We start from the raw sequence: 110,450 nt of genomic DNA, 5'->3' as shown, positions 1-110,450 counted from the left end.
TTCGCCCAGGTGGCGCTCAGGCACGGGGTCGCGGTGCCGCCGGGCAGGTCGTTCGACCCGCTGGGCGGGCACGCCGACCGCATGCGCCTGCACTTCCTGTTCCCCGAGGAGGAGCTTTCGCGAGCGGTGAACAACCTGGCCACGGCCTGGGCGTTCTTCGACGGCACCGATCGCCCGGTGTCCCGGCACACCCTGGTGGTCTGACAGGGTGGGCCTATGCAGACGACCTTCGTACTGGTGCACAGCCCTTCCGTCGGGCCTTCGACCTGGGCTCCCGTGGCCGAGTCGCTGGAACGCCGCGGACACGCGACCGTGGTGCCCGACCTGACCGGCGTGGCGACGGGCGGCGCGCCGTACTGGCCGCGGGTGGTCGAGGCGGTGCGCTCGGTCACGCCCGACACGCCCGTCGTGCTGGTCGCGCACAGCAACGCCGGCTTCTTCCTGCCGTTGATCAAGGAGGGGCTGGGCGAGCGGGTGGTGGCGTGCGTCTTCGCCGACGCGCACATCCCCCCGCGCGAAGGGCTGATCAAGGTCGCGGAGGAGAGCTTCCTGCCGTTCCTGCACGACCTGGCCGGACCCGACGGCGTGCTGCCACGCTGGACCGACTGGTGGGACGAGGAGGACGTGGTGGCCATGCTGCCCGACCCCGCCGTGCGCATCAGGGTGGCGGCGGAGCAGCCGCGGCTGCCGCTCGACTACTACACGCAGCCCATCCCGGTGCCCGCCGGGTGGGACGAGGTCAGGTGCTCGTGCCTGTGGTTCGGGCCGCCGTACGAGAAGGTCGCCGAGGAGGCCGCGCGGCGGGGCTGGCCCGTGAGCCGCGTGCCCGGTCAGCACCTGCACCAGCTCGTCGACCCCGAGGGCGTCACGGACGCGCTGCTCAAGCTCGCGCGCAAGTCGTGAATTCTTCACTGCCGCCCCGCGAGCTCCCCGGAAACACTCGTACGCATGACAGCGATCGAAGTGAGCGGGCTCAGGAAGAGCCACCAGGGGTTCGAGGCGGTGAAGGGCATCTCGTTCGAGGTGGCGGAGGGTCAGATCTTCGCGCTCCTCGGCAGGAACGGCGCGGGCAAGACCACCGCGATCGAGGTGCTGGCGGGCTTCCAGCGGGCCGACGGCGGGACCGTGCGCGTGCTCGGCCTCGACCCGCACGCCGACCGCGCGGCCGTCAGGCAGCGCACCGGGATCATGTTGCAGGAGGCCGGGTTCTTCCCTGACCTGACGGTCGCCCAGACCGTCGACACCTGGCGCGACTTCACCGCCGCGCCCCGCCCCCGCGACGAGGCGCTGGAGCTGGCCGGGCTGGCGGGCAGGCGGGACACCAAGGTGCGCCAGCTGTCCGGCGGCGAGAAGCGCCGGCTCGACCTGGCGCTGGCCCTGCTGGGCCGCCCCGACGTGCTCTTCCTCGACGAGCCGACCACCGGCATGGACCCCGAGGCCCGCAGGAACACCTGGACCGTCGTCCGCGACCTGGCCAGGCAGGGCACCACGATCCTGCTCACCACGCACTACCTGGAGGAGGCGCAGCGCCTGGCCTCGGCCATGGCCATCCTGGACGCCGGCGAGATCGTCGCGTCCGGCGACATGGCCGAGACCCTCGCCGCCCGGTCGGGGCGGGTGGCGTTCCGGCTGCCCGCGGAGGTGGATCCGGCCGAGCTGCCGCTGCCGGTCACCCTGGAGGGCGAGACGGCCGTCTGCCGCGCCGACGACCCCGACCTGGCCGCGCAGACGCTGCTGACCTGGGCGGCCGGACGCGGCCTGCGCCTGGCGGGCCTGGAGGTCCGCACCGCCACCCTCGAAGACCTCTTCCTGGAGAGCGCCCGATGAGCCTGACCGCCACCTACCGCCTCGGCACGCGCCTGTTCTGGCGGGACAAGACCATGCTGTTCGCCTCGGTGGTGACCCCGGTCGGGCTGGCCGTGGGGATGCCGCTGCTCATGAGGAACACGGTGGGCGCCTCGGCCGCCGCCGCGATCTTCCAGAACGCGATCTCGCTGCTGCTGGCGATCACCGCGTTCATGAACGTCGCCGTCGCCCTGGCCACGCGCCGCGACCAGCTCGTGCTCAAGCGCCTGCGGGCCGGCCGGCTGACGGACGGGCAGATCCTGCTCGGCCAGATCGCCAGCACGGCCACGCAGACCGTGGCCATGATCGCGCTGTGCACGGTGGCCGTGCGGGTGGTGGCCGGCGTGCCGTTCCCGGACGACCCGCCGGGGTTCGCCGCGATCACGGTGGCGGGATCGGCGGTGCTGTCGCTGCTCGGCGCCGCGTACACGGCCGCCATCCCGCGCGCGGAACTGGCCGCCGCGTTCACCACGCCCGTCTTCCTGGTGGCGGCGGTCTCCGCGGGCGCGATGGGACCGATCCCGCTGCCCTCGTGGCTGCGGCCGGCCCTGGACCTGCTGCCCACCAGCGCCGTCGTGAACGCCGTCAGGACCGGCGACCTGGCCGTGCCCGCCCTGGTCCTGGCCGCCTGGACGGTGGCCGGGCTCGTCGCGATCCGGCTGTGGTTCCGCTGGGAACCGCGCCGATCATAGAGATAATCGTTGCCCGTGGTCTCCTCCTCGGCCAGGCGGCTCGCGACCGGCCTCATCACCGCCGTATCGGCCGCCTACTCGCTGCTCGCGCTCACCTACTTCCTGCACGGCCCGGGCTACGGCGCCATGGCCGCGGTCGCCACGCTCGCCGTGATCTCCACGCACTACCTGAACATGCGGGCCGGGCTGCGCGGCGAGCGCCCGCCCGCCTACCCGCTCACGATCGTGCTCCAGGCCGTCGTCACGTACCTGCCCGACTTCCTGCCCGCCGGCATGTCGGGGGTGACGGCGCCGATGCTGGCCGGGACGCTGCTGGTGTTCCTGCCGCTGGGCCGGGGTGTGGCGCTGGTGGTGCTGATGATGCTGTACGAGGGCACCGCGCTGTGGTGGGGCGTGGACGCGTCCGTCGTCACCCTCTTCTACGTGGTCACCGTGCCGACGACGGGCGCCATGACGTACGCGCTGGTGCGGTTCACGCGGGTGGCGGCCGACCTGGAGCAGGCCAGGGCCGAGCTGGCGGACGCGGCCGTGCTCAAGGAGCGCCTGCGCATCTCCCGCGACCTGCACGACGGCCTCGGGCGCAGCCTGACCGCGATCGCGCTCAAGGGCGACCTGGCCTCCCGGCTCATGGAGCGCGACCCGGCCGCCGCCCGGACGGAGGTCGGCGAGCTGGTGCAGGTGGCCAGGGAGGCGGCCCAGGACGTACGCCACGTCGCCAGGGGTTACCGGGCCCTGTCGCTGGCCGACGAGGTGAACCGGGCGGTGGCGCTGCTGGAGTCGTCGGGGGTCGGCGCGCAGGCGAACCTGGCGGACGCGGCGCTGCCGGGCCGCTCGGAGGAGGCGCTGGCGTGGGCCGTCCGCGAGGCCGTCACCAACGTCCTGCGCCACAGCCGCGCCACGACCTGCACCATCACCACCTCCGTGAACGGGGGCACGCTCCGGCTTGAGGTGGCCAACGACGGCGTCCTCGCCGAGCCCGGCCCCGCCGGAGGGGGCCTCACGGGGCTGGCGGAACGCGCGGCCCAGGCGGGCGGCTCGTGCGCCGCGGCCCGGACCGGCGCAGGCGGCTTCCTCCTGACGATGGAGGTCGCGGCGTGAGTCGGGACCGCCGGGCCGTGGAGGTCGCGGCGTGATCAGGGTCCTGCTGGCCGAGGACATGCACATGATCCGCGCCGCGCTCACCGCCCTCCTCCGCCTGGAGCGGGACATCGAGGTGGTCGCGGAGGTCACCAGGGGCGACGAGATCGTGCCCGAGGCCCTGCGGGTGCGGCCCGACGTCGCGGTCGTGGACATCGACCTGCCGGTGGTGGACGGCATCACCGCCGCCGCCACGCTCCTGGAGCGACTCCCGTCGTGCCGCGTCCTGGTGCTCACGGCCATGGGGCAGCCGGGCCACGTACGCAGGGCTCTGGCCGTGGGCATCGAGGCGTTCCTGGTCAAGGACGCCCCCGGCGACCGGCTGGCGGAGGCGATCAGGCGCACCGCCGCCGGGCTGCGCGTGCTGGACGCCGAGCTGGTGTCCTCGGCCATGCAGTACGGCGAGAGCCCGCTGACGCCGCGCGAGTCCACCGTGCTCAGGGAGGCCGCCCGGGGCGCCTCGGCCGAGGAGATCGCCGCGCGCCTCCACCTCTCCCCCGGCACCGTGCGCAACTACCTGACGGGCGCGATCATGAAGACGGGAGCCCGCAACAAGATCGACGCCATCCGCATCGCGGAGGACGCGGGCTGGCTGTGACACCCCGGGCTGGATTCCCTGCGAGAGAAGGGGTCAGATGTCGGTGATGCGCAGGCCGGCGTGGGCCTTGTAGCGGCGGTTCACGGAGATGATGTTCGCGGTGAGCGCCTCGATCTGGTGGGAGTTGCGCAGCCGCCCGCCGTACACACCGCGCACGCCCGGGATGACCTCGGCCAGCGCCTGCACCGTGTCGGTGGCCTCGCGGTCGTCGCCGAGCACCAGCACGTCGAGGTCCACCTTCTCCACCGCCGGGTCCATCAGCAGGACCGCCGACACGTGGTGGAAGGCGGCCACCACCCGGCTCTCGGTCAGCACCGCCGCCGCCTGCTGCGCCGCGCTGCCCTCCTCCACCGGCAGCGCGTAGGCGCCCTGCTTGTCGAACCCGAGCGGGTTCACGCAGTCGACGACGATCTTTCCGGCCAGCTCGGCCCGCAGGGACTCCAGCAGCGCCTTGTGCCCCTCGTACGGCACCGCCACGATCACGATGTCGGCCTCGGCGGCGACGGCGGCGTTCGCGCCCCCGCTCGCGCCCGCCCCGATGTCGCTCGCCGCGTCCTGGGCGCGCTGCTCGCTACGCGACCCGATCAGCACCCGGTGCCCCGCCAGCGCGAACCGCCGCGCCAGCCCCTTCCCCTGGTCACCGGTGCCGCCGAGGATGCCGATGGAAAGCCCGCTCACATCTGTCATAAGCCCGATCATGCCAGCTCGGCCGCATGGTGCTCGCCACGGGGTGGGCCGGGCCCGGTCGTGCGGGCCCGGCCGGCGTACGGGCTAGCAGTTGCCGATCGCGGGCAGCCCGAGGATCCGCAGGGCCAGCCACTCGATGGCCAGCGGCCCTCCTTCGACGGCTCCCGTGACGTGGTCCGGCGCGGGCAGCGCGGTCCAGCGGACGTTCACCCCGGCCCGGCAGTACTCGGAGCGCAGCGTCGAGCCCACGGACAGGGGGATGATCTGGTCCCCCTTCGCGTGGTACAGGAACATCGGCACCCGCGGAGCCGTGGCTCCCAGGCGGTTCTCCGCTAGCCGGGCCAGCCACTTCGGCTGGTTGAGCAGGTCGATCGGGCTCAGGTCGGAGAAGCGCAACCCCGCCAGCTTGCCGAGATCGCCCACGCAGTCGTCGGCGGCGTCGGCGAGCAGGGCGCGCCCGCGGTCGTTGAGGTCCGCCTGCAGGTCCAGCTCGGGGTAGGCCGCGTCGAGCCCGACCCCGGCCGCCGCCGCCAGCCCGAAATCGGACCCGCCGTCCAGGTGGTCCGCGACCGCGTGCAGGTCGGCGGGCACGCCTCCGGCCGCGACGCCCTTCAGCCGCAGCTCGGGCGCGTACGAGGGCTGCAGCTGCGCCGCCCACCCGGCCGACGCACCGCCCTGGGAGTAGCCCATGACGGCGACGGGCGCCCGGCTCGACAGCCCCGCCCCGGACACGCGGGTGGCGGCCCTGATCGAGTCGAGCACGGCGTGCCCCTGCGAGATCCCGGCCATGTACGTGTGCGGCCCGGGCGTGCCGAGCCCCTCGTAGTCCGTCATGGCCACCGCGAACCCCTTGAGCAGGAAGAGGCTCACCAGCGCGAGCTCCGCCTCCCGGCCCTGGCTCATGCTGACCGAGGGGGCGCACTGGTCGCCGAGCCCGTGAGTGCCGACGGCGTACCCGATGATGGGGCGCGCGCCGAGCGGGTAGCCGCTCTTGGGCACGAGCAGCGTCCCCGACACGGTGTTGAGCGAGCCGGTGGCGGACGTGGAGTTGTAGAGGAGGTGCCAGGCGTTGACCGGAACCTCCAGGAGCTTGCCCGGCAGGAGGTAGACGGTGGTGGGCTGGGCGGAGACCACGTCCCCCGGAGCCGCCGCGCGGGCCGGGGTCGTGGTGAGGGACATGATCAATAACAGGACCATGGACATGCTGACGCGGACACGTAAGGACATGTGCCGCCCCTCTCCGTGAGGACCACATACTTGGGACGGCGGCGCCGCGAGCCGATCGTTACCCGGGAGTAACCTCCTGTCAAGGCCCGAAATGACGGGGAAACGCACCTCGTGTCAGCACATCACTCCCGAATCAGCCACCCCGCGAGTGCGGCGTCAGGCACCATGGGGACATGGACTCAGGATCGGTGGCCCTGCTGCGTGAGCTCCTTGCCGAGACCGGCTGGCTCGAACGCGCCCGCGAGCTGGGCGTTGCCCTGCGGGCCACCCGCTCGCCCGGCGGCCTGCTGCTGGTCGGCACCCCCGACGACGAGCCCTGGCACCTGACCGCGCACCTCGCCGACGAGGCCAGGTTCTCCGGGCTGACGCAGCTCACGCCCACGCTGGTGCGCTGGACGCCGCCCGCCGACGCACCCGCCCACCTGCGCGTGGGCATCGAGCGCCTGGAGCGCGCCGCCCGGGGCGAGACGCTGTTCGTGCTGGCCGAGCAGGAGGCGCCGGTGCCCCTGCTCGAACGCGTGGACGACGCCCGTCGCACGGGGGCGACCATCCTGGCCATCGAGGGCGGCGACCGGGAGCTGGCCGGGCTGGCGCACGACTGCATCGCGGTGCCGCGGGACGGGCTGGTGACCTTCGACGGAGCGCAGCACCTGGTGAGCGCGGCGGCCGGGGAGCCCGAACGCCGCCCCGGCCTGCGCGAGCGCCTGGCCCGCCTGCTGGACAAGGTCAGCGGCCCCCAACCGGCCGACTGAGCCCGCCTGCCGGTCAGCGGCCGAAAACACGGCCGCCCAGGCTACGGCCGCCCGGGCTCGGCGGCGCCGGCGGCACTACTGGCGCTGGAGGCACTGGGGGCGCCGGCGCCACTGGCGGTGCTGGGGGCGCTGAGGGCGGGGGCACTGTGCAGGCGCCCGCTGAGGGACGTCTCCAGCGCCGCCGTGGCCTCCTCGATCGCGCCGATCACCACGGCCTGCACGGGGTCGGGCTCCCCCGACCGGGTACGGCTCACCCGCGTGACCGCGTCCAGCCGCCGCGCGCCCACGTCCCGCACCTCGCTCACCCGCACCTCCCCCTCCGGCACGTCCAGCAGGGCCAGCGCGGGCACGATCGCCACCCCGTGCCCGGCCGCCACCAGCGCCAGCGTGGGCCCGAACTCCGCGATGACGTGCACCCTGCGCGGCTCGACCCCGTGCAGCCCCGCCAGCCGCTCCAGCGCCTGCCCGCTCGCCTGGTTCGGCACGCCGGCCACCCAGGGCAGCCGCAGCAGCTCGGGCACCGAACCCGGGTCCGGCTGGTCGGGCGGCAGCACGATGCGGTATTCGTCCACGTAGAGCAGCCGCGCGCTCAGCGACGGCTGGGACAGCCCGGGCAGGCTCATGTCCTGCTCGGTGATGAGCACGTCCATCGCGCCCATGCGCAGCTCCTGCAGCGCGGGCTGGCCGTAGATCTCGTGGATGACCGGGGTGATCTTGGGGTGGCGGGCGGCCAGGTGGCGCATGGCGGGCACCAGCATGTGGGTGATGACCGTGGGGAAGGCGGCGATGCGCACCGGCCCGGCCAGGCGCTCGGTGAACCGGGTGAGCTCGCGCCTGGCCTCCAGCAGCTCCTCCTCCACGCGCTCGGCGTAGCCGGCGAGCACGCGCCCGGCCGGGGTGAGGGAGACGCTGCGCTGGGAACGGTCGATGAGGGCCAGCCCGACCTCGCGTTCGAGCTGAGCGAGCTGCTGGGAGACGGCGGAGGGGGTCAGATAGAGCGCTTCGGCGGCCCGCATGACGCCGCCGCGGCGGGCGACCTCGTGCAGGATCCGCAGCCGCCGTGGATCAATGTCCATGCAGGTCAGCTTACGCGCACCTTTAGCATTCTTTATTTGCGCTTCACGACGATCAGTCCAGACAATGACGCCCATGGACCTCCTCTTCGCCGCCGTCGGCTGGGTCGGTGCCGCGCTGTTGCTGGTCGGGTATGTCCTGGTCACGCAGTCCCGGTTACCGGGCGACGGCGCGGCGTACCAGCTCATGAACCTCGCCGGCTCGCTCGGGCTCATGGTCAACAGCGCCTACAGCGCCGCCTGGCCGTCGGCCGGCCTCAACCTGATCTGGGCGGGCATCGGCGTCTTCGCCCTGATCAAGCTCGCACGCATAGGAGCGTCCGCATGATCGTCGAACTCAGCCACCGCATCGTGGACGGCATGGTCACCTATCCCGGCATCCCCGGCCCGAAGCTGGGGGTGCACCTGAGCCGGGAGGACTCGCGCAAGGTCTACGCGCCGGGCACGGAGTTCCACATCGGCATGATCACGCTCGCCGCCAACACCGGCACCTACCTCGACACCCCGTACCACCGCTATCCCGATGGGCCCGACCTGTCACAGGTGCCGGTGAGCAAGCTCGCCGACCTGCCCGGCATCGTGGTGCGGGCCGGCGCCGGCCGCGAGGTGACGATCAGCGAGGACCTGGACGTACGGGGACGGGCCGTGCTGATCCACACCGGCTGGGACCGCCACTTCGGCACCGACGCCTACCTGCACGGCCACCCCTACCTCGCGCCCGACTCGGCGCAGTGGCTGGCCGACCAGGGGGCGGCGCTGGTGGGCATCGACTCGCTCAACATCGACGACACCCCGCCGCAGGGCGAGCGCCCCGCCCACACGATCCTGCTGCAGGCGGGCATCCCGCTGGTGGAGCACCTGACGGGCCTGGCGGCGCTGCCCCAGCCGTCCGAGGGGGACGGCTTCCGCTTCCATGCCGCGCCCCCGATGGTCGCGGGCATGGGAACCTTCCCGGTCAGGGCGTACGCGGTCGTGCCCTAATCGTCGTCATTCTCGGCCTCGTCCCAGGCCTTGTTGCGGTCGGCGGCGCGCTGCAGCGCCCCGGCCGCCTCCTGCTCGGAGGTGTAGGGACCCATCCGGTCCTTGTTGGGGCAGCCCTGCTCGGGCTCGACCCGCATGTGCTTGAGACAGAACCACCACTGGCCTTCGCTCACGGGGTCAATTCTGCCCCGTAGACTCATGTTTCATGACGACACTGCTCCAGCCCGGGCGAGTTTCGCCCATGCGAAAGGTTCCCGCCCACATCGAGCGGCCGGAGTACGTCGGCAAGAAGCGGCCCAAGACCGGCGAGTCCGACGTGAAGAGCCCTGAGATCATCGAGCGCATGCGGGTGGCCGGCCGGATCGCCGCCCAGGCGCTCGACGAGGTCGCCAAGCACATCCGGCCGGGTGTCACGACCGACGAGCTCGACCGGGTCGGCCACGAGTTCCTCGTCGACCACGGCGCCTACCCGAGCACGCTCGGCTACAAGGGCTACCCCAAGTCGCTGTGCACGTCGATCAACGAGGTCATCTGCCACGGCATCCCCGACGACACCGTGCTCCAGGACGGCGACATCGTCAACGTCGACATCACCGCCTTCATCGGCGGCGTCCACGGCGACACCGACGCGACCTACCTGGTGGGCGAGGTCGACGAGGAGTCGCGGCTGCTCGTGGAGCGCACGCGCGAGGCGATGATGCGCGCCATCAAGGCGGTCGCGCCGGGGCGGCAGCTCAACGTGGTGGGCCGGGTCATCGAGGCGTACGCCAAGCGCTTCGGCTACGGCGTCGTGCGCGACTTCACCGGTCACGGGATCGGCACGAGCTTCCACTCCGGGCTCATGGTGCCCCACTACGACGACCCGTCGCTGCGGGTGGAGCTGGTGCCGGGGATGACGTTCACGATCGAGCCCATGCTGACGCTGGGCACCATCGAGTACGACATCTGGCCGGACAAGTGGACGGCCGTGACCAAGGACCGCAAGCGCACGGCCCAGTTCGAGCACACGATCGTGGTCACCGAGACGGGCAGCGAGATCCTCACCCTCCCCTGACCCGTCAGCCGCGTTTGGGCACCACCCCGGTCACCGTCGTGCCCTCGCCGAGCACGCTGTTGACCGACAGGCTCCCGCCGAGCTCCGTGAAGGCGGCCCGCATCCTGGCGATGCCGCTTCCCGCCCCCGCAGCGTGAAAGCCCTGGCCGTTGTCGCTGACCGTCATGCGCAGCCCGCTCCTGGAGACCGTCACGGCGATGGACACGGTCCGGGCCCGGCTGTGCAGCTCGACGTTGGACAGGGCCTCGTCGATCGTGGCCATGACGGCCCTCGAGACCCGCGAGGGCACGTCGGTGGCCGGCAGCGCCCAGGTCTCGACGGCGATCCCCGTGCGCTCGGACCATTCGGCCAGACAGCTCTCGAGAGCCTCGGCCAGGCTCTGCCCCCCGCGCATCCGTGTCTCTTCCGACAATGGTTCTCGCCTTCCTAGGCACACCGGGCCTACGCCGGTCCCCACTCCGGCGCCCTCACCTGGCGGTGCGCGTCCCCCCTCAAGGCCTACGCACGCTGGTCATGGGGTTATGCCCGTCTCCCCTGGGAGACAGGCTACCTGGCGGTACAGAGACTTGTAGTGGGAAGATAGAAGGCCATGGCCGAACGGCTACTCGCCGGAAACCCGTCACTCACCTTTGTCGGCGCGGTTGAGACGGGCGAGGTAGGCGTTGTAGGAGTCGAGTTCGGAATCCCCCGAGCCGCCTGAGCGGTCGGCCTTGCGGTCGATGCGCCGGGCCTGCCGCTCGTCGTCCCGATACCACTGCACGGCGATGGCCAGCAGCACGATGAGCGTCGGGATCTCGCCGAAGCCCCATGCGATGGCCCCGCCGTCCTGCTGCGTCTGCAGCAGCGTGGCGCCCCAGGTGCGGCCCAGCTGCTCGTACCAGCCGGAGGCGATCACCGTGCCCATCATCATCAACGCGACCCCGAAGAACGCGTGGAACGGCATGGTGACGAAGAGCATGAGCAGCCGCCCGACGTACGGGAGCCGGTTGGGCGCGGGGTCGACCCCGACGATCACCCAGAAGAACAGGCACCCGCTGAGCAGGAAGTGGAGGGTCATCCAGATGTGGCCGAGATGCTCCTCCATGGCCGATTCGAAGAGCGGCGTGAAGTACAGCGCGTACGTCGAGGCGATGAAGATGGACGTGGCGACGGCGGGATGCGAGACGACCTTGGTGAACCGGCTGTGCAGGATCGTCGTGATCCACTCCCGCGGCCCCCGGTCGCCCCGCCGGGTGGCGGGCTTGAGCGCGCGCAGGGCCAGCGTGACGGGCCCGCCCATGACGAGGAAGATCGGCACGACCATGGAGAGCGTCATGTGCTCGATCATGTGGATGTCGAACATGACCTTGGCGTAGCGGGCCAGCCCGCTCTGCGTGGCGAACACCAGCAGGGCGATCCCGACGTACCAGGAGGCCGTGCGCGCCCACGGCCACGCGTCGCCGCGCTTGCGCAGCCGCCACACGCCCAGGGCGTAGAGCCCGGCCAGCACGGCGGCGACCGTGGCGAAGAACAGGTCGAACCACCACAGGGTGAACACGTTGCCGAGCGTGATCTCGGCCGGGAGGGGGAAGCCGAGCAGCTCGAAGGCCCGGTCGGCGGGCACGCTGAACTCGGGCGGCGGCGTGCGCGACAGCGCCACGGCCACCCCGACGGTGGCCAGCATAAGCACCATCTCGCCGCCGGCCAGCCGGGTGAACGCCCGGGGCCTGCCCTTGTCGAGGTCGGCCAGCGTGCGCTGCCGGTGCCAGTAGCCGATGTAGCCGAGCAGCACGAAGGCCACGATCTTGACCACGGCGAGCAGGCCGTACTGGGTGGTCCACAGGTCGGACACCGCGCCCAGCCGCGCGATCAGGCTGAACACCCCGGACAGCCCCACCCCGGCGTAGCACCACACGGCCATGTCGGAGAAGCGGCGGGCGGCCACCTCGAGCTGCGGCTGCCTGCGGACCGCGTGGAGGGCCAGCACGGCGAGCCCGCCCACCCACAGGGCGAGCGCGAGCAGGTGGAGCGACACCGCCGACGTGGCGAGGTCGTGGTTGGGCGAGGAGGAGGTGTGGCCGGTGAGCGGTGCGGGCAGCAGCGTCACCAGCGCAAAGACCAGCAGGCCCGCCGCGGCCCCCGCGGTGATGGCGCCGCGGGAGAACAGCGCGATCGCCACCCCGAACAGCACCACGAGCGTGAGCGCCACGCCCTGCGTGGTCTGGGTGGCGTAGCTGGTGAGGAAGGTGCGGTCGAGGATCTGGGGAACGGTCCTGCCGATGGACTCGGCGGTGCTGAACACGATGGCGACGAAGGCCGAGCCGGCCCAGGCGAGGGCCGCCCACGAGCCGGCCTTGACGTATTGGGCGGCGGTCCTGCCGAGCACGCCCTTGTCGTTGGGCAGCAGCGCGGCGGCCATGAGCAGCAGGCCGACCGTGGTCACGCCCGCCACGTCCATGAGCAGCTTGGACAGCGGCAGCCCCCAGCGGACGACCGCGCCGGAGTCGGGCAGCCCCGGGATGATCCTGGGGAACGCCCTGCCGCCGGCGATCATGCCGATGACCAGGGCGACGACCGCGGCGGCCGCCCCGGCGAGCGCGAGCCGCGCCGCCTTGCTCATGGCTTCTTCTTCCGCGCGCTGAGCAGGAAGCCGATGCCGATGCCGACGAGCGCGCCGATCACGATGACGAGCCAGACGGGGAAGCTCACCGGCTGGGCGGCAGAGGCCTGATCGGTGGCGGGCGACGTCTGGACCGGCTGAGCGGCCTGCGTGGCCGGGGCGGAGCTCGCCGGCGCCGCGCCGGCGGAGTCGCTGGGGCTCGCGGCGCTGGGGCTGGGGGACGGCGGCTGCGCCCCCTTCACCTTGAACGGGATCTCGCCCTCGATCGGATGCCCGTCGGACGACACGACCCGGTAGGCGATCGTGTATTTCCCGTCGGGCACCGGCTGCTTGATCGCCTGGGTCACCACCTTGCCGTCGACCTGGGGCTTGCCGCTCTGCAGCTCGGCGCCGCCGGGGCCGCGTACGATGACGAACGGCAGGCGCACGCCCGCGGTGAACTCCAGCCGCACCTCGTCGAGGCTCTTGACCTCGGCGTCCTTGGCCGGGGAGCTGCTCTTGAGCGCGTCGTGCGCCAGCGCGGGAGCCGCCGTGCCGAACACGAGCACGAGCAGGGCGGCGGCGGTCGCGGCGAGTGCCGCAAGCGGGGATCTCTTCATGACACCCCCAAGGCTACCGACGCCACCGCCCGGTCCGGACCTCGCTACAGCCCCGCGCAGACCAGCGCCCGCTGGTAGTCCTCCACGGCTTTGTCCGTGTCGCCCAGCATCTCCATCGTCTCGGCCGCGGCGTACCAGGTGCCGGCCGCGCGCCGCGAGTCGGGCAGGCGGTCGAGCCGCTCCTGCACGGCGCGCGCGCTGATCTCGGCCTCCGCGAAGTTCCCCAGAGCACCCTGGACGCGGCTGACCAGGAGATCGGCCTCCGCGCCGAGCGCGACCACGCTGTCCGGCACGAGCTCGTCCGCGGCCCGGATGTGGACCATCGCCTCGGCGGGCGAGCCGAGGACGATCTCGGCCCTGGCCAGCTCGAGCCGGCACCGGGCCACGTCGATCGTGCTCGCCGAGGTCTGGGCCAGCTCTTCCGTGGCCCGCGTCAGGACGTCCCGGGCGGCCGCCGCCTGACCCGGACGCACGCGCAGGAGGAGCTGACCGTACGCCCCGCGCATGCGCGCGAGGTTGCGTGGCGCGCCGTTCTCGGACTGCACCGCGAGGGCCCGCTCCGCGAAGGCGAGCGCGTCCTCACCGTGTCCGATGCTCTCCGCCACCACTGACGCGTTCCAACAGGCGGCAACGATCGACCGGGGCGTGCCGAGTGTGTCGGCGGCGTTGAGCAGCTCGGCGGCGAACTGCTTCGCCCTGAGCATGTCGCCGCGGAAGAGATAGGCGGACAAGAGCGTGGCGCCCAGCTCGACGAGGTGGTCGGTCCAGGTGGGGCGGGCGTGGCTGCTCAGGATCTGCTCTCCCACCTCCACCGCCTCGGTGAGCCTTTCGCTGTCGCGGTAGACGCGGCAGAGGGCGATGGCGAGCTCGACCGCACGCTCCGGCGTGGTCTCCTCGTTGCGCAGCCGGGTGAGAATGGCGCTCGCCTCGCCGAGGTCGCCGCCCGCCTCCGTCGCCAGCGCCAGGCCGTATTCCGTATCTTGACGAAGCTTGGTGAGACCTGTCAGGTTGTTGTCCGTCAATAGCTCAGCGAAGCGGGTTCGGGCCTCGGAGACCTCGCCGTTCTCCAGGGCGAGCCGCGCGTAGCCCAGCGCCAGCTCGATGTCCTCCATCTGCTCGGCCGTGACACCGTTGACCAGATAGGAGAGGGAACAGTCGAGCTTCTGAGCCAACAGCTCCAGCACTGCGGGGGTCGGCGTGCGCTTGCCGCTCTCGATGAGAGAGACGTAACTGTCCGACAGCTCCGGGTGCGCGAGCTGCGCCTGAGAGAGGCCGCGCTGACGCCTGACTGTCTTGATTCGGAGTCCGACCATGTCAGATGTGGTCACTGCTACCGCTCCCTGAGATTATTGCGTCCGAGCAACACGAATAGGCGAGGGAGATACCCCGATGCGCACACGTACTGCACTGTCCGTACTTGCTGCCGTGATTGTGGCCCTAGCGGCCGCCGGAAGCAATGCTACGGCCGCGTGGGCCGATCCGTCTCAGTCTGCACGGGTAATGTCCGACGTGATCACCTGCTGCTGAACGGCCCGAATACACGATCCACCCATCCAGGTCGTCCCGTAGCCTGAGCGCCGAGCCGGGGCAGTCGAGGAAGACGCCGAGCGTGCGCACCGGCTCCGACTGGTGCCTGCGCTCGTGGTCGGGCAGCGGCAACAGCAGTCGGTTCGTGAACGAGCGGCGCACGTCCCGCTTTCCGGACGGGCCTCCTCCCCGCATTTACTGATCTTGACTTTTGGCAGTGGCGCCTACAAACCTCTCCTTATGCATTGGCGATTCTTCCTCTGCTGCCTGCTCGACGGAATTCAGGGGCGAGCCGAGGAGATCGCGTGAGTGAAGAGATCTTCATCCGCCTGCTCGGGGAAGTGACCGCCGAGTTTCGCCGCCGGGACTTCGTGGAGCCCATCGATCTCGGACCGGCCAGGCAGCGGGCCACCCTGTCGATCCTGGCCGCGGCGGCACGCCGCCCTGTCCCGATGCGCCAGCTGGTCGCCGGCGTCTGGGGCGAGAACGCCCCGCGCAATGCCGAGCAGAGCGTTTACACGTATGTCGCCGGCCTGCGCCGCGCCTTCGAACCCGATCGCGGGCGGCGCGAACCCTCGCAGGTGCTGGCGGGGATGCCCGCCGGTTACGTCTTGCGAGTGGAGCCGGCCCAGGTGGACGCGCTGCTGTTCGCCGAGTCGATCGAGGAGGCCAGGCGGGTCCAGCGCGCCGGTGACGACGGCCAGGCCGTGCGCCGCCTCGACGAGGCCCTGGCGATGTGGCGCGGCAGCGCGCTGAGCGGGCTGTCCGGCCCGTTCGCGGAGACGGAGCGCGACCGCCTGGAGCAGCTCCGGCTCGCCGCCCTGGAGCTGCGAGCGGAGAGCCTGCTGCGCCTGGGCCGCCACCGGGACATCGTCGAGGAGCTGCGCGACCTCACCCGCCGCAACCCCTTGCGCGAGCGGGTCCGCGAGCTGCTCATGACGGCCCTGTTCCGCTCGGGCAGCCCGGCCGAGGCCCTGCAGGTCTATGAGGAAGGCAGGGTCCTGCTCGCCGAGGAGCTCGGCCTGTCGCCCGGCGAGGGATTGCGCCGGTGCCACGAGATGGTGCTGCGTGCCGATGCGGCACCCGCCCCGAGCGCGCCGGCACCTCGTGAGACACCGCACCAGCTGCCACGCTCGCTGGCGGAGTTCGTCGGCAGGTCCGAGGAGATCGCGCGCCTGACGGAGCGGCTCGCGCCGGGGGACGAGACCTCGCCGGGCCCCTTGCTGATCATCACCGGGCCGCCGGGGGTCGGCAAGTCGGCGCTCGCCGCCCACGTCGCCCACCTGGCCATGAACCGCTTCCCCGATGGGCAGCTCTACGTCAACTGCCGGGGCGCCACGCCCGAGCTGCCCGCGCTCACTCCGCTCGACCTGCTCGGGCGGTTCCTGCGCGCGCTCGGCGTGCCGCCCAACGCCGTGCCCGCCGATCTGGACGAGGCGGCGGCCGCGTGGCGCAGCCGCCTGCACGACCGGCGGGTGCTGGTCCTGCTGGACGACGCCGCCGACCTCGCGCAGATCCGGCCGCTGCTGTCGGCCTCGCTCGGCAACACGCTGCTCGTGACCAGCCGGGAGACCATGAGCTGGGGCGAGGACGCCGTCCAGCTGGAGCTCGCCAGGATGTCCCAGGCGGAGTCGGCCACGATGCTGGCCAACCTGGCCGGCGAGAGCCGGATCTCGGCCGACGCGGGCGAGACGGCCAGGCTCGTGCGCCTGTGTGACGGTCTCCCGCTGGCGTTGCGCATCGCCGGGGCGCGGCTGGCCGGCCGCCCTGACTGGAGCGTGTCCGAGCTGGCGTCCCGCCTGAGCGACGAGCGGACCCGGCTGCACGAGCTCGTGGCCGGCGACCTGGCGGTCCGCTCCAGCCTGACCGCCAGCCACACCGCGCTCGAACGCGGCTCGCGCCCCGTGGACCGGCTGGCCGCGCGCACGCTGTCGCTGCTGGGCCTCCTGCACGTGCCCGAGATAACCGCCGAGGCGGCGGGCGCACTGGTCGGCGTCGCGGCCGGCGAGGCGGAACCGGCCCTGGAGCGGCTGGTGGACGCTCACCTGCTCGATCGCGCCGGCCCTGACCGCTACCAGTTGCACGACCTCATCCGCCTCTTCGCCCGCGACCTGCGGTCCGGCGACTCGCGCGAGCCCCTCATCCGCGCGCTGTCGTACTACGCCGCCTCCACGCGCCTGGCCAGCCACGTCAACGACCCGCACCGCACCCAGCTGGCGGCCCCGGTCGACGCGGTGCCGCACGAGATCGGCACCGCGCAGGAGGCACGGGCGTGGCTGCGCGGGGAGGAGGCCGTGCTGTCGGCCGCGGCCGTGCAGGCGCTGAACTCCCCCGACGACACGATCGCCCGGCTGGGCGTCAACCTCGCGTTCGGCCTCCTCTGGCACCAGCAGCTCGCCTACCGCATGACGGAGATGCAGCAGCTGAACACGCTGGCGTTGCGGGTGAGCGAGCGTCTCGGGGACGCGGCCGCCGCCCTGCTCGCACACGGCCACATCGCCAACGCCCTGCGTATGACGGGGAACACGGACGAGGCCGTCGCGCACCTGCGCTCCGAGCTGGAGCTCGCCCGGCGGCTGGGCGATGCCTTCGCCCAGATGCGCGCGCTGGGCAACCTGGCCAACACCTACAACTCGGGGGAACGCTATGAGGAGGGGCTGCCGTGGGCGGAGCTCCAGCTCGCACTGGCCAGAGACATCGGCGCGAGCGTGGGGGTCAGGTTCGCGCTGCTCACGATGGGGCACTCCCACCTGGGTGCGGGACGCCCGGAGAAGGCGCGCGAGGCACTGCATGAGGCGCTGGCCTACGCCGAGGAGGCGGGAGACACCAGCCACGAAGGGCACATCCGGCTCGTGCTCGGCGAGGCCCACCTCGAATTGGAGGACCCGGAGCAGGCTCTGCCACACCTTCTCCAGGCTCGTGAGCTGCTCTCGGCGACCGGCTACCTGATCGGGAAGTTGCGTTGCCTGATCAGGCTGTCGCGCGCGTGCCGGATGATGAAGGCTCCCGACCGGGCCCTGTCCTATCTCGCCGAGGCCACGGCCGACGGTGGCGGCCTCGGCGACGCCCGCTGGGAGCGGCGGCTGAGGGAGGAGCGGGCTGCCGTGGCCGAGGCGCGGGCGGCTATCCAGGCGGACCCGTGTCCCTGAGCGCCAGGAAGAAGTCGACCCGGTCGGCCATCGTGGCCAGGTTCCTTCCGGTCAGCTCCTCGATCCTGCGGATGCGGTAACGGACCGTGTTCACGTGCACGTGGAGCCGCTCGGCGCAGGCGTTCCACGAGCCGGCGCAGTCGAGGAAGATCCCGAGGGTGCGCACCAGCTCGGACTGGTGTCGCCGGTCGTAGTCGAGCAATGGCGACAGCAGCCGCGCCGTGAACGAGCGGCGCACGTCTCCCGGCACCGTGGCCAGCAGCAGCGCGTGGGTGTAGATCTCGTCGCTGGTGACCACCCCTCCGGAGCGGGCCTCGGCCAGGCGCCTGGCGTGCCCGGCCTCCTCCACGCCGCCCTTGACGGCGGCGGCGCCGGTCAGGGCGCCGCTCACGCCGACGCACAGGCGGGTGCCGGGCAGGGCGGCCAGCACCTCCGCCCCGGCGCGCAGCCGGTCGGCCAGCTCCGCCGTGGTGCGCTCGCGCAGCGGCACCACGGCGATGGCGCCGTCCGCGCCCGCCGCCGCGACGACCTCGCGGCCGAGCAGCTCCTCCACGACCTGCCCGCCGAGCGTGGCGGGGTCGGGCCCGCGGGTGGCGCCCTGCCTGGGTGCGGTGGCGTTCACGACGGCGTACGGCTCGGCCGCGTCGATCCCGCAGGTCCGCAGCCTGGCGTTGAGCTCGGCGGCGTCGGACTCGGCCAGCGCGGCCACGATGAGCTGCTCGGTCAGGCGGCGCTCGACCCGGCGGCCCTCCTCCATGCGGTTGCGTTCGAGGCCGACGCAGGACGCCAGCTCGTAACCCAGGTCGGCGCGGCCCATCAGGTCGCCGTCGCAGGCCAGCGCCCAGCCCGCGGCCCGGTGGCCGCGACCGACCGCGAAGATCGTGTGGTCGCCGACGTGCGCGGGCAGCCGCGGCGCCGTCAGGTACGCCTTCGCCAGCCGTACGGGATCCTGGGCCGCGCCCACGATCACCTCGCCCGACGCGGACAGCACGGCGCCGGTGACGCCCAGCTCGGCGGCGGTCAGCTGGAACAGCTCGCGCAGGTCGGCGCCCTCGGCGATGGCCGCGACCAGCCTGCGGTGGCGGCCGAGCGCGTCGCGCACGTCGCCGGCCAGCCGCGGCACGACCAGCTCCGCCAGCGTCCGGAACGACACCTCCGTCGGCACCTCGACCAGCGGCAGGCCGGCGGCCTCGCACGCCGCCACCAGGTCGGGCGGGACGTGGTCCAGCCACGCCTGCCCGGCGCCCAGCGCGGCGACCCCGGCCTCCAGCAGCGCCGCCACGAACCTGGCCGAGTCTCCCGGCTCGTGCCACCACATCAGCCCCGACAGCACCAGCTCACCGCCGCTCAGGTAGCGCCCAGGCTCGGGCAGGTCGGTGATGTGCACGGTGTCGAACTCGCGCGAGGGGTCGCCGGCGAGCAGGGTCAGGCGCAGTTCGTCGATGGCCAGCAGGTCAGAGATGCGCACTTGGAGGAATATACAAGGCGCAGAGGACAACCGCTGACCACGATTTCACGCGACGCGCATAGGACTCGGGGCGGCGGCGGTGCTCTACTCGGAGGATGACGGAGACCGCGTACACGACCCTGCACGGCACCGGGCAAGGGGCCGGAAACGGGGTGGGCGAGAGCGCGCGGCGGCCCGACGCGACGCTGAAGGTGACCGGCGAGTTCGCCTACGCCTCCGACCTGTGGCTGGACGGCATGGTGTGGGGCGCGACGCTGCGCAGCCCGCACCCGTCGGCCTGGATCCGCTCGATCGACGTGGGGCCCGCGCTGAAGATCCCAGGCGTGCTGACCGTGCTGACGCACGAGGACGTCCCGGGCGAGAAGTTCTACGGGCTCGACCACAAGGACCAGCCGGTGCTGGCCATCGACCAGGTTCGCTACCAGGGCGAGCCGGTGGCGGTGGTGGCCGCCGACCACCCCGAGACCGCGCGCCGGGCTGCGGCGGCCGTCGTGGTCGACTACGAGGTGCGCGAGGCCGTGACCGATCCCCGCCGGTCCCGGCGCTTCGTGCGGCACCAGCCGGTGCGGCGGGGCGACACGTTCGAGGCCGAGGTCGTGGTCACCGGCGAGTACGAGGTCGGCATGCAGGACCAGGCCTTCCTCGGCCCCGAGTCCGGCCTGGCGGTCCCGGCGGAGGACGGCGGCGTCGACCTCTACATCGCCACCCAGTGGCTGCACGTGGACCGCGACCAGCTCGCCCCCTGCCTCGGCCTGCCCCCGGACAAGGTGCGCCTGACGCTGTCCGGCGTCGGCGGCGCGTTCGGCGCCCGCGAGGACCTGTCGATGCAGGCGCACGCCTGCATGCTGGCGCTGCGGCTGAACCGGCCCGTGAAGATCGTGTACGGCCGGGAGGAGTCGTTCTTCGGTCACGTGCACCGCCACCCGGCCGTGATGCGCTACGAGCACGGCGCGACCCGCGACGGCAAGCTGGTCTACGTCAAGGCCGACATCCTGCTGGACGGCGGCGCGTACTGCTCCTCCTCCCCCGCCGTGGTCGGCAACGCCGCGTCGCTGGGCGTGGGGCCGTACGAGGTGGAGAACGTGCAGGTGGACGCCACCGGCGTCTACACCAACAACCCGCCCTGCGGCGCGATGCGCGGCTTCGGCGCGGTCCAGGCGTGCTACGCGTACGAGTCGCAGATGGACCGGCTGGCCGAGGCGTGCGGCCTGTCGCCGGTGGAGATCCGCGTGCGCAACGCCGTCTCCCAGGGCTCCCACCTCATCACCGGCCAGGTGATCGACTCCCCGGCCCCGCTCGCGGAGATGCTGCGCGACCTCGAGGCGATGCCACTGCCTGGGCCGCTCCCGGCGGAACCCCTCAGTGACCTGCGGTCGATGCCCGGAGGCGTGTCCCAGACCACGCACGGAGAGTCGGTGCGGCGTGGCGTCGGCTACGGCGTCGGCATCAAGAACATCTGCTTCTCCGAGGGCTTCGACGACTTCTCCACGGCCCGGGTCCGCGCCGAGCTGGTCGGCGGCGAGCCGCACGTCACCGTGCACACCGCCGCCGCCGAGGTGGGGCAGGGCCTGGTGACGATCCAGGCCCAGATCGCCCGCACCGAGCTGGGCATCGCGAACGTGACCGTGGCCACCGCCGACACCTCCGTCGGCTCGGCCGGCTCGTCGTCGGCCTCGCGCCAGTCGTACGTGACCGGTGGGGCGGTGCAGGCCGCCTGCGAGGCGGTGCGCAAGCGCTTCAACGGGCTGCCGCCGGAGGAGGCTTTGGAGAAGTTCGGGCCGATCGAGGAGACGCGCGAGTACCGGCACCGCCCCACGTACCCGATGGACCCGATCACGGGACAGGGCAGCTCGCACACCCAGCTCGCCCTGTGCGTGCACCGGGCGGTCGTGGACGTGGACGTGGAGCTGGGCCTGGTCAAGGTGGTCGAGCTGGCGGCCGTCCAGGACGTGGGCCGCATCCTGAACCCGCAGGCCCTCGAGGGCCAGATCCACGGCGGGTCCGCGCAGGGGCTCGGGCTGGCGCTCATGGAGGAGATCCAGGTCCGCGACGGCCGGGTGCTGAACCCGTCGTTCACGGACTATCTCATCCCCACAATCCTCGACATGCCGCCGATGCAAATGAAGATCCTGGAAAATCCGGATCCGGCGGCGCCGTACGGATTGCGCGGCGCGGGCGAGCCTCCGACGCTCTCCTCCACCCCCGCCGTCGCCGCCGCCGTGCGGGCGGCGACCGGGCTGCGGTTGACGCGGGTTCCGATCAGGCCAGAAGATATCGCGTTGTCTGATAGCGGATCGACAATGGGGGTAACCGATGGCAAGCGCTCGTGAAGCGGCCGAGGCGGAGTTCCGGCGCTTCGACACCGACGGCGACGGCCTGCTGACGGCCGACGAGATCCGCCGGGCCAACGAGGCGCTGGGCGGGCAGGGCGCGTCCGAGAGCGAGATCGAGGCGTTCATCAAGTCGGCCGACAGCGACGGCGACGGGACGATCGGGCTGGAGGAGTTCATGGGGCTCGTGGGTCACGGGCGCCACGAGAAGGCGTGATCTCTCCGGTCGCCGGGTAGCTATGCGCCATCCCCCTTGATCATGCGAAGGGGGATGGCGGGTGCTCGACCGGTTCTTCGAGCTCACCGGGCGGGGGACGACCGTCGGCCGCGAGGTGCGTGGCGGGGTCACCACGTTCGTGGCCATGGCCTACATCATCCTGCTCAACCCGATCATCCTGGCCGGCGCCACGGACGTCACGGGCGCCCGGCTCTCCATCGCCCAGCTCACCACCTCCACGGCGCTCGCCGCGGCCGTCTCCACGCTGCTGATGGCCTTCGTCGGCAACGCCCCCTTCGGCCTGGCCGCCGGGCTCGGGCTCAACGCGGTGGTGGCCTACCAGGCCGCCCCGCACATGACGTGGGCCCAGGCCATGGGCCTGGTGGTGCTGGAGGGCTCCGTCATCATCGTGCTGGCCGTGACGGGCCTGCGCACGCTGATCATGAACGCCATCCCGCTCGCCCTCAAACACGCCATCAGCGTGGGCATCGGGCTGTTCATCGCCCTGATCGGCCTGGTGGACGCCGGGTTCGTGACGCGCGGCACCGGCACGCCCGTGCAGCTCGGCGCCACGGGTCACCTCGTCGGCTGGCCGGTCGTCGTGTTCTGCTTCGGCCTGCTCCTGATGATCGTCCTGTTCGTCCGCAGGACCCCGGCCGCGATCCTGATCAGCATCGTCGTGACGGCGGCCCTGGCCGTCCTGGTCAACTCGGTCGCCAAGGTCCCGCCCCGGTCGTGGGGCGTGGTGACGCCGCGCGTGCCGGAGCGCCTGGTCGCGGCGCCGGACTTCGGGCTGGTGGGCGCGTTCGACCTGTTCGGCGGGTTCGGCAGGGCGGGGGCGCTGACGGCGGCCGTGGTGCTGTTCACGCTGGTGCTGTCGGGGTTCTTCGACGCCATGGGCACGATCATCGGCGTGAGCGACGAGGCCGGGATGGTGGACCAGCGGGGCCAGGTGCCCCGGCTGGGCCGCATCCTGACCGTGGACGGCGTGGCGGGCATGATCGGCGGCTCGGTGAGCTCCTCGGCCAACACCGTCTTCGTCGAGTCCGCCGCGGGCGTCGGCGAGGGCGCGCGGACCGGCCTGGCCAGCGTGGCGACCGGGGCGCTGCTGGGGCTGACCCTGCTGTTCACGCCGCTGGCCACGGTGGTGCCGGCCGCCGCTGCCGCACCCGCGCTGGTGCTGGTCGGGGCGCTGATGATGATGCAGAGCCGGAACGTGCCCTGGGACGACCTGGACGTGGCCATCCCGGCGTTCCTGACGATCGCGTTCATGCCGTTCACGTACTCGATCACGAACGGGGTGGGCGCGGGCGTGATCGCCTACACCCTCGTCAAGGCCGCCAGAGGGCGCTTCGCCGAGATCCCGTGGCTGCTCTGGATCGTCTCGCTGATCTTCGTGGCCTACTTCGCGATCGACGGGCTGGAGGAGCTGTTCGGCTAGCGCATGTCGCCGCTGTTGCAGGCCACGCCGTTGCCGTCGACGTCCACGTACCAGGAGTATTCCTCGTGGGTGCCCTTGTAGTAGGGGCCGTCCCCGGCGGCCACGGCCTCCTTGCAGCCGGCGTAACGCTTGTCGGGCGTGCGCCGGGGACCGGAGGCGGGGTTGGTGTTTCCGGGAGTGCCGGTGACGCCGGGGTTGCCGGTGGCGGGGTTGCCGGTGGCACCGGGGTTGGCCGGGTTGGTGGCGGTGCCGGGGGTGGTGTTCTGCTGGCCCGGAGGGTTCTGGTTGTTCTGTGTCGGGGTGCCGCCGGGCTGCTGCGGCTGCGAGGCCGGGTCCGAGGGCTGCGGGGACGCGCCCGGAGTGGTGCCCAGCAGGCGGGTCACCAGCGCGTCGGCCTCCGCCTTCTCGAAGCCCGAGATGCTCATGCTGTCGCCGTCCATGTACTGGGTGACGATGGGCGCGGCCAGGACGACCTTCGGCGCGTCAGGCTGCGCGGGGGCCAGCACGATGGCCACCTGCCGCTGATCGGGCACCAGCTCGTCGATGAGCTGCACCAGGCGCTCCTTGAACCGCGGGGCGATCGCGATGCGCACGGAGTATTGGCCGTCCTTCTCGCGCACCGGCTCGATCCGCTGCACGGCGTCGACCGTGACGCCGTCCTCCAGGAGGTAGCAGTTCTTCTGCTCCGCGTCGAGCACGGCCTCCACGCCGGGGCACGGCGCGGCCTTGGTCTCCCGGACGGGGGCGAAGTGGATGGGCACGGCCAGCTGCTGCGCCGGCGCTCCGCCTAAAAGCGGCGTGTCAGGATTTTTGGTCATCAGGACGGCGATCGAGCCGACCACGCCCGCGACCAGCACGACGAGCACGAGCGAGACGATCAGCAAGATGGTGGTGGCCTTGCTGGCCGTCGGCTCCCCGGGGTCCGCGGGTGGCGGCTCTTCCGGCTTGTCCATCTATGGCGATCCCATCCTGACGTTCGGACTGCCGGTGAGCCTATCGAGGTACGGCAGCACCGGGGTAATCAGCCCGATAATCCTCACCTATTCGGGGGAGAGAGGAAGAATGGAGGCGTAAGCGCACAAGAGCGAGAAGAGTTCGCCCATGAAAGTCGGTGTTCCGCAAGAGCTCAAGAACAGCGAATATCGGGTGGCCCTTACCCCGGCCGGAGTTCACGAGTTCGTGCGCCACGGCCATCGGGTCTTCGTGGAACAGGGGGCCGGCGTCGGCTCCGCGATCCCCGACGACGACTTCGCCGCGGCCGGAGCCGTCATGGTCCCGGACGCCGACGAGGTCTGGTCGGCCGCCGACATGGTCATGAAGGTCAAGGAGCCGGTGCCGGAGGAGTACCACCGGCTGCGCAAGGGGCAGGTGCTGTTCACGTACCTGCACCTGGCCGCGTCCAGGCCCTGCACGCAGGCCCTGCTCGACTCCGGCTGCACCGCCGTCGCCTATGAGACCGTCCAGACGGCCAACAGGGCGCTGCCGCTGCTCGCGCCCATGTCCGAGGTGGCGGGCAGGCTCGCGCCGCAGGTGGGCGCGTATCACCTGATGCGCTCGGGAGGCGGCAGGGGCGTGCTGATGGGCGGCGTCTCCGGCGTGCGCGCCGCGCAGGTCGTGGTCATCGGCGCCGGCGTGTCCGGCATGAACGCCGCCGCCATCGCGCTCGGCATGCAGGCCGAGGTGCTGCTGCTCGACAACAACATCGACAAGCTGCGCCAGGCCGACCTGATCTACCAGGGCCACTGCCAGACCGTCGCCTCCAACACGCTGGAGATCGAGCAGGCGGTGCTGGAGGCCGACCTGGTCATCGGCGCGGTGCTGGTGCCCGGCGCGAAGGCGCCGACGCTGGTGAGCAACGACCTGGTGAGCCGGATGAAGCCGGGCTCGGTGCTGGTGGACATCGCGATCGACCAGGGCGGCTGCTTCGAGGACTCCCGTCCTACGACGCACGAGCGGCCCACGTACCGGGTGCACGACTCGCTCTTCTACTGCGTGGCCAACATGCCCGGGGCGGTGCCGCACACCTCGACGTTCGCGCTGACGAACGTGACGCTGCCGTACGCGCTGGCCATCGCCGACCTGGGCTGGAAGCGGGCCATGCGCGAGGATCCGGCGCTCGCGCTGGGCCTGAGCACCCACGACGGCCAGCTGACCAGCCGTCCGGTGGCCGAGGCGCACGGTCTGGAGTGGAAGCCCATCGAACACGCTCTTTCGTGAGCCTTCTGTCCATCACATCCGGTGCGAGTTACGCTGAGTAGCGATAGACTACTTAGAGTAATTGATCGGAGTCATCATGGCGCAGAAGAGCAGCTTCCGGGAGAGCGCGGAGCGCAACTTCAAGGACCTGGACGCCGACGGCGACGGCTTCCTGACCAGATACGACTACCTGGCGCTGGCCCAGCGGCGGCTGGAGCAGACCGGCGTGCGCGCGGACTCGCCCGAGGCCGAGGCGGTCGTCAACGCGTTCCTGAACGCCTGGGACACCCACGCCAGGGCCCTCGACACCGACCGCGACGGGCAGATCAGCAAGGAGGAGTACGTCAAGTCCTTCGAGTCGCTGGTACGCACGGGCGCCCTCGAAGCCGTGCTCGCGCCGATCACCCGGGCCACCTTCGCCGTCGCCGACCGAGACGGCGACGGCTGGATCACGATGGAGGATTTCCGCACCGTCTGGAACCGCGCGGACACCGACCTCGCCACGGCCTTCTCCCGGGTGGACGCCGACGGCGACGGCCGCATCTCCTTCGAGGAGTACGCCCGCGCCCGCCAGGGCCTGCTCATCGACGGGGTCTAGCACCCCCGTCACGGGCGTCGGCCGGAGTGCCCACACCCACGAGGGGGCGGCCACACCGCCGAAGGGGTCACGCATCCGCCCCTCCGGCGTGCTGCCACTCCTCGCTCCGGCCGATGCCCACCGGCCGCGCGGGCTACTTCTGCGACTGGCTGGGCGACGGCGAGATGGTCTCCATCGGCGGCTGCTGCTGGTTGCCCTTCGGCTCCGGCGGCAGCGGCGCCTGGTCGGCCGTCGTCGTGATGGCGTCCTCGCCGCCGCACGTGGCGCCCGGCTCCGGGGTGTCCTTACCGTTCTGGAACTTCTTGATGAACGCCCCCAGCTTGGGGTCGGCGGGGTCGTTCAGCTTGAGCTGGTGCCCCCACGACGACGCGACCACCGGCGAGGGCAGGTTGGGGTACGGGCTGACCAGCATGTAGTCCTGCTGGCCCATGGACGTCGCCACTTCCTTCAGCTTGTCGATCTGCGCCTTGGGCAGGTCGGGCCGGTAGGTGATCCAGACGGCCCCGTGCTCAAGGGAGTGCACGGCGTGCTCGTTGTGGATGGGCTTGTCGTAGATCGAGCACGCCTGCCAGTAGTTGTTGTGCTGGCCGCCCACCGGAGGGTTCTCCTTGTAGGTGACGGCGTTCCACACGTGCTGCCCGGCCTCGTACTTGTAGCTGGCCACGGCGTCCAGCGAGGTCTCGCGGGCCTGCTTGACCAGGTAGAAGCCGACCACGCCGACGAGCACCACGATGATCAGACCGCCCGTCCCCCACATGAGCAGCGCGGCGCGGCGTTGTTTGCGCTTCTGCTCGGCCCGCATCTTCGCAAGATGCTCGCGCCTCGCCTGCGCCTTCTCCTTCGTCATCGTTCCTCCATCGGCGTACCAACTCCGGTCACCCTATTGCCTCCCGGCGTATGCGGAGAATAAGGCGCTTATAAGCGTCCGATCACGACGCCCGCGGTGGGTACGCTGGACGGGCCATGGAAAAACCCGTGAGTAAACCCATCCTGATCGTCTGCGGCGTGCTGGTGCTCGCCCTGGCCGCATTTTTCCTGTTCGGCCGCGACGGCACGCCCGGTGACACCTCGCCCGAGGCCGGATTCGCCCGCGACATGGCGACGCACCACGCCCAGGCCGTGGACATGTCCTTCATCGTCAGGGACAAGGGCCCGGCCAAGGAGATCAGAAACCTGGCGTTCGACATCATCAACACCCAGGCCAACCAGCGTGGCATGTTCCTGGGCTGGCTGCAGCAGTGGGGTCTCGACCAGGCGACCGACCAGAAGCCGATGGCCTGGATGAGCGGCCACGGCCACGGCGGCGCCGCGACGCCCGCCGACGGGGCCGCGCCCGGCTCCATGCCCGGCATGGCCACGCCGCAGGAGCTGACCCAGCTCAAGCAGGCGCAGGGCACGCAGGCCGAGGTGCTGTTCCTGCAGCTGATGATCCGCCACCACGAGGGGGGTGTGCAGATGGCCGAGGGCCTGCTCAAGCTGTCCACGCGCGCCGAGGTCGTCAGCATGGCACAGAAGATCGTCCAGGGGCAGAGCGGGGAGATCAAGCTCATGACGGAGCTGCTCAAGCAGCGGGGCGCGCAGCCCTACCCGTCGATCCTCAAGCCCCAGTAAGGCCCATGGACGCCGACGCGGTCGTGGTGGGCTCCGGGCCCAACGGGCTCGTCGCCGCCGTCATGCTGGCCCGGGCCGGGCGCAGGGTGCTGCTGCTGGAGGCCGCCGACCGGTTCGGCGGCGGGCTCCGGTCCGGCGAGCTGACGCTGCCGGGGCGGGTGCACGACCTGTGCGCGACGGTGATGGCGATGGCCGTGGCCTCTCCCGCGTTCCGGGCGCTGGATCTTCCGGGTGTGGAGTTCGCGCATCCCCCGGTGCCGGTGGCCCATCCGCTCGACGGTCGTCCCGCCGTACTCGTGCACCGCGACGCCCACCGCACCGCCCAGGGGCTGGGGCGCGACGCGGGCGCGTGGCTGGCGACCGTGGGCGCGGCGGCCCGCGCCGGGTTCCCGCTGGTGGACCTGCTCCTCAAACCGCTCGGCCCATGGCGGGCCACAGCGACGGGGCCGGGCAGGCAGGGAGCGAGGCTGGGCTCGCAGGGCGTGGAGCCGGGCTCGCAGGGGGTGGGGCCGCGCGCGTTCGCGCAGGCGGCCCGGTTCGGGATGGCGGCGGCCCTGCCCGCCACGACGTTCGCCCGGCGGGTGTTCCGGACCGTGGAGGGGCGGGCGCTCATCGCGGGCATGGCCGCCCACTCCGTACAGGACCTGCGCGCGCCCATCACCGCCGGATACGGGCTGATGCTGGCCGCCCTGGCCCACCTGGCGGGCTGGCCGCTGGTGCGGGGCGGGTCGCAGGTGCTGGCCGACGCGCTGGTGGCCGAGCTCAGGTCGCTGGGCGGGGAGGCGGTCACCGGCCACCGCGTGCGCCGGCTGTCGGAGCTGTCCGCGCCGACGGTGGTGCTGGACGTCTCGCCCCGGCAGTTCCTCGCGATGGCGGACCTCCCGGCGGGCTACCGGCGGCGGCTCGCCCGCTTCCGGCATGGTCCCGGCGTCTTCAAGATGGACTGGGCCCTGGACGGGCCGGTGCCGTGGCGGGACCCGGCGGTGGCGGGCGCGGGCACGGTGCACCTGGGCGGGACGCTGGAGGAGATCGCGCTGAGCGAGGCGGAGACGACCGCCGGCCGGCACTCGCCCCGGCCGTACGTGCTGGCGGTCCAGCCGTACGCGGCGGACCCGACGAGGGGCGGGCACACGTTCTGGGCCTACTGCCACGTGCCCGCCGGCTCGACCGTGGACATGACGGATGCCATCGAGACCCAGATCGAGCGGTACGCGCCCGGCTTCCGCGACCGCGTCCTGGCCCGCCACACGATGGGACCCGCCGACCTGGAGGCCGCCAACCCCAACCTGGTGGGGGGCGACATCACCGGCGGCCTCACCAGCCTGATCCAGTTCCTCCGCCGCCCGGTCTGGTCCCCGGCGCCGTGGCGCACCCCGCTGCCGGGCGTCTTCCTCTGCTCGGCCTCCACCCCGCCCGGCCCGTCGGTGCACGGGATGGGCGGCTGGCAGGCGGCCCGCCTCGCCCTGCAGACCGACCCGCACAAGCCGTAACGACCGCCGGCGTGGCGTCCCATGCCGGTGAAGTGCCATGGGAGGCCACGCGCACGCCCGCGCCACGTCCGCCGGGTGGCGCCAGGGGTCAGGTGCGGGTGGTGTGCATCTCGTCGGCCAGGGCGGCGGCGAAGGCGTCCACGTCGGCCTCCGTCGTGTCGAAGGCGCACATCCACCGCACCTCCCCCGTCGCCTCGTTCCACGTGTAGAACCGGAACCGCTTGGCCAGCCGCTCCGTCACGTCCCCGGGCAGGATCGCGAAGACGGCGTTCGCCTCCACCGGCCGGGTCAGCGTCACCCCCGGGATGCGGCTGACCGCGTCGGCCAGGCGCCGGCCCATGGCGTTGGCCTGGCGGGCGTTGCGCAGCCACAGGTCGCCCGACAGCAGCGCCTCGAACTGCGCCGACACGAAGCGCATCTTCGACGACAGCTGCATGAACGTCTTGCGGATGTAGTCGACCCCGCCGGCGGCGGCCGGGTTGAGGACGACGACCGCCTCGCCGTACAGCAGCCCGATCTTGGTGCCGCCGAAGGAGAGGACGTCCACGCCCACGTCCGTCGTGAGGGCCCGCAGCGGGACGTCGAGGGCCGCGGCGGCGTTGGTGAGGCGGGAGCCGTCGAGGTGGACGAGCAGCCCCAGGTCATGGGCGTGCGAGCAGATCGCCGCGATCTCCTCGGCCGTGTAGAGGGTGCCGAGCTCGGTGGTGTTGGAGATGGACACCACGCGCGGCTGCGCCCGGTGCACGTCGCCGAACCCCCACGCCTGCCGGTCGATCAGCTCCGGCGTGAGCTTGCCGTCGGGCGTGGGCACGGTGAGCAGCTTGATGCCGCCCACCACCTCGGGCGCGCCGCCCTCGTCGGTGTTGATGTGGGCGCTCTCCGCGCAGATGACCGCCTCCCAGTGGGCGGTCATCGAACGCAGGGAGACGACGTTGGCGGCCGTGCCGTTGAAGACCGGCCAGGCCTGCGCCTGTTCGCCGAAGTGCCGCTTGAAGACCTCCGCCATGGCCTCGGTGTAGACGTCCTCGCCGTAGGCGGTCTGGTGGCCGCCGTTGGCGGCGGCGATGGCCTGGAGGATCTCGGGGTGCACCCCGGCGTAGTTGTCGCTGGCGAACGCCTTGAGCCGGGGGTCGTGCCGGGAAGTCACGCAGTAAGGTCCAATCGGGTGCCGTTGACCTCGGCGGCGGGGCGGTCGTAGAGGCCGCCGATGGCCGCCGCGAGGTCGTGTACGTCGGTGAAGCCGGGAAACTTCGCGTCGGGCTTCTCGGCCCGCATGGCGTCGTTCACCAGGGCCTTGACCACCAGGATGGTGGCCGCGCTGCCGGTGCCGGAGAGCGCGTCGGCGAGGGAGAGCGTCCACGCCTCCGCCGCCGCCTTGGCCGCCGCGTAGGCGGCGCCCCCGGCGGAGGGCCGCTCGGCCGCCTTGGCCGAGACGATCACGAAGCGGCCGTTGTCGCTGTCCCGCAGCAGCGGCTCGAAGGCCAGCGACACGTTCTGGAGCGTGCGGATCAGCAGGTCGTGCAGGAGGTCCCAGTCGTCGAGGCTGGTCTCGGCGAACGAGCCGGCGCCGCGCCAGCCGCCGACCAGGTGCACCACGCCGTCCACATGGCCGTGCTCGCGCTCGATCCGGTCAGCCAGGCCCTGTACGGCGGTGCGGTCGAGGAGGTCGACGTCCTCCTTGTCCACCCCGATCACCGTGTGACCATTTTTCCGGAAATATCCTGACACGGCCTCGCCGGTCGGCCCTCCAGCACCCGTCACCAGAATGATCATGCGCGCAGTCCCTTAGTAGATTCGACCACTTCGGCCAGCTTACGGCGCAGTGCCTCGTAGAACATGCTCAGCGGGAACTCGTCCGCCAGCACGGCGTCCACCTTGGCCTTCTGCTCCTCCGGCAGCGCCTGGACGCCCTTGGCCCAGACGGAGCCGGGGTGCGGCGCCACGTACGCCCTCACCAGCTCGTACGCCGCCAGCCAGTGCGCCAGCTTGGACCGGTCGATGCTGTCGCGATACAGCTTCTCGACCTCGCCCCGCAGGTCGGCGACCCCGTCCGCGACCCGCTCCCAGTCGATCGTGAGCCGGTTGTCCGTCCAGCGCACGATGTCGTTGCGGTGCAGGTAGGCGAAGAGCAGCTGCCCGCCGAGCCCGTCGTAGTTCCGCACCCGCTCCCCGGTGATCGGGAACCTGAACAGCCGGTCGAACAGGATCGCCACCTGCACGTACCGCGCGTGCGGCACACCCTGCGACTCCAGCTTGACGGCCTCGCCGAACGCGGTCAGGTCGCAGCGCAGCTCCTCCAGCGAGTACAACCAGTACGGCATCCGCTGCTTGATCATGAACGGGTCGAACGGCAGGTCGCCGTGGCTGTGGGTGCGGTCGTGGACCAGGTCCCAGAGCACGAACGTGTCCTGCGCGAGCCGCTGGGAGTCCAGCAGCCTGGCGGCGTCCGGCGGCAGGTCGAGCTTGAGCGTCTCGGCGGCGGCCTGCGACACCCGCCGGAACCTGGCGGCCTCGCGGTCGGCGAAGATCCCGCCCCAGGTGAAGCGGGCCGGGGCCTGCCGCACCGCGACCGTCTCGGGGAACAGCACGGCGGAGTGGGTGTCGTAGCCGGAGGTGAAGTCCTCGAACGCGATCGGCACGAACATCGGGTTGTCGTAGCCGCCCGCCTCCAGCTCGGCCAGCCAGTCCGGCCAGATCGTCCGGATCCAGACGGCCTCCAGGTTGCGGGCGGGGTTGCCGTTCTGGGTGTACATGGGGAAGACCACGACGTGCTCCAGCCCGTCCTCGCGCTGGGTGTCGGGGTGGAACAGGTCGAGCGAGTCGAGGAAGTCGGGCACGCCGAGGTCCTGATCGGCCCACTTCGCCAGGTCGTCCCGGACGGCCTGGAGATACGCGGCGTCATGGGGGAAATATGGCGATATTTCGCCCAGGCGCGCCTCGATCTCGGCCACCAGCGCCTTCGCCCGTTCCTTCTCCTCCGGCACCGAGCCGTCCTTGACCTGCAGCGGCCGCAGCTCCTCGACGGCCGCCTTGAGCCGGGCGAACACGGCCGCCCTGGCCTCGTCGCGCGACCCGGCGGCGGCGCCGGCGTCGGGGACGCGGGCGGCCCAGGTGATCACGTTGCCCCAGAGGCGCCGGTGGTCGTAGTCCTCGATGGAGTCGTCGCCGAAGAGGTCGGAGTCGGCGAACGCGACCACGCGCCCCTTGCCGTACCGGACGGCGACGGCCAGCGGCGCGCCCGCCGGGTCGGCGGTCGGCGAGGTCGCGAACAGGACCTCGCCCTCACCCGCGACCGTGAGGACGCCGGTGCGGTAGAAGCAGGCCGTGCGGACCCCGGCGAGCAGGCCGGAGGTGGTCGCGGGCTCGGCGAGCACCCAGGTGGCCACGTCCCGGTGCGCGTGCTTGGGGTCGCGCACGGTGGTGTGCGCCACGCCCACCCCGAAGCGCCCGAGCAGCTCACGCAGGTTGTTGCCGTACTTGTCCTGCTCCTCCTCGGCCAGCACCACCAGCCCGCCGCCGCCGGCGACGAAGGACTCGATCGCGTCCAGCTCGGCGGCGGTGAAGACGGGGCTGCCCTGCCCGGTGGTACGTTCCCACCGCTCTCCGGACGGGTGCGCGATCACCAGGACGTCCTGCTCGGCGAGCGCCTCGGGCGTGAGCGCGCCGGAGGTATGGGCACCGACCGTGTGCCCCAGGTGCCGCAGCAGCCCGGCCGCGCGGGCGTAGCTGTTGTCGTCGGGATGGGCGGGGTTGATGGCCTCGGCCACCTCGCGCCGGACGGTCCACGACTCGCTGTGAGCCTCGTCGAACAGCACCCGAGGAAACGCTTGCATGAAATATCTCCTGTATCTACCGCCTTATGGCGGAAAATATACACAAGACACCCCATGTCCCGCCAAACCCTTAGGCGGCACCCGGCCGGACCACCCCGGTCTCGTACGCGAAAACCACGGCCTGCGCCCGGTCCCGCAGCGAAAGTTTCATCAGCACCCGCGCCACGTGCGTCTTGACCGTGGCCTCCCCCACGTACAGCTCCCCGGCGATCTCCGCGTTGGTGAGGCCGCGCGCCAGCAGCCGCAGCACCTCCAGCTCGCGCGGCGTCAGCTCGGCCAGCCGGGGCGAGGGCGTGGGCTCGGCCCGGCCCGCGAACGTGGCGATCACCCGGCTCGTCACGGCCGGGTCGAGCAGCGCGTCACCGGCGTGCACCACCCTGATCGCCTCCAGGAGCTGCTCCGGCGGCGACACCTTCAGCAGGAAGCCGCTGGTGCCGGCGCGCAGGGCGGCGTAGAGGTTCTCGTCGGTGTCGAACGTGGTCAGCGTGATGACCTTGGGCGGCGACGGGTCGTCCAGCAGTTCCTTGGCCGCGGCCAGCCCGTCGAGCCGGGGCATCGAGATGTCCATGAGCACGATGTCCGGCCGCGTACGCCTGACCACGGCGACGGCCTCGCGCCCGTCGGACGCCTCGCCGACCACCTCCATGCCGGGGTCGCTGTCCACGACCATGCGCAGCCCGGCCCTGACCATCGCCTGATCGTCGGCGATGACTATGCGAATGCCCACAAGCCGGAGGGTAGACGCCGGGCCCCCACCTTGAACACCGCTTGAACACCCAGGCCAAGCCGCACGCAAGTGAGTCACAAGTCACGACACGTGGACGCTCTGCCGGATGCGGGTCTGGGTGGCGTCGTCGCAGGTGGTCTTGGCGCAGAAGTACATCACGAGCATCGTCTTGGGCTGGCGGTCGATCACGTAGCTGACGAAGCCCAGCCTGGTGCCGGTCCCGGGGTCGTGCAGGGAGCCGTCGAAGCGGGTGGCGGGACTGCTGCCGGCCTGGTCGGGCACCGGTTTGCCGACGTCGACCTGGCCGGGCAGCAGGGCCTCCATCTTGGCCTTCATCTGCTCGGAGTTGCCGCTGGCGTCGAGGGTGTCGGAGACCTGGACGTAGACGCCCGAGGCGGCGTCGGGGTCGTCCTCGACGACCTGGGAGATCGCCGTCCAGTCCGCGCCGGGGCCGGCCACGAACAGGGACTCGAACTCCTGGGCGTGCGGCGAGACCACCGCGAACAGGTCCTGGTGGGTGCGCACGGTCCAGTCGCCCGGGTACTCGAACGTGAGCGGCGCGGCGGCGCTGGTCTTGTAGTGGGACCAGGTGTCGCCGCGGTGGTTCATGATGATCATGGCCACGAGCGCGAGGGCCGCCACGGCGGCGACCAGCGTGGTGGCCACGATCGGGATGCGTCCGGGGCGTGTCTTTGGCGCGGTCGGATGGGTGGGCGGCGCGGGTGCCCGGTCCGACCCGATCGGCGCGAACGGGGGCCCCGAAAGGGGGCCCGGTATGGGCCCCGGGATGGGTGCGGCGTGCGGGCCGGAGGTCGGGCCGGTCGTGGGGCCCGTCGTCGGTCCCGCCACGGGGGCGGGGTACGGCGCCGGGTGCGGCCCGGAGCTGGGGCCCTGGCGGGGCACGAAGTGGGGCCCGCCGGCCGGGCCGCTCATGGGATCGGACTGGTGCCCGCTGATCGCGTCACGCAGCGCGGTCACGAACTCCGTACAGGTGGCGTAGCGCTGCTCGGGCGCCTTGGCCAGCGCCCGCATCATCACGGCGTCGATCTGCGCGGGCAGGTCGGGCCTGAGCTGCGACAGCGGCGTCGGCTGCTCGGCCAGGTGGGCCCAGAGCAGCGCGATGTCGTTCTCGCGCTGGAACGGCAGCCGCGCCGACAGCCCCTCGTAGACCACGCAGGCCAGCGCGTACTGGTCGCAGCGGCCGTCGATGTGCTCCTTGTTGATCTGCTCGGGCGACATGTAGCGGGGCGTGCCGATGAACTGGTCGGTCTGGGTCAGCCCGGAGATCGACGAGCGGTGCTTGGTGATGCCGAAGTCGGTCAGGTAGACGTGGTCGCCGGCCAGCAGGATGTTGGCCGGTTTGACGTCGCGGTGGATCAGGTCGTGCGCGTGCGCGGCGTCGAGGGCGGCGGCGACCTGGGCGAAGATCTGGTTCGCCTGGCCGATCGGCAGCGGTCCGCGGTCGTAGATGAGCCGGCGCAGGTCGAGCCCGTCGACGTAGCGCATGGCGATGTAGAGGACGCCGTCGGCGTCGGCGTTGGCCTCGTAGATCGGGATGATGTTGGGGTGCTCGATGCTGGCGACCGTTCTGGACTCCAGGATGAACCGTTGCCTGAACCGGTCGTCGACGCTGAGCACCGGGTTGAGGATCTTCAGCGCCACCCGGCGGCTCAACCTGGGGTCGAGCGCAAGGTAGACCACGGCCATGCCGCCCTTGCCGACGATGTCCTCGATGTAGTACCCGGCCACCTCCTGGCCGATGAGCGATCTTTCGTTCAATGGCATCACGTCTCGATGGGGTGGCCGCAGTAGCCGCAGAAGCGATGCGCGGGCCCGAGTCGCATGCCGCACGAGGTGCAGTACTTGATCGCCGGGTTCGGCGCGGTCATCACCTGCTGCTGTTGCTGCGGAACCATGGGGAACGCCTGTGACCGCCGTACGACCACGGTCTGGTTGGCCCCGTCGTCGAGCGGTGGTGCCGCCGCCGCCAGTGGCTCTGGTGGCTCCGGCACCTTTTCAGGAGCACGGCGGCGCCACAGCAGATACGCTCCGCCCGCGGCCGCCATGAAAAGGACTCCCGCCGCCACGATGAACGGCCACAACGGGGTCGACCGGGTGGCCGGGCTCGCCAGCTGTTTCGTGCCCTGGTCCTCCGGCCCGCCCCGTTTCTCCAGCGAGGTCTTCAGCAGCTTGGCGGCGACCACGTTGCCCGGATAGAGCTCGAGCACGCGCTGGAAGCCGGGCGCGGCCTCGGTGTAGTACTTGGTGTGGTAGCGGGTCAGCGCCGCCTCGAACGCCGTGTCGATCGCGCCTCTGCGCGGCACCACCTTGGCGGCGGCCAGGATGCCGTTGATCTCCCTGACGCCGATCATCTTGCCCTCTTTGCCGCCGCCCACCAGCAGGCCGATGACGTGGCCGTTCTTGTCGCCGATCACGGGGGCGCCGATGAGTCCCTGGTCGGCCAGACCGCCCAGCTTGACCGGCTCGTCCACCTTCTTCTCCGGGTCGGCGAACGGCCTGCCGGTGTCGCCGCCCACGCCGCCCTTGGCCAGGTGGGCGATCTCGACGGTCTCCAGGACCTTCGGGCCCGGCCGGCCGAGGAAGCCCGCCACGTTGGTGGGCGAGCCCTGCTGGTCGGGCACCTTGTCGGCGAGCGGCGCGGTGGGCATGCCGACGCCTCCGGTCACGGGGGTCACCGGCACCAGCACCGCGGGGCTGTCGGGCGTCGGGCCGGCCTTGATGCACTTGACCTTGATGCCGTTGGGGCTCGGCGGCGACACGTTAGGGAAGGCCGTGATCTCGGTGGTCACGTTGATGATGCAGGTGGCGGTGTCGGTCTTCGGCGGATAGCACTCCGCCAGGTGGTGGTCGAGGAGGTCGTCCTTGAGCTTGTGCTTCTTGTAGTCGAGGGGGATCTTCACCTTGTGGTGCTCGGCGAAGACCTTGTTCGCCGCGTAGATCGCGACGTCGTTGGGGTTCACGGCCAGGCGTCTGAGTGCCACGATCGTGCCGTCGGGGTTGACGACGGTGCCCGTGCCCGTGGCGAACGGGATGTCGTAGGACCGCTCCACATGTTTGAGCTCGCCGATGTGGTCGAGCAGGGTGATCTCCACATGGGACACGGCTTCGAGCCGCACCACGGCGGGGGTCACCAGGTCGGTGATCCCGCTCGGGTGTTCGTGAGCCGCGACCGGCATCGCGATCAGCACCAGTGCCGCCGCGACGCCACCGGCAAGAGCTGTGAGGCGCGCCATCTCCGCTCCCAACGCAGGTCTAGGACCAGGGTCCCAATCACATGCTGTAAGTCAATAGACCGCCACATAGACAAGCGCTTGCTAGGGGGCATAACGTACCTGGGTGGGCTACACGATCGGCGTAGATGTCGGTGGCACCTTCACCGATGTGGTCCTTGGAGGCACGTCCGGCGCGATTGCCGTGGCCAAATGTTTGAGCACCCACTACGACCCCATCGCGGGCATCGTGGCCGGCGTTACGCGCGCGCTCGGCGACCGCGACCCCGCGCAGGTCAGGCGGGTCGTCCACGCGACGACGCTGGCCACCAACGCGGTGCTCGAACGCAAGGGGGTCCGGGTCGCTTTTGTCACGACTCAGGGCTTTCGCGCCGCCGTCCCGCTCGGGCGCTACGCGCGGGTCGAGGAGGACCGCTACGATCTGCGCTTCTCGCCGCCGCCTCCGCCGGTGGCCGCGGGCGACTGCTTCGAGGTGGTGGAACGCGTCTCGGCGCGCGGCGCCGTGCTGACGCCGCTGGACCTCGATTCCGTACGCCGGGCCGCCGCGGCGATCACCGCTCGCGGCATCACGTCGGCGGCCGTCTGCCTGCTGCACTCGTACGCCAACCCGGCCCATGAGCGGCAGGTCGCCGAGATCCTGCGTGAATCGATCCCGGACGTGGTGACCTCGTCGGAGATCTGGCCGGAGATTCGCGAGTACGAGCGCGCCACCACCACCATCATGTCCGCATATATCGGCCCATTGATGGCTTCGTACCTTTCGCAGCTCCGGGAACGGCTGGCCGAGATCGGGATCCGCGCGCCCGTCCACGTCATGGAGTCGAGCGGCGGCGTGATCTCCGCCGAGCTGGCCGCCCGGCGCGCGGTGGCCACCATCGAGTCGGGCCCCGCGGCGGGGGTGCTGGCGGCGGCCGGGACCGGGTTCCCGAACGTGATCTCGTTCGACATGGGCGGGACCACCGCCAAGGCGTGCGTCGTGCGCGGCGGGACGCCCGAGATCACGAACGAGTTCCACGTCGGCGGCAAGGGCAGCTTCGGCGGCCGGCGGGCGGGCACCGGCGTGCCCATCAAGACCCCGGCCATCGACCTGGCGGAGGTGGGGGCGGGCGGGGGCAGCGTCGCCTGGCTCGACGCGGCCGGCGCGCTCCGCGTCGGCCCGCACTCGGCGGGGTCCTCCCCCGGGCCCGCCTGTTACGGCCTGGGCGGCTCCGAGCCCACGGTCACGGACGCGAACCTGGTCCTCGGCTACCTCTCCTCGGCCTCCCTTCCCCTGACCCCGGACCTGGCCGCCAAGGCCCTCGACCGGCTGGCCTCGCCGCTCGGGGTGTCCCGGGAGAAGGCCGCGTACGCCGTGCACGAGATCGTGAGCGCCTCGATGGCGTCGGCGGTGCACGTGGTCACGGTGCAGCGCGGCATCGACCCGCGCGGCTTCACCCTGGTCGCCTTCGGCGGCGCCGGTCCCATGCACGCGGCCCGGGTGGCGGAGCGCTTCGGGATCGGGACGGTGGTGGTGCCCGCGCACTGCGGCGTCGCCTCGGCGGCCGGACTCCTGAGCGGCGCCCTGTCCACGGACCGCGTCCTGTCCCGCCTGGACGCCCCCGACCCCTCCGCCGTCTTCACCTCCCTGGCCGCCGACGCCGCCGCCGACCTGGGCGTCTCCCCTTCGGACCCCGGGGTGCGGGTGTCACGGTCGGTGGACGTCCGCTTCAAGGGCCAGTCCCACGATCTCACCGTCGAGTGGACGCCTTCCCGCGAGGTGCTGGCGTCCCGCTTCTTCGCACGGTACGAGGAGGTGTACGGGATCGCCCAACGGGGCGAGATCGAACTGGTCAGCTACCGCATCCGCCTCACCGCCCCACCCCCCGACACGCACCCCCTCACCGCCCCACCCCCCGACGCCCACCCCCTCTCCCCCAGCTCGCACCACCGCTTCGGCGCCGGTGCGGCGGGAGGCGGTGCGGCGCGCACGGCGCCCAGCACGGCGACACCGAGCGCAGCCACCGGTGGCGCGACTGCCGGGAGCAAAGCGGCCGGGGACGAGGCGGCCCGGGGCGAAGCGGCCGCGAGCGAAGCGGCGGTCTCCGTGCCCCGGGCGAGGCGGGCGTATTTCCCCGAGACGGGCGGTTACGCCGACGTTCCCGTCCACACCAGGGACACCATGGCCGGCCGCCCCCTCCATGGCCCCGCGATCATCGAGGACGCCGAGTCCACGATCGTCGTCCCGCCCGGCTGGAACGCCACCCTCGCCGAGACCCGCGCCGTCCACCTCACCAGGAGCACCACATGCCCGACCTCCTGACCGCCGAGGTGCTCAGGAACGCGTTGGTCGTAGCGGCGGAAGAGGCCAGCATCGTGGTGGTCCGCTCCGCGTACTCGACGTTCATCGTGGAGGGCTCGGACGCCTCGGCCGCCGTCCTCGACGCCCGGGGCCGGCTGATCGCCCAGTCCATGGCCACCACCCTCATGAACAGCATGGCGCTCAAGGTGGCGCTCCCCGAGCTCCTCAAGGACATCCCCCCGGACCGGATGAGCCCGGGCGACGTGTACGTGCTCAACGACGCCTACCGGGGCGGCGTGCACACCAACGACCTGCTCGTCTACCGCCCGGTCTTCGTCAACGATGCCCCGGCGTACTTCACCGCCACCATGATCCACGTCTCCGACCTGGGCGGCCTCTCGGCGGGCGGCATGGCCCCGCTGGCGACGGACATCTTCCTGGAGGGCCTGCAGCTCCCCCCGGTGCGCCTGGTCACCGAAGAGGGCCTGGATCCGACGGTGGAGGCCGTCCTGCGGGCCAACAGCCGTACCCCGGACAAGGTCATGGGCGACGTGCGGGCCCTGGTGGCCGGGACGGCGGTGGCCGCCACCCGGCTGGAGACCCTGGTCGGCGAGTACGGCGCGCAGGGCCTGAGCGCGGGCGTCGACGACTACCTGGACTACACCGAGGCGAGAACCCGGGCGGCGCTGGCCGAGCTGCCGACGGGCCGGTTCGAGGCGGCGTACCCGATCGATGATGACGGCATAAATCCGGAAAAATCGCATGAAATCCGGGTGGCGATCACCCTCGGCGACGAACGGGCCGTGCTGGACTTCGCGGGCACCGGCCCGCAGGTCCCGGCCGCGATCAACGCCTCGGCCTCGCAGTCGCTCGCCGCCGCCGTCTTCGCCGTCCGCTGCTTCCTGGACCCCACGATCCCCATGAACGACGGCTGCCTGCGGGCCATCGACGTACGCCTCCCCGAGGGCTCCCTGCTCAACGCCCGCTCCCCCTACCCGTGCGGCGGCCGGTACGTCCCGATCTACGCCGCCATGGAGGCCGTCTTCCAGGGCATGTCCGACGCCGTCCCCGAGCGCGCCATCGCCCCCAGCGGGATCCTGCAGCCGTTCTCGATCGCCGCCGTCGGGGCGCCGTACTGGATCCACCTCTCCTACGACTTCGGCGGCGTGGGCGCCCGCCGGGGCCTGGACGGCCCGGACGCCACGGGCGTGCACTTCGGCATCGGCCGCAACTCGGTGCCGCAGGCGGAGCCGGTGGAGAGCCGCTGCCCGCTGATCGTCGAGTCCGTCGAGACCATCCCGGACTCGGGCGGCCCCGGCCGGTTCCGCGGCGGGCTGGGCTCGCGCACGGTCTACCGTTTCCTGGCCGACTGCCACGTCACGACCCGCGGCGACCGCCTCCGCCTCCCGCCCCCCGGCCGTGACGGCGGGCTGCCGGGGCGGCTCGGCGGCTTCTTCAAGCGCCACCTGGACGGGACGGTGGAACGGCTGGCCTCCAAGGTCAACAATGTGCGGTTCGCGACGGGGGAGGCGTTCATCGTGGAGACGACGGGCGGCGCCGGCCTCGGCCCACCGTCCGAACGGGACCCGGAGGCGATCCTGGCCGACCTGGAGGCGGGCCGCGTCACGCCCCAGGGAGCGGCGGAGGACTACCGCTTCGAAGCTCAGTCGTCGATCAAGTCGGCGGGGTCGAAGCTGACCGGGTAGGGCAATGACAGGCTTACCACGGTCCCCGCCTTGTGGGCTGTCGGCGCCTTGTATGCGTCACCGTCAAGCTCGTAGACGTAGAGTGTCGGACCTTCGCTGGGCTCGATGCGCCAGTAGATGGGGATGCCTGCCGCAGCATACGCCTCAGTCTTGAGGCCTCTGTCACGAGCCTGGGTGCTCGGGCTGCCCACCTCCACAGCCAGCAGGACATCGCTGGGGGTGAACATCAGTCCTACCGCCTTGGCTCTGGCTCTCGGCACCACGACGATATCGGGGATGTAGAGGTCCTTGTCCGACGCGCGCACATTGACGGTCGAATACACCTTCAGATCTGGCGGCGCAGCTTGGTGCAGAATCGTCTGCAGAAGGAAGATCACGTCCTGGTGTAGGGGACTGGGGGCAGGGCTCACTACTAGGCTCCCGTTGAAGAGCTCGTAACGATTCCCGTCGTCCGGGAGTTTGAGCAGGTCGTCGACTGTGTATGGCGGCGCAGGAAGGACAATCTTGCGCCTCGCGGTCGGTTCGATCGTCGCCATTGCGGTCACCCACCCAGTATCGGGAAGCTCGCTCTCGCCCACATGCTACTTGCCCAAATCTCATCACTTAAAGTCACGAGGTCGCCACGCCTCGGCGCCCTGGCGGACGGCCGCGTGGACGGCGCGGGCCGCGCGGGCGCCCCACTCCGAGCGGGGCCCGCCGAACAGCTCCGCGGGCCCCTCCGCCGGCACGGCCACGCAGACCGCGTCCGAGGCCGTGCCCGTGCACGGGAAGCCCGCCTCGATCAGCGCCTGGGACTTCGCCTCCGTCACCGTCATCACCACGTTGACCAGGGCCGCGTCCGTCATGGCGACCGGCAGCACGGTGACGATGTTGATGGTCCCCACCCGCATCGGCGCCAGCTCCGGGTCCGCGGCCCCTTCCGGGGCGGCGGCCCAGGTCGGGACGCGCAGGCCGACGGTCGCGTACGCCTCCACGCCGCCGTCGCAGGCCTGGACGCGGCGGTCGACGGAGGCGGCGGTCAGCATGCCGACGCCGTCCCCCTCCGGACCTAACGACAGCAGGTGATCGACGGGGTCCATCCGTGAGTACCCGGCCACCACCTGGGCGTTCAGCACCCACTCGCGCGGGCCGATCCCGCCGCCGAGCAGCGCGGAGGAGATCATCCGCCAGCCCGGCCCGAACTCCCACAGCAGCGCCCCGAGCCGCGCCCCGTCCTCCACCCGATACGTGAGCTTCATGGCCCTCCCCTGACGAGGTGCACGACGGGCCGGCCGTCCGGCCCCGGCTCGATCTTGACATGGGCGTCGAAGTGCCGTCCCACCAACGGCTCGGTGAGCACCTGGGCGGGCTTGCCGGAGGCCACCGCGCGCCCGCCGGCCAGCAGGAGCAGGGAGTCGGCGTAGAGTCCGGCGACGGTCAGGTCGTGCAGGGTGGTGACGACGGTCAGGCCGTCCGCCCGCCGCAGCCGGTCCACCAGCTCCAGCACCTGCTGCTGGTGCCCGAGGTCGAGCGCCGTCGTGGGCTCGTCCAGCAGCAGTACGGGCGCCTCCTGGGCGAGCGCCCTGGCCAGCACCACGCGCTGGCGCTCGCCGCCGGACAGCTCCCCCGCGGGCCGCATGGCGAGCGCGGTCAGGTCGAGCCGTTCGAGCACGCCGGCGGTGACCTCCCGGTCGTGCGCGCTCTCCCGGCCCAGGTAGGGGATGTACGGGGTGCGCCCGAGCAGCGCGTAGTCGAAGACCGTCATGTCGGGCGGCAGGGCGGGGCTCTGGGGGGCGTAGGCCAGCAGGCGGGCGCGTTCGCGGGGCTTGAGCCGGGCCGCCGGCCGGGAGTCCACCGTGACCTCGCCCCGGTGCGCGACGAGGCCCATGACGGCCTTGAGCAGGGTGGACTTGCCCGCCCCGTTGGGCCCGATGATCGCCAGCCACTCGCCGCCGCGCACCTGGAGCGAGACGTCGGACACGACCTCGCGGTCGCCGAGCCGTACCGAGAGCGCCTGAGTGCTGATCACGTGGCCGTCCGCCTGGTCATGCGCAGGACTCCGACGAAGAACGGCGCCCCCACGAACATGGTCACCACCCCGATCGGCAGCTCGGCGGGCGCGATCACCGTACGCGCGATGAGGTCGGCCAGCACCAGGAACGCCCCGCCGCCGATCAGCGAGAGCGGCAGCACGATCCGGTACGAGCCGCCCGCCAGCCGCCGCACGATGTGCGGGATCACGATGCCCACGAACCCGATCAGCCCGCTCACCGCGACGGCCGCCGCGGTGGCCAGGGAGGCGGCCAGCAGCACGGTGAGGCGCACCCTGGCCGCCCGCACGCCAAGGCTGGTGGCCTCCTCGTCGCCCACGGACAGCACGTCCAGCATCCGCCCGTGCAGCAGGAGCAGCACGGCCGAGACGGCGGCGTACGGCAGCACCAGCCAGAACTGGTCCCACCCGCCGCCGACGTCGCCGAGGATCCATGAGTAGACGCGCTGCAGCTCCTCGACCTTGAACTGCTGGATGAACGTCTGGATCGCGGTCAGGAACGAGGTGACCGCCACCCCGGCCAGCACCAGCGTCGCGGTGCCGCCGGAGCGCCCGGCGGTGTTGCCGAGCGTGTACGCGAGGAACACCCCGCCCACGGCCCCGAGGAAGGCCGCGACGGGGATGCTCGCGCCCGACTCCGGCAGCAGCACGATGGCCACGGTCGTCGCCAGCCCGGCCCCGGCCGCGGCGCCCAGCAGGTACGGGTCGGCGAGCGGGTTGCGGAACACGCCCTGGTAGCCCGCCCCCGCCATGGCCAGCAGCCCCCCGACCACCGCGGCCACCAGCACCCGCGGCAGCCGCAGCTCGAACAGCAGCCCCTGCTCGACCGGCGCGAGCCCGGAGTCCACGTGCACGTACGGCAGCCAGTCCACGGCCTGCAGCACCACCTGCCAGGGCGAGATGTCGGCAGCGCCGTCCAGCAGCCCGGCGATCATGCAGGCGGCCAGCACGCCCAGGGCGCACGCGATCCAGAGTGGTCTGGCCCTGGACGGGCCGGCCGGCGCCGCCATGATCAGCCCTTGGCCCCGGCCTTGGCGACCGCGGCGCCGATGGACTCGGCGAGCTGGACGACGCGCGGCCCCCAGCGGGAGGCCAGGTCGTCGTCGAGCTGGATCACCTGGTCGTTCTTGATGGCCGACAGGCCCTTCCAGCCGGGCCGCTTGGCCAGGGTGTCCTTGCTCTGCTGGCAGCACTTGACGTCGCCGAGGAAGATCATGTCGGGGTCGGCCTGGGCCACGAACTCGGCCGACAGCTTGGGATAGCCGCCCGCCTGGTCGGGGGCCTTGTCGGCGATGTTGGTGAGGCCGAACAGGCTGTAGACCTGGCCGATGAACGTCTTGGACGTCGCCGCGTACGGCGTCTGGTCGAGCTCGTGGTAGTACGTGAGCTTCTTGTCCTTGGGCGCCTCGGCGGCCAGTTTGTCCATGGCCGTCTTCATGCCGGAGACGACCTCGTCGGCCTTGGCCTTGTTGCCGGTGGCCACGCCGATCTCGGCGATCTCCTCGTACGCCTCGTCGAGCTTGGTGGCGGCGGGTTCCAGCAGGACGGGCACGTTCACCTTGCCCAGCTCGGCGACGATCTGGTCGATGTCGTTGGAGACGATGACCAGGTCGGGCTTCTGGGCGACGATGGCCTCGACGTTCGGCTTGAAGCCGGACAGGTCGGTCTTGGGGGCCTCGGCGGGGTGGTTCGACTGGTCGTCCACGGCGACGACCTGGGGGCCCGCGCCGATGGCGAAGAGCGTCTCGGTGTGGGTGGCCGAGAGGGAGACGATCCGCTCGGGCTTCTTGGCGAGGGTGACCTTGCCGTTGCCCGCCTCGACGGTGACGGGGAAGCCCGCTGCGGAGGCGGGGGCGGAGGAAGCGCTGGGGGCTGCGGACGGGGTGGCTGTGGTGCCGGTCTGGCCGCACCCGGCCAGGATCAGCGTTCCCAGCATCGCGCCCGCGAGGGCCGTACGTCGGGGCCTCACGAGTAGTCCTTTCACTGTCGGAACCGAGAGACCCGCGTTTGCGCGACGGATCACCCTTTTCCACGAGGGTTGATGACGTCAGCGCAGAGGCAGGCGACCTGGCTATGACAGTTGCGGGACAGCGCCGGACTCGCACCGGACTTCGCTGCGACCCTGCGCATCGGACAAACGCTATCAATCCTCCGGATGCCCGCGCCGTCAAGGGGCCAGTTGTGACTCCGCCTCGGCGATGATCTCCTGGAGCCGGAGCCCGTGGGCGGCGTCGAGCGGGTGGCCACCGCCGTGCCGCACGGTTGCGGCGAACTCCTCGGCGATGACGTCCAGGGGGTCGTCGTCGAAGTGCGGGAGCACGGCGCTGCCGGTGCGGCCGTACACGGCGAACGTCGGGGGCGGCAGGTCGCTGACGGCGGTCATGCACAGGGACGCCTCGGAGACCGCGCCGCCCTCGTGCTCGAGCAGCAGGCCGGTCCAGCCGAGCGGGTTGCCGTGCGCGCGCACGCCGGTCACCGGGCCGAGCGCGGCGCCCAGCAGGTCGATCACGTGCGGGCCGACGTCGAGCAGCACGCCGCGCTCCAGCCGCCAGGGGGTGGCGAAGGGGTGGTCGCCGAGGAGGGTGCCGGAGATGTTGGCGGCGTGGCCGCCGAACGGCTGGATCTCGGCGCACCGGGCGAGGAAGGTGCGGGTCTGGACGGCGTAGCGCAGGGTGAGCACCAGCTGAGAGGCCACACCCGCCTCCGCGACGGCCTCGGCCAGGCGCCGCGCGCCGTCCAGCGTGTCCGCGAGGGGCTTCTCCAGCAGCAGCGCCTTGCCCGCGCGGGCGGCGCGGGCGGCGAGCTCGGCCTGGACGGCGGGCGGCACGCAGAACGCCACAGCCTCGCAGGCGTCGAACAACTCCTCGACGCGCTCGAAAACCGGCGCTCCGAGCCGGGCGGCGGCCTCGGGACGGCGGGCCCACACCCCGGCCAGCCGCGTGTGCGGCCCCTTGGACAGCATCGGCGCGTGCGCCATCTCGGCCCACGGGCCCGCTCCGACCAGCCCGACCGCTACCGGCTCCATGGGACCTCCCCTGCTCGCCGACCGTATGGGGAGGATCTTCCCACATCGCAGCAGGACGGCCGGTTGGCTCGATGGGCGGGCGCCCCGCGCGGCACCCGCCCATCGGCGTCGGTGGGCCCACCCAGTCAGTGGGCCCAGTCAGTGGGCCCAGTCAGTGGGCCCAGTCAGTGGGCCCAGTCAGTGGGCCCAGTCAGTGGGCTCAGTCGGTAGGCACGTCGTTCAGGTCGCGCCAGCGCTGGACGGCGTGCTGCGGGCGGTGGGCCAGGGTGCCGGAGTCGATGGTCAGGGTCTGACCGGTGATGCAGCGGGCCTCGTCGGAGGCGAGGAAGCACACGAGGTTCGCGACGTCGTCCGGGGTGCACGGCCACGGCAGCAGCCGTTCCGCGGCCTTGTCGGCGAGTTGCTCCTGGTTCAGGGCCCGCTGGGCGGCCTGGGTGAGGACGAGGGCGGGGGCGACGGCGTTGCAGCGGACGCCACGGGAGCCGTACATGGTGGCCACGAACCGGGTGAAGCCGATCAGGGCCGCCTTCGAGGCCCCGTACGCGGCGTGGACCTCGTCCCCGACCAGCGCGGACACCGACGACATGAGGACGATGGCGCCGCCGTCCGGCATGGCGGGCACCGTGTGCTTGACCATGAGCATGGCGCCGCGCAGGTTGACCTCCATCGTGCGGTCCCAGACCCCGACGTCGAGGGAGTCGAGGTCCCGGTCGCGGCCGTAGACGCCGGCGTCGAGCGCGGCGGCGTTGGAGTGCAGGACGTCCACCCGGCCGAACGACGCCACCAGGGCCGCGACCGCCTCCTCCACCTGCTTCTCGTCGGAGACGTCGCAGGTCAGGGCCATGGCCGTGCCGCCGTGGGCGCGGATGGCGGCCGCGGTGGACTTCGCCCCGGCCGCCCGGAGGTCCAGGACGCCGACGCAGGCGCCCTCGGCGGCCAGCCGCGCCGCGCAGGCCGCGCCGATGCCCGAGCCCGCGCCCGTCACCATCGCGACCCGCCCGTCGAACCGGCCTGAGGGCCCGCCCGAGGTGTTGGCGCTCACCACTCCACCGCCAGGGACGTCAGGCCGCGGCCGACGATCGACTTGCGGTGGGCGACCGGCGCGCCGGGGACGAGCCGCAGACCGGGCAGGCGGCGGCCGAGCACGTCGAGCGCGGTGCGCAGTTGCAGGCGGCCGAGCGCGGCGCCGACGCAGAAGTGGATGCCGTAGCCGAAGACCATGTGCTCGGCGGCGTTCAGCCGGTCGATCAGGAAGCTCTCCGGCTCGGGGAAGACGCTCTCGTCGTGGGCGGCGGAGTCGGTGGAGAGCAGGACGAGGGCGCCCGCCGGGATCGTCACGCCGTGCAGGAGGAGGTCGGTCACGGCGTAGCGGAACGAGCCCAGCGACGCGCCGTCGATGCGCATGCACTCCTCGGCGGCGTTCGCGACCAGCTCGGGCGGCACCGGCCAGGCGCCCTCGCGCAGCAGGCGCAGGACGGTGTTGCCGAGCTGGTTGGGGACGGTGTCGTTGCCGCCGAGCAGGATCGTGGAGATCAGCTCGACGACCTCGCGATGGGTCAGCTCCGCGCCGATCAGGGAGGTCATCAGGGACGTGAAGTCGTCCTGAGGATCCTTGGCCCGGGAGGCGACCAGGCGGTCCACGTAGTCGAGGTAGGTCAGGAAGCTGTCGGCGAGTTCCAGCTGGCGCTGCGGCGGCTGCGGCGACAGGAAGAGCTGGAACCAGTCCTTGACGTGCGCCTGCACGAACGCCTCGTCGGCCTCGGGCACGCCGATGAAGCGGGCGGTCAGCTTGATCGACGGCTCGTGGCCGATCTCGCCGACGAAGTCGGCGCTCTTGCGCGGCTCCACGCGGTCGAGCAGGTCCTCGTTGAGCCGCCGGAACTCCTGCTCCATGGCCGCCACGGCGCGCGGCGTGAACGCCTTCGACACCGACCGGCGCAGGCGCGTGTGGTCGGGCGGGTCCACGTTCGCCACGAAGCTGGACAGGAACGAGCCGTGCTCGCCCAGCTTCTCCCTGGTCTCGCGGGTCAGGCTGCGGGAGATCGTGAGCGAGCCCTTGGAGGAGAAGCGCCGCGGGTCGCCGTAGGCCGCGCGCACGTCGGGGTAGCGGGTCAGGACGTACGCGCCCAGGTGCTCGCTGCGGAAGACCGGCCGCTCCTCGCGCAGCCGGCGGAGGAAGTCGTACGGGGCGGCGACGTGCCAGTCCGCGCTGACGTCGAAGTCCTCAATGTCCTCGATCATGCGAAGATCCTCCGCGGGTTGTCGACGAGCATCTGGTGGACCTGGTCGTCCGTGACGCCCCTCTTGCGGAGCTCGGGCACGACGTCGCGGGGGACGTGGAGAAGGTGGTAGTTGGGGTGGCGCCGCCGTACGACGTCGGCGTCGAAGCGATCATTGAAGCAGTACGAGTCGTGACTTAAGACCATTTTTCCGGCGTGTCCGCGCTCGCACATCTTCGCCACTATCTCCACGCGGTCCTCGAACGGGCTGATCGTCTCGATGCCGAAGCGGTCCATGCCGAGGTAGGAGCCGTTGGCGATCAGCTCCTCCAGGTAGGCCACGTCGGTGGAGTCCCCGGCGTGCCCGATGACCACCTTGCTCAGGTCCACGCCCAGCTCGCCCAGGAGACTCTGCTGTTCGAGGCCGCCCCTGGAGGCGCTGTGGGAGTGCGTGGTGATCGGTGTGCCGGTCTCCAGGTGCGCCTGCGCGACCGCCCTGAACACCCGCTCGCAGCCCTTGGTCATCCCCAGGTGGTCGGAGGCGCACTTGAGCATGGCCGCCTTGACGCCGGTCCGGCCGATCCCCTCGACGATGTCACGTACGAAGAACTCGGCCAGCCGGTCCGGTCCCCCGAACAGCGATCCCGGGCCCCGGTTGGCGAAGTACGGCGGCAGCGCGTCGTAGGTGTACAGGCCGGTGGCGGCCACGATGTTCACGCTGGTCAGCTCGGCCACGCGCTGGACGGCGGGGACGTACCTGCCGAGCCCCGGCACGGTCAGGTCCACGATCGTGTCGATGCCCTCGGCCTTGAGCGCGTCGAGCTTGGCCGCCGCCTCGCGCGCCCGCGTCTCGAGGTCCCATCCCTCGGGGATGTCCGGCCAGTTCCACAGGATCTCGGGGCTCAGCCCGAAGACGTGCTCGTGCATGAGCGTCGCCCCCAGCTCGGCCACCGGCCCCCGCACGGTCTCAGGCATCCGGGCCTCCGGGGCTCACGCAGGGGAACCTCTCGTGCTCGAACGGCCGGTTGACCTCGAGCCCGAGCCCGTCGGTCTGCCGGTAGGGCAGGCCGGTGTAGAGGGCGTCGGCGTCGAAGTACGTGACGGTGAACGACAGGCGCGGGCTGTCGCGGCGGTTGGCGGGCGCGCCGTGCACGGTCAGGGCGTGGTGCACGGTGGCGTCCCCCGCCTTGAGGTCGAGCGGCGGCGACAGCTCCAGCTCCTTGAGCCACGGGTGCTGGGTGAGCTGGTCGTCCCCCGGCCGGGTGAAGCTGCGGCCGAGCAACCCGTACCGGTGCGAGCGGTCGTAGAAGCGCAGCGACCCCATGTCGGCGGGCACGTCGGCGAGGGCCAGCCAGACGGTCAGCATGGCCGAGCGGTCCATCGGCATCCACGGGAAGTCCTGGTGGAACTCGGTCGCGCCGTGCTCCCCCGCCTCCTTGACCAGGAGGTTGGTGACCTGGACGCGCACGGCCCGGACGCCGCGCAGCAGCCGTACGGCGTTGCGCCCCATCGCGGGGCTCGACGTCAGCGCGCCGAACATCTCGTCGCTCGCCGCGATGTCCCTCGACTGCCCGAACGCCTCGTCGACCAGCGACTCGTGGCTCCGCGACCGGCCGTTCAGGAAGCCGGTGGCGCGTTCGCGCAGGGCCGCGGCGGTGCCCGGGTCGATCAGCCGGCCGAGCCGCACCCAGCCGTGCTCATCGAAGAACGCCGCCTCGTCGTCCGTCACCTGGCGCACCGGGATCTCCATGCCCACAGTCTGGCACCTGAGCAAGCGCTTGGTAAACCCGCGATTTGAGTATCCCTTACTCATGCGCGCCCCGCCCCGCGGGCTCACCCTCGGGGCATGACCACCGTTGAGACGACCTCCTCCACCACCGGCTTCACCCGCACCGCGATGATCGCCTGCGCCGTGATCTCACCGCTGACCGTCGCCCTGACACTCCTGCTCGCCCCGTTCGACGCCACGGCCGAGGGCGAGCCGTACATCCGCGCCATCGTCGCCAACCTCGACGCCTACGCGCTCTGGAGCTGGGTCGGCGCCCTCGGCGCCGCCACCCTCATCCCCGCGATCTTCGCGGTGAGCAAGGTGGCCCGGTCGGGACGGCCCGTGCTGGGACTGGTGGGCATGATCCTGGCCTTCACCCTGGCCCTGCCCATCAGCATGACCTCCGACGACGCCATCTACGCGGCCGCCAAGGCGGGACTCGACGTGCCCACCACGAACCGGCTCGTCACGGAGCTGAACGAGGGCACGCCGACCTCGATCCTCGGGTTCGCGTTCTTCCTGAGCCTGCTCGGGTTCGTGCTGCTGGGGGTCGCCGCCCTCCGCAGCGCCGCGCCGAAGTGGGCGGCCATCACCATGATCGTGGCGCCGCTCCTCATCCCGGTCCCCTGGTTCGCCGGGCTCCCGGACACGGCGGGCGGCGTGGCCTGGCTCGTCTTCACCGCCGCCACCACCGGCATCGCCCTCGCCCTCCCCTCCCGCTGACCCGCCCGACTCGCGCAAACGCAGGTGCCCCCCACCCGGCCACGGGAGGAGGACGCCGCCGGGCGTTCACGCGTACAGTGTCGCCCAAGCGCTTGCTCAAGAGCATGGGAGGCATCGTGCGGCGGTTCAGGTTCGGGGCGGTGGTGCGGGAGGCCGGGTCGGGCGAGGCGTGGGCGGAGAAGGCGCGGCGGCTCGAAGCACAGGGGTACGACGTCCTTCTCGTGCCCGACCATCTCGTCGGCCCCCGGTTCGCCCCCATCGCCGCGCTGACGGCGGCCGCGTGCGCCACCACCAGGCTGCAGGTCGGCACGCTGGTGTTCGCCAACGACTTCCGGCATCCGGCCGTGCTGGCCAAGGAGGCGGCCACGCTCGACCTGCTGTCCGGCGGGCGGCTGGAGGTCGGCATCGGGACCGGGTGGATGGCGCGCGACTACGAGGGGGCCGGGCTGGCGCTGGAGCCGCCGGGGGTGCGGGTGGAGCGGCTGCGGGAGGCCGTGGCCGTGCTCAAGGGGCTCTGGGGGGACGGGCCGTTCAGCTACCAGGGCAAGCACTACCGCATCGACGGGCTCGACCAGCGGCCCAAGCCGGTACGTAGGCCGCGCCCGCCGATCGTGCTCGGCGGCGGCGGCCCACGCATGCTGCGACTGGCGGCCGAAGAGGCCGACGTCGTGAACATCGGGATGCGCGTCCGGCCGGACGGGAGCGGGCCCGACGACCAGGACGGCGGGCTGGCGGCGTTCCTGAGGAAGCTCGAGATCGTGCGCGAGGCCGCGGGCGCGCGCTATGACGCGCTGGAGCTGGGGACGAGCGTGGTGCAGGTGGGCGAGCGGAAGGCGGAGGAGGCGTGGAGCGCGGCCGACAGCTCGTCGCTCGGGGAGACGCCGCAGGTCCTGCTCGGGACCCGCGCCGACGTCATCGCCAAGCTCCGCTACTGGCGGGATGAGCACGATATTTCGTATTTCGTGGTGCATCACGAGCGTGACCTGGACGCCTTCGCCCCCGTCGTCGAGGAGCTCGCCACCTGACGCCGGGCCGGAACCGGGCATACCCGATGATGGACTCCATGGAAGAGATGCTGCTGCTCCGGCACGGTGAGACCGAATGGAGCAAGGCGGGTCAGCACACCGGACGTACGGACCTGCCTTTGACGGAGCACGGCGAGGACCAGGCCAGGGCGTTGGCGCCGCTGGTCAAGGGGCAGTCGTTCGACCTGGTGCTGGTCTCCCCCGCCCGGCGCGCACGGCGTACGGCCGAGCTGGCCGGCCTGACCGGCTACGAGGTGGACCCGGACCTGTGGGAGTGGGACTACGGCGGCTACGAGGGGATCACCACGCCGAAGATCCGCGAGAGCCACCCCGGCTGGTACCTGTGGCGGGACGGCGTGATCCCCGGCGACGCCGAGCACCCCGGCGAGAGCGCCGAGCAGGTGGCCGCCCGCGCCGACCGGGTGATCGAGCGGGCCAGGAAGGCCGGAGGGCGGGTGGCGCTGGTGGCGCACGGGCACTTCCTGCGCGTGCTGGCCGCCCGCTGGCTGGGCCTCGGGCCCGAGGAGGGCAGGCTGCTGAAGCTGGACACGGGCACGTACTCGCGGCTCGGCTACGAGCACGCCGAGCCCGTGCTCCTGACCTGGAACGCCCCGATCGTCTGAACCCGGCCCGGCCCCGGCGCCGGCCTGGCCTGGCCTGGCCTGGCCTGGCCTTGGGACCGAAGCCGGCCCCTTGGGACCGAAGCCGGCCCCTTGGGACCGAAGCCGGCCGGAGGCGCTAAAGAGCTCCCCTGACCTCGACGATCTCGGCGAGGGGGAACTCGAGGTAGTCGCCCGCCTCCTCGCACCACGCGTCCAGCGCGCCGCCCTTGAGCTCGCCGTGGCTGATCGTGGCGGTCAGCCCGTCGGTGAGTGTGATGCCGGCGCGCACGCCCCGGTCGACCACGAACCCCAGCAGCGACTGCTGGGCCGTCGGCAGCCTGGTCGCCATCCTGCCGATGATCGCCCAGGTGCGGCCGTTCCTGCCGTCCTCGGTGCGGCCGGTGGAGACCAGGCGGCGGGCGTGCTCGTACGGGTCGGGGGTCGGCTCGGCGAGCATGTAGGGCACCTCCAGCTCCGCGAGGCCGGGGAACTCCGACAGCTCGGCCACCTGGCCGCCCGGCAGCAGGGTCAGCTTGCCGTTCGGCGGCTCCTCGGGCCTGGCGCGGTGAATGGTGATCTGGCCGGTGTCGGCCACGGGCACCGGGGAGTAGCCGACCTCGCGCAGCGCGGCCAGCGTGCGGTCGGCCGGCGCGGCGCTCACGAGCACGGTGGGCGCGAGCAGCCGCAGGCCCAGCCGGCCCAGCCGCCGGTGGGCGGCGATCTCGGCCAGCAGCGCGGGGTCGCCGGCCTGCACGACGCATCCGACGGTGGTGACGGTGACCTCGCCGTGCCTGCGCGCGGTGTCGCGGACGAGGTATTCGAGCGGCTGCGGGATCGTGCCGACCCCGGCCAGCTCGTCGAGCAGGGCGTCGGCGTCGTAGCCGTGGTCGAGCGCGCGGCGCACGCTCTCGGTCGTGAACCGCCACACCGAGGCCGCGCCCCGCGACTCGCGGTCGGCGGCCCGGTCGAGCAGCGCCGCCAGCTCCGCCGAGGGCGGCCCGGTCACGACCGCGGTCAGGTCAGGGCCGAACAGCGCGCTCCTGCGCACGCTCGCCAGCGCCCTGGTGGCCGCCTCGGCCAGCTCGGGGTCGTGCTCGACCATGGGCACGGCGTCGTCGTTCTCGTCGCCCGGCCCGGCGGTGAGCCCGGCCAGCGCCCGGCCGAGGTCGGTGATCGCGTTGTTGGCCAGCAGGCCCAGCAGTGTCGCCTCGTCGAGCACGGCGGGCGCGCAGGCCAGCAGCAGCTCCAGGTCGAGCAGTGGCGCGTGCCAGTGGACGTTGGCCACGAGGCTGTCGCGGTCGGCGAACGCCGTGCCCGCGGGCAGGCCGGCCAGGACCGGCAGCACGGCCCTGCGGATCCTGGCCACCGCGCTGCCCGAGGGGTCGTCGCCGAGCACGGTGCCGTACTTGCCGTCGACCTTGCGCAGCGACGAGCGCTCCATGCGCCACCAGGCCGCCAGCAGCACCCGCAGCCGCGCCGAGCCCTCGTCGAGCCGCCACCGGTCGAAGCGCTCGGTGGGGATCATGCCGCCCGACTGCTCGTCCCAGGCCAGCAGCCTGGCCACCGTGCAGACCTCCAGGAGCAGCCGCGTCTCGTCCTCGTCGCAGCCGGTCTCCTTGGCCACCCTGCGCACCTCGCGCACGCCCACACCGCCGGCCTTGAGCAGGGGCAGCGGCGTCTTTGCGGTGTTGTCGAGCAGGGCCGCGCACCGCTCGACCACGTGCGGCGCGGCCAGCGTCATGAGATGGTCGACCTCCTCGGGGTCGACCGGGATCGTGGCCACCTCGGGGGCCTGCGGCCGGAAGGCCGGGTGGTAGCCGGGGCCGCGCAGGCAGATCGCCACCTCGCGGGGGATCTCCGCGACGTGCCAGCTCGGGCGGAAGAGCAGGCCGTGGTCGGCGCACCACTTCTCCGGCGTGCCGGGGGTGACGAACCGGCCGCCGTCGACGTTGAGCGCCGGACCCTGCCAGGCGAACCGGTCGAGCAGCGGGATCGTGCCGTCGGGCGCGCCGCGCAGCAGCGCGTTGACGCGCTCGCGGTCGGCGAGCGCCTCGGTGACGCGGGTGATGACGCGGCGCTTGTGGCCGTGGGAGGACAGACCGAGGTTGCGGGCCAGCGCGTGCAGCGCGTCGTTGCCGATCGACCAGGAGTTGACGTAGTGGTCGAGCGGCTCGCCCAGGCCGAGCGGGGCGGACCACCAGCGGGCGACGCCCTCCGCGAGGTGGATGACGCCGTCGTCGCCCGGCCAGCCCAGCGCGTGGTCGTAGAGGTGCTCCAGCCAGTGGGTCACCTCTTCGACCGGCGCGTCCACGAAGCCGGCCAGCCGCTCGGGCGTGGGGCGGGTCATGGCCAGGGCGGCCTCGGCAAGCTGCAGGCAGGGCAGCGGCAGGGCCCGCAGGGTCTCCATCACGGCGAAGCCGTTGCTCAGCCGCTGGGCCAGGGTGTCGAGCCGCCGCGGCCAAGGGGCGGCGATGGCGTCGGGCCTGTTGGCCAGGATGCGGCCCAGCCTGTCTTCGTTCAGTTTTCGCAGCCAGCCGAGCAGGTGATCTTCCATCTGTGAGCAACTCTCATGGGGTCGCACGCGGGGACTCACCGTGAGCCATGAGCATCCACGGTAATGCAGATCACCCCCGGTCAGGAGAGGACTGCCCAGACGATCTTCCCGTGAGGTGCAAGTGCGGACCAGCCCCAGCGGAGGCTGAGTGATTCGACGATGTGGAGTCCGAGGCCGCCGGTGTCAAGGGGGCCAGGGTATCGCAGCACCGGCACCGATGAGCCGGGATCGGTGAATGCGCTGGTCACGAGGGGGCCCCGGCGGACGAGGGACATGTGGACGGGGCGCTGGCAATAGGGCTCGTCCAGATGCAGGCCGTGGCGCAGCGCGTTGGTGGCGAGCTCTGAGACCACCAGCTCCATGTTCTCGATCAGCTCGGCGAGCCCCCAACCCGACAGCGCGCCGGCGGTGAAGCTGCGGGCCGAGTGGACCGAGGCGGGGCTGGGCGGGAGCACGAACGTGGCGCTCGCGGACGGGCCGGGGACCAGCAGATCGCGGGCCGCCTCCGGCCACCAGCCGACCGGAGGCCACCAATCGAACGTGGTCCACAGGCCGGGCGCCGTGGTGGATTGCACGGTGATCATTCTGCGACAAATCCTCGTGCAGGTGCAAGAGCGAATGCACGTGCAGACAACCCGTGCAGGCGCTACGGTTGCCCTCAAATGGTCAATATGGGGGAAAGGGGATCTTGTCCGCGGCCCATGATCTTTCGGCCGTGAAGTGACAGACTGTATGTGTATACCCCGCAACATGCGGTGGGCCGCCGACCGCAGCCCGCCGTAAGTGCAGACTCCGCTACTTGTGGCGGTCCGCTGGACGCGGCCCACCGCGGGTGCATACTCCGCTACTTGCGGTGGACGGCCGAACGCCGCCCGCCGCGTCGCAAGGAAACGAACAAGGAGCAGCACGTGTCCATTGATCCGCCCGGTTCTGGTTCGACCGTACGGCGCATCATGCTGGGGGCGAGTCTCAGGCGCCTGCGTGAGGCCAGCGGGCTCGACCGTGGACAGGCCGGATTCCACATCCGGGCGTCCGAGTCCAAGATCAGCCGGATGGAGCTCGGTCGGGTCGGTTTCAAGACACGTGACGTGGAAGACCTGCTCACCCTGTACGGCGTCGTCGACGATGCCGAGCGCCGTGCCCTGCTGGAGATGGTTCGCGAGGCCAACACCCCCGGGTGGTGGCACAAGTACTCGGCCGAGCTGCCTTCATGGTTCACCACTTACGTGGGCCTGGAGGAGGCCGCCGAGATGATCCGCACCTACGAGGTGCAGTTCGTGCCCGGTTTGTTGCAGACTGCCTCGTATGCGCGATCGGTATTCCAGCTTGGCAATCCCGGTCTGAGTCCGGACAAAATCGAACGCCGCGTGCATATGCGCATGCAGCGTCAGGAGCGCTTCACCCAGAAGGACGGACCCCGCCTGTGGGCCGTCATCGACGAGGCGGCGCTCAAGAGGACCATCGGCGGGCGGGAGGTCATGGCGGAGCAGCTCCAGCATCTGCTGGAAGTGGCTGCCCTTCCCAACATCACCATTCAGGTGATGCCCTTCAGGTTCGGCAAGCACGCCGCTGAAGGGGGCGCGTTCAGCATCTTGCGGTTTCCCGAGTCCGACTTGTCGGACGTTGTCTACGTCGAGCAGCTCTGGGGTGCCCTGTACCTGGACAAACGCGAGGACATCGACCCGTACCTCACGGCCATGGAGCAGTTGTGCGTGGAGAGCACCACGCCAGGGGGCACCGTCGAGCTCATCGGCGGTCTTCTCAGAAAGATGTAGATGAACCAGACCTACAACGGCATGCCCGCGGCGAACCTGAAGCAGGTCGCCTGGCGCAAGAGCCGCTACAGCAACTCGCAGGGCAACTGCGTGGAGCTCGCCGAGCTTCCTGACGGGGGGATCGCGGTCCGCAACTCGCGCTTCCCCGACGGCCCTGCCCTCATCTATACCCGCGACGAGATCCGGGCCCTGGTGCTCGGGGTGAAGGACGGAGAGTTCGACGGCCTGCTCGTTTAACAGCCTTGTAACCTCCGGCGCACCCGCTTAACGGGGGTGCGCCGGAGGCTTAACAGCCCGGCCTTCTGTTGCCGAGAGGATCAGGGTCATGCTCGACCAGATGACCCTGTATCCGATCGCCGACGACGTGCTGTTCGCACCCGGCGGCAAGGTCGTGATCCGCACGTATGGAGTGGCTCCCGCCACCACGGGAGGCTCCGTCTCCTACCGGACCTGGGTGACCGGCATCCGCGACCAGCCGCGGTACTGGCACTGGGGCCACTTCGAGGACGCCGCCTCCGGGCACCGCAGGGTCCTGGAGTGGCTCACGGGGCGGGGGCCGCAACCTTCCCAAGCGCTGAGCTGATCGCTATCCTCATGCCAAGCAACCGCTTGGTAGAGGAGGCGTGGTGCGGCGCGCGATCCACCTGATCGAGGAGGTCGACTTCCGGCCGATGAACTCCAGGAAGCCCCTGGAGTACCTCACCTGGCTGACCCGCTACAAGCGCGAGGACGAGAGCCGCGGCGCGCCCTCGCTCACCTCCGGCATGTCCATCAGGTCCCGCGAGATCGACCTGGTGGGCGCCTTCTACGCCGTCGGCATCACCGGCCATCCGCAGTTCAAGGCCGTCACGCTGTGGGACTGCCACGGCGGATGGGACGGCGGCTGGCGGCAGATGATGGAGATCTATCAGGGCGTCGACGAGCGGCTCTTCCTGTCCGACATCGACGACCTGCGCTTCTCCGCCTTCTCCCGGCCCCTCGGCGCCGCGCCCGGCTGCCCGCCGCTGTCCGAGGCGCCCGCCGCCGAGCTCTACCTCTTCGAGAGCGCCCGGGTACGCCCGGGGGCCGCCCTCGACTACCTGCACGCGGTGCGCACCGAGCGGGCGCCGCTGCTCGCCGAGCACGGCCACGCCCTGGTCGGGCTGTACGAGGTGCTGTTCTGCGACACCGAGGCCGTCACCGTCTGGGCCGTCTCCCTCGACGACCACCTGGCCACCCAGCGCGCCCGCGACGCCGCCCTGGGCCTCGATGACGAGGTCGCGCCCGATTCCCGGCTTCTGGGCTGGAGCAAACGGGCTCGCGACTATCTGGAAGGCCCCTGGCGTGAGACGCTTCTGGCACCGTTCCCCGGTTGCCGCCTGGCGCCGGAGGTCCCGCCGGGTTAGCGTCGGCTGCGGAGGTGGCCATGACGGACTCCTACCTCTCCAACGGGCAGAGCCCCGACGAGCACGTCGCCGCGTGCCCCGACTGCCGCGCCGCCATCGCGCTGCTCGACCATCCCGACCCGGCCGCGGAGCCGCCGCCCACGCTGCGCGAGGCGGTGCTGTCCAAGGCGCGCCGCCGCCGCAGCCCGGCCGTCATAGGCGTGTCGTCGGTGGTGGTCCCGTACGCCGAGCAGGTCGCGCTCATGGACGACCTGCTCGCCGAGCTGAGCGGGCCCCAGTGGGACGCCCCGATCGCCAAGCACGGCACGGTCAGGGAGCTGATGGAGCACCTCGCGGCCAACGACGCGACCGTGGCCCGGTTCATGGGCGTGCGCGGCATGACCGGCCTGCCGGTGCACCGGCGCTGGCGCGAGCAGGCCGGCGGCCTCCTCGAACGGATCTCCGCCGGCAGCGAGGTGCTGCTCGGGGTCGAGGTCGCGCTGGCGGGGGCGCGGCCGGCCCGCGCGCCGCTGCGCCAGGCCCTGATCCAGCGCACGTTCGAGACGTGGACGCACGCCGACGACATCAGGGCCGCCACCGACCGCTCCCAGGCGCCGCCGCGTCCCGAGCACGTGCACATGATCGCCGAGTTCGGGCTGGCGCTGCTGCCGCGGGCCATGCGGGAGCCGCGCCGCGACGTCTCGGCCACCGTCGTGCTGACCGGGCCGGGCGGCGGCACCTGGACGATCCCGCTGTCGCCCACCTCCGGCCACGTCGCCGTGCTGGTGTCGGCCGGCGCGGTGGACTTCTGCCGGCTGCTGGCCAACCGCCGGCCACCCGGCTCCTTCCCGTACGCCGCCGAGGGCGACGCCGCCCTCGCCCGCGACATGATCGCCGCCGCCGCGACGCTGGGGTGCGATTGATGAGCGATGTGGAGCTGTGCACGCGCTTGACGGCTGGTGACCTGGACGCGCTGGCCGATGCCTACGACCAGCACGGATCGTTCGTGTACGGGGTCGCCGTCAAGGTCACCGGCAGCCGGGCGCACGCCGAGGAGATCACCCAGAACGTGTTCACGGCCCTGTGGGAGCAGCCGCTCTCCTACGACCCGGCACTCGGGTCGCTGCGCGGCTGGCTGGTCAGCCGTGCCATGCACGAGTCGGCCGTGCGCTCGAAAGTCAGCTGATCGGGGCATCGCGCTGATCGCCCGGTCAGATTCGGTGTGCCTTCTTCAGGTTGGCCACCAGCCCCTCGAGGAAGGCCGCGTAGCCCTGGTAGCTGTAGGGCGCCTCGGCGTTCCACGGGTAGAGCTGGCCGGCCTTGACCGCGGGGAGCTTGGCGAAGGTGGGCTTCTTCATCATCTCCTCGGGCTTGAGCGACTGGGTGCGGGTGTCGTAGAGGATCACGTCGGCGTCGTACTCGTCGGCGTTCTCCCAGCTCAGCGTCTGGAAGAAGCCGCCCTCGTCCACCTTCGAGGGCTTGACGACGTCGAGGCCCGCGTCCATCAGGTGCACGATGTCCGGGTACTCCGGCGGGTTGACCACCCACATCGCGTCGGGGCCGCCGGACATCATGAGGATCTTGAGGTCCTTGAACCGGGCGAGCTCCTTGGTGGCGGCCTCCATGCGGGCCTTGGCCTCGGGCACGCCCTGCATGTCGGCGCCCAGCGACTTGGCCAGTTCCTCGTACTTGCCGATCACCTGGGTGGCGCTGCGGCCGGTCAGCATGATGCCCGCGGTCGGGGCGACCTGCTCGATGGTGTCCTTCGACTTCTCGGGCACGTACCAGAGGGTGCCCTTGATGTACATGCTGCTGACCAGGAGGTCGGGCTGGAGCGCGATGTACTGCTCGACGTTGAACTCGTCCCACACGTTGCCGAGGCCCTGGACCTTGGTGATGTCGACGTTGCCGACCTGCGGGTCCTTGGAGCCGTCCTTGAGCTTGTGCGGGCCGAAGACGGCGACGGGGCGCACGCCGAAGTCCCACAGGGCGGCGGCGGCGCCGACCTGGGCGACGATTCTGGACGGGGTCTTGGGCTGCTCGGCCTTCTTGCCGCGGTCGTCGGTGAACGTCCAGCTTTGTGCGGAGGGGGCCGGAGCGGTGGGGGCGGGGGCGGACCCGCCGGTGGCCGGCTCGCCGCCGCACGCCGCCAGTGTCAGGGCTGCCGCGAGGCCCGCGGCGGACGCCAGAAAACCCCTGCGAGGCAGAACCGGTCCCGACATGTACATCTCCTAAGGTTAGGCTTGCCTGATTACTGGGCGTTTAGATTAGCCTTGCCTAAGTTTGACCGCTACGAGAGGGGGTCGGGTGCGCCCGGCTGAAGACACGGCCAGGACCGTGGAGGACGATCCGCCCGCCACCGGCCACCCCGCTCCCACCGCAGGTCCGAAGGGACGGCCCTTCGTGCTCGCCGCCGGGCTCGTCGTCACGGTGGGCGTGCTGGCGCTCGTGGCGATGGCGAGCGTGGCGCTGGGGGCGCGGTCCGTGTCGTTCTCGACGGTGATCGACGCCTTCCTCGCCCCGAACGGCTCCAACGACCACACGGTCATCCGCGAGCTGCGCATCCCGCGTACGCTGCTGGGCCTCGGCGTCGGCGCGACCCTCGGCCTGGCGGGGGCGCTCATGCAGAGCCTGACCCGCAACCCGCTGGCCGACCCCGGCCTGCTGGGCATCAACGAGGGGGCCGCGCTCGGCGTGACGCTGGCGCTCGGCCTGTTCGGGCTGTCCGATCCGGCGGTCTACGTCTGGTTCGCGTTCGGCGGGGCCGCGCTGGCCTCCGCCGTCGTCTACGCCCTGGCCTCCGCGGGCCGCTCGGGCTCCAGCCCGGTACGCCTCGCGCTCGCCGGCGTGGCCTTCGGCATGGTGTGCACGGCCGTGGCCTCGGCCATCCTGCGCATGGACGCGCAGACGTTCGACCGGATGCGGTTCTGGCTGACCGGTTCGCTGGCCGGGCAGACGGCCGACACGCTGGTGCGGCTGGCGCCGTTCATGGTGGCCGGGCTGGTGCTCGGGCTGCTGCTGGCCAGGCCGCTCAACATGCTCGCCCTCGGCGACGACGCGGGCCGGGCGCTCGGCGTAGCCGTGAACCGTACCAGGGTCCTCACCGGGGTGGCCGTCACGCTGCTGTGCGGCGCGGCCACCGCCGCCGCGGGGCCGCTGTGGTTCGTGGGGCTCATCGTGCCGCACGCCGTGCGCGCGGTGGTGGGGCCCGACCAGCGGTGGGTGCTCCCCTACTCGGCGCTGGCCGCGCCGGTGCTGCTGCTGGCGGCCGACGTGGTGGGCCGGGTCATCGCCCGGCCCGGAGAGGTGCAGGTGGGGATCGTGTGGGCGGTGATCGGCGCGCCGATCTTCATCATGCTGGCCAGGCGGAGGCGGGTGGCAGCGCTGTGACCGTCCGCGTCGGCCCCTGGTCCGTACGGCTCGCGCCCCGCGCCCTGCTCGTCGGCGCGGTCCTCGTGGTGGTCGCCTGCGCGGTGACCGTGGCGGCCATCTCGACGGGTGAGTTCACGGTGCCCGTGCCCGACATCGTCTCGGCGCTCTTCGGCCAGGGCACGCCGGTCGCCGAGCTGATCGTCAACAAGCTGCGCGCCCCGCGCGTGGTGACCGGGCTGCTGGTCGGCGCGGCGTTCGGGGTGAGTGGCGCGATCTTCCAGAGCCTCACCAGGAACCCCCTGGGCAGCCCCGACTTCATCGGCTTCACCGCCGGCGCCTCGACGGGCGGCATCGTCGCCGTCGTGGCGGGCGGCTCGGCGATGGCGATCGCCGGTGGCGCGCTGGCCGGGTGCGTGATCACGGCCGTGCTCGTGTACGCGCTGGCCTTCCGCGGGGGCGTGCAGGGCTACCGCCTGGTCCTGGTCGGCATCGGGGCGAACGCGCTGCTGCTGGCGGTCAACTCGTACCTGCTGACCAGGGCGAACATCAACGACGCGGCCACCGCGGGCGCCTGGCTCACCGGCAGCCTGAGCGGGCGCGGCTGGGACCACGCGATCCCCGTGGCGCTGGCGCTGGCCGTGCTGCTGCCGGTGTGCGCGTTCGTGGCGCGGCCGATGCGGATGATCGAGATGGGCGACGACGTGGCCAGGGCCATGGGGATCCGGGTGGAGGTCGTGCGCGCCGTGGCGATCACGGCCGGCGTGCTGCTGGCCGGGGTGGCCACGGCCGCCGCGGGGCCTGTCGTCTTCGTCGCGCTCGCCGCGCCGCAGCTCGCCCGGCGGCTCACGCGTTCGGCCGGGGTGACGATGGGGGCCTCCGCGCTCATGGGCGCCGTCCTGCTGACCGGCGCCGACCTGGCCGCCCAGCGCGTCCTCGCCCCCACCCAGCTGCCCGTCGGCGTGCTGACCGCCGCCATCGGCGGCACGTATCTCGCCCTGCTCCTGCGAAAGGACCGCCACTGATGGCCACCGCCCGTTTGTCAGGTACTGGTCTCACCCTCGCCTACGACCAGCGCGTCGTGGCGACCGACCTGAGCGTGGCGATCCCCGACGAGTCCTTCACCGTCATCATCGGCCCGAACGCCTGCGGCAAGTCCACTCTCCTGCGTGCCCTGGCCCGCATGCTCAAGCCGAGGTCCGGCGCCGTCCACCTGGACGGGAGCGTGATCACGTCGCTGCCGTCGAAGGAGGTGGCGCGGCGGCTGGGCCTGCTCCCGCAGAGCTCGGTCGTGCCCGACGGGATCACCGTGGCCGACCTGGTGGCCCGCGGCCGCTACCCGCACCAGCGGCTGATGCGGCAGTGGTCGCGCGCCGACGAGGCCGCGGTGTCCGAGGCCATGCGCGCCACCGACGTGGCGGAACTGGCCGACCGGATCGTGGACGAGCTGTCGGGCGGGCAGCGGCAGCGGGTGTGGCTGGCCATGGCGCTGGCTCAGGAGACGCCGATCCTGCTGCTGGACGAGCCGACCACGTTCCTGGACATCTCCCACCAGATCGAGGTGCTGGACCTGTGCGCCGACCTGCACGAGGCCGGGCGCACCATGGTGGCCGTCCTGCACGACCTGAACCAGGCCTGCCGGTACGCGACCCACCTGATCGTCATGCGGGCCGGCGAGGTCGTCGCGCAGGGGGATCCGACGGAGATCGTCACGCCTGAGCTGGTGCACCGGGTGTTCGACCTGCGCTGCGAGATCATCCCGGACCCGCAGTCCGGCACCCCGCTCATCGTCCCCGAATCCCGCCGCCGCATCTCCACCTCCGCCTGACCACCGCCGGGGTCAGGCGGAGGTGAGGGTGGTGGCGAGGGTGATGATGGCCGCGGTCGCCCGGTCCGGGCCGTAGGCGTCCTGAAGGGCCGCCGCCGCCTCCGCGCCCATCGCGGCCAGCAGCGTGTGGGACAGCGGGTCGGCGTCGCCGCCCGGCCGGGCCTCGGCCAGGAGGATCGCGACGTGCCGGTGCCAGAAGCGGTAGGCCCCGATCCGGTAGCGCGCCCCCGGGCTGGCGGTCTCCGACATGCGGACCAGGTCCAGGTGGGCGAAGAGGTAGTCGAGGTAGGCGGCCACGAAGGCGGTCAGGCGCTCGGGGGCGGGGGCGCCGGGCCCGAGGGGCGGCGGGCCGGACAGGATGCGCTGCTGCAGGTCGCGCTCGCGCGCGTCCAGGAGCGCCGCGGCGAGCCCCGACTTGTCGCCGAACCGCCGGAAGAGCGTGCCCTTGCCCACCCCGGCCTCCGCGGCGACGGCGTCCATCGAGACGGCCTCCACGCCCTTCTCCGCGAACAGCCGGGCGGCGGCGGCCAGCACCTTCTCCCGGTTGCGCGCCGCGTCCGCCCGCTCTTTCACCGGCCGGCCGACCAGAAGTTCCAAGGACTCCGACATGATTCGGACTCTAGTCCATTTTCAGTGCCCGCCGGCACAGCCGGAACGTGCCATTGGACATGGAACGGACGGCCCTCCCGGGTGACCCTCAGCCGGACAGACACAAACTGGGGGGAATCTCATGGACCACGCCGTCGTCATCGGCGCGAGCATGGCGGGGCTGCTGACCGCGGCCGCCCTGCACCGCCGCTTCGCCACCGTCACCGTACTCGACCGGGACACGCTGCCCGCCGTGGACGTCCACCGGCGGGGCACCGCGCAGAGCCGGCACGCCCACGGCCTGCTCGCCAGGGGCCGCGAAACCATCGACGAGCTGCTGCCCGGCATCACGGCCGAGCTCGTCGCGCAGGGCGCGATGGAGGGCGACCTGCAGCGCAACGCTCGCCACCACCACGCCGGGCGGACGCTGGCCCGCGGCGACAGCGGCATGATCGGGCTGCTCGTCAGCCGGCCGCTGCTCGAAGGCCAGGTACGCCGCCGGGTGAGCGCGCTGCCCGGCGTGCACGTGTCGCCGGGCAAGGTCGTCACCGGCCTGCTCTCCCGGGACGGGCGCGTCACGGGGGTGCGCCTGGCCGACGGGGAGCCGATCCCGGCCGACCTGGTCGTGGACGCGGGCGGCCGCGCCTCGCGCACGCCGCTCTGGCTGGGCGAGCTGGGCTACCGGCCGCCCGAGGAGGAGCGGGTGGGCATCGACCTGCGGTACGGCACGCGCGAGTTCCGCCGCGCCCCGGGCGACTTCGGCGGCGACCTCGTCGTGGTGATCGCCCCCACGGTCGAGTCGCCGCGCGGCGGGGTCGCGCTCGCGCTGGAGGACGACCGCTGGATCGTCACGATGGCCGGCTACGGGGAGGGCCCGGGGCTGGGCCTGACCGAGTTCGCCGAGTTCGCCGCCGGTCTGTGGGCGCCCGACCTGCACCGCCTGGTCAGCACGGCCGAGCCGATCGGCGAGCCGCGCACGTACCGGATCCCGGCCGGGATCAGGCGCCGCTACGAGCGCCTGGCCCGCTTCCCCGAGGGCCTGCTGGTCGTCGGGGACGCGGTCTGCGCGTTCAACCCGATCTACGGCCAGGGCATGACGGTCGCCGCGCTGGAGGCCAGGATGCTGCTCGACCCGGACCTGCGGCCGCTGCCGTTCTTCCGGCGGATCGCGAAGATCGTGGACGGCCCGTGGGAGATCACGGTCGGCGGCGACCTGGTGATGCCCGGCGTCGAGGGCGACCTGACGCCGAAGGTCCGCATGGTGAACGCGTACCTGGAGCGCTTCCACGCGGCCGCCGCGCACGACCCCGAGCTGGCGCTGCGCTTCCTGCGGGTGTCCAACCTCTACGACCCGCCGCCGTCGCTGATGAGCCCGGGGACCCTGCTCAGAGTGCTCCGCAGCGGCGCACAACGAGCAGTGCCAGTGCCCGCGTGACCTCGCGCAGCTCCCTCAGCTCGACCTGCTCCCTGGGGGCGTGCGCGAATCGCACGTCCCCGGGCCCGTAGTGCAGCGTCGGGATGCCGCCGGCCGCGTACAGCCGCAGGTCGCTCCCGTACGGCGCCGCGGACTCGGCCGGCCGCGCGCCCGTGACGTCGGCGACCGCCTGCCCGACCTCCTCCAGCAGCACGTGGCCGGCCGGCAGCCGGCCGCTGGCGAACTGGCCGCCGGGCCAGGTCACCACCGGCGGGTTGGCACGCAGCCAGGGGTGCGCGACGGCCGCCACCGCCTCCTCGAACGCGGCCCTCGCCGCCGCCGGGTCCTCGTCCAGCCGCACCCCGAGCCGCCCCTCGGCGACCAGCAGGTCCGGCACCGTGCTGGCCCAGTCACCGGCGCGCACGGTCCCGATCTCGATCGGGTACGGCATCACGTTGCCCCGGAAGAGGCCGGGGACGTCGCGGTTGCGCTCGGCCTCCAGCCGCCTGACGGCCTCGAAGACCGGCCAGAACATCTCTATCGCGTTGACGCCCTCGTATCGCGTGGCCCCGTGCGCCGCCCGTCCGGCGATCTCCAGCCGGAACGTCAGCGCGCCCGCGTTGGCCGTGATGACCGCGCCGCTGGTGGGCTCGGTGATGACCGCGGCCTCCGCCGTGTGCCCCCTGTCGAGGGTGGCGAACGCGCCGAGCCCGCCGTCCTCCTCGCTGATCACGCAGTGCACGGCCAGCGGCCTGGCGAGCCTGATCCCGGCCTTCCTGACAGCCCGCGCCACGGCCAGGTTGGCGACCAGGCCCGCCTTCATGTCGCAGGCGCCCCTGCCGTGCAGCACGTCGCCGGTGATCCGGGCGGCGAACGGCTCGCTGCCCTCCCATTTGGCCAGGTCACCGGTGGGGACGACGTCCACGTGGCCCTGGAGCGCGAGCGCGGGCGGCCCTTCCCCGTCGGTGACGGCCACGACGCCGTACCCCTCGGTCCTGGGCGCCTCGGTGCCGGGGAAGCCGGGACGGCCGGTCAGGTCGGCGAGGTCGAGCTTCCAGACGTCCACGTCCATGCCGGCCTCGGTGAGCAGGCGGGCGAAGCGGTGCTGCAGCTCGGACTCGGCGTCCGTGCCGGTGACGCTGGGGACCCGGACGGTCTCGGCCAGCAGGCTCACGGTCTCGGACTCGTCGATGGCGTTCAAAACCTCGGCTTCCACGTCGCGCATGGCGCACAGCCTCTCATGAACTCGAATCGGGCTTTGTGGTGATACAGGGCGTGCGGACATGGGTGAGCTGGATCGTGGTGGCGCCGTTGGCGGCGTGGGCGGTGGTGCGGCTGAGCGGGTTCGAACCGGACTGGCCGTGGGTGCCGATGGTGGCGTACACGCCGTACGCGGCACTCGCGACGGTGGTGGTCCTGGTGCTGGCCTGCCTGCTGAGGCGGTGGGCGGCCGGAACGGTCGCGCTCGTCTCGGCGCTGGCGCTGATGCCGGTCATGCTCCCCCGCGCGCTGGCCGACGGCAACCCCAAGGCCGGCGGGCCGACGCTGCGGGTGCTCTCGGCCAACCTGCTGGTGGGGCGGGCCGACACGGAAGCACTGATGATGCTGGTCGGCAACTTCCGGCCGGACGTGCTGACGTTGCAGGAGTTCACGCCGGAGGCCATGCGGCGGCTGGACGAGGCGGGAGTGCGCAAGGTGCTGCCGTACGCCGTCACCCGCCCGCTGCCGGGGGCCGGCGGGTCGGCCGTGTACGCCCGGCACCCGCTGAAGGCCGGTGAGACGATCAAGTACGGCGGTTTCGGGCAGGCCCGGGCCTGGCTCGCGCATCCTGGCGGGGCACGGGTGGAGATCGTGTCCGTGCACCCGTGCGCGCCCAAACGGATCCGGCGGCAGCCGTGCTGGCAGGCGGGCCTGGCGGCGCTGCCGCGCGCGGGCAAGGAGCTGAGGGTGCTGGCCGGCGACTTCAACGCCACGCTCGACCACCTGGCGGTCCGCGAGCTGTTGGCGAGCGGCTACCGGGACGCGGCAGACGTCATGGGGCGGGGGTTCGTGCCGACCTGGCCGCAGGAGGGCTCGGACGCGAACGTGCCCGGTGTGCCGATCGACCACGTGCTGGCGGATTCGCGGATGGCGGTGCGGGACTTCCAGGTGCTGGCGCTGGGGCGTACCGACCACCGGCCCGTGTTCGCCGAGCTCAGGCTGCCGTGATCGTGACTTCCGGAGTCTCGCGGGTGTCGTGGCTCGTAAACTTGGGCTGTGGTTGAGCCCAAGTTCGAAATTCAGATGCTGCACGACCGGGTCATGATCAAGCTGGAGCCGGAGGCCGAGGAGCGGCGCAGCGGCTCCGGGATCGTCATCCCCGCGACGGTCAAGATGGCCAACCGGCTGGCCTGGGGCGAGGTGTGCGGCGTCGGCACGAACGTGCGCTCGGTCAAGGTCGGCGACAAGGTGCTCTTCAACCCGGAAGAGCAGTCCGAGGTCGAGGTGCACGCGCAGGTCTATCTGGTGATGCGCGAGCGCGACCTGCACGCGGTGGCCACCCAGGAGACCGACCACGGCACCGGCCTCTATCTATGACCCGCGGGTGAAGGAGAGCCAGAGTTTCGCGGCCCACGTCGTACGGGGCAGCTCCGCCAGCACGCGCGTCGCCTTGCCGGTCAGATCCAGCACCACCAGCCGGTAGGCCGTGCCACGCGCCACGACGGCGATGACGTGGCTGTCGTCCCACCAGCCGAACAGCGCCTCCGGCCGGGCGTTCACCCGCTGGACGATCTTGCCGGTGGCCGGGTCGACCAGGCAGAGCTGTTCCTTGAAGCGTGCCGGGCACCAGGTGGTCAGGCGGGTGCCCGACGGCGAGAACGAGTCCTCGGGGCCGGTCGGCAGGCCGACGCCGGCGTAGGTGCGCAGGACCGCGCCGTCCACGGCCCGGTAGACGCGCAGGCCGGTGCCGTACATGGAGACGAGGTTGCCGTCGGGGCTCCACCAGAAGCCCGCTTTCGCGCTCAGGCCGGTGACCCTGATCGTGCGCGCGGTCCTGGCGGCCACGTCCACGACGGTGTAGCCGATCACCCGCCACGTGCCGCCGGTCTTCTGCTCGACCGTGAGCGCGACCCGTTTCCCGTCGCGGGACCAGGAGGCGTACGAAGCCGTCAGGGGCTTCTTGACCGTGCGGATCCGGCCGGCGGCGCCCGTGGTGCGGTCCGTGACGACCAGGGAGTCGTAGCCGGACCGGTACGCTCTGGGCACGCCTGCCGTCAGCCGGCCGCCGGGCGCGACGGACACTTCGGACAGCGACTGCTGCCAGGTGAAGGTGCTGCCGGTCGTGGACCTGAGGTAGGTGCGTTTGGTGCCGAGCCCGTAGGCGGTCAGACGGACCGGATCACCTGTCGTTTCGCGATATTTCACACTCCCGGTTCCGGGGAGCACGAGGTCCGCCCGGGCGGCGGGACCCGCAAGCCCCGCGGACGCGTGGCCGGAAAGCGTTAGGGACAGCGCGATGGCGATTTTGGCGATCACGCCCGCAGAATAGGCAGGAAAGCATGAAATATCGGCCCGGTATGCCGGACCGATCTATATGTAACCCCGGACGAACGCGATCGCGTCGAAGCCGAGCGTGCGCAGGCCGAAGTAGACGATCACCGCGGCGACGGCCACCGTCACGACGAGCACGACGACGCGCACCAGCCAGCCCTGCCGCTTGTACCACTCCATCCAGGCGTGCAGCGTGCGCTTGCCGAACTCCAGCACCCTGCGGGCCCAGTGGAACTCCACGGCCAGCACCGCCAACCCCGCGAACACGACCGCCCACCCCGGTCCGGGGAAGGGCACCATGATCAGCCCGGCCACCACCATGACGGTCCCGATCACGCCGAACACGATCTTCAGCGTGAGCGCGCCCGTGCGCGTGGACCTGATCCCGTCCAGCCACCCGTGGAGTCCCGTACGGCGCTCGGGCATGCTGGAATGCTCGGCGGCCTCGCCCTTGAGCATGTCGGCGTCGCCGGTGTCGGAGTTCTGAACTTGCACAATTCCCCCCGGCAGTCGGTGTGCCCCCCAGGATACGGGCCCTCACTAGGTGCCGACTTGCAGGCGACTAGCAAAGCCCGAAACCCTCCGGACGGCAAAATTTCCCGCCAGAAGAGACTACTTCCGGCAAACATCGGTTAATGTCTGCTATGCCCGAGGTCTTGCTTCGTACCGTCACCGGCCCTGTACGCGCCGCGGCCATCACCGGCCCCGTACTCCCCCACGAGCATCTGCGTACCGACATGCGCTGGGCCGTCGGCATCGACTCGGACCCGTACCGGTGGCTCGACGAGGAGCAGGCCGTCACCGCCGAGCTCCGCGAGCTGCGCCAGGCCGACGGCCTCGGCCTGGTGGTCGACCTGACCTGCGTGGGCATGGGCCGCGACGCCGCCGCCCTGGCCCGCATGGCGGCCGGCAGCCGGGTGCCGGTGATCGCCTCGACCGGGCTGTTCGCCGAGCCGTTCACGGACGTCGGCGACGCGGACGTGGACACGCTCACCGCCCGGCTCATGGACGAGATCCTCAGCGGCGTGGACGACATGGGCGTGTTCCCCGGCGTGATCGGCGAGGTCGGCACCTGGGGCGCCGAGCCGACGCCGCGCGAGGAGCGCTGCCTGGTGGCCGCCGCCCGCGCCTCGCTGAAGTCGCGCCTGCCCGTCGCCACGCACGGCGCGAACGCCCCCGCGCTCCTGGAGATCCTGCTCGGCCAGGGCCTGCCCTGCTCCCGGGTGGCCGTCGGCTACGCGGGCACCGACCTGGGCGCGGCCAGGAAGATCGCCGAGGCGGGCGCGTACGTGAGCCTGGGCGTGCTCGGCCTGGGCGCCGACCAGGCGGCCAGGATCGCGCTCGGCCTCATCGAGGACGGGCACGCGGACCGCCTGCTGATCAGCACAGGGCTGAGCCGGGTGGCGCAGCTGCGCAAGTACGACGGGCCGGGTTACGCGCACCTCTTCCACGCCCTGCTGCCGCGCCTGCGCGAGGCGGGCGTCGGCGAGGACACGATCGGCCTCATCACCACAGCGAACCCCGTGCGCTGGCTCACAGGCGGAATGGGTTGACCCCAACCAATGTCAAGGTTGCAGACTCGCCTGCATGACCTTCACATCAGCGGAGCTTGACTACCTGTCCTCGCAGCACCTCGGCCGGCTGGCCTCGGTGTCGCCCGGCGGGCAGGTGCAGAACAACCCGGTCGGCTTCTTCGTCGACGCCGGGACCGGCACGATCATCATCGGCGGGCACGCCATGGGCGCCTCCAAGAAGTTCAGGAACGTCCAGAAGGGCAGCACCGTCGCGCTCGTCGTCGACGACCTGGCCTCGGTCGATCCGTGGGTGGTGCGCGGCATCGAGATCAGGGGCACGGCGGAGGCGCTGACCGACGTCGACCCGCCCGTGCCGTACTTCTCGAGAGAGATCATCAGGATCACCCCGAAGAAGATCACCTCGTGGGGGCTGGAGGGCCCGCGCCAGACCCGGAACGTGTGAAAGCTCGCTAGGATCGGGGCAACACGAGCCTTGGCCGGGTGGGGATGGTGACGGAGCAGACGCACAGGGCCGGCCGCCTGCGCCGGCCGCTCGCCGCTCTGTCACGCCTGACCCGGCTCGGTGACGTCCCCGTCGTGATCATGCTGGCGTGGGCGGGCTGGCTGGCCGTCCCGTGGTCGTTCAGCGGCCTCGCCCAGGCCCGCGCCGCTGCCGCTGCCGCCGCCGCGGACACCGAGCCGCCGCCGCTCTCCGCCGAGTCCGTACGCACCGAGCCGCCGCCGCTCTCCGCCGAGCCCGCACGCGCTGAAGCGCCGCCGCTCTTCGCGGAGTCCGCACGCGCCGAGCCCGCGGCGTGGGGCATCCCGGCCGCGCCGCCCCACCGGCTCACGACGGTGCGTTCCCTCGGAGACTCCAGGCCGGACCTGCTGGCGGCGGAGCGGGCCAGGATCGCCGGAGAGGTGCACGACGCGGCCGGGCACGGGCTGGCGGCCATCGCCATGCAGGCCGGGATCGCGCTCGTCACCCTGGACGACGACCCCGAGCAGGCACGCGCCTCGCTGCGGGCGATCAGGGAGACCAGCACGACGGCGCTCGCCCAGCTGCGGGCGGCGCTCGACGGCATCGATCCGCCGGGCGCCGGCCTCGCCGGGCTCATCGACGGCGTCCGGGCGGCCGGAGTGCCGGTGGACGTCGAGCCCGCGGACTTCGCCGTGCCCGCCCATCTCCAGGCCGCCGTCTACGGGGTGGTGCGCGAGTCGCTGACCAACGTCCTGCGGCACGCCGGGCCCACCAGGGCGCTCGTGCGGGCGGGCGGGGGTCCGGGCGAGTTCGTGCTGGAGGTGGCCGATCGGGGCGTGGGCCGTACGGGCGCGAGCGAGGGGCGCGGGCTGGCCGGGATGCGCGCCAGGGTCACGGAGGCGGGCGGCCACTTCGCCGCCGGGCCACGCGAGGGCGGCGGCTTCCAGGTGACCGCCCGGTTCCCCCGGACCTCCGCGTGACCACCCCGGACCGCGCGACCCCCTTGGACGGCGCGGCCACTCCCGACGCCGCGGCGGCCCCGCACGGCGCGGCGGCCCCGCACGGCGCGTCCCCCTTGAGCGGCGCGGCCACTCCCGGCGAGGCCACCTCCTTCGGTGGCGCAACCATCCCGGGCGACGCGGTCTCCGTGGGCGGCGCAACCGTCCCGGACAGCGCGGCCTCCCCTGAGGGTGTGATCAGGGTGGCCGTCGCCGACGATCAGGCCGTCGTGCGGATGGGGCTGCGGGCCCTGCTGGAGCGCGCGACCGGGATGGAGTGCGTGGGCGAGGCCGCCGACGGCGCCGCCGCGCTCGCGCTGATCCGCCGTACCCGCCCCGACGTCCTGCTGCTCGACATCCGCATGCCCGGCATGGACGGGCTGGCCGTGCTGCGGGCCATCGCCGACGATCCCGAGCTGCGCGCCACCAGGATCGTCGTGGTGACGACCTTCGCCGTCGACGAGTACGTCTTCGCCGCCCTCCAGGCCGGGGCCAGCGGCTTCCTGCTCAAGGACAGCGCCCCGGAGGAGCTGGTCAACGCCGTACGCGTGGTGGCCGCCGGGGAGGCGCTGCTGTCACCGGCGATCACCAAGAAGGTCATCGGGATGTTCGGGCGGCACGGCACCGAGCCGGTCGAAGGGCTGGAGACGCTCACGCCGCGCGAGCGGGAGCTGGTGGCGTGGGTGGCCACCGGCCGGTCGAACGAGGAGATCGCCAAGGAGCTGGTGATCAGCCCCGACACCGTCCGCACCCATGTCAGCCGCGCCATGCTCAAGCTGCGCGCCAGGGACCGGGCCCAGCTCGTGGTCTTCGCCATGCGAGCCGGGCTCAGCGTGTGACGGCACCCGGGCGTACCGAACCCGCCATGAGCAGGGCTATCGCAGGAATCCTTCGTAGTTGCGCTGCTGGAGCTGGGACTCGATCTGCTTGACGGTGTCCAGCCCGACCCCGACCATGATCAGCATGCTCGTCCCGCCGAACGGGAAGTTCTGCTGCGTACCCGGATCCCGGAGGATCGCGAACGCCACCAGCGGCAGCAGCGCCAGCACCCCCAGGTAGAGCGCGCCGGGCGCGGTCAGCCGGGAGAGCACGTACGCCAGGTATCGCGCCGTGGGCCCGCCCGGCCGGATCCCGGGAACGAATCCCCCGTAGCGCCGCATGTTGTCCGCCACCTCCACGGGGTTGAAGGTGATCGACACGTAGAAGTACGCGAAGGCGACGATGAGCAGCACGTACACGCTCATGTAGAGGGGATGCGCCCCCGAGGTCAGGTTGAGCTCCACCCACGTCCGCGCCGAGTCCCCCAGCAGGGGCGCCGCCAGCGTCGGCAGGTACAGCAGCGAGGAGGTGAAGATCACCGGCACGATCCCCGCCTGGTTCACCTTCAGCGGGATGTACGTGTTGCCGCCCCCGTACATCCGCCGCCCCACCATCCGCTTCGCGTACTGCACCGGAACCCGCCGCTGCGCCTGCTCCACGAACACCACGGCCGCCACCAGGCACAGCCCGGCCGCCGTCATCACCACGAAGCTCATCGGGCTCAGCACGAAGATCTTCGCCATGTATCCCGGGAAGACGGCCACGACCTGCGTGAACATCAGAATGGACATACCGTTCCCGATGCCCCGGTCCGTGATCAGCTCGCCGAGCCACATGACCACGCAGGCCCCGGCCACCATGGTCAGCACGAGCACGGCCACGGGCAGCAGCCCGTCGTCGCGCAGCAGCGGCTTCGCGCACCCGGGCAGCAGCTGCCGGGAGCGGGCGAGCGCGACGATCGTCCCGGCGTTCAGCACGGCGAGGCCGACCGTCAGGTACCGCGTGTACTGGGTGATCTTCGCCTGGCCCCGCTGCCCCTCCTTCCTGAGGGCCTCCAGCCGGGGCACCAGCACGGCGAAGAGCTGCATGATGATGCTGGCCGTGATGTAGGGCATGACGCCCAGCGCGAACACCGACAGCTGCAGCATCGCGCCCCCGCTGAGCATCTGCACCATGTCGAACAGGCCGCCGCCTCCGGCCGACCCCACGCACTCCCGTACGGCCACCACGTCCACCCCCGGGGAGGGCATGAGCTGCCCGAGACGGAACAACGCGATGAGTCCCAGCGTGAACAGCAGCTTCTTGCGCAGCTCCGGCACCCGGAACGCCCTGGTCAAGACGGTCAGCATGGTCAAGGAGTCTGACCTGGGCGGCGCCCGCGGTCGTCCGCCGAGACGAGGCACCCGCGTACGCAAATCCGCGTAGACACGCGGGTGTCAGGACGGCACGCGGTCGGGCCAGCGCGGTCAGGCCAGCGCGACCAGGACGGCACGGTCAGGGCAGCGCGACCAGGACCGCACGGTCAGGGCAGCGCGACCAGGACCGCACGGTCAGGGCAGCACGGTCAGGGCAGCGCGGTCAGGACGGCATGCGGTAGTCGTCGTCGCGGGCGTCCAGGATCGCCATGTGCCCCGGCAGGTGCCCGATCGCGTACTCGACGCCGCTGGCCATGACCGCCGCCTGCGGCGTCACCCCGCACGCCCAGAACAGCGGCACCTCCCCCTCCCGCACCTCGACCGCCTCGCCGAAGTCCGGCCGGGCCAGGTCGCGGATGCCGATCGCCGCGGGGTCCCCGACGTGCACCGGCGCCCCGTGGACCAGCGGATACTGCCCGCTCACCTCGATCGCGGTCTTCACCAGCTCATCCGGCACCGGCCGCATCGACACGACCAGCGGCCCCGACAGGCTCCCGGCCGCCGCGCAGGCGACGTCCGTGACGTACATCGGCACGTTCGTCCCCAGCTCCAGGTGCCGCACCGGCACCCCGGCCGCGAGCAGCGCCCGCTCGAAGGTGAAGCTGCACCCGATGAGGAACGGCACCAGGTCGTCCCGCCACCCCTCCACCACGTCGCCGAGGTCCGCGACCGGCTCGCCGTCGCGGTAGAGCCGGTATCCGGGCAGATCGGTACGGAGGTCGCCAGGGAACAGCGGCGTGGACCAGGCGCCCGGCTCCCCCACGTCCAGCACGGGGCACGCCTGCGGGTTGAGGTGGGCGAACAGCAGCAGCTCGTAGCGCAGCCGCCGCGGGCACGGCGATCAGGTTGGCCTGCGTCCACCCCCGGCACCACCCCGCCGTGGGCACGCGCTCGCCGGCGCGGAAGCGCTCGCGCGCCTGTGCCGGGCTGAGGTCGGCGACGTTCACTCCCTGACAGTATCCGCGTTCAGCGCCCCGCCACAGGCGGCGCGGCCCGCGTGATATTGGGCGTTTCCGGGGTAGCGGGCTTGCCGTGCGTCTCGACGTGAACCTCCTCGACTACGTGCTCATCGCGATCTACTTCGCCACCGTGCTCGCGATCGGTTTAGCCGCCCGCAAGCGGATCAGCTCCAGCCTCGACTTCTTCCTCGCCGGGCGCGGCCTGCCCGCGTGGATCACGGGGCTCGCGTTCGTCTCGGCCAACCTGGGCGCGATCGAGATTCTCGGCATGGCGGCCAACGGCGTGCAGTACGGCGCCATGACCGTGCACTACTACTGGATCGGCGCCGTGCCCGCCATGGTGTTCCTCGGCATCGTGATGATGCCCTTCTACTACCGCTCGAAGGTCCGCAGCGTCCCCGAGTTCCTGCGCAAGCGCTTCAACGGAGCCACGCAGCTGCTGAACGCGATCACGTTCGCGGTCGCGCAGATCCTCATCGCGGGCGTGAACCTCTACGCGCTCGCCCTGGTCATGGAGGCGCTGCTGGGCTGGCCGCTGCCGGTCTCGGTGGTGGTCTCGGCGGTGATCGTGCTGGCGTACATCACGCTCGGCGGGCTCTCCTCGGCGATCTACAACGAGGTGCTGCAGTTCTTCGTGATCCTCGCCGGGCTGATCCCGCTGACCGTGCTGGGGCTGATCAAGGTGGGCGGCTTCTCGGGCCTGGCGGACAAGGTACGGCAGAGCACGCTCGGCGAGGGCGGCCTGCACACGTGGGCGGGCACGGCGGGCGACAACCCGATGCACGCGCACTGGATCGGGATCGTGTTCGGCCTCGGGTTCGTGCTGTCCTTCGGATACTGGACCACGAACTTCGCCGAGGTGCAGCGGGCGCTGTCGGCCAGGAACACGAACGCGGCCCGGCTCACGCCGATCATCGCCGCGTACCCGAAGCTGTTCATCCCGCTGGTGACGGTGCTGCCGGGGATGATCGCGCTGGTGCTGTTCAGCGGGTGGGGCGAGGGGCAGGCGTACAACAACGCGATCCCGCTGCTCATGCGGGACCTGCTGCCGAACGGCGTGCTCGGGGTCGCGGTGACCGGACTGCTGGCCTCTTTCATGGCGGGGATGGCGGCCAACATCAGCGGGTTCAACACGGTGTTCACCAACGACATCTGGCAGTCGCACCTGCGGCCGGACCGCGACGACGGCTACTACCTGCGGGTGGGCCGGATCGCGACCGTCGCGGGCGTGGCGCTGGGCGTCGGGACGGCGTTCATCGCGGCCGGTTACTCCAACATCATGAACTACCTGCAGGCCCTCTTCTCGTTCTTCAACGCGCCGCTCTTCGCGACGTTCATCGTCGGCCTCTTCTGGCGGCGGATGACGCCCTGGGCCGGCTTCTGGGGGCTGCTCGCCGGCACGCTGGCGGCCTTCGCGTCGTACATCGCGTTCAAGGCCGGGATCGTGAACTTCGGCACCGAGTTGAACGCCAGCTTCTGGGGCGCGGGCCTGGCGTTCGTCGTGGACGTGATCGTGTCCGTGGCGGTCACGCTGGTCACCACGCCCAAGCCCGCCGCGGCGCTGCGCGGGCTCGTGTACGGGCTCAGCGCCGCCGACCTGGAGGACGACGCACTGGCGGGCGACACGCGCTGGTACCGCTCGCCGGTGCTGCTCGGCACTGGCGCCCTCGTCCTGGCCGTTGTGATGTACGGGGTGATCCTGTGAGTGACATTCGGATGGTGATCGGCGGGTTGTTCCTGGTGTACGGCGTGATCCTCGTCGTCGCAGGGGCACTCGGGAGCGCGATCAACCTGTGGACGGGCCTCGCCATGGCCGTCTTCGGCGGGGCGTTCGTAGCATGGGCCCGAGTCAGACGACTCTGACCCCCTCCTCCATACCACCGGCCCCCGGCCCAGAAGCCCCTGACCGGCTTGTCCATGACACTGGACCCCGACCAAAAGCCCCTGACCGGCTCCTCCGCGACACCGACCCACGCCAAACGACCCGGAGCGCCCCTCCGTGACGCCGAACCACGCCAAACGACCCGGAGGCCAGGCCTTGACCGCGTGGGAGGCATTCCCGACATCGCCCAAATCTCGGCCGGGCAGCGGGCACTCACCCACGCGGCCACCGCCGACGCGCGCCAACCGACCGTGCACTTCACCAAGCCGCTCGTGCACGGGGCTAAGGGGACGGGTTGGGGACGCGGCTGGCGACAGACACCTCAGTACTCCCGCCTCAGTACTCGCGCATCAGTAGGCGCCGGTAGTCGCGCCTTCAGTAGTCGACCTCGAACGTATGGGCCCCGAGGGCGTACCCGTCCTGCCTGGGCACCACGTACCCATGCTCGATCAGGTGCTTGAGACTCTCACGCACCTGCTCCTCGGTCAGCCCGGACGCCCGCACCAACGCGGCCGGTGCCGCCATGCCGTGCTCCACCGCCAGGGACGCCACCGCCTCGTAGACGTAGACGTCGACGTCCGACAGTGCCTGAACATCGTGGGCCTCGATCATGACCTCTGTCTCGCCCCCTCCCTCAGCCGATTCGGATCGATCTCGCGCTCCGGGTTGCGGCGAAGGTATTCGGACTCCAGTTCGTTCATCCGGGACGTGTGCACCGCCAGAGCGTCGTCGGACCCGTGGAAGAAGGTGTCGCTCCGGGTCGCGTGCAGTTGCCGCAGCTCGCGGAGCAGATCCTCGTCGCTGAGCTGCGCCGGATCTATTCCCATCGTCGTCATGGGCTTCCCCTACCCCAGAGACCCCCGACAATATCTGTCACATTTCCTGACATATGGGCATTGTTTGTAAGAGATCGCCGCCTTACGGTCCCCTTATGGACCTCGAGCTCAGGCACCTCAGGATCGTCCGTGCGGTCGCGGACGCGGGAAGTGTGAGCAAGGCCGCATCTCAGCTGGGGCTGGCTCAGCCGGCCCTGACCGCCCAGCTCAAGCGCATCGAGCGGGTGCTCGGCGGCACGCTGTTCGAGCGCGACAGGCATGGCGCGAGACCCACCAGGCTGGGCGAGCTCGTGCTCTCCAGGGCACGAGTGCTGCTCCCCGCGGCGCAGGAACTGCAGGAGGAAGCCGTGCGTTTCGCCGCCGCCCCCTCCCCCGGATTCCGCATCGGCGCCACCAACGGCCCCATACTGGGCGGCCTGGTCGACCGGCTCGCCGCGGAAGGCGCGGTCAGCACGTACACCTCCTGGTCGGCCCACGAGCTGACCAGCATGGTCGAGCTGGGCCGCCTCGACTACGTGCTGACCGGCGCCTGCGGCGACTCCGGCACCCCCACCGGCGCGCTCATGTGGGAGACGATCAGCCTCGACCCCGTGTTCTGCCTGGTCGGCGAGGACCATCCGGCGGCCAAGGAGAAGGAGGTGGAGCTCGCCGACCTCGCCGGCGAGCAGTGGGCGGTGACGCCCGGCGACGGCTGCTTCGCCGACTGCTTCGCCACGGCGTGCGCGCGGGCGGGGTTCACCCCGGGCACGATCTACGAGACCGACGTCTCAACCTGCACCCACCTCGCCCAGGTCGGCCGCGCGGTCGTGCTCTGCCAGGCCACCCACCAGCCCGCCCAGGGCCTGGCCATGGTGCCGTTCGCCGGCGCACCACTGCGCTGGCGCCAGCTCCTCGGCCACCACCCCACCGCCCCCAAGGCCGACTGGGTGGTGACACAGGCCAAACAGGCCCACATGGACGCCGTACGCCGAAGCCCGATCTACCACGACTGGCTGGTCCGCAACCCCGGCTACGGCACCGCCCCGTAACCCCTGCCCCGCGCCCCGCGCCCCGAAAATCATCATCCGCCCCGGAATCCGCCCCCACCCTCGGACCCGAAACCACATTGCCCCGGGGAGGGCACCCACCCTCCCCACAACCTCAGCCCACCCGGCCACGGCGTATCGAATGCCGGCTCCGCAACGCCGCCACCTCACTGACCGGCCGCCCGTTGTAGATGCCGTAGTCGCACTCCTGAGCCGCCGATCGAGCCTGATCTCCTGCCACTGCCCGCAAAGGCGATCTCCGCCGTCTCCACGGCCCGCCACAGATCGGAGGCGTGAACGACATCCACCGCCTTCCGCCGCGCCCCCACCTCCACAGCCAGGGCCCGCCCCCGCGCAGACAGCTCACCGGGTAACCACCCGGTGGCGATGCCGTTCTCGTTGTCCACGGTGATGGAGTGAGCCTCGCAAACCAGCGTCACGGCCACGCCCAGACGCTAACGCCCCTCGATCCCGTACGACTCCGCTTCGAGCGAAGACCCCGAATATGATCGACCGAGGCTCCAACAACACCGCCGGGCATGGAATGATATCCGCGGAGACCCGTCTCCCGTTCGGCCGGACACCACGACCGCATCCGATGCTCTAGCCTTAGCATGCGCAGGAGCTCGGCACGGTCCTCCGACATCCCGCCGCACGCCACACAACTTAATCCAGGGGCGGTAGCTCAGCCGGTCAGAGCATCGGACTCATAATCCGTGGGTCGTGGGTTCAAGTCCCACCCGCCCTACTCTTCAATACCGCGTTCGACCTGGGGTTTCTCGGTTCTCGCCGGTCTCCAGAATCGTTGTTGATCATGAATGGTTGCTCGGCGGTTGCTCTAGTGTGCGCACCGTGTATCGCGGTAGATCGTTTAGGCGATCACTGTCAACTCAGACCTCAGTGACGACCATCAGAAGACCAAGATAGAAGGTCTGCGCAGCGTCGCCGCTCAACGGTCGCCTTATGGACGGTCAAGCGTCGTCCAAGCTGGCCCGTCTTGCCCACCAGGCCGCTCGTGACCAGCAGATAAAAGATCCGCTGCTTCTCACAGCGATCCTCTCGGCCCGTTTACAGCGCAGGCCAGGGATCGATTTACTGCACCGTCTACGCGAATGCCGTGGATAAAGACGCAGACCCGCCGAGGATCGGCGGGCCTGCTGGATGCGGGTGGTTCAGGTGGTGGCGTCACCGATCTCGGGCGGTAGCGTGATCAGCCGGGGCCGCCCGAGCTCCCCCGGCTGCGGTGTTGACGAGGGCAGCGGTGGATTCCGCTGCGGCCCGGGCCACCTCGGGATAGACGCTTGTATAGGTGTCGCGAGTGAAGGTGGACGAGACGTGGCCGAGGGTCTCCTGCACGACCTTCAGATCGACCCCGGCAGCGAGCATCAGCGAGGCAGCCCCATGGCGGAGGTCGTGCAGCCGCACCGGCGGCAGCCCCACCTGGAAGGCCAGCAAGTAGAACTGGTCGCTGACCTGCTGCGGATGCAGCGGCCGGCCGATCTCGTCGGTGAAGACGAACCCGCTGTCCATCCACGCCTCGCCCGCGGCAACCGCTCGGCGGCTTGGCGCTTGCGATGCGCGCGCAGCGCGGTGACGGTGTCCTCATCCAACGCAATAATGCGGTCGCTGGCGAGCCTTTCCCCTTGAACGTGGACACCTTGGAGACTGGATCTTGAGGTCCAGGGGAAGAGATGTCCCTGATGGTGATGAAGAACTACCCGCCCGAGTTCAAGGCTCCCAGGTCACAGCATGAAACCGAGTTTCGAGCGGGACACCCTCAGATGACCTGCCGTCATGGGGCATTTGGGCGGGGGTCGCGGGTGGTCGGCATGCCGGATCAGGCCACGACCGGGAAGCGGCGGTCCAGCCCGGTGATGCGCAGCAGCCGGGCCACGCGCGGCGGAACGCCGGTCAGGGCCAGCGTGATGCCCCGTGCCCGGGCACGGCTTTGCACGCCGATCATCACACCCAACCCGCCGGCCCCGCAGAAGGTGACCTGGGACAGGTCCAGGACGAGCAGGTCGGTGCTGTAGTCGAGAGTGCTGAGCAGCCGCTGGCGCAGGCGGGCTGTGGTGAAGATGTCGATGTCCCCCGACAGATGCACGAGAGTCGGTGCCGAGGCCGTCGCCCCGCCGAGCGGGGCGGTGTCGATGACAGCCATGGAAGGTCTCCTCACTGGAGAAGCTGAAAGGCGATGAGATGCCTGCCGGCCGGAGATCGGTCCGCCGCCAGAACGGGCGGTGCCTGAACCGCTCAATCCGGCCGGCAGGCGGCACGTGGGTGACCTCACGCCGGTGCTGACGCTCGGTTGTCTGAGCCGGTCGTCTCCTGCACGATGACCGATCCGCCCTCGTTCTCCCAGCAGGCGGGGCTGTCGACGGTCGCCGAGCGGAAGTCGGGGCGGAACGCGGGGTCGGGTGGCAGGCTCGCCAGGGTGAGGATGGCGTCGGTAGTCAGGCCGGCGGTGTCCTGGGCGGTGAGCTTGAGCGTGGCCTCGGCGGCGCCGGCGGCGGTGTCGGGTGGATGATCAGCAGGACGACCGGCTCGCCGGCGGCGAAGATGAGAGTGATCACGCGCGGGTCGGTGTGGCGGAACCAGCCGATGCGGACCTGCCGCCCGCGTGCCGGGATGCGGCGTGGGATGCTCTGCCACACGTCCCGATGCACGCCGATGCGGAGCGTGACCCGATCAAGCAGCCGATCGACGGCGGCGATGAGATTGGGCAGCTCGGCGGCCGCGTCGCAGGAGGACGGCCACCAGGCCCCGTCCACCACGGCTCGCCGGTCCAGCACCGGGTGGAGACTGAGCCGTGGCGCGGAATCGACCCGAGGGATCGCCGATGAGACGGGACTGAGCGGTGTGCGTTGAGAAAGAAGTGTCGGCGTCATGGTCGCCTGACCTGTCCGGGCCCCTTCGAAGGAGCCGGTAGTGGTGGTTCGCCGTGGGCGACGCCGACCTGAGTGCCAACGCTCGAAAAGTCCTCGGTGTTTTCACTCTACCTTGTACTTCCGGAATTTGAGCGGGTGACTTCCGGAAACACGCCCTCAGAGATCACGCAACCGGCCGAATCAACTTCCGGAAACACAAGCCGGTCGCGGGCCGTCCCGCTCCCGCCCCCGCGCCCTGACGCCCGGCGCACCCGCCGCCACCTCCGCCACGTCCAGCTCACCGCATCCCCGCGCGACAAGGCCATCGCCCTGCTGCCCTACTACGCGGGCCTGCGCATCTCCGAAGTCGTCGGCCTCGACCTGGCCGGCCTGCGTCTCTCAGCCCGCAAGCGCGAACTACGCATCCGCGGCACAAGCCGGGAAGGAAGCTCCTTTGGACGCTCTCATCACCGACCACTGACAACCCGGCCAGCGATGCCGCCGGTAGCCGTACCCTCACCACATCGAGGCCCCGAGGGGCCGCCTCCCACCAGTGAGTATCAGCCCCGGAGCCGACGGACGCCGCTGCCGTCATCCGCCGGCTCCTGCAGGCCCTAACTGTCCTGCGCTATGCCGTCCTGATCGCCCGCCGGCGAGCAGCCCGGGATACAGGCCCTCGCCACGCCCGCATGGCCATGGACGCCGCGGCCGACGTCATCTTCTGGGACTTCTTACATCGCCTTCGCCCCGCGGGCGCCGTGGGCGCTGCTCATCGGACCCGGCGCCGCGGAACGGTGGTGAGAATGGGTCAGAGCCTCACAGCGCGGAGGCGGGTCACACCAGCAGGAACTGTTCGCTGGTCAGCACGGACACGATCTGGAAGTTGCCGTTGTACATGACAGCGTTGTAGTGGAACAGGTGATTTTGCACGCCGGCCGCGGGGACGGGGATGCTGAAGGCGTGCACCAGTACGAAGTCCAGGCCGACGTTGGTGAACGGCGGCGAGGAGAACTTCTGGGCCGGGACCGCGGGGTCCAGGGCCGTGACGGCGGTACCGGTGGTGTCGTCCAGGCTCGTGATCAGCAGGGTGTAGGGCGCGTTGTCGATGACGTTGTTGCCCGCTTCGATCTCCACGACCAGGTCGTAGGCGGTGGCCGGCGGCTTGCCCGCCACGTCGGGAGCGTTCGGTGTCGGGTCGCTGACCTTGTTGCCGGTCTGGGTCGTGTAGATCCTTGCGATTCTGGCGTCCTGGGAGTTCATGAGTGGCCTCCACGGCCATGTCGAGGAACGAACGGGTAGGGCCCGGTGGGCCTGCCCAAGAGCCACCATCCGCACGGGACCGCTTCGTTCTCGCGCCGAAACCTTCCAGCACCTGCGTCGCCCTGAGGGATCGATTGGGCACAGACGCAAGGTCCTGACGCCTGCGTCACAAGCGATAGCTGTGACACTCACCTCAGAGGTACACCCACCCCGACGACTCCACAACCCCGCCCCGCGCGACAATGCTGTGCGGTCTGCGCCGGCAGACCTTCGGTCGAAAAAACGCCGAGCTGATGCGCATCTCCTCAAGCGCCTGGGAGCCGCGTAGTCTGCCGAGGATGGAGAGCGCTCTGTCCCGAGGCCCGGAACGGCAGCTGGCTGAGGCGTTCATCGGGCTGGCCGACACACTGGTGACCGGGTTCGACATCATCGACTTCATGCATACCCTGGCCGAGCAATGCGTCAGCGTGATCGGTGTCGACGCCGCCGGCGTGCTGGTGGCCGATCCGGCGGGTCGACTCCAGCTGATGGGCGCTTCCAGCGAACAGAGCCGGGTCCTGGAGTTGTTCCAGCTGCAGAGCGACGAGGGGCCGTGCCTCGGCTGCTTCGAATCGGGCCTGGCGGTGCACTGCGCCGATCTGGCGGCAGCCGATGCCGCCCGAGCGTGGCCGCGCTTCACCCAGCGGGCCCACCTGGTCGGCTACCGCGCGGTCAGCGCGCTGCCGATGCGGCTGCGTGGCCAGATCATCGGCGCGATGAATCTGTTCCGGGCGGCACCCGGCGAGCTGGATGCCGGAACCGCGACGCTGGCCCAGGCCCTGGCCGACATCGCCACCATCGGGCTGCTGCAGGAACGGGCCATCCGCCAAGCACAGGTGCTGACCGAGCAGCTGCAGCATGCGCTGAACAGCCGCGTGATCATCGAGCAGGCCAAGGGCATCGTGAGCGAACGCCACGCGCTGCCCATGGACCAGGCGTTCACCGCGTTACGCCAGCACGCCCGCAGTCACAACCAGAACCTGACCGAGCTCGCGCATGCCATCGTGGCCCGCGCCATCGAGCCCGACCTGCGGCCCCGCGGCTCGGGCGGCACCTCCGCAGCCGATCGTCGGCACCCGCCACAGCAGTGACGCCAGAAGAAGAGTGCCGGCACTCCCCTACGCGATGATCTTCGCGAGCCTGACCACGGTACCCTCCTCGCCGCTCTCGAAGCTGACCCCGTCACTCAGCTGAGTGATCAGCCACAAGCCACGCCCGCCGACCCCCTCATGTCCGGGCATTCGTGATTGATCCAGACATCCCGCCGGAATGCCCGGCCCCTTGTCGCTGATCTCGCAGCACAACAATCGGCCGGCCCGCCACAGCCGCACCCAGCCGGACCCGCCGCCGTGACCGACCACGTTGACCACACCCTCGTGCACCGCCAGCACGAAATCGTCATGGTCGCCGCCCCTCAACCCTTGATGCCGGGCATGAGCAGCCAGAGCACGCCGCAGAGTGGCGACATCGCCCGGACCGAAGCTCCACGCCATCACTGGCCGGCTGGGGTTACCCCCGGCCACCACCCCGTCAGTCATGTCACACCACTAGATCACCGGCGACCAGATGCGGGCCAGGCCGAGGGATCTGACGCACCACGACCAGCCGCATCCGCGCCGACGCGCTGACTGAGCAGGGTGGCCTCGGCACCTCCTCCCCACAGGTGATGCGGCCACCTCTTACGGCCTGGATCGCCGCACTGGAAGCGGGTGCCGCCGCATCCGGTTCGGAGGAAACCCGGTGGAGGGGGAATCTGCGCGCCTCGGACATCATGGCCCTCATCGTTTCGCCCGCGAGCGTTCACGGGCAGATGGTGACCACCGGGGTCCGGGGCAGTCTGACTGTGTCTACCATTACCCGCAAGCTGCCCAGCAAACCGCGCATAATCACTCAAATCCCCTACCGCTCAGTCAGGCGACCACAACGATCCGGCTACCTCCCAGTCGCCTCTGGACCGGGACGCGCGCAGGTCCTTCACCGGTGCTGTGACGGGAGATCGCTCCCTGTCCGCCACGACCTCCGCCGCTTGTGCCGTCCGGTCTCCATGTGTGCGGGAAGCGGTCATCAGTTTGGGAGATGAGCTGGGCGCGAATTGCCCGTTTCCGCCGACTGCCTGCTCCTGTGCTGTGAAGACGGATGGATGCACTCGACCCCGACCCCGCAGGAGGCACTTCATGGCCGGACCGGAGAACACAGAGATCAAGCCTCCTATCGTCCTCATCCATGGGCTGTGGCTGACCCCGCGCGCCTGGGAGCGCTGGATCGAGCGCTACACCCAGCTCGGCCACCAGGTTCTCGCCCCGGCCTGGCCGGGGATGGAGATCGAGGTCGAAGCCCTGCGCAAGAACCCGGAGGTGATGAACGGCCTGGGCGTCACCGAAGTGGCCGACTTCTACGAGACGGTCATCCGCGAGCAGGCTCGGCCACCCGTCATCGTCGGCCACTCCTTCGGCGGTCTGATCACGCAGATCCTCCTGGATCGCGGTCTCGGCGTCGCCGGCGTCGCGATCCACCCCGCCCCGATCCAGGGCGTGCTGCGACTGCCACTCAGCAGCCTGCGTTCGGCCTTCCCGGTGCTGTCCAATCCCGTCAACCGCTCCAGGACCGTGGCGCTGAGCGCCGAACAGTTCCACTACGCGTTCGCCAACACCCTGACCGCGCAGGAGTCGGAGGAGATCTACCAGCGCTACCATGTGCCCGCCCCCGGCCGTCCGCTGTTCCAGGCCGCCACCGCCAACCTCCGACGGCATCCTGCCACCAGGGTCGATGTGCGCAACGACACCCGCGCCCCGCTGCTGTTGATCGCCGGTGGCGCCGACCATACCGTCCCCGTCACGCTGGTTCGTGCGACCTACCAGCGCTACCGCAAGTCCCGTGCGGTCACCGACTACCAGGAGTTCGCCCGGATGCCGCATTTCGCCCTCGGCGCTCCCCAGTGGGAACGCGTCGCCGACCACGTCGTCCGCTGGGCCGAGCGGCACGCCGGGAGACACGCCCGGCGGACCGCGCGAGACACGCAGTAGCCGGGGACTCCCCTCACCGGTCCGGATCTGCGGCGGTCGATGAGCGACGCCAGCGCGCCGAGCGCACGTCGGCTCACTGGACACGGCGATATCAGGCGCGATCGTCCTTGGTGATAAGGCTTGCTCGGATTGGATGTTTCCGCCGAGTCGCCGCGCACATCTACTGAGTACTGCCAGCCGGCGCAGCTTGCGTCGCTGTTGTCCGTGAGGGGGTCGCGATGACCCTGGACGCAGGGGGAACGAACACGACCGCGCACGCCGGCCTCAATGGTCAGGCGCCGCGTTGCAATCACATCAACCAGCTCTCAGCTGTGGAGTACGGACCACCCGAATGCAAGGACTGTCTGGCTCTCGGCCGGACCTGGGCGCGCCTGCTGGTGTGCCTGACCTGTGGGTGGGTCGCCTGCTCCGACGATGCGCGGGGCGGCCACGCCCGCGCCCACTATCAGGAAACCGACCACCCGGTCGTCGCCGCCCTGGAGCCGGGATCGACCCGGCGATGGTGCTACGTACACGAGCGGTTGGTGTGAGAGAGACAAAATGACCCTTTCTGAACAGCCGGTGAAAGATCGGCAGAACTACGACGGCGCGTCGCCGTTCCCCGGGGCGGAGGAGCACCTTCCGGTCGGCGGAGCTCAGATGGGGCTGACGGCGGCGATCGTGGTGCTGCCGTTCATCGCGCTCGGCGTCGCGGTATTCCTGGCATGGGGGCAGGGAATCGTGCTCACCGATCTGCTGCTGGCCGCGATCCTCTACGTGGTGACCGGGCTCGGGGTGACGGTCGGCTTGCCTCGGCTGCTCACCCACGGTTCCTTCGCCGCCCCGCCCTGGCTTCGCGTCACCTGACGGTCGCCGGGTCGATGAGCTTCCAGGGCAACCTCATCGGCTGGGTCGCCATCCACCGCCGCCACCACGCCTTCACCGACCGGCCCGGCGACCCCCACTCCCCCACCGGTACGGCACCGGCCCGCGCGGGCAGCTGGAGCCCGCGCGACCAGCGCCGGGAGATCCAGCAGTCGCCGGCCTCGACGACCAGTCCTCCTGATACACGGAGAGACAGCGCCCCCTCCAGCCGCACCTCCCGCGAAGTCGGCGACTGATAGTGTCAGGTAGCCGCAGACCACCGCTATCGGTTGAGGGTCGCGACCGCCGGGCCCCCGTATGAGGGCGGGCCCCCGGTGAAGGCTCCGGGTTCCACCGCACAGGCAGACGGGGTAGCCGTCTTCACCGAGCGAGCCGCATCGGCATCCATTCCAGTGCGGCCGGATGACCGAAAGGCATGGCAGTTGGCCCTCACATACGGCTTTCTCAGCACTCACCCACCCACCCAGTGCGGGCTCGCGACCTTCAACTCCGCCCTGGCCGCCCATCTCACCGGGGATGGCCTCTTCGGCGGGATCGTCCGTGTCACCGCGGAAGGCGACGACGAACGGCCGCAGCCGGGGGTCGTCCACACCTGGACTCCCAGCAGCCCCGGCGGCTGGCGGGCCGCAGGCGCCGCTCTCGAGGACTTCGACGTGGCCATCGTGCAGCACGAGTACGGCATCTACCCCGGTGCGGACGGCCAGGACGTCCTGCCGCTGCTGCGTTGCCTCGCCGTACCGAGCGTCGTGGTCCTGCACACCGTCCTGGCCGCGCCCACTCCCCGGCAGAAAGCCCTGCTCGAGGAGATCGGGGCCACCGCCGGCGCGATCGTGACCATGACCTGCACCGCTCGTGACCGGTTGACGGCCGGCTACCAGGTGGACGCCGGCAAGGTCTTCGTCATACCGCACGGAGCCGCCGACCACCTGCGGGTCCCGGCTCGGCGTCGTTCCCGTCCGCACCTGCTCACCTGGGGACTGCTCGGACCCGGCAAAGGCATCGAGTGGGCGTTGCGCGCGCTCGCGCTCCTGGGCGGTCTCGACCCGTCACCGACCTACACGATCGCCGGAAAGACCCACCCCAAGGTGCTGGAGCTCCAGGGCGAGGCCTACCGCGAAGGCCTGCATGAGCTCGCCGCTCGGCTCGGGATGTCCACGGCCGTACGCCACGACCCCGTCTACCGGGATCAGGACTCGCTGAGCCGGCTGATCCGCTCGGCGGACGTCGTCGTGTTGCCTTATGACTCGGCGGAGCAGGTCACGTCCGGTGTCCTCATCGAGGCCGTGGCCGCGGGCGTGCCGGTCGTCGCCACCACCTTCCCGCACGCTGTGGAGCTGCTCACGGGCGGTCCAGGACTGCTGGTTCCCCACGGCGACCCCGCCGCTCTCGCCTCCGCCGTACGCCGTGTCCTCACGCGACCCGGGCTGGCCGACGATCTCACCGTACGTACCCGCGCCCTGATCCCGACCCTGCTGTGGCCCGCGGTCGCAGCCCGATACGAGAGCCTCGTCCGGTCTCTCCGCGCGAAGCGGCCGACCGCGACGACCGCGATGCTGCCGTGAGCGCCACCGCTCCCGGTTTCAAGCACCTGCTGCGGCTGAGCGACGGCACCGGCCTGTTCGAGCATGCCCGGGGCGCCGTCGCCCTGCGCCATCACGGTTACTGCACCGACGACGTCGCCCGCGGGCTGGTCATCGCCAGCCGGGAACCGGTCCGCGCCCACCGGCTGATCCGGCTGGTCGAGTGCTACCTGGCCTTCCTCACCAACGCTCAGGATCGTTCCGGTGCCTTCCGCAACCGGCTCTCCTTCGACCGGCGGTGGCGTGACGGGCCGGGCGTCGGCGACTGGTGGGGCCGGGCGATGTGGGGTCTGGGCACCGCGGCGGCCCGCAACTCCGCTCCGTGGATCCGGAAGGAGGCTCTGCACGCCTTCACTCTCGGGGCCGAACAGCGCTCCCCCCATCCGCGCGCCATGGCCTTCGCCGGGCTTGGCGCGGCGGAGGTCCTACGCGCCAGCCCGGACAGCACCGCGGCCGCCGCCCTGCTGATGGACGCCGTGGAGGCGATCGGCGCGCCCTCCGAGAACCCCTCCTGGCCGTGGCCACAGCCGTCTCTGACGTACGCCAACGCCGCCCTCGCCGAAGTGATCATCGCGGCCGGAGACCTGAGCGGTGATCGGCAGCTGCTCAGCAGCGGCCTGCGCATGCTCGCGTGGCTGTGTGACATCCAGACGAGGCACGACCGGCTATCGGTCGTGCCCGTCGCCGGCTGGCGGCAGGACGCGCCGCGGTCCCGCTACGACCAGCAGCCGATCGAGGTGGCCGCGCTCGCCGACGCCTGCGCCACTGCCGGACTCGTGACCGCCGACCCCGCGTGGCAGGAGAAGGTACGCCGGTCGGTGGCGTGGTTCCAGGGGGCCAACGACGTCGGCGTTCCGATGTGGGACCCGGCGACCGGCGGAGGATACGACGGCCTGACCGAGCACGGTCCGAACCTCAACCAGGGCGCGGAGTCGGCCATCGCGCTGATCTCCACCATGCAGCATGCCAGGTGGCTCTCATGACCAGCGAGGATCTGACCACCCGGCTCGGCCCGACGCTCTCTCCCGACCCGCGAAGAGTGATCATCAAGCTCTTCGTGCCCGGCGAGGACGCCGCGCTCACCCGCACCCGGGCCGCCGCGCTGATCGACCGCATCATGCTCCTCGACCACGACCAGACGACCGGAATGCTCCAGCGGACGCTGCAGCGCTTCGGCGGCCGGCACCATGACCTCGAAGCGACGTTCGCCCATCACCACGACCTGGTCCGCCATCGCGTCCCCCGCGACGTCGACCTGTCCCTGCCGGCCCAGCTCCTCGTGGGTGCCTACTTCAGTCACGAGTACGCCGTGGAGGCCGCGGCGGTGTGCAATCCCTCGATGGTTCCGCACCCCGACCAGTCCGGTCTGCGCCCCGGACAGCTCCGCACGGCGATCAGCCTGCGGCAGATCGGCGAGGGACACCTGTCATCCATCGGTTTCGCCACGGTACTGCTCGGGCCCGGCTCCGAGCTGGCCATCGCCGACCGCTCGGGAACATTGTCCGTCGGACGCCGGCACCCGGCCCACCATCGGCGCGACCTGCTCGCCGCCGGGCTCTCCGACAACGCCTGGGACAACGAAGTGACGGCCAGCATGCTGCGATTGCTGCCGGAACGTTTCGAAGACGACGGCTTCGAATACGCGATCGCCCAGCTCCCCGCCGATCTGCTCACCCGTACCACCACGCAGCAAACCCTGGAAGAGATGCGCCGCGCGACGCGCTCCGAGTACGCCGTGGCTTTCCCCACCGATCTCCCTCTTCACCGGCGAGTCCTCTGGCCGGCGACCCCGGCCGAGTGCAACGGCATGGAGGACGCGCGATTCGTGCGAATCGTCGACGAGGGCGGCAGGCCGTCGTACCGGGCCACCTACACCGCCTACGACGGGCAGCACATCCGCTCGCACCTGATCACCAGCGACGACCTGCGCCATTTCGAGATCACTCCCATGCGCGGCCCCGCCGCCGTCAACAAGGGCATGGCCCTGTTCCCGAGACCGGTCGGCGGACGCAGTCTGGCGCTGTGCCGTTCCGACGGCGAGACCATCGGTCTCACGACGCTCGACCGGCACAACAGATGGCAACGGCCGGTACCCCTGCACACACCGTGCCGGGACTGGGAACTCATCCAGGTGGGCAACTGCGGATCCCCCATCGAGACCAGCTTCGGCTGGCTCGTCCTGACCCACGGGGTCGGCCCCGTGCGCGACTACGCCATCGGCGCCCTGCTGCTCGACTCCCATCAACCACACCGTGTCATCGCCGAACTCCCAGGCCCGCTCCTCACCGCCGACGGCGCCGAACGCGAAGGCTACGTGCCCAACGTCGTGTACTCCTGCGGCGGCCTGCTCCACGATGGCGCCGTGTGGCTCCCCTACGGGGCGAGCGACACCCGCGTCGGATTCGCCCGTGTGCCGCTCGATCCCCTCATCAAGGCGATGCGTCGACCACGGTGACGGATGACCCGCCAGAGGTCACTTTCCGGCGGGATCCGGCTCCCCATTCCCATCCGACGTCCCTCCCTGAGAACCGAACACCTGCTCAACCGACGACTGGTCCGGGCTCGGATACCGCCCCCGTACATCTCCCGTCCGCCCGCCGATACCTTCGTCCTCCGGATCAAGGCCGGTACAGTCGCGCGCAAGGGCAGGGGCAGCTGGCTTGTCTGGGGCCTGGCGTTGCGCGTCGCATTCGCGATCTGGTTCATTGCACAGCCCTGGTTCACCTCATCGCGCCAGAGTGCCGCCGACCAGGTCCGCGACTTCCTGGCCAACGGTGGGAAGGCTCTGCTGGGGTCCTCGCATATGTGCTGTTCGGTTTGATCGTCGTCGCGTTCCTGTTCGCCCTTCATGCCCTGTGGATGTTCCTGTCCGAGCTGGTCATGCCCCGCCGCCTGCGCATCTCGGCCGAGGGCGTCGGCCTCGTCCGCGGCTTGCGCCGGATCCAGTTCACCTGGTCACGCATCGCCTCCATCGAGATCGTCCCCCGGCACGGGACCCAAGCCCCGCGCCCCCCTGATCCTGCTGGACCTGCTCAGCGGAGGAGCGCACCTCCAGCGGCCGGACCATGCTGGGCGGCGGCGAGTTGCTGCTGCCCGGCGAGATCATCCTGCCCGCATGACACGCCCAACGCGTGTCCACCTCCGCGGGGGGAAGGCCCTTCCGGGGGCTGCGGCAGGGCGCGCGGTTCGGGATAAGTAACGGAAAGTTCGACCCGGCGGTGAGCGGCGGCGGATCCCGGCCACTGGGCCATAAACAGCCCAGCCGTACGGCTCCGCACCGTTTCAGTGGACCTCGCGGGTCCGCCCGCCCGGGTCGAAGCGGAGCCGTACCAGGACGGGCAGGCGTTCCAGGCCCAACGCGGTCCGCAGGTCGGGGAGTGCCTCGTCGTGCAACCGGGTGATCAGGGCGTCCGGATGCGCCGGATCTTGCGAGGTCACCCGCAGGTCAAGGGCGGGCGCGCCCGGCTTCCCACGCAGCGAGGCCCGCGCGCGCCGCACGCCCTCGTAGGCACTCACCTGACCGGCCAGGGCTTCGCTGGCCTGCCTGCCGCCGATCTCGGTGACCCCGGACGGGCCGGACTCCAGGCGCATGCGACCCAGCCGGTCGAGTCGGAACTGAGCGAGCAGCCAGCCCAGCCCGATAACGCCCACCACGACGCCCCCGGCGGCGACGGCCGGCCAGAACCACGAGGTGGAGCGGGCGAAGGTGGAGACGGGACCGGGCAGCAGGGGCACCCGGGCCGCGTTCGCACCAAAGACGCCCAGGCCGCGCGCCAGGGCGGCGCCGCCCGCCGCGAAAAGGATCAGGCCGAGCAGCGTCAGGCCGGTTCGGTTGCCCCACGCGATGCCCCGGCCGAAGGCCCTACCTCGTTTCATGGCGCACCTCTCACCTTGGTCTTGACCGTGTAGCGGCCGACCGGCGCGAGCTTGGCCAGCTCGTCCTCCACGGCGTCCCGTACGCGCTCGCGCAGTGCGGCCGTGTCGCGCAGGTCGGTGCCCGCGCGTACGGTCACCCGCCGCCCGCGTACCTTCGCCCGTGCCTGGCGCACACCATCTACCTGGGCCGCGACCGTGCCGAGCACCCGGGCCAGCATGCGCCGCGGCATGCTGATGATCATGTTGGGGTCGCTGCTGCGCAGCGGCACCAGCCGAGGTCGCCCGGAGACTGTCCCGATCAGGATGAGCAACATCCCCACGATCCCTATGGCCCCGGCACACGCCATGACCGCGTTGTCCTGCCAGGTTGAGGCACGGGCCCAGTCCGCCACCCGGTCGTACGGCACGATCCGTGCCGGGCGGCCGAACAGCGCCGAGATCGTTTCCACCGCAATCAGCAGTCCGGTAGCGAACAGGACGAGCGCGGCGATCGCCGCAGGCACCTTCCGCTTGGAGCGCAAGAAGCGCGCCGCGCCCATCCCGCGCACGGACCCGCGGGAAGGCGGTTCAGGGGTCTCCCCGGTGCTTTGCCGGGGTTCGGGGGATTCAGCCCCCGCGTGGAGAGTCGTCATAGCCGCTCCTCGGTTCTGGCACGAGCCGGACGATGTCGACGTCGACGTTCTCAACGGTGATGCCGGTCAGGTCGCGCACCCGGCTCATGAGCCGCTCGCGCGCCTCCGCCGCGACCTGACGCACTGGTGCCGGGTAGCGGACGGCGATGGTGAGCCGCACGGCGGCGACGGCTCCGCTGACGGACGCCGCCACTCGTGGCCTTTCCGCGAGCCGGTCGTCGTCGGCGGCCACCTCTGTAGCGATCTTCACGAACGCGCGCTCCGAGACCGTGGTGGCGCCGTGGCCGGCCGTGGCGGTCACTGCCGCCTTGCCCGAAGCGTGGGCATCTCGACGCCGCCTTCGAGGATGAGCCCGACGAAGAAGCCGACAACCCCGAGGACGAGCACGATGAGGAAGGCGTTGAGGCCGCCGAAGGCGCCCACGATTCCGAGGATCGTGCCGAACGCGAGTCCGACGATGGACCAAACAGGGAACTGGTTCACGATGATCTTACCTTCCTGCTTCTTCGGTGTCGGTGACGTCGTCGACCGTCACGTCCACACGCCTGTCGCCGGACAGCGGGCCTACAGCTTCGCGGACCTCGGCCACGATCTCGGGTATCGGCCTGCCGTACCGGACGGCCACATGAATCTCGACCTCCTCATCGCGCAGGCACACCCCCGGCACGGATTCGCCGGGAAGGTACGTGGCAACCGTCCCGAACGGGCCGCGGGTGAGCGCGGCGACGCCGGGACACGAGACCACCACCTCGGCGATCCGCCTTGCGTCCGGAGCGGTCCGGGGCCGCGTGACCCCCGGGTTCGCCGGAGCCACCGGATCGAACCTGGGGGCCGTACGGCCCCTCCCCCTGGTCATTGGACCCGCGCCCCTTCCCTGGCGCCCGCGGACTCGTCCTGGCTCGGCAGGTAGACGTCGTCCACCGCGACGTTCACCTCGGTCACCTCAAGCCCGCACATCTGCCCGACGGCTGTGATCACGTTGTCTCGGACCGCTGCCGCGAGGCCCGGAATGGCCACGCCGTAGTCGACGACCAGGTCGATGTCCACGGCTGCCTGGCGCTCGCCGACCTCGACGGCGATGCCGCGGGTGACGCCGTCCTCGGCGCCAAGTCTGCCCTTGAACGCGCCGAACGCGCGGGCCGGGCCGGTGCCGAAGTCGTGGACCCCGGAGATCTCCCGGGCGGCCACGCCCGCGATCTTCGCGACGACGTCCCCCGCGATGGTGGTGCGGCCCTGGTCGGTCACCAGGCTGGAGCCTCCCGTACGGCCCGCGGCCGCCTGGGCGGGGGCACCCTCTCGCTGGACTGGCACGCCCTGGGCCGATGGCGCATTGGTCTCCGTCATATGAATCCCCCACTTTGACCTTTTCTGACGGCCTTATCGGTTTTCGGCGCCTTCCATCCCTTAGTACCCCTTTTGATCCAGGGAAGTATGGAGGTCAGGGTTAAGTTGCGTCACGGGCCTGCCTCGACTTGCCAAAGCGACTTCTTCGGGTGTCCGTGCCGCTAGGCCGTGATAGGCGCCGACCCATCGAGTCGACGTGAGCGGGCGAATCGAGCCGGATCGTGTTGGCCGATTCCCGTGGGGAGAGGGGCAGTCGGCGTCGAGTTGTCCAATTTTCGCTAGGTGTGCTTCATGCTTCCTTTTAGGCGAGAGGCCGCACGGCAGTTACCTGCCCCATGAAAAACAGATGTCCACTCCTGTGACGCCTCCCAAACCTGGTGGTTCCGGATTATGTGATTCCGGATCACGCCGCCGGATGGGCAGGTGCCCCAGTGGCGCGCCAGGAAGGAGCACCACCATGAAGGACGGACTGCTGATGGCGCTGGCCATCACAGTGGGCTATTTACCTCGACCGCCGCAAGCTGCGGTGGGCGGCTGGTCTGGTCTGGCCATGGCCAGGACGGCCAGGCGGCTCAAGTCGGAGGAGGGCGGTGGCCTGCTGCAGCAGGGCATCAAGGTGCTCGGCTCCTCGCCGGAACTTGAGGTGCTCACCGAGCGTGTCCGTGGTGGCCTGATCGAGGTCGGCAAGGCGGCGGCCTCCGATCCTCCATCGCGGACAACTGGCTGGCGCCCAGCAGGCCGCCCAGCATCTGCTCACCCTCACGAGTCACCATGGTGCCTCCCTGGAGACCCTTCCCCTCACCATGGATCTTCTTCCCGTGCTGTCCGAGCTTCTCTCAGGCGTGCTGACCAGGGCTGGCGTCTCCCGGTGCCGCCGGGGTGGTGGGTGCTGGTGTGCAGCGTGTGTTTGCCGGCCACCGTGCGTTGGTGGCCGAGGATGTCGGGGGGTTGCCAGTGCACGTTGGTGGCCCAGTTCAGGCGTTCGAACAGGCTGATGAGCGCGGCTGAGGGGTCGATCTGGCGGCCGCTGCGGCCGTGCCGGGCGCAGTTGGGCTGGCTGTGGTGGCCGTTGTGCCAGCTTTCCCCGAAGGACAGCAGGGCCAGCGGCCACAGGTCGGTGGAGCGGTCGTGGCGGCGGGTTTGGTGCGGCCGCTCACCGATCACGTGGCACAGGGAGTTGACGCTCCAGGTCACGTGCTGCAGCAGGGCGACGCGGACCAGGCCGGCCCAGATGAACGCGGTCAGCCCACCGTAGAGGCTGCCGCTGATCGCCCAGCCCGCCGCGAACGGCAGGAGCAGGGAGGCGGCGCACAAGGCGGGGAAGGCGCGCGAGATCCGCAGCATGGCCGGGTCGTTGCGCAGCAGGTCGGGGGCATACCGTGCGGCGGAGGTGGGCTCGCTGGAAAACAGCCAGCCCAGGTGGGCGTGGGCCAGGCCGCGCAGCTGCCCGCCAAGACCGATGCCGTAGCGGTAGGGGGAGTGCGGGTCGCCCGGCCGGTCGGTGAAGGCGTGGTGGCGGCGGTGGACGGCCACCCAGTCGATCAAGTTGCCCTGGAAGCTCATCGACCCGGCCACGGCCAGGACGACGCGTAGCCATGGGCGGGCGGTGAAGGAGCGGTGGGTCAGCAGCCGGTGGAAGCCGACCGTCACCCCCAGCCCGGTCACGACGTAGAAGGCGACGGCCAGCAGCAGGTCGGTGAGGGTGATCCCGCTTCCCCACGCCAGCCAGATTCCGGCGCCCAGCGCGATGAACGGCGCGATGACGATCGCGGCCGTCAGTGCCACCTGCCCGGCATGGACGCTGAGGCGCTGCTGGGCGTGCGGGAACGGAGATCGCCCGTCGTATGCCGCAGCCGGGGCCTGGGCGCGCACCCCGGTCACACCACCATCGGCAGGCCGCGGTCCAGGCCGGTGACGTGTAGCAGCCGGGACATGAACGGGCGGGGCGCGGTCAGCGCCAAGGTGATGCCCATCGACCGGGCGCGGCGCTGGATGCCGACCAGGACGGCCAAGCCGCCGGCGTCACAGAAGGACACCTGCGACAGGTCGAGGATGAGCAGGCTCGTGCTGTAGTGCAGCGTGTTCAGCAGCTGCCGGCGAAGCGCTGCGCTGGTGAAGATGTCGATCTCGCCGGACAGATGAACGGTGGTCGGACTTGATGGGTTGGCCACGCCGAGTGGCGCAGTGTCGATGACGGTCATGGAAGTCTCCTTTGGAGAAGCTGAAATGAGCTGAGATGCCTGCCGACCGGAAAGCCGGTTTGCCGCCAGAACAGGCGGTCCCGGAACCGTTCGATCCGGCCGGCAGACGACACGCGGGTCACGCCGACGCTGACGGCCGTCTGGTGGAGGGCGGCTCCTGCCGCTCCTGTCCGGTGACCGACCCGCCCTCGTTCTCCCAGCGGGCCGTGCCGTCGGCGGCCGTCCCGCGCAGAGGCGGAGCGGGGTCGGGCGGCAAGCGCGCGACGGTGAGGATGCCGTCGATGCTCAAGCCCGTGGTGTCCTGGGCGGTGAGCTTGAGCGTGGCCTCAGCAGGACCTGCCGCGGTGTCCGGCGGGATGACCAGCAGGACGACCGGCTCGCCGGCGGCGAAGATGAGAGTGATCACGCGCGGGTCGGCGTGGCGGAACCAGCCGATGCGGACCTGCCGCCCCCGTGCCGGGATGCGGCGTGGGATGCGCTGCCAGGCGTCCCGGTACACGCTTATCCGCAGCGTGGTCCGGCCCAGCCGCTGGTCGACGGCGGCGATGAGACCGGGCAGCTCGGCGGCCGCGTCGCGGGAGTAAGGCCACCAGGCCCCGTCCACCACGGCTCGCCGGTCCAGCACCGGGTGGAGACTGAGCCGTGGCGCGGAATCGACCTGAGGGATCGCCGATGAGACGGGACTGAGCGGTGTGCGTTGGGAAAGAAGTGTCGGCGTCATGGTCGCCTGACCTGTCCGGGCCCCTTCCGAAAGGGGCCGGTGGTGGTTCGCCGGGGGCGACGCCGACCTGGCTGCCAACGCTCGAAAAGACCTCGGTGTCTTCACTCTACCTCGTACTTCCGGAATTCTGAAATTCCGGAAGTAGACTGGGTGGGTGACTTCCGGAAACACATCCTCAGGGATCACGCAACCGGCCGGAGCAGCTTCCGGAAACACGGGCCGGTCGCGGGCCGTCCCGCTCCCCGCCCACCACACTGCCGTCCTGGCCGACTACACCGCCGCACTCGAGCGCGCCCCGCTGGCCGACTCCACCAAGGCCAAGTACGCCTCCCGGCTGCGCGGCTACCTGGCCTGGCTGGCCGTCCAGGCCGACGCCGGCGCCGGCGCCCTGGACGGCGACCCGCTCACCGACCCCATCGCCGCCACCGTCGCGGTACGCGACTTCCGGCGCCACCTCAAAAACGGCCGCCGCGCCCCCAACACCATCGACGGCTACCTGTCGGCCATCGACGACTTCTACACCCGCCACGGCCTCGGCATACCCCAGGCCCGCCGCGAACGCGACACCCGCCGCACCGCCCCCCGTTCCCTGGACACCCGGCGCACCCGCCGCTACATCCGCCACGTCCAGCTCACCGCCACCCCACGCGACAAGGCCATCGCCCTGCTGCCCTACTACGCCGGCCTGCGCATCTCCGAAGTCGTCGGCCTGGACCTCGCCGACGTACGCCTCTCAGCCCGCAAGGGCGAACTCCGCATCCGCGGCAAAGGCCGCGACGGCGGCAAGATCCGCCTGCTGCCCATCCACCCCGACCTGCGCCAGGCCCTGACCGACTGGCTGACAACTCGCGCCGATTGGAAGGGGGCCGACACCCACGCCGCGCTGTTCCTCAACCATCGCGGCGGCCGCCTCAGCGACCGCGCCGCCCGCGACATCATCACCGGCCTCGGCGATGCCGTCGGCCTGGGTGACGACCCCGCCGAGCCCTTCAGCCCGCACGTCCTGCGCCACACCTTCGCCACCCAGCTCATCCGCGACGGCACAGACCCCATCCTGGTCGCCGAACTCCTCGGCCACAGCTCGTTGGACACCACCCGCCGCTACGCCCTGCCCACCGAAGCCGACAAGGAAGCCGCCCTGGACGCCCTCATCACCGACCACTGACCAGAGCAGCAAACCGGTTTAGCGGGTTACGCGATTGCCACTCCCGTATCCCAGCTTGATTGGAGGGCACCGCGTCCGCGCCGCAGTAGGCGGATGTGGAGGGCAGCCGCCTACAGCGTTCGACGCTGGGCAGGGGTCTCTTTCGGATTCTGGCGAAAGGAGCCGGCCGTGCCTGAGAATGTCGCATTGATCATTCGATTCCATCTGATGAGCGGAGAAGACGTCTCCGTGATGAGCGGGGACTTCGACGGGGAGCCGGAGGCGGTGGCGGCGATCGCTCGTGCCATGGACGAGCGGCGCAGCCTGGTGTTGATGCGGGCGAGATACGGCCGTGAGACCGACGTGAACGGCGTGGTCGTCAACCTCGCCAACGTGGTGTCGGCGCGTGTGTCGAAGACAGCCAGCGCCGAGGCGGGCCAGTACCTGTAGCGGCGGGCCCCGACACGCCCTGACATTGGCCGGCCGGACGGTGTCCTCGGCGAACCTCTCACCGATGCCCAAGCATGGTCCGGCCGCGGTTGACGACGGCACGTCGGTGACCGAAGCAGCGGATCTCCCAGTCAACCGCGTACGCCGCGCTCGCCGAACATGACAGATAGCGCCACAAGAATCACGCCAGACATCGGGGTCTGGTGCATTTGCTGGGGAGCGGTTACGGAGTGCGACTTCCAGACGCGAGTGAGGCCGGGGCTGCATGGAGGGTGGTAGCGATCGCGTAACGCGTGAGAACGGCCGCTCTGTCACGATCTGGATCGCCAAGATCTGATCATGAAGAACGGCCGTAGGGGTGCCATTGTGCTGCACGAGCTCATCGGCAGGGAAGTCGGTCTGCTGTACATGCTGTTCCCGCACTTGAGGGGCCTGGTCCTTGACCAGGTGGAGGATCTGGGTGACCGCCTGAGGATCGCGGCCCGTACGGGCGCGGAGTTGGTGGCTTGCCGCGGCTGTGGGACAGCGTCGGCTCGGGTGCATGACCGGTATCGGCGTCGTCTGCAGGACTTGGCCTGCGGCGGGAGACCGGTTCAGGTCGAGTTTGAGGTCCGCCGGTTCATCTGCGGCAACCCGGCGTGCTTGGTGGCGACGTTCGCCGAGCAGGTCCCCGGGCTGACCGCCAAGCAGCAGCGCCGCACGGCAGCGCCGCACGGCAGGGCTGCGGGGTCTGCTGGAGCGGGTCGCACTGGCCCTGGCCGGCCGCGCGGGGTCCCGGCTGGCCGGTGCGCTGGGCGCGATCGTCTCCCGGTTCACGCTGATCCGGCTGGTCAGGGCGTTGCCCGATCCCGAGATCGGGCAGGTCGCCGTGCTCGGGGTCGATGATTGGGCCGAACGGCGCGGGCATTCGTATGCGAGTGTCCTGGTGGACATGGCCGGCCACCGCATCATCGACGTGCTGCCCGACCGGGAGGCCGCCACCCTGGCCGAGTGGCTGCGCGCGCATCCTGGCGTCGAGGTGATCTGCCGGGACCGGGCCGGCGCCTACGCCCTGGGCGGCCGACAGGGCGCGCCCGATGCCCAGCAAGTTGGCAGGTCCAGGCGCTAAAGGCCGACGGCAAGAGCCACGCCGCGATCCAGCGGGAGCTGCGCCTGGCGCCCATGACTGTCCGCAAGTACTCCCGCGCAGAAAGCGTCGATGAGGTGGTGGCGGGCACGCTGACCGGATGGCCGAGCATGCTGGACGATGACAAGCCCCACCTGCATGAACGCTGGAATTCCGGGTGCACCAATATCCAGCAGCTGCACCGGGAGATCACCGCGCTCGGCTTCCGCGGCAGCTACGCCACCGTCTACGCCCACCTCGCGCCCTTCAAGGGCTCAGCCGCGCCGCCCGCGGTCCCCGCGCCGCCCAAGGTCGGCCACATCACCAGCTGGATCCGCCGCCGCCCCGACAACCTCGACCCAGATGAGCAGCTGAAACTCAAGGAGGTCCTGGCAGCCTGCCCGCATCTCGACGCCTTACACGGCCACATCAAGACCTTCGCGGAGATGATGACGGAACGCCCAGGCCACCGCCTCGACGCCTGGATCGACGCCGTCCGGGCTGACGACCTGCCCCACCTGCACTCCTTCGCCAACGGCCTCGAACGCGACCACGCCGCCGTCCTGAACGGACTCACGCTCCCTTACAGCTCAGGCGCTGTCGAGGGCAAAGTATGCAAGATCAAATTCTTGAAACGGCTCACGTTCGGCCGCGCCAACTACGACCTCCTCAGCCTGGATCCACCGTTGGGGATCTGACAAAAGAACTGTGAAATAGGGCGAGGTGCCCTTTGACCTGGGATGATGGGAGTTCTCTACGCTTCCAGTAGCCCAGTCGGAAGGACACCTCGTAAGTGCGATTCTTCCACGACGCGGCCAAGACCGACGCGATCTTCAATGATGAGCACATGGTCGCGTGCGGCGGGCTGGCCCCGGCGATGAGGCTGGCCGAGCGGTGCGGCCTGGACGCCCTCGTCGGCGAGCACGTGGCCATCGCCGCCGCCGACGGGGTCAACGCGCCCGCGAAGGTCGTCTCGATCGTGGCGGGCATGTCGTGCGGTGCCGACAGCATCGACGATCTGGACGTGCTGCGCCACGGCGGCATGGACAAACTCTTCAGCGACATCCGCGCACCGTCCACGCTCGGCTCGTTCCTGCGCTCCTTCACCTGGGGCAACGTCCGCCAACTGGAGAAGCGCGCGCGCATAGCGTCACGGACGGCGACGAGCGGCAGCTGAAGGCGGCTCAGGAGCGGGTCCAGGATCTGCATCGGTTGGCGTGGCAATGGGCGCAGGACAACTGCGGTCCGGATGGCGGGTTGCCTTCCGGCTGCAGTTCTCTCGGAGTGCCCGCTGGGGCCGATGGATCAAGAACGCAGGACGTGGGTGCCGGGCTACTCGAGGCATCCACTGGTGATTCCTCCATGTGAGAACGTGTGCGGGGCGTCAGCGACCCGGGTCAGGTCGTGCAGACGATTACGAGATAGGGCGGGCCTGCATGGAGATCGAGGGAGCTTCCGGGCGGATTTGGGCGGCTGCCGACCTCGACGCCGCCATCCGGGTCGCCAAGCGGGTCAGGTGGGGCGCCCATCTTCACTGAATTGCGGCTGAGGAGTCTGCGCCGTCGGCGGCGATGGGCGGCACGGAAGGCGTCGAAGAAGCCGCTGGGCACTTAGCGGAGCGGGATCACCTCGACGAGGTCGGCGAGGTTGACGTGTAGGGCCACCTCGGCCACGCCTGTTTCGGGCCTTGGGCTCAGCTTGAACTCACGCGGCTAGGTCTTCGTCTGTCAGCCCCAGCACGAACCGGGGCTCGGGAGCAGTGGGCCGCTGGCCAAGCCGCAAGGCGATTCGGACACTGGCGGCGATCACATTGTCTTCTAGACGCGCAGGTTGCGGGCCTGCTGTCAAGGTCCATGAGACGAGGCGGACGCTGCCAGGGGTGTGCGCGTTCTCGATCAGGAAGGTGACCAGGAGTGGCTCTATCTCGGCGCGGGTCCGCTCGCCCCATTGAGCGCGGTGCTCGCCTGATCTCGGCGGCGGTCTGGTCCGCTATGCCCTGGGCCTTCTCAGGCGGGAACGTGCCCCTATGGCGAGGCTGACGGTGCAGACAATCCGCGCCGGTTCTACTCCGGACAAGGGCATCGTCCCGCCAACCGACCGGGAGCCCGGCTGCCGCAGCTGCCGTGGAGCTGGTCTCGTCCGCGCAGACTGCGGCGAGGGAGGTGCTGCGCGACGTCGTCCAGCGCCACCTGGTCGATCGCGAGTTGATCATCTGGAATCTGCCGCCCGCGTGGGCGTAGCGCTTGGCCTCCTGTGCCTGACATACCAGCGATATACCGCGCACCCTTAATTTGCGAGCATGACTCCGTTTTGGCGGCGGCTTGCTGTCTTGATCTTTATCGCCGCGTGCCTGGTGCCGGGCCCTCCGGCCGCAGCGGCGTCCCTGTCGGATGCGGGTTTCTTCGGCAGGTGGACCGATGGCGCCTGGGCCGTCGGACCGCGGTTGAACTACGCGCTAGCAGGCTTGACGCCCGTGGAGAGTGCGGTCAAGGCGGGCGACTACACGCTGGCCAAGCAGAAGCTGCTCGACTACTACCGCGCCCGCCCGGCGATCGCGGCGGGCGCCTTCTCGCATGAGACCTGGCCGGGCGCGCTCGAACTGACAGCCAGCCACATCTGGACGCTGGGCTCGGGAGAGGTGTACGTCAAGACGCTGACCTTCGGCCCCGGGGAGAACACGGTCACGGCGGACGTCACGAGCACCATCACCCAGGGTAAGTCCGGATTTTTCCTGATGAGCCGCTACAAGGATGCGACCATCGCGCTCGTCAACAGCAGGAGCAAGGGGTCGGGCAAGCCCACCCTCCGCCTGACCTTGGCCGACGGCTCGGTCAAGACCCTCACCCCCACGCACGACACCTACATCTGGGCGGGCTACCCCGGCAACGTGTACGGCGACAAGTACTCCATGCAAGTCAGCGACCAGGGCGCGGGGCCGTTCACCAGCGAGACGCGCAAGGCCTACCTGCAGTTCGACCTTGGCGGCCTGTCGGTGCGGAAGGCGGAGCTGACGCTGACCGGTCAGGCGCCCGCCGCGAAGGACCTCATGCTCTTCGGCACGGGGGAGACCTTCGACGAGGCCACCCGTACCTGGAACAACACCGTCCAGAACACCTACTCCTGGGAGGGCGACCCGGGCGGCTTCGACTGGAAGCTCCCGGCGGGTGCCGACAATGAGTACCTCTACCAGCTGCCCCGCTTCTTCTTCGCCGGCCCGCTGGCCCTGGAGTACAAGAAGACCGGCGACGAGAAGTACGCCCGCACGCTCATCGGCCTGATGACCGACTTCATCAAGGACGCCGACACCTACGACTCCGATCAGGGAGCCGGTTCCTACCTGGAGAACCTGCACGTCTCGCGCCGCCTGCACAACTGGATCGCCGCCTACGAGATCCTGCGCAAGAGCCCGTCGCTGACTCCCGAGGCCAACGTCGCCATCCTCAAGACGATGAACCGGGCCGGGCTGCACCTGGAGACGAACGTCGTCCAGACCCCGAACAAGATGCAGTCACAGAAGATCACGCTGCTGCACGCCGCCGTCTACTTCCCGGAGTTCCGCGCGGCGCCGGAGTGGCGGACCAACGCGGCCAACTTCCTCTTGACGCAGCTCAACGACTCGACCTACCCCGACGGCGGCTACAAGGAGGCGACGGACGGCTACCTGAGGGGCTACCTCTACCAGTACGAGGAAGAGATCCCGTTCATGGAGCGCAACGGGATCGAGTTCACCGCCACCGGCAAGCTGCAGAAGCTCGCCCGCTTCTTCATGGATCAGACCTATCCGAACGGATACAGCACGGCCTACGGCGACAGTGACCCCAAGTATCTGAAAGACGGGCTCGCGAGACTGGGCAAGGCGCTCAATGACCCGGAACTCGTCTACGTCGGCACGTCCGGAGCGTCCGGGCAGCGACCCCAGCACACCTCGGCGCTCTACCCGGACACCCGGGTGGCGATCTCCCGGTCAGGCTGGAGCGCCAACGACTCCTTCCTTCGGATCAACGCCGACCGCGGCAACCACAGCCACCCGGATGAGCTCGCGATCAGCGCTTATGCGTACGGCAGGCCGCTCCTGCCCGACATGGCCACGTTCACCTACAGCAACGACCCCCGAGCGGTGTGGCTGCGGAAGACCACGGAGGCGCACAACACGATCGAGATCGACGACAAGGCCCAGTCCCCGTCCGTGACGGCGGTCGGCGGGATCTCGCACCTGATCACCAACCCCGTCTTCGACCTCATCGGTGCCAACACCGAGGCCTCAGAGGGCGCGCGCCACGAGCGGTCCGTCCTGTCGCTGCACTCGGCCGGCCTGTGGGTGGTCTCCGACCGGCTGAAGCCCGTGGACACCGTGGCGCACCGCTACGAACAGAACTGGCACTTCACGTCGGACGCCAAGCCCGCCATGAACTCCACGTCGAAAGCGGTGTCCACGGCCTACGGCACGGGCGCGAACATCACCGTCGTGCCCGCCGACCCGAACACGCTCACGTCCTCGCTGCGGGACGGCTACTACTCGCCGAGGAGTTACTCGGTGGAGAGCGCCAAGTACGCCACCTACGTCAAGAAGGTCGCTGGCCGGGCGACGTTCGACACGCTCCTGGTGCCCTCTCGCGGCGCGGCGAACACCTCGGTGACGGTGGCGCGCCTCCCCGTCGGCACCACCCCGTCGCACGACGCGACGGCCCTGAGCCTGAACGGCGGTGCCGGGGTCTACTACAAGTCCTGGACCACGAAGGCGTCGCGCACGTTCGGTTCCTACACCTTCGACGGCAAGCTGCTCTACGCGGACGCGGGCACGATCGTGCTGGTCGACGGCTCGTCGGTCGTCCGCGGCGGCACGACCCTGGTCAAGGCGCCGGCTGCGGTCAAGGACCTGGCCGTGACCTTCGGCCAGGACGGCACCGTCCGCATCGAGGGCAGCGGGCTGACCGCGAGCACCGATCCGGCCAAGGCCATCGCGATCGCGGCACCTGATGCCACCAGGGTGCTCCTCAACGGCACGGCCGTTCCTTTCGAACGCTCAAGCGCGCTCATCTACGCGGCCGCGTCTTTCCCGACCGGCGCATCCACGTCGCCGCCGAGGCCGCCTACCACGGCAAACCCCTGCGTGAGCTGCCCACAGCGGTGTCATGGACCTGCCGCATCCCGCGCAACGCCGTCCTGTACGAACTCCCAGCCAGCCCGACAGGCAAGCGGCGCGGGCGCACGCGGACCAAAGGGGACCGGCTCGGCCAGGTCGCCGAACTCGCCGCCGGCCGCTCCTGGACGATCCATCGGCTGCGGTTGTACGACAAACAGCAGGACACCATGGCGAAGCACGTGCCGGTGAGCCTGAAGACGGGCGATGTGGTCGAGTTCCTCATGGCTGGCGCCTACGCATGGAACATCTCTCACCACGACTTTCTGATGCACCCCAAGCCGACCTTCCATTACCTCGGCTGAGCGCCGGAAGCTGTCCCCGCTGTCCCCGCTGTCCCTGAATGGGGGTTGACCAGGGGAAATGCAGTTCGGAAACGGGAACAGTAGCGGGGACACGCTGTCCCCGCTGTCCCCGGAAGCCCCGTGAGCGTCCTCTATTGCTCGTTCATGCCGAGATCTCTTGCGATCTCAACAGCTCCCGGCGTTCCTGCTCGTCGGGTGTGTACCCGCCCTCTGCGCATATCGCATACCACCGTCATACACCCGTATCACTACGAACAGTAGCGGCCAACAGGCTCTACGCATTCAAGAGGTGCGTAAAGGCCGCGACATACTCGAAATATACCGGCCCTTGCTAAGAATGGCTCCACGAGATCTTCCCCTCGGGGAATCAGGATGAGGAAGATCGCAATGGCGGTCGCCTTGGCAGCGGGAATACTTACGCTCGCCGTGCCAGGCCCCGCACTAGCCAAACCCGCCAATCCCACTAGATAGGGCAACTTTATGCGTGGAGTACGACAGCTCAGCGTCCTCGCCGCCGCAATCAGCGTTGGTGCACTGTTTGCGGGACCCGCCGCCGCCGACGAGATCCCGTCAGAGTCGGCCATCGCCGGATACGAGGTGGGGCCCACCATCACCACCAGGGAAACGACCATGGATATCCCGAACGCCACGGGCATCCCGGCACCGTCCAAGTGCAAGACACAAGAGAACACGATCTCCGGAAAGAACTCCCTCGGTCAGAAATTGTGGACGTTCCACCAGAAGGTGCGCTGGTGCTATAACGGCAGCAAGGTCACACATGCGGAATCATCCGGATGGGCGACCGGACTCGCACTGGGATGGACCTATAAAGGTGTCCAGTCCACGGAAACCAGGGGCGGGGCCGGACAGTCTGCCTACCATGTTAAGCGTACGGGCAAGTTCTGCCTGGTCCCCTATGTCAGCTGCGCCCAGGAGGCATATCCCTGGATTTCACATTCCGCAACCAAGAGCGGCACTATCGGATGGTCCCGTGGCTATTAGCGGCAGACGCGGGCCCACCCCTCACCTGGATCCACGGAGCCGAATCTGATGCGAATCCCGCGAAATAGGGAGAGGTGCCCTCCGACCTGGGATGATGGGAGTTCTTGACGCTTCCAGCAGCCAGTCCGAGAGGACACCTCGTTAATGCGATTCTCCCACGCCGCGAGCAAGACACATGCGATCTTCGATGCTGAGCACGTGATCGCGTACGGCGGGCTGGCTCCGGCGATGCGGCTGGCCGAACGCTGCGATTTGGCCGGGCTGGTCGGCGAGCACGTCGCGATCGCCGCCGCCGACGGGGTCAACCCGGCGGCGAAGGCGTGCTCAATCGTGGCCGGGATGCTGTGTGGCGCGGACAGCATCGACGATCTGGACGCGTTGCGGCACGGTGGGATGGACAAGCTCTTCGACGGGATCCGTGCACCGTCCACGCTGGGTCGTTCCTGCGGGCGTTCACCTGGGGCAACGTCCGCCAACTGGACAAGACGGCCCGGCACCTGCTGGTCGAGCTGGCCGGGCACACGCCGCTGCTGCCCGGGGCTGATGTGCTGGCCTTCCTGGATCTCGATTCCATGCAGCGCCGCACCTACGGATATGCCAAGCAGGGCAGCGGTTTCGGCCACACCAAGGTCCAGGGCAAGAATGTGCTGGTCCGGGGCCTGAATGTGCTGATGGGCACATTGTCCACGCCGTTGGCCGCGCCGGTGGTGTGCGGCACCCGCCTGCGCGGCGGCAGCGCGGGCTCGGCGCGCGGGGCGGCATCGTTGCTGCGTGAGCAGATCCCCACGGCCCGGGCGGCGGGTGCGTCCGGCACCCTGCTGATGCGCGGCGACTCGGCGTTCTACAGCGCGCAGGTGATCGCCGCCTGCCGCGACCACGACACGCGTTTCTCGGTCACCGCCAAGCTGGATCCCAAGGTCAAGGCCGCCATCGCCACCATCAGAGAGGATGCGTGGACGCCGATCAAGTACCCGAAAGCGATCCTCGATGAGCAGGCCGGTGGCTGGGTATCGGACGCCGAGGTCGCCGAGACCTCCTACACCGCGTTCACCAGCAAGAAGGGCAGGATGGTCACCGCCCGCCTGATCGTGCGCCGCGTCCGACGCCTCAATGAGCAGGCCGACCGCCGCCAGGAGGAGCTGTTCCTGGCCTACCGCTACTACCCGATCTTCACCGACAGCCCGTATACGCTGGCGCAGGCCGAGGAACAGCATCGCGATCACGCCGTGCAGGAGCAGGTCAACGCGGATTTGATCAACGGTCCGCTTGCGCATATGCCCTCCGGCGTCTTCACCGCGAATGCAGCCTGGCTTGCCCTGGCGGGTATCGCCCACAACCTGCTGCGCGCCACCGGCTGCCTGGCCGGCGCTTTCCACGCCAAGGCGCGCGGGGCCACCCTGCGCCGCCACCTGATCGCGGTGCCCGCCCGCGTGTCCCGGCACGGCCGCGCCGACGGCAACGGCCACCTCACCTTCCACCTGCCCGAACACTGGCGCTGGCAGAGCGCCTGGACCAACGCCTTCCTCGCCACCCACGACCCGCCACCCGCCCGAGCGGCCTGACCCGCCCGAAACTCCAGGTCACCGCGCTCAACCGACGATCGCGACGGTCACCACGCGCCACCGAGCGCCCGCCCAGCCCCCGACCCGCACCACCCGGACAGGCCGCGACCCGCGCACGGCGGGCCTCCCACACCCGAATACAGGGCCTCTACCTGCCGAAACGGTCCTCGTCGAGGAATTGGACCGAGAAACGATCACAAGATTTCACGCCGTGAATTCAGGCTCAGAAAGATGGCACCGCTGAACCGAGCCGAGATCACCGACCGTGATCGCTCCCCATCAAATGCACCAGACCCAGACATCGAACAAAGGCATAGGGATCGTCATCACGCGTCACGACGTCACGGTACGCCGCCGAAGATGAGTCGTCAGTGGACCAGGCGATCCGGGCAGGCTTGGGTCTCCCGAATGACGATCGAGCGGGCAACGTCACAGGTCAAAGGCATCACTGCCCCCTTCTCTCGTCCTGCCAGTAAGTACTGGCCCCCTTGCGGCTGCTGCCGCACGATGCAGGGCCACGACCGAGGAAGGCCGTCCGGCGGTAGGCGCTGCAGGCGGCCGGTGGTCGGCCGGTGGACAAGGGCTGCCAAGCCGGCGGGAGGTGCAGGACCGCCGGCCTCAGCGTTTCCCCCGCCGGCGTGGGCGAGAGTTACCGGCTCGCCTGCTCGTCGGCGAGTGGCAGCAGGCGGTGCATGACGTCGCGGTAGGAGCGCAAGGCCAGTCTCAGCTGCTCGGTGTCGTGGGTGTCGTGGCGGCCGGTGTTCTTCCAGAGGTCCTGCAGCTCACGGATGCGGCTTTCCAGCGCCTGGTGGAGCGAAGCCGTCATCTCGTCCAGGAGCGAGTCGGCGCGTTGCACGGCATCGCGGGGGTCGTCGACGAAGCCCGCCTGAAGATCGCGCCACCGGTCCTGGACGTCGGCGGCGGTGTGCCGGCGAATTCGTCGAGGCGCTCATCAAGCTGTGCGGGGTCGTGGCGGAGGTCCATGTCGAGTCACCTTTGCTGGGAGTCGTCGGTGACTGCTGGTTCCTTCTCGCGGGCTGCGGCCGGTTGAGGGTGGTGCTCGTCGCCGTCGTCGAGGAGTTCCTCGAACAGGACGCGATAGTGCACCATGGCCTGCCGCAGGTCCTCGGTGGAGGCCTCGCCCGGGGCGACACATCTGCTGATCTCGTGGGCTTGGCGGTAGGGGTACAGGGTACGGCCGTGCACCACTGACAGGTCCGCCAGCTGCTGCCGGAAGTCTTCGGTGGGATATCCGCGCTCGGCCATGACGGTGGAGACCAGCTCATCGGCCGCGGTGACGGCGGGACCTGGCGCGTCGACGAACCGCTCCTGCAGCGTGGCCCACTGCCGGGCGTAGGTCTGCCGGGAGGCGGGGGTGAGCGGCGTGATGTCCAGGGTGGCGAAGCGTTTCTCCCTGGCGCGCAGCTCCTGCTCGGCCTCGCCGCGGTCCTCTCGTTCGTTCAGGGCGTGTTCGTGTCCGGGACCGAAGCGCCGGCGAAGGCCTTGCCGGCGCCGGCGCAGCAAGACGTAGCCGACGGCCAGCGCCAGGACCACCGCCACGGCGACGGCCAGCCAGATCATCGTGGACATGTCTGCCTCCTGCGGATGTCGCCGCCTTCGCGCACGCCCCTCCAAGGAGGGCCGAAGACAGCGGGTTGACAAAGGTTGACGGCCTGCAGCGGCACGCCGATATCGGCGCGCCGACTGATCCTGACTGTCAATCGGGGCCGATGACCGCGATGGCCGCGGCGATGGGCATCACCCATCAACCCCCGCCGCGGCAGTAGCGTGAGCTGGGCGGGACCATCGGCGGCCGGTTCGGCGGCCAGTGCGCCGGCCGGTGATCAGGTTGTAGGCGAGCAGCAGGAGTCCCGCGCCGACGATGGCGCAGACCCAGGTGGACAGGTTGAAGAAGCCCTGGATGCCGGAGACGTGGAACACCTCGGTGGCCACGAAGCCGCCCAGCAGCGCGGTGCATCGATGTCTGCGCGGGATCGGTTTTCCGGACCGGTCGAAGCAGGGGGTCGGCCGCCGACCGGTTGCCGGCGCCGACGGTCGAACTCGTTCGCCTTGAGTCGACACCCACGCGTGCCGTACGGAATCAGGCGATCCGTGAAGGATTCATCTCCAGGACCGATCACCGGGACGTGCAGGCTCTGGGCATGCCGGGTCATCCCCGCCTCAGGCGGTTTCATCCCCTTGGCGCATGAGCGCTGAACCGTCTGCGGACGGCGCCGGTTCGGCGGGTTGCAGCCAGCCGAGCCGTTGGGCGAGGTGCCGGGCGCTGGCGATGACGGTGGCGATGTGAGGGGAGGGGTTGGCGTCGTGCCACAGCAGTGACCAGGGGTAGTGCGTGACGGGTTCGGTCAGGGGCCGCCAGGTGGTGCCGGGCCGGTTGGAGGAGCGGAAGGAGGAGGGGACGCAGTGCACGCAGCGGTGCTGGAGGACGAGGTCGGCGGCGGCGCGGGTGCTCTCGACGGTGCCCTCGTAGACGGTGGGCGCGAACCCGGCCGCGCGGCACAGCGC

Annotated in this window: 115 protein-coding genes, 1 tRNA gene and 2 pseudogenes (1 of these 118 running past the window's edge); 61 read left to right on the top strand and 57 right to left on the bottom strand. The window is 70.8% G+C overall.

From position 1 onward, the window contains the following. The 6 genes in view from ACFKCF_RS30265 to ACFKCF_RS30240 are tightly spaced (at most 45 nt apart) and all read left to right on the top strand, a layout consistent with a single transcriptional unit that may run on beyond the window. Positions 1–204, top strand: partial view of a PLP-dependent aminotransferase family protein gene (locus tag ACFKCF_RS30265; protein WP_394498664.1) — the 3' end only. 1,221 nt of this gene lie to the left of the window's left edge; the window shows 204 of its 1,425 coding nt (coding positions 1,222–1,425); its start codon lies beyond the left edge, outside the window; the stop codon is at positions 202–204. A gap of 12 nt (positions 205–216) precedes the next feature. Then, on the top strand, positions 217–903 hold the full coding sequence (locus ACFKCF_RS30260) for an alpha/beta hydrolase (protein WP_394498663.1): 687 nt from the start codon (positions 217–219) through the stop codon (positions 901–903). 45 nt (positions 904–948) lie between these two features. Then, positions 949–1,827 (top strand): ABC transporter ATP-binding protein, encoded by an 879-nt coding sequence (locus tag ACFKCF_RS30255; protein WP_394498662.1) that lies wholly within the window; start codon positions 949–951, stop codon positions 1,825–1,827. Continuing rightward, positions 1,824–2,537 carry an ABC transporter permease gene (locus ACFKCF_RS30250; RefSeq protein WP_394498661.1) on the top strand — a complete coding sequence of 238 codons (714 nt, stop codon included), beginning with the start codon at positions 1,824–1,826 and terminating at the stop codon, positions 2,535–2,537. The genes ACFKCF_RS30255 and ACFKCF_RS30250 overlap by 4 nt, the downstream gene beginning before the upstream one ends. A 15-nt stretch (positions 2,538–2,552) precedes the next feature. Next, complete coding sequence (locus ACFKCF_RS30245; protein WP_394498660.1) at positions 2,553–3,635, top strand: sensor histidine kinase; 1,083 nt, start codon at positions 2,553–2,555, stop codon at positions 3,633–3,635. Positions 3,636–3,666: 31 nt separating this feature from the next. Next, positions 3,667–4,272: a DNA-binding response regulator gene (locus ACFKCF_RS30240; RefSeq protein ID WP_394498659.1), complete on the top strand. Its 606-nt coding sequence runs from the start codon at positions 3,667–3,669 to the stop codon at positions 4,270–4,272. Positions 4,273–4,305: 33 nt separating this feature from the next. On the opposite strand, the gene npdG is transcribed toward ACFKCF_RS30240, so the two are convergent. Together npdG and ACFKCF_RS30230 are read right to left on the bottom strand one after the other, a co-directional pair. After that, a complete protein-coding gene (npdG, locus tag ACFKCF_RS30235; protein WP_394498658.1) occupies positions 4,306–4,959 on the bottom strand; it encodes an NADPH-dependent F420 reductase in 654 nt (217 codons plus the stop codon). 84 nt (positions 4,960–5,043) lie between these two features. Then, positions 5,044–6,186 (bottom strand): lipase family protein, encoded by a 1,143-nt coding sequence (locus ACFKCF_RS30230; protein WP_394498657.1) that lies wholly within the window; start codon positions 6,184–6,186, stop codon positions 5,044–5,046. Positions 6,187–6,359: 173 nt separating this feature from the next. Here ACFKCF_RS30230 and ACFKCF_RS30225 point away from each other — a divergent pair, with 173 nt between their 5' ends. After that, positions 6,360–6,938: a hypothetical protein gene (locus tag ACFKCF_RS30225; protein ID WP_394498656.1), complete on the top strand. Its 579-nt coding sequence runs from the start codon at positions 6,360–6,362 to the stop codon at positions 6,936–6,938. Positions 6,939–6,979: 41 nt separating this feature from the next. Here the strand turns inward: ACFKCF_RS30225 and ACFKCF_RS30220 are convergent, their stop codons facing one another. Beyond that, positions 6,980–8,014 (bottom strand): LysR family transcriptional regulator, encoded by a 1,035-nt coding sequence (locus ACFKCF_RS30220; protein WP_394498655.1) that lies wholly within the window; start codon positions 8,012–8,014, stop codon positions 6,980–6,982. A 73-nt stretch (positions 8,015–8,087) separates the two neighbouring features. Here ACFKCF_RS30220 and ACFKCF_RS30215 point away from each other — a divergent pair, with 73 nt between their 5' ends. After that, positions 8,088–8,339 carry a hypothetical protein gene (locus tag ACFKCF_RS30215; protein WP_394498654.1) on the top strand — a complete coding sequence of 84 codons (252 nt, stop codon included), beginning with the start codon at positions 8,088–8,090 and terminating at the stop codon, positions 8,337–8,339. Beyond that, positions 8,336–8,992 (top strand): cyclase family protein, encoded by a 657-nt coding sequence (locus ACFKCF_RS30210; RefSeq protein WP_394498653.1) that lies wholly within the window; start codon positions 8,336–8,338, stop codon positions 8,990–8,992. The genes ACFKCF_RS30215 and ACFKCF_RS30210 overlap by 4 nt, the downstream gene beginning before the upstream one ends. Here ACFKCF_RS30210 and ACFKCF_RS30205 read toward each other — a convergent pair. Further along, positions 8,989–9,192, bottom strand: a complete 204-nt coding sequence (locus ACFKCF_RS30205; protein ID WP_394498652.1) for a hypothetical protein — start codon at positions 9,190–9,192, stop codon at positions 8,989–8,991. The two genes, ACFKCF_RS30210 and ACFKCF_RS30205, sit on opposite strands and share 4 nt — an antisense overlap. Before the next feature lie 5 nt (positions 9,193–9,197). On the opposite strand from ACFKCF_RS30205, the gene map reads away from it, so the two are divergent. Next, positions 9,198–10,046 carry a type I methionyl aminopeptidase gene (gene map, locus ACFKCF_RS30200; protein ID WP_394498651.1) on the top strand — a complete coding sequence of 283 codons (849 nt, stop codon included), beginning with the start codon at positions 9,198–9,200 and terminating at the stop codon, positions 10,044–10,046. Between the two features lie 4 nt (positions 10,047–10,050). On the opposite strand, the gene ACFKCF_RS30195 is transcribed toward map, so the two are convergent. The 4 genes from ACFKCF_RS30195 to ACFKCF_RS30180 form a co-directional block, all read right to left on the bottom strand. Beyond that, positions 10,051–10,440, bottom strand: coding sequence for a sensor histidine kinase (locus tag ACFKCF_RS30195; protein WP_394498650.1), 390 nt, complete (start codon positions 10,438–10,440; stop codon positions 10,051–10,053). 225 nt (positions 10,441–10,665) lie between these two features. Continuing rightward, the gene (locus tag ACFKCF_RS30190) at positions 10,666–12,645 is read right to left on the bottom strand and encodes a cytochrome c oxidase assembly protein (protein ID WP_394498649.1); all 1,980 of its coding nucleotides are present in this window, start codon (positions 12,643–12,645) and stop codon (positions 10,666–10,668) included. Further along, on the bottom strand, positions 12,642–13,244 hold the full coding sequence (locus ACFKCF_RS30185; protein WP_394498648.1) for a copper resistance protein CopC: 603 nt from the start codon (positions 13,242–13,244) through the stop codon (positions 12,642–12,644). Before ACFKCF_RS30185 ends, ACFKCF_RS30190 begins: the two co-directional genes overlap by 4 nt. Before the next feature lie 44 nt (positions 13,245–13,288). Further along, positions 13,289–14,557, bottom strand: a complete 1,269-nt coding sequence (locus ACFKCF_RS30180; RefSeq protein WP_394498647.1) for a helix-turn-helix domain-containing protein — start codon at positions 14,555–14,557, stop codon at positions 13,289–13,291. Between the two features lie 519 nt (positions 14,558–15,076). Between ACFKCF_RS30180 and ACFKCF_RS30175 the strand changes: the two genes are divergently transcribed. Beyond that, complete coding sequence (locus ACFKCF_RS30175) at positions 15,077–17,920, top strand: BTAD domain-containing putative transcriptional regulator (RefSeq protein WP_394498646.1); 2,844 nt, start codon at positions 15,077–15,079, stop codon at positions 17,918–17,920. Here ACFKCF_RS30175 and ACFKCF_RS30170 read toward each other — a convergent pair. Continuing rightward, the gene (locus ACFKCF_RS30170; protein ID WP_394498645.1) at positions 17,895–19,388 is read right to left on the bottom strand and encodes a PucR family transcriptional regulator; all 1,494 of its coding nucleotides are present in this window, start codon (positions 19,386–19,388) and stop codon (positions 17,895–17,897) included. The genes ACFKCF_RS30175 and ACFKCF_RS30170 overlap by 26 nt on opposite strands. A gap of 95 nt (positions 19,389–19,483) precedes the next feature. Here ACFKCF_RS30170 and ACFKCF_RS30165 point away from each other — a divergent pair, with 95 nt between their 5' ends. From ACFKCF_RS30165 to ACFKCF_RS30155, 3 genes are all read left to right on the top strand, one after another. Continuing rightward, positions 19,484–21,718 carry a molybdopterin cofactor-binding domain-containing protein gene (locus tag ACFKCF_RS30165; protein ID WP_394498644.1) on the top strand — a complete coding sequence of 745 codons (2,235 nt, stop codon included), beginning with the start codon at positions 19,484–19,486 and terminating at the stop codon, positions 21,716–21,718. Next, positions 21,702–21,935, top strand: coding sequence for an EF-hand domain-containing protein (locus ACFKCF_RS30160; protein WP_350728693.1), 234 nt, complete (start codon positions 21,702–21,704; stop codon positions 21,933–21,935). The genes ACFKCF_RS30165 and ACFKCF_RS30160 overlap by 17 nt, the downstream gene beginning before the upstream one ends. A 61-nt stretch (positions 21,936–21,996) precedes the next feature. Next, a complete protein-coding gene (locus ACFKCF_RS30155; RefSeq protein ID WP_394498643.1) occupies positions 21,997–23,376 on the top strand; it encodes an NCS2 family permease in 1,380 nt (459 codons plus the stop codon). On the opposite strand, the gene ACFKCF_RS30150 is transcribed toward ACFKCF_RS30155, so the two are convergent. Beyond that, positions 23,373–24,329, bottom strand: a complete 957-nt coding sequence (locus tag ACFKCF_RS30150; protein WP_394498642.1) for an excalibur calcium-binding domain-containing protein — start codon at positions 24,327–24,329, stop codon at positions 23,373–23,375. The two genes, ACFKCF_RS30155 and ACFKCF_RS30150, sit on opposite strands and share 4 nt — an antisense overlap. A 148-nt stretch (positions 24,330–24,477) precedes the next feature. On the opposite strand from ACFKCF_RS30150, the gene ald reads away from it, so the two are divergent. Next, positions 24,478–25,593: an alanine dehydrogenase gene (gene ald, locus ACFKCF_RS30145; RefSeq protein WP_394498641.1), complete on the top strand. Its 1,116-nt coding sequence runs from the start codon at positions 24,478–24,480 to the stop codon at positions 25,591–25,593. 76 nt (positions 25,594–25,669) lie between these two features. Beyond that, positions 25,670–26,170, top strand: a complete 501-nt coding sequence (locus ACFKCF_RS30140) for an EF-hand domain-containing protein (RefSeq protein ID WP_394498640.1) — start codon at positions 25,670–25,672, stop codon at positions 26,168–26,170. A 133-nt stretch (positions 26,171–26,303) separates the two neighbouring features. On the opposite strand, the gene ACFKCF_RS30135 is transcribed toward ACFKCF_RS30140, so the two are convergent. Next, the gene (locus tag ACFKCF_RS30135) at positions 26,304–27,017 is read right to left on the bottom strand and encodes a DUF3105 domain-containing protein (protein ID WP_394498639.1); all 714 of its coding nucleotides are present in this window, start codon (positions 27,015–27,017) and stop codon (positions 26,304–26,306) included. Between the two features lie 128 nt (positions 27,018–27,145). On the opposite strand from ACFKCF_RS30135, the gene ACFKCF_RS30130 reads away from it, so the two are divergent. After that, entirely contained in the window at positions 27,146–27,781 is a 636-nt protein-coding gene (locus ACFKCF_RS30130) for a DUF305 domain-containing protein (RefSeq protein WP_394498638.1), read from the top strand. A gap of 5 nt (positions 27,782–27,786) precedes the next feature. Then, entirely contained in the window at positions 27,787–29,271 is a 1,485-nt protein-coding gene (locus ACFKCF_RS30125) for a phytoene desaturase family protein (RefSeq protein WP_394498637.1), read from the top strand. A gap of 88 nt (positions 29,272–29,359) precedes the next feature. Here the strand turns inward: ACFKCF_RS30125 and ACFKCF_RS30120 are convergent, their stop codons facing one another. The 6 genes from ACFKCF_RS30120 to ACFKCF_RS30095 form a co-directional block, all read right to left on the bottom strand. Then, positions 29,360–30,418, bottom strand: coding sequence for a threonine aldolase family protein (locus ACFKCF_RS30120; protein ID WP_394498636.1), 1,059 nt, complete (start codon positions 30,416–30,418; stop codon positions 29,360–29,362). Then, complete coding sequence (locus ACFKCF_RS30115; protein ID WP_364831965.1) at positions 30,415–31,044, bottom strand: SDR family NAD(P)-dependent oxidoreductase; 630 nt, start codon at positions 31,042–31,044, stop codon at positions 30,415–30,417. The genes ACFKCF_RS30120 and ACFKCF_RS30115 overlap by 4 nt, the downstream gene beginning before the upstream one ends. Next, positions 31,041–33,104, bottom strand: a complete 2,064-nt coding sequence (locus tag ACFKCF_RS30110; protein WP_394498635.1) for a DUF6421 family protein — start codon at positions 33,102–33,104, stop codon at positions 31,041–31,043. The genes ACFKCF_RS30115 and ACFKCF_RS30110 overlap by 4 nt, the downstream gene beginning before the upstream one ends. A 70-nt stretch (positions 33,105–33,174) precedes the next feature. Beyond that, complete coding sequence (locus ACFKCF_RS30105) at positions 33,175–33,831, bottom strand: response regulator transcription factor (RefSeq protein ID WP_185072735.1); 657 nt, start codon at positions 33,829–33,831, stop codon at positions 33,175–33,177. Between the two features lie 81 nt (positions 33,832–33,912). Next, positions 33,913–35,616, bottom strand: coding sequence for a serine/threonine protein kinase (locus ACFKCF_RS30100; RefSeq protein ID WP_394498634.1), 1,704 nt, complete (start codon positions 35,614–35,616; stop codon positions 33,913–33,915). Next, a complete protein-coding gene (locus tag ACFKCF_RS30095; RefSeq protein WP_394498633.1) occupies positions 35,616–37,085 on the bottom strand; it encodes a zinc ribbon domain-containing protein in 1,470 nt (489 codons plus the stop codon). Before ACFKCF_RS30095 ends, ACFKCF_RS30100 begins: the two co-directional genes overlap by 1 nt. Before the next feature lie 103 nt (positions 37,086–37,188). Between ACFKCF_RS30095 and ACFKCF_RS30090 the strand changes: the two genes are divergently transcribed. Further along, entirely contained in the window at positions 37,189–39,381 is a 2,193-nt protein-coding gene (locus ACFKCF_RS30090; protein ID WP_394498632.1) for a hydantoinase/oxoprolinase family protein, read from the top strand. Continuing rightward, a complete protein-coding gene (locus tag ACFKCF_RS30085; protein ID WP_394498631.1) occupies positions 39,366–41,066 on the top strand; it encodes a hydantoinase B/oxoprolinase family protein in 1,701 nt (566 codons plus the stop codon). Before ACFKCF_RS30090 ends, ACFKCF_RS30085 begins: the two co-directional genes overlap by 16 nt. On the opposite strand, the gene ACFKCF_RS30080 is transcribed toward ACFKCF_RS30085, so the two are convergent. From ACFKCF_RS30080 to ACFKCF_RS30035, 10 genes are all read right to left on the bottom strand, one after another. Further along, positions 41,024–41,602, bottom strand: coding sequence for a Uma2 family endonuclease (locus ACFKCF_RS30080; protein WP_394498630.1), 579 nt, complete (start codon positions 41,600–41,602; stop codon positions 41,024–41,026). The two genes, ACFKCF_RS30085 and ACFKCF_RS30080, sit on opposite strands and share 43 nt — an antisense overlap. 63 nt (positions 41,603–41,665) lie before the next feature. Next, positions 41,666–42,304, bottom strand: coding sequence for an adenosylcobinamide amidohydrolase (locus ACFKCF_RS30075; RefSeq protein WP_394498629.1), 639 nt, complete (start codon positions 42,302–42,304; stop codon positions 41,666–41,668). Beyond that, a complete protein-coding gene (locus ACFKCF_RS30070; protein WP_394498628.1) occupies positions 42,301–43,074 on the bottom strand; it encodes an ABC transporter ATP-binding protein in 774 nt (257 codons plus the stop codon). The genes ACFKCF_RS30075 and ACFKCF_RS30070 overlap by 4 nt, the downstream gene beginning before the upstream one ends. Then, entirely contained in the window at positions 43,071–44,105 is a 1,035-nt protein-coding gene (locus ACFKCF_RS30065) for a FecCD family ABC transporter permease (protein ID WP_394498627.1), read from the bottom strand. The genes ACFKCF_RS30070 and ACFKCF_RS30065 overlap by 4 nt, the downstream gene beginning before the upstream one ends. 2 nt (positions 44,106–44,107) lie before the next feature. Next, a complete protein-coding gene (locus ACFKCF_RS30060) occupies positions 44,108–45,064 on the bottom strand; it encodes an ABC transporter substrate-binding protein (protein WP_394498626.1) in 957 nt (318 codons plus the stop codon). 198 nt (positions 45,065–45,262) lie between these two features. Beyond that, complete coding sequence (locus tag ACFKCF_RS30055) at positions 45,263–46,120, bottom strand: Gfo/Idh/MocA family protein (RefSeq protein WP_394498625.1); 858 nt, start codon at positions 46,118–46,120, stop codon at positions 45,263–45,265. A gap of 199 nt (positions 46,121–46,319) precedes the next feature. Beyond that, positions 46,320–47,162: an SDR family NAD(P)-dependent oxidoreductase gene (locus ACFKCF_RS30050; protein ID WP_394498624.1), complete on the bottom strand. Its 843-nt coding sequence runs from the start codon at positions 47,160–47,162 to the stop codon at positions 46,320–46,322. Next, complete coding sequence (locus ACFKCF_RS30045) at positions 47,159–48,361, bottom strand: cytochrome P450 (RefSeq protein WP_394498623.1); 1,203 nt, start codon at positions 48,359–48,361, stop codon at positions 47,159–47,161. Before ACFKCF_RS30045 ends, ACFKCF_RS30050 begins: the two co-directional genes overlap by 4 nt. Then, a complete protein-coding gene (locus ACFKCF_RS30040) occupies positions 48,358–49,314 on the bottom strand; it encodes a phosphotriesterase (RefSeq protein WP_394498622.1) in 957 nt (318 codons plus the stop codon). The genes ACFKCF_RS30045 and ACFKCF_RS30040 overlap by 4 nt, the downstream gene beginning before the upstream one ends. Further along, the gene (locus tag ACFKCF_RS30035; RefSeq protein WP_394498621.1) at positions 49,307–50,089 is read right to left on the bottom strand and encodes a phytanoyl-CoA dioxygenase family protein; all 783 of its coding nucleotides are present in this window, start codon (positions 50,087–50,089) and stop codon (positions 49,307–49,309) included. Before ACFKCF_RS30035 ends, ACFKCF_RS30040 begins: the two co-directional genes overlap by 8 nt. Before the next feature lie 96 nt (positions 50,090–50,185). On the opposite strand from ACFKCF_RS30035, the gene ACFKCF_RS30030 reads away from it, so the two are divergent. The 3 genes from ACFKCF_RS30030 (at position 50,186) to ACFKCF_RS30020 (ending at position 52,478) form a co-directional block, all read left to right on the top strand. Then, positions 50,186–50,830: a hypothetical protein gene (locus ACFKCF_RS30030; RefSeq protein ID WP_394498620.1), complete on the top strand. Its 645-nt coding sequence runs from the start codon at positions 50,186–50,188 to the stop codon at positions 50,828–50,830. 104 nt (positions 50,831–50,934) lie between these two features. Then, positions 50,935–51,855: a TIGR03621 family F420-dependent LLM class oxidoreductase gene (locus tag ACFKCF_RS30025; RefSeq protein ID WP_394498619.1), complete on the top strand. Its 921-nt coding sequence runs from the start codon at positions 50,935–50,937 to the stop codon at positions 51,853–51,855. Positions 51,856–51,893: 38 nt separating this feature from the next. Then, complete coding sequence (locus ACFKCF_RS30020) at positions 51,894–52,478, top strand: histidine phosphatase family protein (protein WP_394498618.1); 585 nt, start codon at positions 51,894–51,896, stop codon at positions 52,476–52,478. A 115-nt stretch (positions 52,479–52,593) separates the two neighbouring features. Here ACFKCF_RS30020 and ACFKCF_RS30015 read toward each other — a convergent pair whose 3' ends face one another. After that, positions 52,594–55,011, bottom strand: a complete 2,418-nt coding sequence (locus ACFKCF_RS30015; RefSeq protein ID WP_394498617.1) for a helicase-associated domain-containing protein — start codon at positions 55,009–55,011, stop codon at positions 52,594–52,596. An 80-nt stretch (positions 55,012–55,091) separates the two neighbouring features. Then, complete coding sequence (locus ACFKCF_RS30010; RefSeq protein ID WP_394498616.1) at positions 55,092–55,595, bottom strand: ATP-binding protein; 504 nt, start codon at positions 55,593–55,595, stop codon at positions 55,092–55,094. Positions 55,596–55,964: 369 nt separating this feature from the next. On the opposite strand from ACFKCF_RS30010, the gene ACFKCF_RS30005 reads away from it, so the two are divergent. The 6 genes from ACFKCF_RS30005 (at position 55,965) to ACFKCF_RS29980 (ending at position 59,336) form a co-directional block, all read left to right on the top strand. Beyond that, complete coding sequence (locus tag ACFKCF_RS30005; protein WP_350741585.1) at positions 55,965–56,786, top strand: helix-turn-helix transcriptional regulator; 822 nt, start codon at positions 55,965–55,967, stop codon at positions 56,784–56,786. Next, positions 56,787–57,023, top strand: a complete 237-nt coding sequence (locus tag ACFKCF_RS30000) for a DUF397 domain-containing protein (RefSeq protein ID WP_394498615.1) — start codon at positions 56,787–56,789, stop codon at positions 57,021–57,023. Positions 57,024–57,111: 88 nt separating this feature from the next. Further along, positions 57,112–57,369 carry a hypothetical protein gene (locus ACFKCF_RS29995; RefSeq protein WP_394498614.1) on the top strand — a complete coding sequence of 86 codons (258 nt, stop codon included), beginning with the start codon at positions 57,112–57,114 and terminating at the stop codon, positions 57,367–57,369. Positions 57,370–57,412: 43 nt separating this feature from the next. Next, entirely contained in the window at positions 57,413–58,171 is a 759-nt protein-coding gene (locus ACFKCF_RS29990; protein WP_394498613.1) for a hypothetical protein, read from the top strand. Between the two features lie 20 nt (positions 58,172–58,191). Further along, positions 58,192–59,073 (top strand): maleylpyruvate isomerase family mycothiol-dependent enzyme, encoded by an 882-nt coding sequence (locus ACFKCF_RS29985; protein WP_394498612.1) that lies wholly within the window; start codon positions 58,192–58,194, stop codon positions 59,071–59,073. Continuing rightward, entirely contained in the window at positions 59,073–59,336 is a 264-nt protein-coding gene (locus tag ACFKCF_RS29980; RefSeq protein ID WP_394498611.1) for a sigma factor, read from the top strand. The genes ACFKCF_RS29985 and ACFKCF_RS29980 overlap by 1 nt, the downstream gene beginning before the upstream one ends. A 25-nt stretch (positions 59,337–59,361) precedes the next feature. On the opposite strand, the gene ACFKCF_RS29975 is transcribed toward ACFKCF_RS29980, so the two are convergent. Then, entirely contained in the window at positions 59,362–60,372 is a 1,011-nt protein-coding gene (locus tag ACFKCF_RS29975) for an ABC transporter substrate-binding protein (RefSeq protein WP_394498610.1), read from the bottom strand. 85 nt (positions 60,373–60,457) lie between these two features. Here ACFKCF_RS29975 and ACFKCF_RS29970 point away from each other — a divergent pair, with 85 nt between their 5' ends. Genes ACFKCF_RS29970 through ACFKCF_RS29960 form a run of 3 tightly spaced genes read left to right on the top strand, consistent with a single transcriptional unit; the run spans position 60,458 to position 63,347 of the window. Further along, positions 60,458–61,540 (top strand): FecCD family ABC transporter permease, encoded by a 1,083-nt coding sequence (locus ACFKCF_RS29970; RefSeq protein WP_394498609.1) that lies wholly within the window; start codon positions 60,458–60,460, stop codon positions 61,538–61,540. Beyond that, positions 61,537–62,544 (top strand): FecCD family ABC transporter permease, encoded by a 1,008-nt coding sequence (locus ACFKCF_RS29965; protein WP_394498608.1) that lies wholly within the window; start codon positions 61,537–61,539, stop codon positions 62,542–62,544. The genes ACFKCF_RS29970 and ACFKCF_RS29965 overlap by 4 nt, the downstream gene beginning before the upstream one ends. Then, entirely contained in the window at positions 62,544–63,347 is an 804-nt protein-coding gene (locus ACFKCF_RS29960) for an ABC transporter ATP-binding protein (RefSeq protein WP_394498607.1), read from the top strand. The genes ACFKCF_RS29965 and ACFKCF_RS29960 overlap by 1 nt, the downstream gene beginning before the upstream one ends. A 12-nt stretch (positions 63,348–63,359) precedes the next feature. On the opposite strand, the gene ACFKCF_RS29955 is transcribed toward ACFKCF_RS29960, so the two are convergent. Next, the gene (locus ACFKCF_RS29955) at positions 63,360–63,956 is read right to left on the bottom strand and encodes a TetR/AcrR family transcriptional regulator (RefSeq protein WP_394498606.1); all 597 of its coding nucleotides are present in this window, start codon (positions 63,954–63,956) and stop codon (positions 63,360–63,362) included. Positions 63,957–64,077: 121 nt separating this feature from the next. On the opposite strand from ACFKCF_RS29955, the gene ACFKCF_RS29950 reads away from it, so the two are divergent. Further along, positions 64,078–65,370: an FAD-dependent oxidoreductase gene (locus ACFKCF_RS29950; protein WP_394498605.1), complete on the top strand. Its 1,293-nt coding sequence runs from the start codon at positions 64,078–64,080 to the stop codon at positions 65,368–65,370. On the opposite strand, the gene ACFKCF_RS29945 is transcribed toward ACFKCF_RS29950, so the two are convergent. Continuing rightward, positions 65,321–66,574 (bottom strand): ArgE/DapE family deacylase, encoded by a 1,254-nt coding sequence (locus ACFKCF_RS29945; protein ID WP_394498604.1) that lies wholly within the window; start codon positions 66,572–66,574, stop codon positions 65,321–65,323. The genes ACFKCF_RS29950 and ACFKCF_RS29945 overlap by 50 nt on opposite strands. A 50-nt stretch (positions 66,575–66,624) precedes the next feature. On the opposite strand from ACFKCF_RS29945, the gene ACFKCF_RS29940 reads away from it, so the two are divergent. Both ACFKCF_RS29940 and ACFKCF_RS29935 read left to right on the top strand, forming a co-directional pair. Then, positions 66,625–67,557 (top strand): endonuclease/exonuclease/phosphatase family protein, encoded by a 933-nt coding sequence (locus ACFKCF_RS29940; RefSeq protein WP_394498603.1) that lies wholly within the window; start codon positions 66,625–66,627, stop codon positions 67,555–67,557. A gap of 48 nt (positions 67,558–67,605) precedes the next feature. Next, positions 67,606–67,926, top strand: a complete 321-nt coding sequence (locus ACFKCF_RS29935) for a GroES family chaperonin (RefSeq protein WP_394498602.1) — start codon at positions 67,606–67,608, stop codon at positions 67,924–67,926. Here ACFKCF_RS29935 and ACFKCF_RS29930 read toward each other — a convergent pair. Next, the gene (locus ACFKCF_RS29930; protein ID WP_394498601.1) at positions 67,921–68,865 is read right to left on the bottom strand and encodes a hypothetical protein; all 945 of its coding nucleotides are present in this window, start codon (positions 68,863–68,865) and stop codon (positions 67,921–67,923) included. The genes ACFKCF_RS29935 and ACFKCF_RS29930 overlap by 6 nt on opposite strands. A 54-nt stretch (positions 68,866–68,919) precedes the next feature. After that, positions 68,920–69,375, bottom strand: a complete 456-nt coding sequence (locus tag ACFKCF_RS29925; RefSeq protein WP_394498600.1) for a TIGR02611 family protein — start codon at positions 69,373–69,375, stop codon at positions 68,920–68,922. 149 nt (positions 69,376–69,524) lie between these two features. Here ACFKCF_RS29925 and ACFKCF_RS29920 point away from each other — a divergent pair, with 149 nt between their 5' ends. From ACFKCF_RS29920 to ACFKCF_RS29905, 4 genes are all read left to right on the top strand, one after another. Further along, positions 69,525–70,433, top strand: a complete 909-nt coding sequence (locus ACFKCF_RS29920) for a phosphotriesterase (protein ID WP_394498599.1) — start codon at positions 69,525–69,527, stop codon at positions 70,431–70,433. Between the two features lie 34 nt (positions 70,434–70,467). Beyond that, on the top strand, positions 70,468–70,857 hold the full coding sequence (locus tag ACFKCF_RS29915; protein ID WP_394498598.1) for a PPOX class F420-dependent oxidoreductase: 390 nt from the start codon (positions 70,468–70,470) through the stop codon (positions 70,855–70,857). A gap of 44 nt (positions 70,858–70,901) precedes the next feature. Then, complete coding sequence (locus ACFKCF_RS29910) at positions 70,902–71,855, top strand: histidine kinase (protein ID WP_394498754.1); 954 nt, start codon at positions 70,902–70,904, stop codon at positions 71,853–71,855. A 212-nt stretch (positions 71,856–72,067) separates the two neighbouring features. Continuing rightward, on the top strand, positions 72,068–72,712 hold the full coding sequence (locus ACFKCF_RS29905; RefSeq protein WP_394498753.1) for a response regulator: 645 nt from the start codon (positions 72,068–72,070) through the stop codon (positions 72,710–72,712). 36 nt (positions 72,713–72,748) lie between these two features. Here ACFKCF_RS29905 and secY read toward each other — a convergent pair whose 3' ends face one another. Then, positions 72,749–74,041 carry a preprotein translocase subunit SecY gene (gene secY / locus ACFKCF_RS29900; protein ID WP_394498597.1) on the bottom strand — a complete coding sequence of 431 codons (1,293 nt, stop codon included), beginning with the start codon at positions 74,039–74,041 and terminating at the stop codon, positions 72,749–72,751. 229 nt (positions 74,042–74,270) lie between these two features. Then, positions 74,271–74,879 carry a D-glutamate cyclase family protein gene (locus ACFKCF_RS29895; protein WP_394498596.1) on the bottom strand — a complete coding sequence of 203 codons (609 nt, stop codon included), beginning with the start codon at positions 74,877–74,879 and terminating at the stop codon, positions 74,271–74,273. Positions 74,880–75,139: 260 nt separating this feature from the next. Between ACFKCF_RS29895 and ACFKCF_RS29890 the strand changes: the two genes are divergently transcribed. Next, positions 75,140–76,771 (top strand): sodium:solute symporter family protein, encoded by a 1,632-nt coding sequence (locus tag ACFKCF_RS29890; RefSeq protein ID WP_394498595.1) that lies wholly within the window; start codon positions 75,140–75,142, stop codon positions 76,769–76,771. Continuing rightward, positions 76,768–76,929, top strand: coding sequence for a hypothetical protein (locus tag ACFKCF_RS29885; protein ID WP_185072697.1), 162 nt, complete (start codon positions 76,768–76,770; stop codon positions 76,927–76,929). The genes ACFKCF_RS29890 and ACFKCF_RS29885 overlap by 4 nt, the downstream gene beginning before the upstream one ends. Positions 76,930–77,323: 394 nt before the next feature. Here ACFKCF_RS29885 and ACFKCF_RS29880 read toward each other — a convergent pair whose 3' ends face one another. Next, on the bottom strand, positions 77,324–77,560 hold the full coding sequence (locus ACFKCF_RS29880; RefSeq protein WP_394498594.1) for a hypothetical protein: 237 nt from the start codon (positions 77,558–77,560) through the stop codon (positions 77,324–77,326). Beyond that, entirely contained in the window at positions 77,557–77,784 is a 228-nt protein-coding gene (locus ACFKCF_RS29875; RefSeq protein WP_394498593.1) for a DUF6158 family protein, read from the bottom strand. The genes ACFKCF_RS29880 and ACFKCF_RS29875 overlap by 4 nt, the downstream gene beginning before the upstream one ends. Positions 77,785–77,879: 95 nt before the next feature. Between ACFKCF_RS29875 and ACFKCF_RS29870 the strand changes: the two genes are divergently transcribed. Then, positions 77,880–78,812, top strand: a complete 933-nt coding sequence (locus tag ACFKCF_RS29870; protein WP_394498592.1) for a LysR family transcriptional regulator — start codon at positions 77,880–77,882, stop codon at positions 78,810–78,812. 164 nt (positions 78,813–78,976) lie between these two features. Here the strand turns inward: ACFKCF_RS29870 and ACFKCF_RS29865 are convergent, their stop codons facing one another. Then, on the bottom strand, positions 78,977–79,255 hold the full coding sequence (locus ACFKCF_RS29865; RefSeq protein ID WP_394498591.1) for a histidine phosphatase family protein: 279 nt from the start codon (positions 79,253–79,255) through the stop codon (positions 78,977–78,979). A 228-nt stretch (positions 79,256–79,483) separates the two neighbouring features. On the opposite strand from ACFKCF_RS29865, the gene ACFKCF_RS29860 reads away from it, so the two are divergent. Beyond that, a tRNA-Ile gene (locus tag ACFKCF_RS29860) sits at positions 79,484–79,557 on the top strand. Between the two features lie 437 nt (positions 79,558–79,994). Here the strand turns inward: ACFKCF_RS29860 and ACFKCF_RS29855 are convergent. From ACFKCF_RS29855 to ACFKCF_RS29840, 4 genes are all read right to left on the bottom strand, one after another. Then, positions 79,995–80,339 carry a tyrosine-type recombinase/integrase gene (locus tag ACFKCF_RS29855; RefSeq protein WP_394498590.1) on the bottom strand — a complete coding sequence of 115 codons (345 nt, stop codon included), beginning with the start codon at positions 80,337–80,339 and terminating at the stop codon, positions 79,995–79,997. Positions 80,340–80,646: 307 nt separating this feature from the next. After that, a complete protein-coding gene (locus ACFKCF_RS29850) occupies positions 80,647–80,970 on the bottom strand; it encodes an STAS domain-containing protein (protein ID WP_394498589.1) in 324 nt (107 codons plus the stop codon). 292 nt (positions 80,971–81,262) lie between these two features. Further along, entirely contained in the window at positions 81,263–81,697 is a 435-nt protein-coding gene (locus ACFKCF_RS29845) for a DUF5994 family protein (protein ID WP_394498588.1), read from the bottom strand. Between the two features lie 813 nt (positions 81,698–82,510). Continuing rightward, positions 82,511–82,936, bottom strand: a complete 426-nt coding sequence (locus ACFKCF_RS29840; protein ID WP_394498587.1) for a hypothetical protein — start codon at positions 82,934–82,936, stop codon at positions 82,511–82,513. Between the two features lie 338 nt (positions 82,937–83,274). Between ACFKCF_RS29840 and ACFKCF_RS29835 the strand changes: the two genes are divergently transcribed. Further along, positions 83,275–84,066: an ANTAR domain-containing protein gene (locus tag ACFKCF_RS29835; protein WP_394498586.1), complete on the top strand. Its 792-nt coding sequence runs from the start codon at positions 83,275–83,277 to the stop codon at positions 84,064–84,066. A 27-nt stretch (positions 84,067–84,093) separates the two neighbouring features. Here the strand turns inward: ACFKCF_RS29835 and ACFKCF_RS29830 are convergent, their stop codons facing one another. Beyond that, positions 84,094–84,513, bottom strand: coding sequence for an ATP-binding protein (locus tag ACFKCF_RS29830; protein ID WP_394498585.1), 420 nt, complete (start codon positions 84,511–84,513; stop codon positions 84,094–84,096). 636 nt (positions 84,514–85,149) lie between these two features. On the opposite strand from ACFKCF_RS29830, the gene ACFKCF_RS29825 reads away from it, so the two are divergent. The 7 genes from ACFKCF_RS29825 (at position 85,150) to ACFKCF_RS29795 (ending at position 90,897) form a co-directional block, all read left to right on the top strand. Then, positions 85,150–85,998, top strand: a complete 849-nt coding sequence (locus ACFKCF_RS29825) for an alpha/beta hydrolase (RefSeq protein ID WP_394498584.1) — start codon at positions 85,150–85,152, stop codon at positions 85,996–85,998. 218 nt (positions 85,999–86,216) lie between these two features. Beyond that, entirely contained in the window at positions 86,217–86,528 is a 312-nt protein-coding gene (locus ACFKCF_RS29820; RefSeq protein WP_394498583.1) for a UBP-type zinc finger domain-containing protein, read from the top strand. Positions 86,529–86,538: 10 nt separating this feature from the next. After that, on the top strand, positions 86,539–86,844 hold the full coding sequence (locus ACFKCF_RS29815) for a hypothetical protein (protein ID WP_394498582.1): 306 nt from the start codon (positions 86,539–86,541) through the stop codon (positions 86,842–86,844). Positions 86,845–86,858: 14 nt separating this feature from the next. Continuing rightward, complete coding sequence (locus ACFKCF_RS29810) at positions 86,859–87,098, top strand: hypothetical protein (protein WP_394498581.1); 240 nt, start codon at positions 86,859–86,861, stop codon at positions 87,096–87,098. Positions 87,099–87,284: 186 nt separating this feature from the next. Continuing rightward, complete coding sequence (locus ACFKCF_RS29805; RefSeq protein ID WP_394498580.1) at positions 87,285–88,424, top strand: glycosyltransferase; 1,140 nt, start codon at positions 87,285–87,287, stop codon at positions 88,422–88,424. Further along, entirely contained in the window at positions 88,421–89,425 is a 1,005-nt protein-coding gene (locus ACFKCF_RS29800; RefSeq protein ID WP_394498579.1) for a glycosyltransferase, read from the top strand. Before ACFKCF_RS29805 ends, ACFKCF_RS29800 begins: the two co-directional genes overlap by 4 nt. Next, on the top strand, positions 89,422–90,897 hold the full coding sequence (locus tag ACFKCF_RS29795) for a glycoside hydrolase family 130 protein (protein ID WP_394498578.1): 1,476 nt from the start codon (positions 89,422–89,424) through the stop codon (positions 90,895–90,897). Before ACFKCF_RS29800 ends, ACFKCF_RS29795 begins: the two co-directional genes overlap by 4 nt. An 827-nt stretch (positions 90,898–91,724) precedes the next feature. Here ACFKCF_RS29795 and ACFKCF_RS29790 read toward each other — a convergent pair. From ACFKCF_RS29790 to ACFKCF_RS29750, 9 genes are all read right to left on the bottom strand, one after another. Next, the gene (locus ACFKCF_RS29790; RefSeq protein WP_394498577.1) at positions 91,725–92,318 is read right to left on the bottom strand and encodes an alkaline shock response membrane anchor protein AmaP; all 594 of its coding nucleotides are present in this window, start codon (positions 92,316–92,318) and stop codon (positions 91,725–91,727) included. After that, on the bottom strand, positions 92,315–92,821 hold the full coding sequence (locus ACFKCF_RS29785; protein WP_394498576.1) for a DUF6286 domain-containing protein: 507 nt from the start codon (positions 92,819–92,821) through the stop codon (positions 92,315–92,317). The genes ACFKCF_RS29790 and ACFKCF_RS29785 overlap by 4 nt, the downstream gene beginning before the upstream one ends. A gap of 103 nt (positions 92,822–92,924) precedes the next feature. Then, entirely contained in the window at positions 92,925–93,251 is a 327-nt protein-coding gene (locus tag ACFKCF_RS29780; protein ID WP_394498575.1) for an Asp23/Gls24 family envelope stress response protein, read from the bottom strand. Further along, positions 93,248–93,433, bottom strand: coding sequence for a hypothetical protein (locus ACFKCF_RS29775; RefSeq protein WP_319708779.1), 186 nt, complete (start codon positions 93,431–93,433; stop codon positions 93,248–93,250). Before ACFKCF_RS29775 ends, ACFKCF_RS29780 begins: the two co-directional genes overlap by 4 nt. Positions 93,434–93,440: 7 nt before the next feature. Next, positions 93,441–93,806, bottom strand: coding sequence for a hypothetical protein (locus tag ACFKCF_RS29770; RefSeq protein WP_394498574.1), 366 nt, complete (start codon positions 93,804–93,806; stop codon positions 93,441–93,443). Further along, the gene (locus ACFKCF_RS29765; RefSeq protein ID WP_394498573.1) at positions 93,803–94,294 is read right to left on the bottom strand and encodes an Asp23/Gls24 family envelope stress response protein; all 492 of its coding nucleotides are present in this window, start codon (positions 94,292–94,294) and stop codon (positions 93,803–93,805) included. Before ACFKCF_RS29765 ends, ACFKCF_RS29770 begins: the two co-directional genes overlap by 4 nt. Before the next feature lie 798 nt (positions 94,295–95,092). Then, entirely contained in the window at positions 95,093–96,175 is a 1,083-nt protein-coding gene (locus tag ACFKCF_RS29760) for an acyl-CoA desaturase (RefSeq protein WP_394498572.1), read from the bottom strand. Continuing rightward, positions 96,172–96,495, bottom strand: coding sequence for an STAS domain-containing protein (locus ACFKCF_RS29755; protein WP_394498571.1), 324 nt, complete (start codon positions 96,493–96,495; stop codon positions 96,172–96,174). Before ACFKCF_RS29755 ends, ACFKCF_RS29760 begins: the two co-directional genes overlap by 4 nt. Before the next feature lie 118 nt (positions 96,496–96,613). Further along, complete coding sequence (locus ACFKCF_RS29750; RefSeq protein ID WP_394498570.1) at positions 96,614–97,216, bottom strand: DUF5994 family protein; 603 nt, start codon at positions 97,214–97,216, stop codon at positions 96,614–96,616. A 154-nt stretch (positions 97,217–97,370) separates the two neighbouring features. Here ACFKCF_RS29750 and ACFKCF_RS29745 point away from each other — a divergent pair, with 154 nt between their 5' ends. The 10 genes and pseudogenes from ACFKCF_RS29745 (at position 97,371) to ACFKCF_RS29700 (ending at position 107,924) form a co-directional block, all read left to right on the top strand. After that, positions 97,371–98,381, top strand: coding sequence for a tyrosine-type recombinase/integrase (locus ACFKCF_RS29745; RefSeq protein ID WP_394498569.1), 1,011 nt, complete (start codon positions 97,371–97,373; stop codon positions 98,379–98,381). Between the two features lie 207 nt (positions 98,382–98,588). Continuing rightward, the gene (locus tag ACFKCF_RS29740; RefSeq protein ID WP_394498568.1) at positions 98,589–98,810 is read left to right on the top strand and encodes a hypothetical protein; all 222 of its coding nucleotides are present in this window, start codon (positions 98,589–98,591) and stop codon (positions 98,808–98,810) included. Between the two features lie 339 nt (positions 98,811–99,149). Further along, a complete protein-coding gene (locus ACFKCF_RS29735) occupies positions 99,150–99,695 on the top strand; it encodes a transposase family protein (protein WP_394498567.1) in 546 nt (181 codons plus the stop codon). Then, on the top strand, positions 99,649–99,918 hold the full coding sequence (locus ACFKCF_RS29730) for a transposase (protein WP_394498566.1): 270 nt from the start codon (positions 99,649–99,651) through the stop codon (positions 99,916–99,918). The genes ACFKCF_RS29735 and ACFKCF_RS29730 overlap by 47 nt, the downstream gene beginning before the upstream one ends. Positions 99,919–100,016: 98 nt before the next feature. Continuing rightward, entirely contained in the window at positions 100,017–100,613 is a 597-nt protein-coding gene (locus ACFKCF_RS29725; protein ID WP_394498565.1) for a transposase, read from the top strand. A 95-nt stretch (positions 100,614–100,708) separates the two neighbouring features. Further along, positions 100,709–101,092 (top strand): hypothetical protein, encoded by a 384-nt coding sequence (locus ACFKCF_RS29720; protein ID WP_394498564.1) that lies wholly within the window; start codon positions 100,709–100,711, stop codon positions 101,090–101,092. A gap of 1,296 nt (positions 101,093–102,388) precedes the next feature. Further along, positions 102,389–105,247, top strand: a complete 2,859-nt coding sequence (locus tag ACFKCF_RS29715) for a heparinase II/III family protein (protein ID WP_394498563.1) — start codon at positions 102,389–102,391, stop codon at positions 105,245–105,247. Continuing rightward, positions 105,226–105,360, top strand: coding sequence for a hypothetical protein (locus tag ACFKCF_RS29710; protein WP_394498562.1), 135 nt, complete (start codon positions 105,226–105,228; stop codon positions 105,358–105,360). Before ACFKCF_RS29715 ends, ACFKCF_RS29710 begins: the two co-directional genes overlap by 22 nt. Before the next feature lie 480 nt (positions 105,361–105,840). Beyond that, on the top strand, positions 105,841–106,362 hold the full coding sequence (locus tag ACFKCF_RS29705) for a hypothetical protein (protein ID WP_394498561.1): 522 nt from the start codon (positions 105,841–105,843) through the stop codon (positions 106,360–106,362). 144 nt (positions 106,363–106,506) lie between these two features. Further along, a pseudogene (locus ACFKCF_RS29700) lies at positions 106,507–107,924 on the top strand (IS1380 family transposase). A gap of 649 nt (positions 107,925–108,573) precedes the next feature. Here the strand turns inward: ACFKCF_RS29700 and ACFKCF_RS29695 are convergent. From ACFKCF_RS29695 to ACFKCF_RS29680, 4 genes and pseudogenes are all read right to left on the bottom strand, one after another. Continuing rightward, a complete protein-coding gene (locus ACFKCF_RS29695) occupies positions 108,574–108,750 on the bottom strand; it encodes a hypothetical protein (RefSeq protein ID WP_394498560.1) in 177 nt (58 codons plus the stop codon). Between the two features lie 164 nt (positions 108,751–108,914). Then, on the bottom strand, positions 108,915–109,514 hold the full coding sequence (locus tag ACFKCF_RS29690; protein WP_394498559.1) for a hypothetical protein: 600 nt from the start codon (positions 109,512–109,514) through the stop codon (positions 108,915–108,917). A 168-nt stretch (positions 109,515–109,682) separates the two neighbouring features. Continuing rightward, positions 109,683–109,877, bottom strand: coding sequence for a hypothetical protein (locus tag ACFKCF_RS29685; protein ID WP_394498558.1), 195 nt, complete (start codon positions 109,875–109,877; stop codon positions 109,683–109,685). Positions 109,878–110,105: 228 nt separating this feature from the next. Next, positions 110,106–110,450, bottom strand: a pseudogene (locus ACFKCF_RS29680) (hypothetical protein); the annotation flags it as partial.

This window comes from Nonomuraea sp. JJY05 (assembly GCF_043496855.1).
Lineage (GTDB): Bacteria > Actinomycetota > Actinomycetes > Streptosporangiales > Streptosporangiaceae > Nonomuraea.
Note: the sequence above shows the minus strand (reverse complement) of the source record. Positions and strands in the feature narration are given on the sequence as shown.

What these genes read in the sequence shown, in the direction of transcription:
- secY (WP_394498597.1), bottom strand. Translation starts at nt 74,041, where the DNA reads ATGCTGACCGTCTTGACCAGGGCGTTCCGGGTGCCGGAGCTGCGCAAG.
- ACFKCF_RS29910 (WP_394498754.1), top strand. Translation starts at nt 70,902, where the DNA reads ATGGTGACGGAGCAGACGCACAGGGCCGGCCGCCTGCGCCGGCCGCTC.
- ACFKCF_RS30225 (WP_394498656.1), top strand. Translation starts at nt 6,360, where the DNA reads ATGGACTCAGGATCGGTGGCCCTGCTGCGTGAGCTCCTTGCCGAGACC.
- ACFKCF_RS29690 (WP_394498559.1), bottom strand. Translation starts at nt 109,514, where the DNA reads ATGTCCACGATGATCTGGCTGGCCGTCGCCGTGGCGGTGGTCCTGGCG.
- ACFKCF_RS29735 (WP_394498567.1), top strand. Translation starts at nt 99,150, where the DNA reads ATGAAGAACGGCCGTAGGGGTGCCATTGTGCTGCACGAGCTCATCGGC.
- map (WP_394498651.1), top strand. Translation starts at nt 9,198, where the DNA reads ATGACGACACTGCTCCAGCCCGGGCGAGTTTCGCCCATGCGAAAGGTT.
- ACFKCF_RS30055 (WP_394498625.1), bottom strand. Translation starts at nt 46,120, where the DNA reads ATGGAGCCGGTAGCGGTCGGGCTGGTCGGAGCGGGCCCGTGGGCCGAG.
- ACFKCF_RS30230 (WP_394498657.1), bottom strand. Translation starts at nt 6,186, where the DNA reads ATGTCCTTACGTGTCCGCGTCAGCATGTCCATGGTCCTGTTATTGATC.
- ACFKCF_RS29850 (WP_394498589.1), bottom strand. Translation starts at nt 80,970, where the DNA reads ATGGCTGTCATCGACACCGCCCCGCTCGGCGGGGCGACGGCCTCGGCA.
- ACFKCF_RS29985 (WP_394498612.1), top strand. Translation starts at nt 58,192, where the DNA reads ATGACGGACTCCTACCTCTCCAACGGGCAGAGCCCCGACGAGCACGTC.
- ACFKCF_RS30035 (WP_394498621.1), bottom strand. Translation starts at nt 50,089, where the DNA reads ATGGAGATCCCGGTGCGCCAGGTGACGGACGACGAGGCGGCGTTCTTC.
- ACFKCF_RS30220 (WP_394498655.1), bottom strand. Translation starts at nt 8,014, where the DNA reads ATGGACATTGATCCACGGCGGCTGCGGATCCTGCACGAGGTCGCCCGC.
- ACFKCF_RS30115 (WP_364831965.1), bottom strand. Translation starts at nt 31,044, where the DNA reads ATGATCATTCTGGTGACGGGTGCTGGAGGGCCGACCGGCGAGGCCGTG.
- ACFKCF_RS30205 (WP_394498652.1), bottom strand. Translation starts at nt 9,192, where the DNA reads ATGAGTCTACGGGGCAGAATTGACCCCGTGAGCGAAGGCCAGTGGTGG.
- ACFKCF_RS29830 (WP_394498585.1), bottom strand. Translation starts at nt 84,513, where the DNA reads ATGACTGACGGGGTGGTGGCCGGGGGTAACCCCAGCCGGCCAGTGATG.
- ACFKCF_RS30025 (WP_394498619.1), top strand. Translation starts at nt 50,935, where the DNA reads ATGGGAGGCATCGTGCGGCGGTTCAGGTTCGGGGCGGTGGTGCGGGAG.
- ACFKCF_RS30165 (WP_394498644.1), top strand. Translation starts at nt 19,484, where the DNA reads ATGACGGAGACCGCGTACACGACCCTGCACGGCACCGGGCAAGGGGCC.
- ACFKCF_RS29790 (WP_394498577.1), bottom strand. Translation starts at nt 92,318, where the DNA reads ATGAAACGAGGTAGGGCCTTCGGCCGGGGCATCGCGTGGGGCAACCGA.
- ACFKCF_RS29835 (WP_394498586.1), top strand. Translation starts at nt 83,275, where the DNA reads ATGGAGAGCGCTCTGTCCCGAGGCCCGGAACGGCAGCTGGCTGAGGCG.
- ACFKCF_RS30110 (WP_394498635.1), bottom strand. Translation starts at nt 33,104, where the DNA reads ATGCAAGCGTTTCCTCGGGTGCTGTTCGACGAGGCTCACAGCGAGTCG.
- ACFKCF_RS29870 (WP_394498592.1), top strand. Translation starts at nt 77,880, where the DNA reads ATGGACCTCGAGCTCAGGCACCTCAGGATCGTCCGTGCGGTCGCGGAC.
- ACFKCF_RS29855 (WP_394498590.1), bottom strand. Translation starts at nt 80,339, where the DNA reads ATGGACAGCGGGTTCGTCTTCACCGACGAGATCGGCCGGCCGCTGCAT.
- ACFKCF_RS29705 (WP_394498561.1), top strand. Translation starts at nt 105,841, where the DNA reads ATGCGTGGAGTACGACAGCTCAGCGTCCTCGCCGCCGCAATCAGCGTT.
- ACFKCF_RS30075 (WP_394498629.1), bottom strand. Translation starts at nt 42,304, where the DNA reads ATGAAGCTCACGTATCGGGTGGAGGACGGGGCGCGGCTCGGGGCGCTG.
- ACFKCF_RS29875 (WP_394498593.1), bottom strand. Translation starts at nt 77,784, where the DNA reads ATGACGACGATGGGAATAGATCCGGCGCAGCTCAGCGACGAGGATCTG.
- ACFKCF_RS29960 (WP_394498607.1), top strand. Translation starts at nt 62,544, where the DNA reads ATGGCCACCGCCCGTTTGTCAGGTACTGGTCTCACCCTCGCCTACGAC.
- ACFKCF_RS29995 (WP_394498614.1), top strand. Translation starts at nt 57,112, where the DNA reads ATGCTCGACCAGATGACCCTGTATCCGATCGCCGACGACGTGCTGTTC.
- ACFKCF_RS29825 (WP_394498584.1), top strand. Translation starts at nt 85,150, where the DNA reads ATGGCCGGACCGGAGAACACAGAGATCAAGCCTCCTATCGTCCTCATC.
- ACFKCF_RS30085 (WP_394498631.1), top strand. Translation starts at nt 39,366, where the DNA reads ATGCCCGACCTCCTGACCGCCGAGGTGCTCAGGAACGCGTTGGTCGTA.
- ACFKCF_RS30140 (WP_394498640.1), top strand. Translation starts at nt 25,670, where the DNA reads ATGGCGCAGAAGAGCAGCTTCCGGGAGAGCGCGGAGCGCAACTTCAAG.
- ACFKCF_RS30015 (WP_394498617.1), bottom strand. Translation starts at nt 55,011, where the DNA reads ATGGAAGATCACCTGCTCGGCTGGCTGCGAAAACTGAACGAAGACAGG.
- ACFKCF_RS29840 (WP_394498587.1), bottom strand. Translation starts at nt 82,936, where the DNA reads ATGAACTCCCAGGACGCCAGAATCGCAAGGATCTACACGACCCAGACC.
- ald (WP_394498641.1), top strand. Translation starts at nt 24,478, where the DNA reads ATGAAAGTCGGTGTTCCGCAAGAGCTCAAGAACAGCGAATATCGGGTG.
- ACFKCF_RS30255 (WP_394498662.1), top strand. Translation starts at nt 949, where the DNA reads ATGACAGCGATCGAAGTGAGCGGGCTCAGGAAGAGCCACCAGGGGTTC.
- ACFKCF_RS30030 (WP_394498620.1), top strand. Translation starts at nt 50,186, where the DNA reads ATGACCACCGTTGAGACGACCTCCTCCACCACCGGCTTCACCCGCACC.
- ACFKCF_RS29915 (WP_394498598.1), top strand. Translation starts at nt 70,468, where the DNA reads ATGACCTTCACATCAGCGGAGCTTGACTACCTGTCCTCGCAGCACCTC.
- ACFKCF_RS30040 (WP_394498622.1), bottom strand. Translation starts at nt 49,314, where the DNA reads ATGCCTGAGACCGTGCGGGGGCCGGTGGCCGAGCTGGGGGCGACGCTC.
- ACFKCF_RS29750 (WP_394498570.1), bottom strand. Translation starts at nt 97,216, where the DNA reads ATGACGCCGACACTTCTTTCCCAACGCACACCGCTCAGTCCCGTCTCA.
- ACFKCF_RS30020 (WP_394498618.1), top strand. Translation starts at nt 51,894, where the DNA reads ATGGAAGAGATGCTGCTGCTCCGGCACGGTGAGACCGAATGGAGCAAG.
- ACFKCF_RS30000 (WP_394498615.1), top strand. Translation starts at nt 56,787, where the DNA reads ATGAACCAGACCTACAACGGCATGCCCGCGGCGAACCTGAAGCAGGTC.
- ACFKCF_RS30080 (WP_394498630.1), bottom strand. Translation starts at nt 41,602, where the DNA reads ATGGCGACGATCGAACCGACCGCGAGGCGCAAGATTGTCCTTCCTGCG.
- ACFKCF_RS30210 (WP_394498653.1), top strand. Translation starts at nt 8,336, where the DNA reads ATGATCGTCGAACTCAGCCACCGCATCGTGGACGGCATGGTCACCTAT.
- ACFKCF_RS30125 (WP_394498637.1), top strand. Translation starts at nt 27,787, where the DNA reads ATGGACGCCGACGCGGTCGTGGTGGGCTCCGGGCCCAACGGGCTCGTC.
- ACFKCF_RS30095 (WP_394498633.1), bottom strand. Translation starts at nt 37,085, where the DNA reads ATGGCGCGCCTCACAGCTCTTGCCGGTGGCGTCGCGGCGGCACTGGTG.
- ACFKCF_RS29740 (WP_394498568.1), top strand. Translation starts at nt 98,589, where the DNA reads ATGAGCGGAGAAGACGTCTCCGTGATGAGCGGGGACTTCGACGGGGAG.
- ACFKCF_RS30100 (WP_394498634.1), bottom strand. Translation starts at nt 35,616, where the DNA reads ATGCCATTGAACGAAAGATCGCTCATCGGCCAGGAGGTGGCCGGGTAC.
- ACFKCF_RS29815 (WP_394498582.1), top strand. Translation starts at nt 86,539, where the DNA reads ATGACCCTTTCTGAACAGCCGGTGAAAGATCGGCAGAACTACGACGGC.
- ACFKCF_RS30160 (WP_350728693.1), top strand. Translation starts at nt 21,702, where the DNA reads ATGGCAAGCGCTCGTGAAGCGGCCGAGGCGGAGTTCCGGCGCTTCGAC.
- ACFKCF_RS30010 (WP_394498616.1), bottom strand. Translation starts at nt 55,595, where the DNA reads ATGATCACCGTGCAATCCACCACGGCGCCCGGCCTGTGGACCACGTTC.
- ACFKCF_RS29810 (WP_394498581.1), top strand. Translation starts at nt 86,859, where the DNA reads ATGAGCTTCCAGGGCAACCTCATCGGCTGGGTCGCCATCCACCGCCGC.
- ACFKCF_RS29695 (WP_394498560.1), bottom strand. Translation starts at nt 108,750, where the DNA reads ATGACGGCTTCGCTCCACCAGGCGCTGGAAAGCCGCATCCGTGAGCTG.
- ACFKCF_RS30045 (WP_394498623.1), bottom strand. Translation starts at nt 48,361, where the DNA reads ATGATCGAGGACATTGAGGACTTCGACGTCAGCGCGGACTGGCACGTC.
- ACFKCF_RS30250 (WP_394498661.1), top strand. Translation starts at nt 1,824, where the DNA reads ATGAGCCTGACCGCCACCTACCGCCTCGGCACGCGCCTGTTCTGGCGG.
- ACFKCF_RS30135 (WP_394498639.1), bottom strand. Translation starts at nt 27,017, where the DNA reads ATGACGAAGGAGAAGGCGCAGGCGAGGCGCGAGCATCTTGCGAAGATG.
- ACFKCF_RS29945 (WP_394498604.1), bottom strand. Translation starts at nt 66,574, where the DNA reads ATGCGCGACGTGGAAGCCGAGGTTTTGAACGCCATCGACGAGTCCGAG.
- ACFKCF_RS29710 (WP_394498562.1), top strand. Translation starts at nt 105,226, where the DNA reads ATGGCGAAGCACGTGCCGGTGAGCCTGAAGACGGGCGATGTGGTCGAG.
- npdG (WP_394498658.1), bottom strand. Translation starts at nt 4,959, where the DNA reads ATGACAGATGTGAGCGGGCTTTCCATCGGCATCCTCGGCGGCACCGGT.
- ACFKCF_RS29920 (WP_394498599.1), top strand. Translation starts at nt 69,525, where the DNA reads ATGCCCGAGGTCTTGCTTCGTACCGTCACCGGCCCTGTACGCGCCGCG.
- ACFKCF_RS29755 (WP_394498571.1), bottom strand. Translation starts at nt 96,495, where the DNA reads ATGACCGTCATCGACACTGCGCCACTCGGCGTGGCCAACCCATCAAGT.
- ACFKCF_RS30260 (WP_394498663.1), top strand. Translation starts at nt 217, where the DNA reads ATGCAGACGACCTTCGTACTGGTGCACAGCCCTTCCGTCGGGCCTTCG.
- ACFKCF_RS29845 (WP_394498588.1), bottom strand. Translation starts at nt 81,697, where the DNA reads ATGACGCCGACACTTCTTTCTCAACGCACACCGCTCAGTCCCGTCTCA.
- ACFKCF_RS30185 (WP_394498648.1), bottom strand. Translation starts at nt 13,244, where the DNA reads ATGAAGAGATCCCCGCTTGCGGCACTCGCCGCGACCGCCGCCGCCCTG.
- ACFKCF_RS30005 (WP_350741585.1), top strand. Translation starts at nt 55,965, where the DNA reads ATGCTGGGGGCGAGTCTCAGGCGCCTGCGTGAGGCCAGCGGGCTCGAC.
- ACFKCF_RS29820 (WP_394498583.1), top strand. Translation starts at nt 86,217, where the DNA reads ATGACCCTGGACGCAGGGGGAACGAACACGACCGCGCACGCCGGCCTC.
- ACFKCF_RS29770 (WP_394498574.1), bottom strand. Translation starts at nt 93,806, where the DNA reads ATGACCAGGGGGAGGGGCCGTACGGCCCCCAGGTTCGATCCGGTGGCT.
- ACFKCF_RS29980 (WP_394498611.1), top strand. Translation starts at nt 59,073, where the DNA reads ATGAGCGATGTGGAGCTGTGCACGCGCTTGACGGCTGGTGACCTGGAC.
- ACFKCF_RS30180 (WP_394498647.1), bottom strand. Translation starts at nt 14,557, where the DNA reads ATGGTCGGACTCCGAATCAAGACAGTCAGGCGTCAGCGCGGCCTCTCT.
- ACFKCF_RS30150 (WP_394498642.1), bottom strand. Translation starts at nt 24,329, where the DNA reads ATGGACAAGCCGGAAGAGCCGCCACCCGCGGACCCCGGGGAGCCGACG.
- ACFKCF_RS29950 (WP_394498605.1), top strand. Translation starts at nt 64,078, where the DNA reads ATGGACCACGCCGTCGTCATCGGCGCGAGCATGGCGGGGCTGCTGACC.
- ACFKCF_RS29795 (WP_394498578.1), top strand. Translation starts at nt 89,422, where the DNA reads ATGACCAGCGAGGATCTGACCACCCGGCTCGGCCCGACGCTCTCTCCC.
- ACFKCF_RS29975 (WP_394498610.1), bottom strand. Translation starts at nt 60,372, where the DNA reads ATGTCGGGACCGGTTCTGCCTCGCAGGGGTTTTCTGGCGTCCGCCGCG.
- ACFKCF_RS29880 (WP_394498594.1), bottom strand. Translation starts at nt 77,560, where the DNA reads ATGATCGAGGCCCACGATGTTCAGGCACTGTCGGACGTCGACGTCTAC.
- ACFKCF_RS30190 (WP_394498649.1), bottom strand. Translation starts at nt 12,645, where the DNA reads ATGAGCAAGGCGGCGCGGCTCGCGCTCGCCGGGGCGGCCGCCGCGGTC.
- ACFKCF_RS30195 (WP_394498650.1), bottom strand. Translation starts at nt 10,440, where the DNA reads ATGCGCGGGGGGCAGAGCCTGGCCGAGGCTCTCGAGAGCTGTCTGGCC.
- ACFKCF_RS29765 (WP_394498573.1), bottom strand. Translation starts at nt 94,294, where the DNA reads ATGACGGAGACCAATGCGCCATCGGCCCAGGGCGTGCCAGTCCAGCGA.
- ACFKCF_RS29955 (WP_394498606.1), bottom strand. Translation starts at nt 63,956, where the DNA reads ATGTCGGAGTCCTTGGAACTTCTGGTCGGCCGGCCGGTGAAAGAGCGG.
- ACFKCF_RS30215 (WP_394498654.1), top strand. Translation starts at nt 8,088, where the DNA reads ATGGACCTCCTCTTCGCCGCCGTCGGCTGGGTCGGTGCCGCGCTGTTG.
- ACFKCF_RS30065 (WP_394498627.1), bottom strand. Translation starts at nt 44,105, where the DNA reads ATGGCGGCGCCGGCCGGCCCGTCCAGGGCCAGACCACTCTGGATCGCG.